107 protein-coding genes and 1 pseudogene (1 of these 108 running past the window's edge) are annotated in these 113,034 nt (G+C 72.7%); 57 read left to right on the plus strand and 51 right to left on the minus strand.

The features are described from left to right. The 8 genes from ACN265_RS04475 to ACN265_RS04510 form a co-directional block, all read left to right on the plus strand. Nucleotides 1-75: the 3' end of a F0F1 ATP synthase subunit B gene (locus tag ACN265_RS04475; RefSeq protein WP_204926930.1), read on the plus strand. The gene continues 465 nt to the left of window position 1, outside the view; only the last 75 of its 540 coding nucleotides appear in the window; its start codon lies beyond the left edge, outside the window; the stop codon is at nucleotides 73-75. Further along, on the plus strand, nucleotides 75-896 hold the full coding sequence (locus tag ACN265_RS04480; protein WP_357927915.1) for a F0F1 ATP synthase subunit delta: 822 nt from the start codon (nucleotides 75-77) through the stop codon (nucleotides 894-896). Before ACN265_RS04475 ends, ACN265_RS04480 begins: the two co-directional genes overlap by 1 nt. Before the next feature lie 87 nt (nucleotides 897-983). After that, the gene (atpA, locus tag ACN265_RS04485; RefSeq protein WP_204926932.1) at nucleotides 984-2,627 is read left to right on the plus strand and encodes a F0F1 ATP synthase subunit alpha; all 1,644 of its coding nucleotides are present in this window, start codon (nucleotides 984-986) and stop codon (nucleotides 2,625-2,627) included. Nucleotides 2,628-2,636: 9 nt separating this feature from the next. Further along, nucleotides 2,637-3,566, plus strand: coding sequence for a F0F1 ATP synthase subunit gamma (locus ACN265_RS04490; protein ID WP_421406115.1), 930 nt, complete (start codon nucleotides 2,637-2,639; stop codon nucleotides 3,564-3,566). After that, a complete protein-coding gene (gene atpD, locus ACN265_RS04495; protein ID WP_204926934.1) occupies nucleotides 3,566-5,023 on the plus strand; it encodes a F0F1 ATP synthase subunit beta in 1,458 nt (485 codons plus the stop codon). The genes ACN265_RS04490 and atpD overlap by 1 nt, the downstream gene beginning before the upstream one ends. A gap of 246 nt (nucleotides 5,024-5,269) precedes the next feature. Then, the gene (locus ACN265_RS04500; protein ID WP_421406116.1) at nucleotides 5,270-6,529 is read left to right on the plus strand and encodes an LCP family protein; all 1,260 of its coding nucleotides are present in this window, start codon (nucleotides 5,270-5,272) and stop codon (nucleotides 6,527-6,529) included. Nucleotides 6,530-6,666: 137 nt separating this feature from the next. After that, the gene (locus ACN265_RS04505; RefSeq protein ID WP_204926935.1) at nucleotides 6,667-6,945 is read left to right on the plus strand and encodes a F0F1 ATP synthase subunit epsilon; all 279 of its coding nucleotides are present in this window, start codon (nucleotides 6,667-6,669) and stop codon (nucleotides 6,943-6,945) included. A gap of 12 nt (nucleotides 6,946-6,957) precedes the next feature. Beyond that, entirely contained in the window at nucleotides 6,958-7,413 is a 456-nt protein-coding gene (locus ACN265_RS04510; RefSeq protein ID WP_088642779.1) for a DUF2550 domain-containing protein, read from the plus strand. Nucleotides 7,414-7,465: 52 nt separating this feature from the next. On the opposite strand, the gene ACN265_RS04515 is transcribed toward ACN265_RS04510, so the two are convergent. Both ACN265_RS04515 and ACN265_RS04520 read right to left on the minus strand, forming a co-directional pair. Beyond that, nucleotides 7,466-7,891, minus strand: coding sequence for a VOC family protein (locus ACN265_RS04515; RefSeq protein ID WP_420117871.1), 426 nt, complete (start codon nucleotides 7,889-7,891; stop codon nucleotides 7,466-7,468). Continuing rightward, a complete protein-coding gene (locus ACN265_RS04520; protein ID WP_145921453.1) occupies nucleotides 7,867-8,439 on the minus strand; it encodes a cob(I)yrinic acid a,c-diamide adenosyltransferase in 573 nt (190 codons plus the stop codon). Before ACN265_RS04520 ends, ACN265_RS04515 begins: the two co-directional genes overlap by 25 nt. On the opposite strand from ACN265_RS04520, the gene murA reads away from it, so the two are divergent. Further along, complete coding sequence (gene murA / locus ACN265_RS04525; protein ID WP_204926937.1) at nucleotides 8,438-9,868, plus strand: UDP-N-acetylglucosamine 1-carboxyvinyltransferase; 1,431 nt, start codon at nucleotides 8,438-8,440, stop codon at nucleotides 9,866-9,868. The genes ACN265_RS04520 and murA overlap by 2 nt on opposite strands. A 120-nt stretch (nucleotides 9,869-9,988) precedes the next feature. Then, nucleotides 9,989-10,837: a 3-hydroxyacyl-CoA dehydrogenase family protein gene (locus ACN265_RS04530; RefSeq protein WP_420117683.1), complete on the plus strand. Its 849-nt coding sequence runs from the start codon at nucleotides 9,989-9,991 to the stop codon at nucleotides 10,835-10,837. 112 nt (nucleotides 10,838-10,949) lie between these two features. On the opposite strand, the gene ACN265_RS04535 is transcribed toward ACN265_RS04530, so the two are convergent. The 3 genes from ACN265_RS04535 to ACN265_RS04545 all read right to left on the minus strand — a co-directional run bounded on the left by ACN265_RS04535 (nucleotide 10,950) and on the right by ACN265_RS04545 (nucleotide 13,339). Continuing rightward, nucleotides 10,950-11,795 carry an ABC transporter permease gene (locus ACN265_RS04535; RefSeq protein WP_421406117.1) on the minus strand — a complete coding sequence of 282 codons (846 nt, stop codon included), beginning with the start codon at nucleotides 11,793-11,795 and terminating at the stop codon, nucleotides 10,950-10,952. Further along, a complete protein-coding gene (locus ACN265_RS04540) occupies nucleotides 11,795-12,697 on the minus strand; it encodes an ABC transporter ATP-binding protein (RefSeq protein WP_421406118.1) in 903 nt (300 codons plus the stop codon). The genes ACN265_RS04535 and ACN265_RS04540 overlap by 1 nt, the downstream gene beginning before the upstream one ends. A gap of 345 nt (nucleotides 12,698-13,042) precedes the next feature. Continuing rightward, nucleotides 13,043-13,339 (minus strand): DUF1540 domain-containing protein, encoded by a 297-nt coding sequence (locus ACN265_RS04545; protein WP_067312880.1) that lies wholly within the window; start codon nucleotides 13,337-13,339, stop codon nucleotides 13,043-13,045. Between the two features lie 786 nt (nucleotides 13,340-14,125). On the opposite strand from ACN265_RS04545, the gene ACN265_RS04550 reads away from it, so the two are divergent. Further along, a complete protein-coding gene (locus tag ACN265_RS04550) occupies nucleotides 14,126-14,722 on the plus strand; it encodes a hypothetical protein (protein WP_421406119.1) in 597 nt (198 codons plus the stop codon). Between the two features lie 65 nt (nucleotides 14,723-14,787). Here ACN265_RS04550 and ACN265_RS04555 read toward each other — a convergent pair whose 3' ends face one another. Next, on the minus strand, nucleotides 14,788-15,405 hold the full coding sequence (locus ACN265_RS04555; RefSeq protein WP_145923013.1) for a DUF4126 domain-containing protein: 618 nt from the start codon (nucleotides 15,403-15,405) through the stop codon (nucleotides 14,788-14,790). 71 nt (nucleotides 15,406-15,476) lie between these two features. Between ACN265_RS04555 and nucS the strand changes: the two genes are divergently transcribed. Then, on the plus strand, nucleotides 15,477-16,136 hold the full coding sequence (nucS, locus tag ACN265_RS04560; RefSeq protein ID WP_145921447.1) for an endonuclease NucS: 660 nt from the start codon (nucleotides 15,477-15,479) through the stop codon (nucleotides 16,134-16,136). A gap of 39 nt (nucleotides 16,137-16,175) precedes the next feature. Here the strand turns inward: nucS and ACN265_RS04565 are convergent, their stop codons facing one another. Beyond that, complete coding sequence (locus ACN265_RS04565; RefSeq protein ID WP_421406120.1) at nucleotides 16,176-17,675, minus strand: aldehyde dehydrogenase family protein; 1,500 nt, start codon at nucleotides 17,673-17,675, stop codon at nucleotides 16,176-16,178. A gap of 192 nt (nucleotides 17,676-17,867) precedes the next feature. Between ACN265_RS04565 and ACN265_RS04570 the strand changes: the two genes are divergently transcribed. The 6 genes from ACN265_RS04570 (at nucleotide 17,868) to ACN265_RS04595 (ending at nucleotide 23,041) form a co-directional block, all read left to right on the plus strand. Further along, nucleotides 17,868-18,335, plus strand: coding sequence for an FHA domain-containing protein (locus tag ACN265_RS04570; protein ID WP_204928133.1), 468 nt, complete (start codon nucleotides 17,868-17,870; stop codon nucleotides 18,333-18,335). A 96-nt stretch (nucleotides 18,336-18,431) separates the two neighbouring features. Further along, complete coding sequence (locus ACN265_RS04575; protein ID WP_421406121.1) at nucleotides 18,432-20,210, plus strand: 3-hydroxyacyl-CoA dehydrogenase family protein; 1,779 nt, start codon at nucleotides 18,432-18,434, stop codon at nucleotides 20,208-20,210. Between the two features lie 41 nt (nucleotides 20,211-20,251). Continuing rightward, nucleotides 20,252-20,746, plus strand: a complete 495-nt coding sequence (locus ACN265_RS04580; protein ID WP_420115720.1) for a SigE family RNA polymerase sigma factor — start codon at nucleotides 20,252-20,254, stop codon at nucleotides 20,744-20,746. After that, entirely contained in the window at nucleotides 20,743-21,813 is a 1,071-nt protein-coding gene (locus tag ACN265_RS04585; RefSeq protein WP_421406123.1) for a hypothetical protein, read from the plus strand. The genes ACN265_RS04580 and ACN265_RS04585 overlap by 4 nt, the downstream gene beginning before the upstream one ends. A gap of 16 nt (nucleotides 21,814-21,829) precedes the next feature. Continuing rightward, a complete protein-coding gene (locus ACN265_RS04590; RefSeq protein ID WP_088642767.1) occupies nucleotides 21,830-22,156 on the plus strand; it encodes a hypothetical protein in 327 nt (108 codons plus the stop codon). An 84-nt stretch (nucleotides 22,157-22,240) separates the two neighbouring features. After that, entirely contained in the window at nucleotides 22,241-23,041 is an 801-nt protein-coding gene (locus ACN265_RS04595) for an alpha/beta hydrolase (RefSeq protein ID WP_421406124.1), read from the plus strand. Nucleotides 23,042-23,057: 16 nt separating this feature from the next. Here the strand turns inward: ACN265_RS04595 and ACN265_RS04600 are convergent, their stop codons facing one another. From ACN265_RS04600 to mce, 4 genes are all read right to left on the minus strand, one after another. Beyond that, nucleotides 23,058-24,296: an AI-2E family transporter gene (locus tag ACN265_RS04600; protein ID WP_421406125.1), complete on the minus strand. Its 1,239-nt coding sequence runs from the start codon at nucleotides 24,294-24,296 to the stop codon at nucleotides 23,058-23,060. Between the two features lie 141 nt (nucleotides 24,297-24,437). Then, a complete protein-coding gene (locus ACN265_RS04605; protein WP_421406126.1) occupies nucleotides 24,438-26,645 on the minus strand; it encodes a hypothetical protein in 2,208 nt (735 codons plus the stop codon). Nucleotides 26,646-26,821: 176 nt separating this feature from the next. Then, nucleotides 26,822-28,087, minus strand: coding sequence for a DivIVA domain-containing protein (locus ACN265_RS04610; protein ID WP_363655491.1), 1,266 nt, complete (start codon nucleotides 28,085-28,087; stop codon nucleotides 26,822-26,824). A gap of 383 nt (nucleotides 28,088-28,470) precedes the next feature. Continuing rightward, nucleotides 28,471-28,947: a methylmalonyl-CoA epimerase gene (gene mce, locus ACN265_RS04615; RefSeq protein WP_204928127.1), complete on the minus strand. Its 477-nt coding sequence runs from the start codon at nucleotides 28,945-28,947 to the stop codon at nucleotides 28,471-28,473. A gap of 63 nt (nucleotides 28,948-29,010) precedes the next feature. Here mce and ACN265_RS04620 point away from each other — a divergent pair, with 63 nt between their 5' ends. The 3 genes from ACN265_RS04620 to ACN265_RS04630 all read left to right on the plus strand — a co-directional run bounded on the left by ACN265_RS04620 (nucleotide 29,011) and on the right by ACN265_RS04630 (nucleotide 31,891). Then, nucleotides 29,011-30,204 carry an acetyl-CoA C-acetyltransferase gene (locus ACN265_RS04620; RefSeq protein ID WP_204928126.1) on the plus strand — a complete coding sequence of 398 codons (1,194 nt, stop codon included), beginning with the start codon at nucleotides 29,011-29,013 and terminating at the stop codon, nucleotides 30,202-30,204. A gap of 326 nt (nucleotides 30,205-30,530) precedes the next feature. After that, nucleotides 30,531-31,466, plus strand: coding sequence for a methylmalonyl Co-A mutase-associated GTPase MeaB (meaB, locus tag ACN265_RS04625; RefSeq protein WP_357928123.1), 936 nt, complete (start codon nucleotides 30,531-30,533; stop codon nucleotides 31,464-31,466). Between the two features lie 167 nt (nucleotides 31,467-31,633). Beyond that, on the plus strand, nucleotides 31,634-31,891 hold the full coding sequence (locus ACN265_RS04630; protein ID WP_357927944.1) for a hypothetical protein: 258 nt from the start codon (nucleotides 31,634-31,636) through the stop codon (nucleotides 31,889-31,891). Nucleotides 31,892-31,952: 61 nt separating this feature from the next. Here the strand turns inward: ACN265_RS04630 and ACN265_RS04635 are convergent, their stop codons facing one another. The 3 genes from ACN265_RS04635 to ACN265_RS04645 are packed head-to-tail and all read right to left on the minus strand — an operon-like array spanning nucleotide 31,953 to nucleotide 34,414. Next, nucleotides 31,953-32,537 (minus strand): TetR/AcrR family transcriptional regulator, encoded by a 585-nt coding sequence (locus ACN265_RS04635; protein ID WP_421406127.1) that lies wholly within the window; start codon nucleotides 32,535-32,537, stop codon nucleotides 31,953-31,955. A gap of 15 nt (nucleotides 32,538-32,552) precedes the next feature. After that, entirely contained in the window at nucleotides 32,553-33,287 is a 735-nt protein-coding gene (locus tag ACN265_RS04640) for an ABC transporter ATP-binding protein (RefSeq protein ID WP_420117280.1), read from the minus strand. After that, on the minus strand, nucleotides 33,284-34,414 hold the full coding sequence (locus ACN265_RS04645; protein ID WP_421406128.1) for an FtsX-like permease family protein: 1,131 nt from the start codon (nucleotides 34,412-34,414) through the stop codon (nucleotides 33,284-33,286). The genes ACN265_RS04640 and ACN265_RS04645 overlap by 4 nt, the downstream gene beginning before the upstream one ends. A 312-nt stretch (nucleotides 34,415-34,726) precedes the next feature. Here ACN265_RS04645 and ACN265_RS04650 point away from each other — a divergent pair, with 312 nt between their 5' ends. From ACN265_RS04650 to ACN265_RS04660, 3 genes and pseudogenes are all read left to right on the plus strand, one after another. Beyond that, entirely contained in the window at nucleotides 34,727-36,415 is a 1,689-nt protein-coding gene (locus tag ACN265_RS04650; RefSeq protein WP_421406129.1) for an acyl-CoA mutase large subunit family protein, read from the plus strand. Nucleotides 36,416-36,640: 225 nt separating this feature from the next. Beyond that, nucleotides 36,641-37,564: a tetratricopeptide repeat protein gene (locus ACN265_RS04655; RefSeq protein ID WP_204928122.1), complete on the plus strand. Its 924-nt coding sequence runs from the start codon at nucleotides 36,641-36,643 to the stop codon at nucleotides 37,562-37,564. Between the two features lie 64 nt (nucleotides 37,565-37,628). Then, nucleotides 37,629-38,564: pseudogene (locus tag ACN265_RS04660) on the plus strand (arginase family protein); the annotation flags it as partial. Between the two features lie 240 nt (nucleotides 38,565-38,804). Here the strand turns inward: ACN265_RS04660 and ACN265_RS04665 are convergent. Further along, on the minus strand, nucleotides 38,805-40,766 hold the full coding sequence (locus ACN265_RS04665; protein WP_421406132.1) for a penicillin-binding transpeptidase domain-containing protein: 1,962 nt from the start codon (nucleotides 40,764-40,766) through the stop codon (nucleotides 38,805-38,807). 360 nt (nucleotides 40,767-41,126) lie between these two features. Here ACN265_RS04665 and ACN265_RS04670 point away from each other — a divergent pair, with 360 nt between their 5' ends. Next, nucleotides 41,127-46,193 carry an NAD-glutamate dehydrogenase gene (locus tag ACN265_RS04670; protein ID WP_421406133.1) on the plus strand — a complete coding sequence of 1,689 codons (5,067 nt, stop codon included), beginning with the start codon at nucleotides 41,127-41,129 and terminating at the stop codon, nucleotides 46,191-46,193. A 67-nt stretch (nucleotides 46,194-46,260) separates the two neighbouring features. On the opposite strand, the gene ACN265_RS04675 is transcribed toward ACN265_RS04670, so the two are convergent. Both ACN265_RS04675 and ACN265_RS04680 read right to left on the minus strand, forming a co-directional pair. Beyond that, a complete protein-coding gene (locus ACN265_RS04675; RefSeq protein WP_421406134.1) occupies nucleotides 46,261-46,998 on the minus strand; it encodes a class F sortase in 738 nt (245 codons plus the stop codon). Further along, nucleotides 46,985-48,118: a hypothetical protein gene (locus ACN265_RS04680; protein WP_421406136.1), complete on the minus strand. Its 1,134-nt coding sequence runs from the start codon at nucleotides 48,116-48,118 to the stop codon at nucleotides 46,985-46,987. Before ACN265_RS04680 ends, ACN265_RS04675 begins: the two co-directional genes overlap by 14 nt. Before the next feature lie 547 nt (nucleotides 48,119-48,665). On the opposite strand from ACN265_RS04680, the gene ACN265_RS04685 reads away from it, so the two are divergent. Next, nucleotides 48,666-50,468: a glycoside hydrolase family 6 protein gene (locus ACN265_RS04685; protein ID WP_421406138.1), complete on the plus strand. Its 1,803-nt coding sequence runs from the start codon at nucleotides 48,666-48,668 to the stop codon at nucleotides 50,466-50,468. Between the two features lie 130 nt (nucleotides 50,469-50,598). Here ACN265_RS04685 and ACN265_RS04690 read toward each other — a convergent pair whose 3' ends face one another. The 5 genes from ACN265_RS04690 to ACN265_RS04710 all read right to left on the minus strand — a co-directional run bounded on the left by ACN265_RS04690 (nucleotide 50,599) and on the right by ACN265_RS04710 (nucleotide 54,961). Next, nucleotides 50,599-50,973 carry a hypothetical protein gene (locus tag ACN265_RS04690; protein WP_421406140.1) on the minus strand — a complete coding sequence of 125 codons (375 nt, stop codon included), beginning with the start codon at nucleotides 50,971-50,973 and terminating at the stop codon, nucleotides 50,599-50,601. A 72-nt stretch (nucleotides 50,974-51,045) separates the two neighbouring features. Beyond that, on the minus strand, nucleotides 51,046-51,351 hold the full coding sequence (locus ACN265_RS04695) for a hypothetical protein (RefSeq protein ID WP_145921429.1): 306 nt from the start codon (nucleotides 51,349-51,351) through the stop codon (nucleotides 51,046-51,048). A 31-nt stretch (nucleotides 51,352-51,382) separates the two neighbouring features. Beyond that, entirely contained in the window at nucleotides 51,383-53,041 is a 1,659-nt protein-coding gene (locus tag ACN265_RS04700) for a sodium:solute symporter family protein (RefSeq protein ID WP_357927952.1), read from the minus strand. Between the two features lie 214 nt (nucleotides 53,042-53,255). Further along, entirely contained in the window at nucleotides 53,256-54,356 is a 1,101-nt protein-coding gene (locus ACN265_RS04705) for a hypothetical protein (protein WP_421406142.1), read from the minus strand. Between the two features lie 11 nt (nucleotides 54,357-54,367). Next, nucleotides 54,368-54,961 carry a hypothetical protein gene (locus ACN265_RS04710; RefSeq protein WP_377686181.1) on the minus strand — a complete coding sequence of 198 codons (594 nt, stop codon included), beginning with the start codon at nucleotides 54,959-54,961 and terminating at the stop codon, nucleotides 54,368-54,370. Between the two features lie 432 nt (nucleotides 54,962-55,393). Here ACN265_RS04710 and ACN265_RS04715 point away from each other — a divergent pair, with 432 nt between their 5' ends. From ACN265_RS04715 to ACN265_RS04745, 7 genes are all read left to right on the plus strand, one after another. Then, entirely contained in the window at nucleotides 55,394-57,733 is a 2,340-nt protein-coding gene (locus ACN265_RS04715) for a nitrate- and nitrite sensing domain-containing protein (protein ID WP_421406144.1), read from the plus strand. After that, a complete protein-coding gene (locus tag ACN265_RS04720) occupies nucleotides 57,733-58,155 on the plus strand; it encodes a roadblock/LC7 domain-containing protein (RefSeq protein ID WP_204928110.1) in 423 nt (140 codons plus the stop codon). Before ACN265_RS04715 ends, ACN265_RS04720 begins: the two co-directional genes overlap by 1 nt. Next, nucleotides 58,145-58,534 carry a DUF742 domain-containing protein gene (locus ACN265_RS04725; RefSeq protein ID WP_204928109.1) on the plus strand — a complete coding sequence of 130 codons (390 nt, stop codon included), beginning with the start codon at nucleotides 58,145-58,147 and terminating at the stop codon, nucleotides 58,532-58,534. The genes ACN265_RS04720 and ACN265_RS04725 overlap by 11 nt, the downstream gene beginning before the upstream one ends. Beyond that, entirely contained in the window at nucleotides 58,515-59,117 is a 603-nt protein-coding gene (locus tag ACN265_RS04730) for a GTP-binding protein (protein ID WP_145921422.1), read from the plus strand. Before ACN265_RS04725 ends, ACN265_RS04730 begins: the two co-directional genes overlap by 20 nt. 109 nt (nucleotides 59,118-59,226) lie before the next feature. Beyond that, on the plus strand, nucleotides 59,227-60,258 hold the full coding sequence (locus tag ACN265_RS04735; protein ID WP_420118416.1) for a lactonase family protein: 1,032 nt from the start codon (nucleotides 59,227-59,229) through the stop codon (nucleotides 60,256-60,258). A 165-nt stretch (nucleotides 60,259-60,423) separates the two neighbouring features. Then, complete coding sequence (locus ACN265_RS04740) at nucleotides 60,424-62,166, plus strand: substrate-binding domain-containing protein (protein ID WP_421406147.1); 1,743 nt, start codon at nucleotides 60,424-60,426, stop codon at nucleotides 62,164-62,166. A gap of 219 nt (nucleotides 62,167-62,385) precedes the next feature. Beyond that, nucleotides 62,386-63,873, plus strand: coding sequence for a sugar transferase (locus ACN265_RS04745; protein ID WP_204928106.1), 1,488 nt, complete (start codon nucleotides 62,386-62,388; stop codon nucleotides 63,871-63,873). 39 nt (nucleotides 63,874-63,912) lie between these two features. Here the strand turns inward: ACN265_RS04745 and ACN265_RS04750 are convergent, their stop codons facing one another. Beyond that, on the minus strand, nucleotides 63,913-65,046 hold the full coding sequence (locus ACN265_RS04750) for a PP2C family protein-serine/threonine phosphatase (protein WP_204928105.1): 1,134 nt from the start codon (nucleotides 65,044-65,046) through the stop codon (nucleotides 63,913-63,915). 94 nt (nucleotides 65,047-65,140) lie between these two features. Between ACN265_RS04750 and ACN265_RS04755 the strand changes: the two genes are divergently transcribed. Beyond that, a complete protein-coding gene (locus tag ACN265_RS04755; RefSeq protein ID WP_421411367.1) occupies nucleotides 65,141-65,656 on the plus strand; it encodes a MarR family transcriptional regulator in 516 nt (171 codons plus the stop codon). A gap of 8 nt (nucleotides 65,657-65,664) precedes the next feature. On the opposite strand, the gene ACN265_RS04760 is transcribed toward ACN265_RS04755, so the two are convergent. From ACN265_RS04760 to ACN265_RS04770, 3 genes are all read right to left on the minus strand, one after another. Then, nucleotides 65,665-66,708, minus strand: a complete 1,044-nt coding sequence (locus ACN265_RS04760) for a cobalamin B12-binding domain-containing protein (RefSeq protein WP_421406150.1) — start codon at nucleotides 66,706-66,708, stop codon at nucleotides 65,665-65,667. Then, nucleotides 66,705-68,381: a SpoIIE family protein phosphatase gene (locus ACN265_RS04765; protein ID WP_421406152.1), complete on the minus strand. Its 1,677-nt coding sequence runs from the start codon at nucleotides 68,379-68,381 to the stop codon at nucleotides 66,705-66,707. The genes ACN265_RS04760 and ACN265_RS04765 overlap by 4 nt, the downstream gene beginning before the upstream one ends. Before the next feature lie 129 nt (nucleotides 68,382-68,510). After that, nucleotides 68,511-69,773 carry an ROK family protein gene (locus ACN265_RS04770; protein ID WP_421406154.1) on the minus strand — a complete coding sequence of 421 codons (1,263 nt, stop codon included), beginning with the start codon at nucleotides 69,771-69,773 and terminating at the stop codon, nucleotides 68,511-68,513. 70 nt (nucleotides 69,774-69,843) lie between these two features. Here ACN265_RS04770 and xylA point away from each other — a divergent pair, with 70 nt between their 5' ends. The 3 genes from xylA to ACN265_RS04785 all read left to right on the plus strand — a co-directional run bounded on the left by xylA (nucleotide 69,844) and on the right by ACN265_RS04785 (nucleotide 74,057). After that, nucleotides 69,844-71,031 carry a xylose isomerase gene (xylA, locus tag ACN265_RS04775; protein WP_357927966.1) on the plus strand — a complete coding sequence of 396 codons (1,188 nt, stop codon included), beginning with the start codon at nucleotides 69,844-69,846 and terminating at the stop codon, nucleotides 71,029-71,031. Nucleotides 71,032-71,042: 11 nt separating this feature from the next. After that, nucleotides 71,043-72,503, plus strand: coding sequence for a xylulokinase (xylB, locus tag ACN265_RS04780; RefSeq protein ID WP_421406156.1), 1,461 nt, complete (start codon nucleotides 71,043-71,045; stop codon nucleotides 72,501-72,503). A gap of 141 nt (nucleotides 72,504-72,644) precedes the next feature. Next, the gene (locus ACN265_RS04785) at nucleotides 72,645-74,057 is read left to right on the plus strand and encodes an MFS transporter (RefSeq protein ID WP_421406158.1); all 1,413 of its coding nucleotides are present in this window, start codon (nucleotides 72,645-72,647) and stop codon (nucleotides 74,055-74,057) included. Nucleotides 74,058-74,362: 305 nt separating this feature from the next. Here ACN265_RS04785 and ACN265_RS04790 read toward each other — a convergent pair whose 3' ends face one another. The 5 genes from ACN265_RS04790 to ACN265_RS04810 all read right to left on the minus strand — a co-directional run bounded on the left by ACN265_RS04790 (nucleotide 74,363) and on the right by ACN265_RS04810 (nucleotide 80,659). Continuing rightward, nucleotides 74,363-76,036, minus strand: a complete 1,674-nt coding sequence (locus tag ACN265_RS04790) for a glycoside hydrolase family 13 protein (protein WP_421411369.1) — start codon at nucleotides 76,034-76,036, stop codon at nucleotides 74,363-74,365. Nucleotides 76,037-76,083: 47 nt separating this feature from the next. Next, on the minus strand, nucleotides 76,084-77,157 hold the full coding sequence (locus ACN265_RS04795) for a LacI family DNA-binding transcriptional regulator (protein ID WP_420117516.1): 1,074 nt from the start codon (nucleotides 77,155-77,157) through the stop codon (nucleotides 76,084-76,086). A gap of 68 nt (nucleotides 77,158-77,225) precedes the next feature. After that, nucleotides 77,226-78,191, minus strand: coding sequence for a carbohydrate ABC transporter permease (locus ACN265_RS04800; RefSeq protein WP_204928097.1), 966 nt, complete (start codon nucleotides 78,189-78,191; stop codon nucleotides 77,226-77,228). A gap of 1 nt (nucleotide 78,192) precedes the next feature. After that, nucleotides 78,193-79,242 carry a carbohydrate ABC transporter permease gene (locus ACN265_RS04805; RefSeq protein ID WP_204928096.1) on the minus strand — a complete coding sequence of 350 codons (1,050 nt, stop codon included), beginning with the start codon at nucleotides 79,240-79,242 and terminating at the stop codon, nucleotides 78,193-78,195. Nucleotides 79,243-79,318: 76 nt separating this feature from the next. Then, nucleotides 79,319-80,659, minus strand: coding sequence for an ABC transporter substrate-binding protein (locus tag ACN265_RS04810; protein ID WP_204928095.1), 1,341 nt, complete (start codon nucleotides 80,657-80,659; stop codon nucleotides 79,319-79,321). 276 nt (nucleotides 80,660-80,935) lie between these two features. Between ACN265_RS04810 and ACN265_RS04815 the strand changes: the two genes are divergently transcribed. Next, complete coding sequence (locus ACN265_RS04815) at nucleotides 80,936-81,706, plus strand: peptidoglycan DD-metalloendopeptidase family protein (RefSeq protein ID WP_204928094.1); 771 nt, start codon at nucleotides 80,936-80,938, stop codon at nucleotides 81,704-81,706. Nucleotides 81,707-81,744: 38 nt separating this feature from the next. On the opposite strand, the gene ACN265_RS04820 is transcribed toward ACN265_RS04815, so the two are convergent. The 5 genes from ACN265_RS04820 to ACN265_RS04840 form a co-directional block, all read right to left on the minus strand. Further along, nucleotides 81,745-82,239, minus strand: coding sequence for a TspO/MBR family protein (locus ACN265_RS04820; protein WP_421406161.1), 495 nt, complete (start codon nucleotides 82,237-82,239; stop codon nucleotides 81,745-81,747). 151 nt (nucleotides 82,240-82,390) lie between these two features. Beyond that, a complete protein-coding gene (locus tag ACN265_RS04825) occupies nucleotides 82,391-82,534 on the minus strand; it encodes a GPGG-motif small membrane protein (RefSeq protein ID WP_007464364.1) in 144 nt (47 codons plus the stop codon). Between the two features lie 42 nt (nucleotides 82,535-82,576). Beyond that, entirely contained in the window at nucleotides 82,577-83,302 is a 726-nt protein-coding gene (locus ACN265_RS04830) for a metallophosphoesterase family protein (RefSeq protein ID WP_357927978.1), read from the minus strand. 10 nt (nucleotides 83,303-83,312) lie between these two features. Next, nucleotides 83,313-83,579, minus strand: coding sequence for a hypothetical protein (locus ACN265_RS04835; protein WP_204928092.1), 267 nt, complete (start codon nucleotides 83,577-83,579; stop codon nucleotides 83,313-83,315). After that, nucleotides 83,576-84,181 (minus strand): nucleotidyltransferase, encoded by a 606-nt coding sequence (locus ACN265_RS04840; protein WP_420117115.1) that lies wholly within the window; start codon nucleotides 84,179-84,181, stop codon nucleotides 83,576-83,578. Before ACN265_RS04840 ends, ACN265_RS04835 begins: the two co-directional genes overlap by 4 nt. A 154-nt stretch (nucleotides 84,182-84,335) precedes the next feature. Between ACN265_RS04840 and ACN265_RS04845 the strand changes: the two genes are divergently transcribed. From ACN265_RS04845 to ACN265_RS04860, 4 genes are all read left to right on the plus strand, one after another. Next, entirely contained in the window at nucleotides 84,336-85,076 is a 741-nt protein-coding gene (locus ACN265_RS04845; RefSeq protein WP_204928090.1) for a dTMP kinase, read from the plus strand. A 148-nt stretch (nucleotides 85,077-85,224) separates the two neighbouring features. Further along, nucleotides 85,225-86,139 carry a MurR/RpiR family transcriptional regulator gene (locus tag ACN265_RS04850; protein ID WP_204928089.1) on the plus strand — a complete coding sequence of 305 codons (915 nt, stop codon included), beginning with the start codon at nucleotides 85,225-85,227 and terminating at the stop codon, nucleotides 86,137-86,139. Beyond that, nucleotides 86,136-87,110, plus strand: a complete 975-nt coding sequence (murQ, locus tag ACN265_RS04855) for an N-acetylmuramic acid 6-phosphate etherase (protein ID WP_421406167.1) — start codon at nucleotides 86,136-86,138, stop codon at nucleotides 87,108-87,110. Before ACN265_RS04850 ends, murQ begins: the two co-directional genes overlap by 4 nt. A gap of 468 nt (nucleotides 87,111-87,578) precedes the next feature. Then, complete coding sequence (locus tag ACN265_RS04860; protein WP_194821544.1) at nucleotides 87,579-88,568, plus strand: sigma-70 family RNA polymerase sigma factor; 990 nt, start codon at nucleotides 87,579-87,581, stop codon at nucleotides 88,566-88,568. Nucleotides 88,569-88,639: 71 nt separating this feature from the next. Here the strand turns inward: ACN265_RS04860 and ACN265_RS04865 are convergent, their stop codons facing one another. Continuing rightward, nucleotides 88,640-89,623: a C40 family peptidase gene (locus ACN265_RS04865; RefSeq protein ID WP_204928087.1), complete on the minus strand. Its 984-nt coding sequence runs from the start codon at nucleotides 89,621-89,623 to the stop codon at nucleotides 88,640-88,642. Between the two features lie 482 nt (nucleotides 89,624-90,105). Here ACN265_RS04865 and ACN265_RS04870 point away from each other — a divergent pair, with 482 nt between their 5' ends. Then, nucleotides 90,106-90,621, plus strand: a complete 516-nt coding sequence (locus ACN265_RS04870; RefSeq protein ID WP_204928086.1) for a DUF6232 family protein — start codon at nucleotides 90,106-90,108, stop codon at nucleotides 90,619-90,621. Nucleotides 90,622-90,712: 91 nt separating this feature from the next. Here the strand turns inward: ACN265_RS04870 and ACN265_RS04875 are convergent, their stop codons facing one another. Both ACN265_RS04875 and ACN265_RS04880 read right to left on the minus strand, forming a co-directional pair. Continuing rightward, nucleotides 90,713-91,042, minus strand: a complete 330-nt coding sequence (locus ACN265_RS04875) for a DUF3817 domain-containing protein (protein WP_421406170.1) — start codon at nucleotides 91,040-91,042, stop codon at nucleotides 90,713-90,715. Nucleotides 91,043-91,066: 24 nt separating this feature from the next. After that, the gene (locus tag ACN265_RS04880; RefSeq protein WP_204928084.1) at nucleotides 91,067-91,486 is read right to left on the minus strand and encodes a hypothetical protein; all 420 of its coding nucleotides are present in this window, start codon (nucleotides 91,484-91,486) and stop codon (nucleotides 91,067-91,069) included. A 155-nt stretch (nucleotides 91,487-91,641) separates the two neighbouring features. Here ACN265_RS04880 and ACN265_RS04885 point away from each other — a divergent pair, with 155 nt between their 5' ends. From ACN265_RS04885 to ACN265_RS04895, 3 genes are all read left to right on the plus strand, one after another. After that, entirely contained in the window at nucleotides 91,642-91,962 is a 321-nt protein-coding gene (locus ACN265_RS04885; protein ID WP_204928083.1) for a DUF6158 family protein, read from the plus strand. Then, nucleotides 91,962-92,279, plus strand: a complete 318-nt coding sequence (locus ACN265_RS04890; RefSeq protein ID WP_204928082.1) for a hypothetical protein — start codon at nucleotides 91,962-91,964, stop codon at nucleotides 92,277-92,279. Before ACN265_RS04885 ends, ACN265_RS04890 begins: the two co-directional genes overlap by 1 nt. 62 nt (nucleotides 92,280-92,341) lie before the next feature. Then, nucleotides 92,342-92,884, plus strand: coding sequence for a DUF1360 domain-containing protein (locus ACN265_RS04895; protein ID WP_421406173.1), 543 nt, complete (start codon nucleotides 92,342-92,344; stop codon nucleotides 92,882-92,884). Between the two features lie 64 nt (nucleotides 92,885-92,948). Here the strand turns inward: ACN265_RS04895 and ACN265_RS04900 are convergent, their stop codons facing one another. Genes ACN265_RS04900 through ACN265_RS04910 form a run of 3 tightly spaced genes read right to left on the minus strand, consistent with a single transcriptional unit; the run spans nucleotide 92,949 to nucleotide 94,579 of the window. Further along, the gene (locus ACN265_RS04900; protein ID WP_204928081.1) at nucleotides 92,949-93,158 is read right to left on the minus strand and encodes a hypothetical protein; all 210 of its coding nucleotides are present in this window, start codon (nucleotides 93,156-93,158) and stop codon (nucleotides 92,949-92,951) included. 28 nt (nucleotides 93,159-93,186) lie between these two features. After that, nucleotides 93,187-93,429 carry a hypothetical protein gene (locus ACN265_RS04905; RefSeq protein WP_357927988.1) on the minus strand — a complete coding sequence of 81 codons (243 nt, stop codon included), beginning with the start codon at nucleotides 93,427-93,429 and terminating at the stop codon, nucleotides 93,187-93,189. A gap of 37 nt (nucleotides 93,430-93,466) precedes the next feature. Then, nucleotides 93,467-94,579: a 3-deoxy-7-phosphoheptulonate synthase gene (locus ACN265_RS04910; RefSeq protein ID WP_421411372.1), complete on the minus strand. Its 1,113-nt coding sequence runs from the start codon at nucleotides 94,577-94,579 to the stop codon at nucleotides 93,467-93,469. Nucleotides 94,580-94,883: 304 nt separating this feature from the next. On the opposite strand from ACN265_RS04910, the gene ACN265_RS04915 reads away from it, so the two are divergent. The 9 genes from ACN265_RS04915 (at nucleotide 94,884) to ACN265_RS04955 (ending at nucleotide 104,199) form a co-directional block, all read left to right on the plus strand. After that, nucleotides 94,884-96,038, plus strand: a complete 1,155-nt coding sequence (locus tag ACN265_RS04915; RefSeq protein WP_421406175.1) for an alkaline phosphatase PhoX — start codon at nucleotides 94,884-94,886, stop codon at nucleotides 96,036-96,038. A 62-nt stretch (nucleotides 96,039-96,100) separates the two neighbouring features. Then, on the plus strand, nucleotides 96,101-96,316 hold the full coding sequence (locus ACN265_RS04920; protein WP_204928077.1) for a hypothetical protein: 216 nt from the start codon (nucleotides 96,101-96,103) through the stop codon (nucleotides 96,314-96,316). Between the two features lie 78 nt (nucleotides 96,317-96,394). Continuing rightward, nucleotides 96,395-97,687 carry a M16 family metallopeptidase gene (locus tag ACN265_RS04925; RefSeq protein WP_204928076.1) on the plus strand — a complete coding sequence of 431 codons (1,293 nt, stop codon included), beginning with the start codon at nucleotides 96,395-96,397 and terminating at the stop codon, nucleotides 97,685-97,687. Further along, a complete protein-coding gene (locus ACN265_RS04930) occupies nucleotides 97,684-99,030 on the plus strand; it encodes a M16 family metallopeptidase (protein ID WP_421406177.1) in 1,347 nt (448 codons plus the stop codon). The genes ACN265_RS04925 and ACN265_RS04930 overlap by 4 nt, the downstream gene beginning before the upstream one ends. Nucleotides 99,031-99,278: 248 nt before the next feature. Next, a complete protein-coding gene (locus ACN265_RS04935) occupies nucleotides 99,279-100,304 on the plus strand; it encodes an aspartate-semialdehyde dehydrogenase (protein WP_421406179.1) in 1,026 nt (341 codons plus the stop codon). A 64-nt stretch (nucleotides 100,305-100,368) separates the two neighbouring features. Continuing rightward, nucleotides 100,369-100,785, plus strand: coding sequence for a CBS domain-containing protein (locus ACN265_RS04940; RefSeq protein ID WP_420116859.1), 417 nt, complete (start codon nucleotides 100,369-100,371; stop codon nucleotides 100,783-100,785). 156 nt (nucleotides 100,786-100,941) lie between these two features. Further along, nucleotides 100,942-101,313: an SCP2 sterol-binding domain-containing protein gene (locus tag ACN265_RS04945; RefSeq protein ID WP_420116858.1), complete on the plus strand. Its 372-nt coding sequence runs from the start codon at nucleotides 100,942-100,944 to the stop codon at nucleotides 101,311-101,313. Next, nucleotides 101,313-103,373 (plus strand): glycogen debranching N-terminal domain-containing protein, encoded by a 2,061-nt coding sequence (locus tag ACN265_RS04950; RefSeq protein WP_420116857.1) that lies wholly within the window; start codon nucleotides 101,313-101,315, stop codon nucleotides 103,371-103,373. Before ACN265_RS04945 ends, ACN265_RS04950 begins: the two co-directional genes overlap by 1 nt. A gap of 76 nt (nucleotides 103,374-103,449) precedes the next feature. After that, nucleotides 103,450-104,199, plus strand: coding sequence for a lysophospholipid acyltransferase family protein (locus ACN265_RS04955; protein ID WP_421406181.1), 750 nt, complete (start codon nucleotides 103,450-103,452; stop codon nucleotides 104,197-104,199). Between the two features lie 299 nt (nucleotides 104,200-104,498). Here the strand turns inward: ACN265_RS04955 and ACN265_RS04960 are convergent, their stop codons facing one another. From ACN265_RS04960 to ACN265_RS04995, 8 genes are all read right to left on the minus strand, one after another. Then, nucleotides 104,499-105,227 (minus strand): hypothetical protein, encoded by a 729-nt coding sequence (locus tag ACN265_RS04960; protein WP_420116856.1) that lies wholly within the window; start codon nucleotides 105,225-105,227, stop codon nucleotides 104,499-104,501. 76 nt (nucleotides 105,228-105,303) lie between these two features. Beyond that, nucleotides 105,304-106,020, minus strand: a complete 717-nt coding sequence (locus tag ACN265_RS04965) for a response regulator (protein ID WP_204928068.1) — start codon at nucleotides 106,018-106,020, stop codon at nucleotides 105,304-105,306. Continuing rightward, nucleotides 105,990-107,258 (minus strand): hypothetical protein, encoded by a 1,269-nt coding sequence (locus ACN265_RS04970; RefSeq protein WP_421406183.1) that lies wholly within the window; start codon nucleotides 107,256-107,258, stop codon nucleotides 105,990-105,992. Before ACN265_RS04970 ends, ACN265_RS04965 begins: the two co-directional genes overlap by 31 nt. After that, entirely contained in the window at nucleotides 107,248-108,441 is a 1,194-nt protein-coding gene (locus ACN265_RS04975) for a sensor histidine kinase (RefSeq protein WP_421406185.1), read from the minus strand. Before ACN265_RS04975 ends, ACN265_RS04970 begins: the two co-directional genes overlap by 11 nt. A gap of 155 nt (nucleotides 108,442-108,596) precedes the next feature. Further along, nucleotides 108,597-109,445 carry an alpha/beta fold hydrolase gene (locus ACN265_RS04980; RefSeq protein WP_421406187.1) on the minus strand — a complete coding sequence of 283 codons (849 nt, stop codon included), beginning with the start codon at nucleotides 109,443-109,445 and terminating at the stop codon, nucleotides 108,597-108,599. After that, entirely contained in the window at nucleotides 109,442-109,981 is a 540-nt protein-coding gene (locus tag ACN265_RS04985) for a DUF4240 domain-containing protein (RefSeq protein ID WP_420116852.1), read from the minus strand. The genes ACN265_RS04980 and ACN265_RS04985 overlap by 4 nt, the downstream gene beginning before the upstream one ends. A gap of 103 nt (nucleotides 109,982-110,084) precedes the next feature. Then, nucleotides 110,085-110,282, minus strand: coding sequence for a DUF397 domain-containing protein (locus ACN265_RS04990; RefSeq protein WP_420118664.1), 198 nt, complete (start codon nucleotides 110,280-110,282; stop codon nucleotides 110,085-110,087). After that, entirely contained in the window at nucleotides 110,279-111,163 is an 885-nt protein-coding gene (locus ACN265_RS04995; protein ID WP_420118663.1) for a helix-turn-helix domain-containing protein, read from the minus strand. Before ACN265_RS04995 ends, ACN265_RS04990 begins: the two co-directional genes overlap by 4 nt. Nucleotides 111,164-111,461: 298 nt before the next feature. Here ACN265_RS04995 and ACN265_RS05000 point away from each other — a divergent pair, with 298 nt between their 5' ends. Continuing rightward, a complete protein-coding gene (locus tag ACN265_RS05000) occupies nucleotides 111,462-111,638 on the plus strand; it encodes a hypothetical protein (protein ID WP_204928063.1) in 177 nt (58 codons plus the stop codon). Nucleotides 111,639-111,646: 8 nt separating this feature from the next. Next, on the plus strand, nucleotides 111,647-111,985 hold the full coding sequence (locus tag ACN265_RS05005; RefSeq protein WP_421411374.1) for a hypothetical protein: 339 nt from the start codon (nucleotides 111,647-111,649) through the stop codon (nucleotides 111,983-111,985). 75 nt (nucleotides 111,986-112,060) lie between these two features. Here the strand turns inward: ACN265_RS05005 and ACN265_RS05010 are convergent, their stop codons facing one another. Continuing rightward, nucleotides 112,061-113,014 carry a ketopantoate reductase family protein gene (locus ACN265_RS05010; RefSeq protein WP_421406190.1) on the minus strand — a complete coding sequence of 318 codons (954 nt, stop codon included), beginning with the start codon at nucleotides 113,012-113,014 and terminating at the stop codon, nucleotides 112,061-112,063. Between the last annotated feature and the right edge of the window lie 20 nt (nucleotides 113,015-113,034).

The following is a 113,034-nucleotide window of genomic DNA, read 5'->3' on the forward strand; positions in this document are numbered from 1 at the left end:
CTTGCCGACGAGGCGCGCCGCAAGGGCACCGTCGACCGGTTCCTGAGCAACCTCGAGAGCACGGGGGCCCGCTGATGCAGGCCGCCAGCCGGGAGTCGTACGCGGTCGCGGCCGAGCGCCTCGACGCGTACGTCCGCGGGGCGGAGCCGTCGGCGGTGGCGACCACCGCCGACGACATCCTCTCCGTCGCCGCCCTGTTGCGGGGCGAGCCGCGGCTGCGCCGGGCGCTGTCCGACCCGGCCCGCAGCGGTGACGACCGTGCGGCGCTGCTCACCGGCATCCTGACCGGCAAGATCGGCGCGGACGCGCTCGACCTGCTGTCCGGCCTGGTCGCCGGGCGCTGGTCGACGCCGTCGGAGCTGCTCGACGGCACCGAGCGGCTCGGGGTGGAGGCGCTGCTGGCCAGTGCCGACGCCGCGGGTGACCTCGGTGAGGTCGAGGACGAGCTGTTCCGCTTCGGTCAGGTGGTCGCCGGCCAGTCCGCGCTCTCCGCGGCGCTGGCCGACCCGATCGCCCCGGCCGGGCAGCGGGCCGGACTGGCCCGTGAGCTGCTCGCCGGCAAGGCCCGGCCGGTCACCGTCCGCCTCGTCGAGGTGGCCCTCGGCGGGTTCGGGGGACGCTCCTTCACCGGGGCGCTCACCCGGCTGGTCGAGCTGGCCGCCGACCGGCGGGACCGTCAGGTCGCGTACGTGACCGTGGCGGCTCCGTTGAGTGAGTCCGACGAGCGACGGCTCGGTGCCCGCCTCTCCGCGATGTACGGTCGAGAGGTTTCCGTCAAGCAGACGGTCGACCCGGAGGTGCTCGGTGGGGTGAGCGTGCGGGTCGGTTCCGACCTGTACGACGGCACCGTCCTGCGCCGCCTCAACGAGACCCGCAACGCGCTCGTGCAGCGCTGACCAGCGGCCTCGCCGCCCTTTGATCGACGCCATTCGGACCGGTCGGTACTAGGTATCCCGGGCCCCTGATACTTAAGGAAGCAGAGGATGGCCGAGCTGACCATCTCGACGGAGGAGATCCGCGGCGCCCTGGAGCGCTACGTCTCCTCCTACTCGACCGACGTCTCCCGCGAGGAGGTCGGCACCGTCGCCGACACCGGTGACGGCATCGCCCACGTCGAGGGCCTGCCCTCGACCATGACCAACGAACTCCTGGAGTTTGAGGACGGCACGCTCGGCGTGGCGTTGAACCTCGACGTGCGGGAGATCGGTGTCGTCGTTCTCGGTGACTCCGCCAAGCTGGAGGAGGGGCAGCGCGTCAAGCGCACCGGCCGGGTGCTCTCCGTACCGGTCGGCGACGCCTTCCTCGGCCGCGTGGTCAACGCGCTCGGCCAGCCGATCGACGGCCTCGGCGACATCGCCGACGAGGGCTACCGCGAGCTGGAGCTCCAGGCCCCCAACGTGATGTCCCGGCAGTCGGTCGACGAGCCGCTGCAGACCGGTATCAAGGCGATCGACGCGATGACCCCGATCGGTCGGGGCCAGCGGCAGCTGATCATCGGCGACCGGAAGACCGGCAAGACCACCGTCGCGCTGGACACCATCCTCAACCAGCGGGACAACTGGCGTTCCGGCGACCCGAAGAAGCAGGTCCGCTGCATCTACGTCGCCATCGGCCAGAAGGCCTCCACGATCGCCTCGATCAAGGGCATCCTGGAGGACGCGGGCGCGCTGGAGTACACCACCATCGTGGCCTCCCCGGCGTCCGACCCGGCCGGCTTCAAGTACCTCGCCCCCTACACCGGCTCGTCCATCGGGCAGCACTGGATGTACGGCGGCAAGCACGTCCTGATCGTCTTCGACGACCTGAGCAAGCAGGCCGAGGCGTACCGGGCCGTGTCGCTGCTGCTGCGCCGTCCGCCGGGCCGTGAGGCGTACCCGGGTGACGTCTTCTACCTGCACTCCCGCCTGCTGGAGCGCTGCGCGAAGCTCTCCGACGAGCTGGGTGGCGGCTCGATGACCGGCCTGCCGATCATCGAGACGAAGGCCAACGACATCTCGGCCTTCATCCCGACCAACGTCATCTCCATCACCGACGGCCAGATCTTCCTGGAGTCCGACCTGTTCAACCAGGGCGTCCGGCCGGCCATCAACGTCGGCACCTCGGTCTCCCGGGTCGGTGGCGCCGCGCAGATGAAGCCGATGAAGAAGGTCTCCGGCTCGCTGCGGCTCAACCTGGCCCAGTTCCGTGAGCTGGAGGCGTTCGCCGCCTTCGCCTCCGACCTGGACAAGGCCTCGCAGGCCCAGCTGAACCGGGGTTCCCGGCTGGTCGAGCTGCTCAAGCAGCCGAACTACTCGCCGTACCCGGTGCAGGAGCAGGTCGTCTCGGTCTGGGCCGGCGTCGAGGGCAAGCTCGACGACGTCCCGGTCGGCGAGGTGCGTCGCTTCGAGTCGGAGTTTCTCCAGTACCTGCGGCACAAGCACGAGGGTGTGCTGGCCTCGATCGCGGACGGCAAGTGGGGCGACGACATCGCCGCCTCGCTCGACTCGGCCGTCACCGAGTTCAAGCAGGTCTTCCTCGGCAAGGCCGACGAGCGCCGGGTCAACGACGCGCCGGCCAAGCCGCTGGAGGGCGAGTCCGACCGGGAGACGGTCACCCGCTACGCCGGCGGCGACGCCGAGAAGCAGTAGGGCTGACTCATGGCGGCCCAGGTACGCGTTCTTCGCCAGCGGATCCGTTCGGCGAAGGGGATGAAGAAGATCACCAAGGCGATGGAGCTCGTGGCGACGAGCCGCATCGCCAAGGCCCAGGCCCGGGTCACGGCGTCCCTGCCGTACGCCCAGGCGATCACCGGCGTGCTCACCGCGCTGGCCTCGAACGCCCGGATCGACCACCCGCTGCTCACCCCGCGCGAGCAGGTGCGGCGGGCGGGCGTCCTGCTGGTCACCTCCGACCGGGGCCTGGCCGGCGGGTACAGCTCCAACGCGATCAGGACCGCCGAGTCGCTGATCGCCCGGCTCACCGCCGAAGGCAAGGAGCCGGTGCTCTACGTCATCGGACGCAAGGGTCTGACGTTCTACCGGTTCCGCAACCGGCAGATCGCGGCGAACTGGACCGGCTTCTCGGAGCAGCCCACCTTCGCCGACGCCCGTGAGGTCGGCGAGACGCTGATCGCGGCGTTCACCGCCGGTGCCGACGACACCGACGACGACGCCGGGCCGGACGGCGTGCTCGGTATCGACGAGTTGCACATCGTCTACACCGAGTTCCACAGCCTGATGACCCAGAACCCGGTCACGAAGATCATCGGTCCGATGCAGGTCGAGGACCGGCCGCGCTCCGAGGGGCTGCTGCCGGCGTACGAGTTCGAGCCGGAGGCGGAGTCGCTGCTCGACGCGCTGTTGCCGAGGTACATCAACACGCGGATCTACGCGGCGTTGCTGGAGTCGGCGGCGAGCGAGTCGGCGGCCCGGCGGCGGGCGATGAAGAGCGCCACCGACAACGCCGAAGAGATGATCGAGAAGTACACGCGTGAGATGAACTCGGCCCGCCAGGCCGGGATCACCCAGGAGATCAGTGAGATCGTCGGCGGCGCGAACGCGCTGGCCGCGTCGGGAAGTGAAGTGTGATGACTGTATCCGCAGTTGCCGGGGGACCGGCAGAGACCAGTACGGCCACCGGTCGCGTGGTTCGGGTCATCGGCCCGGTCGTCGACGCCGAGTTCCCGCGCGACGCCATGCCGGCCCTGTTCAACGCCCTGCACGTGGAGGTGAACCTCTCCGGCGGCGCGAAGACGCTCACCCTGGAGGTCGCCCAGCACCTGGGTGACAACCTGATCCGCGCCATCTCGATGCAGCCGACCGACGGTCTGGTCCGGGGCGCCGAGGTGGTCGACACCGGTTCGCCGATCACCGTGCCGGTGGGCGACGCGGTCAAGGGCCACGTCTTCAACGCCATCGGCGAGTGCCTCAACCTCACCGAGGGCGAGACGCTCGACGCGGACGACCGGTGGGGCATCCACCGCAAGGCCCCGGCCTTCGCGGACCTGGAGCCGAAGACCGAGATGCTGGAGACCGGCATCAAGGTCATCGACCTGCTCGCCCCGTACGTCAAGGGCGGCAAGATCGGCCTGTTCGGCGGCGCGGGCGTGGGCAAGACGGTGCTCATCCAGGAGATGATCACCCGTGTGGCCCGGAACTTCGGTGGTACGTCGGTCTTCGCCGGCGTGGGTGAGCGCACCCGTGAGGGCAACGACCTCATCGCCGAGATGACCGAGTCCGGCGTCATCGACAAGACCGCGCTGGTCTACGGCCAGATGGACGAGCCGCCGGGCACCCGGCTGCGGGTGGCGCTGTCGGCGCTGACCATGGCCGAGTACTTCCGGGACGTCAAGAAGCAGGAGGTGCTGCTCTTCATCGACAACATCTTCCGCTTCACCCAGGCCGGTTCCGAGGTCTCCACCCTGCTCGGCCGGATGCCGAGCGCGGTGGGTTACCAGCCGACCCTGGCCGACGAGATGGGCGAGCTCCAGGAGCGGATCACCTCCGTCCGGGGCCAGGCCATCACCTCGCTCCAGGCGATCTACGTGCCCGCCGACGACTACACCGACCCGGCGCCGGCGACCACCTTCGCCCACCTGGACGCGACCACCAACCTGGAGCGGTCGATCTCCGACAAGGGCATCTACCCGGCCGTGGACCCGCTGGCGTCCTCGTCCCGGATCCTCGCCCCGGAGTTCGTCGGCGAGGCGCACTTCGCGGTGGCCACCGAGGTCAAGCGCATCCTCCAGCGCTACAAGGACCTCCAGGACATCATCGCCATCCTCGGTATCGAGGAGCTCTCGGAAGAGGACAAGCTCACCGTCGGCCGGGCCCGTCGGATCGAGCGTTTCCTCTCCCAGAACACCTACGCCGCCGAGCAGTTCACCGGCGTGCCGGGCTCGACGGTCCCGATCGAGGAGACCATCGACGCGTTCCGGAAGATCAGCGAGGGCGAGTACGACCACTTCCCCGAGCAGGCCTTCTTCATGTGCGGCGGTCTGGAGGACCTGGAGCGCAAGGCGAAGGAGCTGATGTCGGAGGGCTGAGCCCCCCGACAGCCGAGCCTCCGACAGCTGAGCCCTCGGACAGCGGTTCTGCGAAGGCCACCCCGGTCGCCCGGGGTGGCCTTCGACCGTTCCTGCCTGGTGGGGGCCGGTGTCCGGTTACCGGGCGAGCGGTCGCCACAGGGGCGGGGTACCGTTTCGAGAACGACGCTCGGATCCGGGCGTCGATATGGTGCAACTTTTCGACCGGGTACGCCCGTCTCCTCTTCGTGGGCGTGACGAATCCTCGTGACGAGTCCCCGTGCGCGACGAATGGAGCTGCTGGTGGGTAAGGCCGGCGAGAGCGGCAGGGCCGGCAAGGCCGGCAAGAGCGGCAGGGACGGCAAGGGCGGCGGGATCGGTAAGGCCGGCACGGTTGGTAAGGCCGGCAGGAGCGGCAGACGGTCGATCTGGTCCGGGGTGCCCCGCTGGGCGCGTGCGTGCACCATCTTCGGGGTCGTGCTGCTGATGCTCAGCGGCGCGGTCCTGGTGGGCTACGAGACGCTGCTGTCGCGCTACGAGGGTTCGGTGGGCAAGGCCGACCTGTTCGGCGACAAGGCGGCCGGGGCGCAGGAGCGCAAGAGCAACGTCAAGGGCCCGCTGAACATCCTGCTGGTGGGCATCGACCCGCGGGACGCCAAGACCCCACCGCTGGCCGACTCGATCATGGTGCTGCACGTGCCCGAGTCGCTGGACCGGGCGTACATCTTCTCGGTGCCGCGTGACCTCTACGTCGACATCCCCAAGTTCGACAAGGCCGGCTACCGGGGCGGCTCCGGCAAGATCAACGGTGCGATGTCGCACGGCAGCATCGTCGAGGGTAAGAACCCCAGTGCGGCGCAGGGCTTCGAACTGCTCGCCAAGACCGTGCAGAAGGCGACCGGGATCAGCCGGTTCGACGCCGGGGCGATCATCAACTTCAGCGGTTTCCAGAAGATCGTCGACGCGATGGGCGGCGTCGACATGTACATCGAGCGCGAGGTCAAGTCCGAGCACCGCGAGCCGAACGGCAAGCACCGCAAGGGCAACCCGTACGGCGAGGGGTACATCGGGCCGCAGGCGGTCTACAAGAAGGGCAACCAGCACCTCAGCGGCTGGCAGGCGCTCGACTACGTCCGGCAGCGCTATCCGAAGAACGGCGTCCCGGACGCCGACTACGGTCGGCAGCGGCACCAGCAGCAGTTCATCAAGGCGATGATCAGCCAGGCGTTCAGCGCCGACGTGGTGACCAACCCGATCAAGCTGGACCGGGTGATCCGGGCCGCCGGCCAGTCGCTGACCTTCAACGGCCGGGGCAACAGCGTGGTCGACTTCGCCATCGCGCTCAAGGGCATCCGCTCGGAGAACGTCGAGCTGATCAAGCTGCCCGGTGAGGGGATCGGCACCGGCAACGGCTACCGCGGGGAGCGGTTGCTGCCCGCCGCCGACGACTTCTTCGCCGCCCTCAAGAACGAGCAGCTGGACGCCTTCATGCTGGAGCACCCGGAGTTCCGTAACAAGGTCAAGTGACCCCTGCGCGGTGCCGACAACCACCGTCCGGCCAGTCGACACGCCGGACGGTGGCGCAGGTCTCGGCACCCGCGTTGGGTCGGCGACGACGGTCCGACTAGACTTTCGGCAATCCGTCGCCGCAGCAAGGAGACAGCGTGGCACAGCAGCTTCACGTCGACCTCGTAGCCGTCGAGGAGAAGGTCTGGTCCGGCGAGGCCGAAATGGTCGTCGCCCGCACGACCGAAGGCGAGCTGGGTGTGCTGCCGGGGCACGCGCCGCTGCTCGGCCAGCTCGCCGAGCCCAGCCAGGTCCGGATCAAGCAGGCCGGCGGCCAACAGGTCGCCTACGACGTCACCGGCGGGTTCCTGTCGGTCGGTGCCGAGAGCGTCACGGTGCTCGCCGAGAGCGCCACCCCGGCCACTCCGGCCCGCTGAGTCCACCCGCCGATGGAGATCGTCGAAGGGATCGGAATCGGCATCGCGGTGATCCTCGCCGCGCTCCTGATCCTCTTCGTCCGGCGGGCCCTGGTCACCCGCAGCGGCGGCATCATCCGGCTGAGCGTCCGGGTCACCACCGTCCTGGACGGCCGGGGCTGGTCACCGGGCTTCGCGCGGTTCGTCGGCGACCAGCTCCGCTGGTACCGGATGTTCAGCTTCGCCCTGCGGCCCAAGCGGGTGCTCTCCCGCAAGGAGCTGGTGGTGGAGCGGCGGCGGCTGCCCGAGGGTCAGGAACGGCTCTCCATGCCGTCCGACTGGGTGATCCTCCGCTGTACCAGTCAACACGCGCCGGTCGAGATCGCCATGGCCCGCTCCACGGTGACCGGTTTCTCCTCCTGGCTCGAGGCCGCCCCGCCCGGGGCGGCCTCGCCGCGTATGGCCTCCCAGGACTGGCCCGCCGCCTGACCCGGCCCGGCCGCCGGCCCGGCACCGCCCCCGGTCGCCCGGCCGCCGACGGTCACGGTGCCGCGACGGCGGCCACCAGCTCGACCTCGTAGCCCTGCCGGTCGGTGAGGTAGGCGGCGTAGCTGTCCGGGCCACCGGCGTGCGGGTGGCGGTCGGCGAACAGCAGCGCCCACCCGTGGGCCCCGGCGTCGGCCACCAGCCGGTCCACCGCGTGCGGCGGACCGGCGTGGAAGGCCAGATGGTTGAGGCCCGGGGCGAGCCGGTCGTGGGTCCGCCCGGTCAGTGCCGGGGACTCCTCGACGACCAGGTACGTCGGGCCGTGCCGCCAGGAGCAGCCGGCCGGCCAGTCCTGGTACGGCGTCCAACCCAGTTCACCGAGCAGCCAGCCCCAGCTCCGCCTCGCGGCGGCCAGGTCGGGCACCCAGACCTCGACGTGGTGCAGTCCGCCCGTGCTCAGCGCTTGCCGCCCGGCACCCATAGCACATCGCCGCCCGGATTGGCCGTTCTTGACAGGATGAACAGCAGGTCGGAGAGGCGGTTGAGATACTTTGCCGGAAGGGAGCTGGTGCGATCCGGATCGTGGGCGACCAGGGCCCAGGCCGCCCGTTCGGCGCGCCGGGCGATCGTCCGTGCCACGTGCAGCAGCGCCGCGCCAGCGGTGCCGCCGGGGAGGATGAAGGAGTCGAGCTTGCCCAGTCGCCCGTTGTACTCGTCGCACCAGCCTTCGAGGCGTTCGACGTACTCCTCGGTGACCCGCAGCGGCGGGTACGCCGGGTCCGGCTCGACGGGGGTGGCCAGGTCGGCGCCGACGTCGAACATGTCGTTCTGGATCGACTCCAGCACGGCCCGCAGCTCGTCGTCGAGCTGCCCCAGGGCGAGCGCCACGCCGAGCGCGGCGTTGCACTCGTCGACGTCCGCGTACGCGGCGATCCGGGGATCGGTCTTCGGCACCTGCTCGTTGTTGCTCAGCCTGGTCATGCCGGCGTCGCCGGCCTTGGTGTAGATGCGCGTGAGGTGGACGGCCATGACGCACAGCCTACGGATACCGGACCTGACGATCCCGGCACGGCCCACCGCGGCCGGTTGGCAGGTGGAGGCGGGGCCGGGTGATCCGGCCGTCGACGCGGTCGATGTCATCCGGGTCGGCGGCGACGCCCGGCTGGCCGGCACGGTGCACGTCGTCGGGGCGAAGAACTCGGCGCTGAAGCTGATGGCGGCGGCGCTGCTGGCCCCGGGGCGTACGGTGATCACGAACGTGCCCCGGATCACCGACATCGCCATCATGGGCGAGGTGCTGCGCCGGCTCGGCTGCGCGGTGCACTTCGCGGCGGACGACCCGGTGGACCCGATGGTCGCCTACGACGGGCAGACCCGCTCCCGGTCGGTCGTCATCGACGTGCCCGAGCAGCCCGGCGCGGACGCCGACTACGACCTGGTGCGTCGGCTGCGGGCGTCGATCTGCGTGTTGGGTCCGCTGCTTGCCCGCCGGGGGTACGTGCGGGTGGCCCACCCGGGCGGGGACGCGATCGGCTCCCGGGGCCTGGACATGCACATCGCCGGGCTGGCCCGGATGGGCGCGGAGGTCTCCGGCGAGCACGGCTTCGTCATCGCCGCCGCCCCGGACGGGCTGCGGGGCGCCGAGATCGTGCTGGACTTCCCCAGCGTGGGCGCCACCGAGAACCTGGTGATGGCGGCGGTGCTGGCCCGGGGCGTGACGACGATCGACAACGCGGCCCGGGAACCGGAGATCGTCGACCTCTGCACGATGCTCAACCGGATGGGCGCCCGGATCTCCGGCTGCGGCAGCTCCACCCTGCGTATCGCCGGGGTGCCCGCGCTGCGCCCGGTGCGGCACGCCACGGTGGGGGACCGGATCGTCGCCGGGACGTGGGCGTTCGGCGCGGCGATGACCCGGGGGGACGTGACGGTCACCGGGATCGACCCGGCCTACCTGGAGGTCGCGCTGGACAAGTTGGTGTCGGCCGGCGCGCTGGTGGAGACCCGGGGCGACGCCTTCCGGGTCCGCGCCGACGACCGCCCCGCCGCCGTGGACGTGGTGACGCTGCCGTACCCGGGGTTCGCCACCGACCTGCTGCCGATGGCGATCGGCCTGGCGGCGGTCAGCGAGGGGGCGTCACTGATCACCGAGAACATCTTCGACGGCCGGTTCATGTTTGCCAACGAGATGGTGCGGCTCGGCGCCGACATCAAGACCGACGGGCACCACGCCGTGGTCCGGGGCCGGGACCGGCTCTCCGGCGCCCCGGTCCGGGCCACCGACATCCGGGCCGGTGCCGGGCTGATCATCGCGGGGCTCTGCGCGGACGGCGTCACCGAGGTCTCCCACGTGCACCACGTGGACCGGGGCTACCCGGACTTCGTGGCCGACCTGCGGGCGCTCGGTGTGGAGGTGGAACGGGGCACCGCCCCGGAGACCCCCGAGCTGACCATCTGACCCGCCCGCCGCCGCCCCCGGCCGCCCGCCGCCGGTCCGGCCGTCCGGGGCTTAGCGGTCGTTCAGGCTCGCCGACTAGGGTGCTGGCAGACACTCAATCTCTAGGCGAGGGAGAAGCAGATGGCGGGTCGACTCGCGGTCGTCGGGGCCGGGCTGATGGGTTCCGGCATCGCCCAGGTGGCGGCGCAGGCGGGCTGGCAGGTGACGCTGCGCGACATCGACGACGCGGCCACGACGCGCGGTGTGGACGGCATCCGCAGGTCGCTGACGAAGTTCGCCGAGAAGGGCAGGATCGAGGCGTCCGACGTCGAGGCCACGCTGGGCCGGATCACCCCGACCACCGAGCTGGAGGCGGCGGCCGACGCGGACATCGTGGTCGAGGCGGTCTTCGAGAAGATCGAGATCAAGCACGAGGTGTTCCGCGCGCTGGACAAGATCTGCAAGGCGGACGCGGTGCTGGCGACCAACACGTCGGCCATCCCGGTGACCCAGATCGCCACCGCCACGCAGCGCCCGGAGTCGGTCGTCGGCACCCACTTCTTCTCCCCGGTACCGATGATGAAGCTGTGCGAGCTGGTGCGCGGCTACAAGACCAGCGACGCGACCCTGACCACCGCCAGGGCGTTCGCCGAGGAGATCGGCAAGACCGTGGTGGTGGTCAACCGGGACATCGCCGGTTTCGTCACCACCCGGCTGATCTGCGCGCTGGCCATGGAGGCGGTCAAGCTGGTCGAGTCCGGGGTGATGTCGGCCGAGGACCTGGACACCGCCTGCAAGCTGGGCTTCGGTCACGCGATGGGTCCGCTGGCCACGGTCGACCTGACCGGCGTGGACGTCCTGCTGAACGCCACGAGGAACATCTACACCGACACGGCCGACGAGAAGTTCTTCCCGCCGGAGCTGCTCCAGCGGATGGCCACCGCCGGTGACCTGGGCCGCAAGACCGGCCAGGGCTTCTACTCGTACTGAGCGCCGGCCCCGGTCTCGGCCCCGGCCCCGGCCAGCAACGTCGCCGATACTGCGGTGTCCCCGTCAGCGGACACCGCAGTATCGGCACAACCGCGTCGACCGCGCCCGGCGGTCAGCCGTCGCGCTTGGTGGTCCAGCGGAAGGTGGTCAGGCAGAGGGCCAGACCGATCAGGCACCACAGGGCGAGGACCAGGGCGACCCGGCCCAGCTCGAAGGAGCCGCCGGGTTCCTGCGCGCCGAAGCTCTCCGGCAGGAAGACCGCGCGCAGGCCCTGGCACATCCACTTCAGCGGGAAGAACGCCGCCACCTGCTGCATCCAGGTGGGCAGGTCGGTGAAGACGAAGAACACCCCGGAGATGAACTGGAGCACCAGGGAGACCGGGGTGACCACGGCGGAGCCGCTGCGTGCGGTGCGGGCCAGCGACGAGATGGCGATCCCGCACAGGGTGCAGGCGGTCACCCCGAGCACGGCGACCCAGCCGAAGGTGAACCACTTGGCGGCGGTGGCCGGCAGGTCGAGGTCGAACAGCGCCACGGCGACCGCCAGCAGCAGCGCGGTCTCGGCGATGCCGATCGCCACCACCATGATCACTTTGCCGGCGAACCAGACCCACTTCGGCATCGGGGTGCCCCGGTAGCGCTTGAGCACGCCCCGGTCCCGCTCGATCGGGATCCAGATGCCGAGGTTCTGGAAGCTCACCGTCATCAGCCCGGTCGCGATCATGCCGGTGATGAAGTACTGGGTGAACTTCACCCCGCCACCGATCGTCCCGTCGAAGATCGACGCGAAGATCAGGATCATGATGATCGGGAAGCCCATCGTGAACACGACGGACTCCCGGCTGCGCAGGAACTGGGTGATCTCCAGCCGGCCCTGGCGCAGGGCGAGCGTGCCCGGCCCGACCCGCCGGCGGCCAGTGGTGGCGGGCGGGGTCGCCGGCCTCGTGGTGGTGGTCATCAGTGTCCGATCATGCTCAGGTAGACGTCTTCCAGGGTCGGCCGGGTCACCGTGAGACCGGGCACCTCGCCGCCGAAACGCGCGGCCAGCTCCGCCACCAGCGCCGTCGGCGTCGCGCTCTGCGCCGTCTCCGGCGTCCCCTCGGGGGTACGCCAGGACACCGTCGCCAGGGCGTCCTGGCGGTTGCCGAGCAGGTTGGGCGGGGCCACCTCGATCACCCGGCCGGCGGCGATCACCCCGACCCGGTCGGCGAGCGACTCGGCCTCGTCCAGGTAGTGGGTGGTGAGCACGATGGTGGTGCCGGCGGCGGCGAGGTCCCGGATCAGCTCCCAGAACTCGCGCCGCGCCTCCGGGTCGAACCCGGTGGTGGGCTCGTCGAGGAAGAGCAGCTCGGGGCGGCCGATGATGCCCAGCGCCACGTCGAGCCGGCGCTTCTGCCCACCGGAGAGGGTGTGCGTACGGGCGTTGGCCTTGGCACCCAGCCCGACCCGCTCGACGACCTTGTCCGGGTCGTCCGCCTCGGGATAGAACCCGGAGAAGTGCCGGACCACCTCGGCGACGGTCAGCTCGTCGAACTCGCCGGTGCCCTGGAGCACGATGCCGACCCGGGACCGCCAGTCGGCCGCCTGCCCCCGGGAGGTACGTGGTGCGCCCGCCCGTTGGCCGCGCGGGCGGGAGCCGAGGACGAGACCGGGGTCGGTACCGAGCACGCTGACCTGGCCGGCGTCGCGCTGCCGGTAGCCCTCCAGGATCTCCACCGTGGTCGTCTTGCCCGCGCCGTTCGGTCCGAGCAGGGCGAACACCTCGCCCCGGCGGACGTCGAGGTCCACCCCCGCCACCGCGACGTTGTCGCCGTACGCCTTACGCAGTCCCCGTACGGAGATCGCGAGCTCGTCATCCATGCCGTCCAGTGTGCGACCAGGCCGTCCGGCGCGGCGGTCCGGGGTGTGCCGGTGTCGGCCGGGTCGCGTCGAGGCGGCCCGCTCGTCCCCGACGGGGGCCTGTGAGGTGCTGCACACCCGGGGCGGCCGACGGGGCCGGGGACGTCCGGCGGTTCCGGGCATGGTCGTCGGGGTCGGGCATGGTCGTCGGGGTTCGGGTTCGGGTTCGGGGCGGGGACCGGGGTCGGGGAAGGCCGGCGGGGCCGGGGCGCTTGGCCCCGGCCCCGTGCTGGCCGGCCGGTCAGCGGCTCTGGTCGGTCGGCGCTTCGGTCGGTCAGCGCTCTGGTTTGTCGGCGCTCTGGTCGGTCAGCGGCTCTGGTAGGTCATGCAGTCGGCCAGGTCGTTGTCGGGGCCGACGGTGATCGCCGGGGCACGACACTCCAGTTCGGCGTTGTGCCGGCAGTCGGCCCGGCTGCACGCGCCGACCTGGGCGATGAGCCGGTCGAGGCCACCGCGTACCGGCAGCTCCACGAAGGTGTGGCAGTGCGCGTGGTCGGTGCTGCCGATGGTGATGGCGAACGCGTGGCAGTCGTTGGTGTGGTTGTAGGCGCAGGACGAGGCCGCGCACTCCTGAACCCGGGGCATTTCCATCGCTGCGGTCATGACAACCTCACTTTCGGTAGATATGCCACAAATAGTAGGTGCCGGCTGGGTGGGTGCGGGCCGTTCCAGCGCTGATCACCCCGTAGGAAGCCCGCCACCACGGCGACCGAGCCCGAACGACCCCGTCCCCGCCCCTCCCACCCCCACCCCACCCCTCGACCCGCGTCGGTGATCAAGAGAATTGCGGGCCGGGAGAGCGCTCTCGCTGACACAAACCTCTTGATCGCCGGCGCGGGCCAGGTGGGCCTGGCGGAGGCGGCCGGGGTGGGCGGGGGTGGTTGGGGCGGGTGGGCCGGTGGGGCGCGGGCCCGTGTGTGTCGACCCGGCCGGCGGGCGAGATTTAGGCCGAGCGGGTGGCCGGTTCGGCTCCGGCTGTCGGTGAGGCGCCTCGCCCGACGGTCAACGGCGTCACTTGTGCCCGATATGGTCGGTTCCGTGCGGTCGGACCGTCGCCGGTGTCCGGTACGGGGTCGACCCGGCGGGGCGTCCCGTGACCGGCGGCACCCCGACGGCGGAATCCCGGCCGGCCCGCAGTCGTTACACCCTCTGTACGACCGCAGCAGCACCCCGCCCGGCCAGCCCGGCGGCGGGCAGCTCCCCGGAATGACGCGGGGCCCCCGGTCGTTACATCTGGTTCCGGCGCGAGCGGCAGGGCCCGCCGGAGACCTGAGAACTCTCCCTCATGAGCGCCTCGTCGTGGTGCTTACGCCCCCACCGCCGGCTCCGCCGGTGGCCCGGTCCCCCGACCGGTCGGGTGGCGTCGACCCCCTCGAAGGAGCATCCCCCATGAAGACCACCATTCTGCGTAAGAGCGTCCTCGGTATCGCCGGTCTGGCCGTCGCCGGTGGTCTGGCCGCCGGCCCGCTGAACCACGGCACCGCCGAGTCGACCGCCACCGACCACACCGTGGCCGTGGTGCAGGCCGACAAGCCGGCCGTGGACACCGACAAGCTGATCCCGCACGGCGTGCAGGGCACCCAGTCCCGCATCGACCTGAACGACGAGCAGACCGACAACGCCAAGGCGATCATCGCGGCGACGAAGAAGGCCGGCATGGACGAGCGCGCCGCGGTGGTGTCGATCGCGACCAGCCTGCAGGAGTCGAAGCTGGAGAACCTCGGCCACCTCGGCGACCGCAACGACCACGACTCGCAGGGCCTGTTCCAGCAGCGCCCCTCCAGCGGCTGGGGCACCGTCGAGCAGATCACCGACCCCGAATACGCCACCCTGGCCTTCCTCAAGGGCCTCAAGCAGGTCGACGGCTGGCAGGACATGCCCCTGACCAAGGCCGCCCAGACCGTCCAGGTCTCCGCCTACCCCGACCACTACGCCCAGTGGGAACAGCAGGCCGCCGACCTCGTCGCCAAGCACTGGAACAGCTGACCCCGTACGACACGATGGCCGGCACCCCACCCGGGGTGCCGGCCATCGGCGTGTGTGGCGGCGGGTCAGACCCGGTAGCCGGCGGCGCGGGCCGCCTCGCGGTCCCGGCGGCGTTCCCGGCGTCGGCGCAGGAACCAGACCACGAACGCCACCATGCCCAGCAGGAACGCCAGCACCAGCACCGGCAGGATGATCGCCACCAGGGACATCAGCACGCTCGTCGCGTCCTCGGCGGTGCTGGCCACGGGTGCGCCGAAACCGGCGGTGGTCGCGTTGACCACCGGTCGGGCCGCCGCCTTGAACAGGTGCACCCCGAGCGCGATGGCGACACCGGCGGCCACCGGCACCCACTGGTGGGACGAGAAGAACCCGCCCGGGTCGCTCACCGTCACCGTCTCCGAGCCCGACCCCGCGCCGAACGCGAGGCCACCGGCGGTGGGGCGGACCACCGTCTGCACGACGTCGTTGACGTGGTCGACCACGGGCACCTTGTCGGCGACGACCTCGACCGCGAGCAACGCCGCGAGGATCGCCAGCACCCAGCCGTTGCCCAGCCACTGCCAGCCGCTGGGCAGGTCGATCAGGCTGGTGTAGCGGGCGAGCAGACCCATGGTGAGCAGGGGGATGTAGGCGTTCAGACCCGCCGAGGCGGCGAGCCCGGTACCAGTGAGGACTTCGAACACCATCTCAGCATCGCACCGGCGCGCCAGTGCCGCGCGACGGCGACGGGTCGGTCCTCGGCTACCCTCGTCGGGTGCGTCTGGTGATTGCGAAGTGCTCGGTGGACTACGTCGGACGGCTCTCGGCGCACCTGCCGCTGGCCACCCGCCTGCTCATGGTGAAGGCGGACGGGTCGGTGTCGATCCACGCCGACGACCGTGCGTACAAGCCGTTGAACTGGATGAGCCCGCCCTGCCGGCTGGAGGAGGCCCCCGGCGTGTGGCGGGTGGTCAACAAGGCCGGCGAGGAGCTGCGGATCACCCTGGAGGAGGTCTTCCAGGACACCTCGTACGAGCTGGGCGTCGACCCGGGCCTGCGCAAGGACGGCGTCGAGGCGCACCTGCAGGAGCTGCTGGCCGCCAACCCGGAGACGCTGGGGGAGGGCTTCACTCTGGTCCGGCGGGAGTACATGACGGCGATCGGCCCGGTCGACCTGCTCTGCCGGGACGCCAACGCCGGCGCGGTCGCCGTCGAGGTGAAGCGGCGCGGCGAGATCGACGGCGTCGAGCAGCTCACCCGCTACCTCGAACTGATGAACCGGGACCCGCTGCTCGCCCCGGTGACCGGCGTGTTCGCCGCCCAGGAGATCAAGCCGCAGGCCCGGGTCCTCGCCACCGACCGGGGCATCCGCTGCGTCGTGGTCGACTACGACCGGCTGCGCGGCATCGTGCGCGACGAGCTGACCCTGTTCTGACCGCCGGCCGGCCGGGCGGGGAACCACCCGCCGGGCGGGTCAGCGGCGGCCGTACAGGGCCTTGGTGATCTTGACGATCCGGGCCACGTCGGTCGGGGTCCGCTCGAAGGTCATCGCGGGCAGCAGCGACCGGGCCCGCCGGCGGGTGACCGACTTGGCCCGGCCGAACTCGCGCAGCCCGTCCTCACCGTGGATGCGGCCGAAGCCGGAGTCGCCCACCCCGCCGAACGGCAGCGTGGACATCCCGGCGAAGGTGAGCGCCGAGTTGACCGACGCCATCCCCGAGCGCAGCCGGCGGGCGATCGCCACCGCGTCGCGTCGCCCGAACACCGAACCCCCCAGGCCGTACGGCAGGGCGTTTGCCCGGCGTACGGCCTCGTCGGCGTCGGCGACCCGGGTGATGGTCACGGTCGGGCCGAAGGTCTCCTCGCGGATCGCCGACGCGGATTCCGGGACGTCCACCAGCACCGTCGGGTGCACGTACGGCGGCTGTACGGCGGCGGGACCGCCCACCACCGCCCGCCCCCCGGCGGCGATGGCCTCGTCGATGTGCCGGCGGATCACGTCGAGCTGGCTCGGCATGGTGATCGGGCCGAGGTCGGCGGAGTCCGCGCCGACGGTCAGCCGCTCGGCGCGGGCGACCACCTTGCCGACGAACTCGTCGTAGACCGGTGCCACCGCGTAGACCCGTTCGATGCCGATGCAGGTCTGCCCGGCGTTGGTGAGCGCGCCCCAGACACACGCCTCGGCCGCGGCGTCCAGGTCGGCGTCGGCGTCGACGATCATCGCGTCCTTGCCGCCGGCCTCCAGCAGCACCGGGGTCAGCGACTCGGCGCAGGCGGCCATCACCGCGCGGGCGGTCGCCGTGGAACCGGTGAAGGCCACCTTGTCGACGCCCGAGCGGCACAGCGCCGCGCCGACGTCGCCCAGGCCGTGCACCGCCGTGAACACCGGCTGCTCCGGCACCACCTCGGCGAACCTGTCGACCAGCCACTGCCCGACGACCGGGGTGTACTCGCTGGGCTTGAGGACGACCGCGTTGCCGGCGGCCAGCGCGTAGGCGGCGGAACCGACCGGGGTGAACACCGGGTAGTTCCACGGGCCGATCACCCCGACCACGCCGTGCGGCTGGTATTCGAGGTGACCGGAGAACTCGGCGAGGATCAGCCGGGAGCGGACCCGGCGCGGCCCCAGCACCCGGCGGGCGTTGCGGGCCGCCCAGTCGATGTGTTCGATGGCGGTGAGCACCTCGACGACGGCGTCCCCGACCGGCTTGCCGCCCTCGACGTGGATCAGCTCGGCCAGCTCCTCGACCCGCTGGGCGAGCAGGGCCCGCCAGCGCAGCAGCCGGGTGCGGCGGCCGGTGAAGCCGAGCCCGGCCCACCACTGCCCGGCCGTGCGGGCGCGGGCGACCGCGTGGCCGACCTCCCCGGCGGTGGCGACCGGCACGCTGCCGGCCTCGTCGCCGGTGGCCGGGCTCGTCGAGACCAGCCGCCCGTCGGAGATGACCGGGGTACCCGGGACCTGCACAGCCGTCATGGCGGAAGTCTAGCCCCGGAAGCTACCCGCTGGTAGTTGTGAATGCCGCTCAGCTATCGCTCCGTCGCCGCCTGTTCGGTGGACACCGGATGTCCGCCAGGGGTCGTGGAGATGACCGGGCGGGTGGTGAGCTGGTCACGCGAAGCTGGCAGGCTGACCGCGGGGCGACGGTGGGTGGGGAGCTGACTGTCCATGCAGGATCATCCGGAACTGAGGCCACTGCTGACGGTGGCCGCTGGCCCGATGCGCGGGGCGAGCTTCCGCGTCCGGCCCCAGCCGCAGGTGATCGGCCGGGCACCGACCGCCGACATCGCGGTCGCCGACGCGCACCTGAGCCGGCGGCACGCCGAGGTACGGCTGACCGACGACGGGGTGGTCCTCGTCGACCTGGGATCGACCAACGGCACCTGGCTCAACGACCGGCGGATCACCGACGCCGAACCGCTCACCGACGGCGACGTGATCCGGCTCGGCCGTACCGAACTGCGCTACTTCGACCCCGGACTGGCCACCACCGATCCGGTCGGCCTGCGCTTCGCCGGGGGGTCCCTCGGCCGCCGGGACCACCGGCCCACGCTGCCGCTGCCGCCGCGCCCTCCCGGCTCCACCGACGCCCTGCCGGCCGCCCCGGCCCCCGCGCCCAGCGCCGTCGACGCCTGAGGCGGACGGGGACCGGCCGCCCCCGCCCCGGCCCCGACGGATAGCCTTAGCGTTCGTTCAAGTCGGCAACGGCGGAATCAACCAGGGAGGCCGGTCGTGGCGCGGGAGTTCACCAGGGTGGGCGTGGTGGGTCTGGGCACCATGGGTGCCGGCATCGTCGAGGTGTTCGCCCGCAACGGTGTCGACGTCGTCGCGGTGGAGATCTCCCCGGACGCCCTGGCCCGGGGCCGGGCCACCCTCACCCGGTCGACCGACCGGGCGGTGGCGCGCGGCAGGCTGGCCGTGGCCGACCGGGACGCCCTGCACGCCCGGGTCGACTTCCAGGTCGGGCTGGACGCGCTGCACGCGGTCGACCTGGTGGTCGAGGCGGTCCCCGAGCGCCTCGACCTCAAGCGGCGGATCTTCGCCGAACTGGACCGGATCTGCCGGCCCGACACCATCCTCGCCACCAACACCTCCTCGCTGGGCGTCACCGACATCGCCGTCGCCACCGGTCGCCCCCAGCAGGTCGTCGGCCTGCACTTCTTCAACCCGGCACCGGTGATGAAACTGGTCGAGGTCGTCCGCACCGTGGTCACCGCCGCCGACGTGGTCGACGACGTCGAGGCGCTCTGCACCCGGCTCGGCAAGGTCGGCGTGACGATCGGCGACCGGGCCGGATTCATCGCCAACGCCCTGCTGTTCGGCTACCTCAACCAGGCGGTGAGCCTGTTCGAGGCGCGCCACGTCACCCGCGAGGACCTCGACGCGGCGATGACCCTGGGCTGCGGCCTGCCGATGGGTCCGCTCGCCCTGCTGGACCTGATCGGCCTGGACACCGCGTACGAGATCCTGAACACCATGTACCGGCACGGCGGGCGTAACCGCCGGCACGCCCCGGCGCCGCTGATCCGGCAGATGGTCACGGCGGGACTGCTCGGCCGCAAGACCGGACGCGGCTTCTACACCTATGACAAGCCGGGCTCGGCGCAGGTCGTACCCGATCCGGCGACCCCGACCGCCGTCGACGACGCGCCGGGCACCACGGCCGTGACCAGGGTCGGTGTCGTCGGCTCGGGGACGACGGCGGCCGATCTCGCCGCGGTGTTCGCCGCCGCCGGCCACCAGGTGGTCGCCGTCGGCGCGGACGGGCCCGCCGGGACCGCCGGGGCGGTCCGGACCGCGCTCGACGAGGGCGTCACCCGGGACGATCCCGACCCGTCCGGCCGGGACGCCGCCCTGGCCCGGGTCACCTGGGCGGACGCGCTGGAGCAACTCGCCGACGTCGACCTGGTGCTCGAGGCGACGGCGGGGGAGCCGGACACCACCCGGACGCTGTTCGCCCGCCTCGACGAGGTCTGCAAGCCGGGCGTGGTGCTCGCCACCACCACCTCCACACTGCCGGTGATCGAGCTGGCGATGGCCACCCGCCGTCCCGCCGACGTGCTCGGCCTGCACTTCTGCACCCCGGTGCGGGCACGCACGCTGGTCGAGGTGGTGACCACCGTCCGGACGTCGCCGGAGGCCACCGCCACCGCCCGCGCGGTCTGCGCCGCCCTCGGCCGGACCACGCTGGTCTGCGACGACCGGGCCGGCTTCGTGGTCGACGCGCTGCTCTTCCCGTACCTCAACGACGCGGTGCAGATGCTGGCGGCCGGTTATGCCGGCGTCGACGACATCGACCACGCGATGACGCTCGGCTGCGGCTACCCGACGGGCCCCTTCGCGCTGCTCGACGCGATCGGCCTGGACGTGGCGCTGGCCGTGCAGCGGGCGCTGTACCGGGAATCGCGCGAACCGGGCCTGGCCCCCGCGCCGCTGCTGCACCACCTGGTCACCGCAGGTCACCTGGGTCGCGCCGCCGGCCGGGGCTTCCGCGAGCACACCGGGCGCTGATCCGGGTCAACGGTGGACGCCGGTGACGGCGTCTGACGGGTGTGACCTTCGAGGAGTACGTCAGCAGCCGGGGGCCGGCGCTCGTCCGGCTGGCCCGGCTGCTGACCGGCGACCCGCACCGGGCCGAGGACCTCACCCAGGACGTGCTGGCCCGGGCGTACGTGCACTGGCGGCGGATCGTCCGCACCGACCGCCCCGACGTGTACGTACGCCGGATGCTGGTCAACGCCAACCGGTCCTGGTGGCGGCGGCGGTCCAACCGTGAGCTGGTGGTCGACGGCTTCGTCGAGCGGGCGGGGCGGGCGGACGTCGGTGGAGAGGCGGCCGACCGGGACGAGTTGTGGCGACTGATCCGCCGACTGCCCGACCGTCAGGGGGCCGTGCTGGTGCTGCGCTACTACGAGGACCTCGACGACGCGACGATCGCCCAGATCCTGGACTGCTCGCCGGGCACCGTCCGGACCCACGCGCTGCGGGCGCTCACCCACCTGCGGGCACGCCTCGGTGTCCCCACGACGAACGGGAGCCGGTCGTGACCGAGCTGGACCAGCGGATCAGCGAAACCCTGCGGGAGCGGGCCGAGGGGCTGGTGGACATCGACCGGCTGACCGTCCGGGCGGTGGTCGGGGGCCGCGCCCGGCGTCGTCGTCGGCGGGTCGGGGTGGGTGTCGCCCTGGGCCTGGTGGTGGTGCTCAGTCTCGGCGTACCCACCGTGGCGGACCACTCGGGGAGACTGCCCTGGACGTCCGCCGAGCCGTCGCCGGCGACTGTCGTGCCGCCTCGGGCACCGACGGCGGCGACGGCCGCCCTCCGGCCGGACCTGGTGGGTACGGACCCGACCCTGCTGCACTTCGGCATCGACCCGGCGCGGGCCGGCTATCTCGGCTGGGAGGCCGGGCAGGGGGTGGAGAGCGTCCGGTTGGCCGTCAGCGGGGGCCGGCAGGTCGTCCTCGACCTCGGTCGTACGCCGGCGGACGTGGAACAGGCGCTGCACGAGGGAATGAGCTACGGCACGGCGCCGGACGCGGAGTCCGAACTGGTGACCGCGGCAGACTTCGACGGCACCGTCCGGACGGTCGCCCCGGCCGGTTCCGGCGGCGAGCCCGGGTGGATCCTGCGCTGGCAGCCCGTGGCGGGCCTCTACGCCCGGGTGACCACCGTCGGTCCGAACGACCGTGACCTGCGGACGGTGGCGCAGGCGTTGCGGCTGGACGAGGCGTACCGGTGTGCCACGCCGCTGCGGCTCACCGCGCTGCCGCCGGATGCCCGGCTCGCCCGCTGCGCGGTGAACCTCGTCGACCTGCCCGACTCGGTGGACGTCCTGCTCACCGTGCTGCGTGGCGAGGACCAGCGGCTCGACGTCCGCCTGGAGTACCACGCGGAGTTCGTCGGCCGCCGTACCGAAGGGAACCGGACGATCGGTGACAGGGCCGGCTACCTGCATCCGAGGGGCGACGAACTGGAACTGCTCGGACTGACCGGGGCCAGGCTCGCGGTCCGCTTCGGCCCGCCCCGCCGGGGTTTCACCGAAGCGGACGCGGCGACGGTCCTCGGCGGGGCGGTGCTGGCGGACGACCTCACCCGTCCGGCGACCTGGGACTGACCGTAACCTTGGCAAGGTGAGCCCCCGTCGCAACCGTCCCCGCCGCGAGGACACCGGCCAGTTGGACGCCGAACGGGCCCGGCACGGCGTGGAGTCGGTGCAGCAGTGGCGCGACGGCGAGTGGCAGGTACGCGGGATCAGCGGCGGGGCGTCCGTCAAGACGTACCGCTGCCCCGGATGTGACCAGGAGATCCGGCCCGGGGTGGCGCACCTGGTGGCCTGGCCGGCCGACGGCGCGGGTGACCTCACCGACCGGCGGCACTGGCACAACGGCTGCTGGCGGGCCCGGGACCGGCGGGGACCGAACCTGCTACGCGGCCGGGGCGCTCCCCGCTACGGCTGACCGGTCCGGCCGGGTGGGCGATCTTGATCACCCCGGTTGTGCCCCGGGCGAGCGACGGCGGCGGGTTCGGGTCAGACTGGGGCGGTGAGCACACCGATCCGCGCGTCGTCGATCCTGCCCGGCCACCGGGAGGACATCGAGCTGCACACCGCCGACGGCCTGCGGCTCGTCGGGGAGCTGGCCCGCCCGGTCGACCGGACGCCGGCGGGCACCCTGGTCTGCCTGCACCCGCTGCCCACCCACGGCGGGATGATGGACAGCCACGTCTTCCGCAAGGCGGCCTGGCGGCTGCCCGCCCTGGCCGACCTGGCGGTGCTCCGGTTCAACACCCGGGGCACCGGCAGCGTGCGGGGCACCAGCGAGGGCGCCTTCGACAACGCGGTGGGCGAACGGTTCGACGTCGCCGCCGCCATCGAGTACGCCGAGTTCCACGAGCTGCCGAACATCTGGCTGGTGGGCTGGTCGTTCGGCACCGACCTGACCCTGAAGTACGGCTGCGACCCGGCGGTGGCCGGGGCGATCCTGCTCTCCCCGCCATTGCGTTTCTCGCAGCCCGGCGACCTGGCCGTCTGGGCGGAGTCGGGTCGGCCGCTGACCGCGCTGGTGCCCGAGTTCGACGACTACCTGCGCCCCGATGAGGCCCGGCGGCGCTTCGCGGCGGTGCCGCAGGCCGAGGTCGTCGGCGTGCCGGGGGCCAAGCACCTCTGGGTGGGCGACGCCGAGCGGGTGCTCGACGAGATCGTCAGGCGGGTGAACCCGGCGGTGCCGCTGCCACTGCCGACGAGCTGGGACGGCCCGATGGAGACCGGCGACGTCAGCGCGTACGCCGACCGGACGGTGGCCGCGTTCGCCGACACCCCCGTGCCGGGGCCCGCCGCCGACTGAGCCCCTTCCGGTCGGCTCAGCGGCGGTCCTGGCGGGGGAGCACCACCTCGCGCAGGATGAGCTGGAGGGCGGCGACGACCGGGATGGCGATCAGCGCGCCGACCACCCCCATCAGCGCCACCCCGAGCAGGGCGGCGAGCAGCGCGGCCACCTCGTTGACCTCCACCGACCGCCGCATGATCTTCGGGTAGATGAGGTAGTTCTCCACCTGCTGGTAGAGCACGAAGAAGACCGCGCAGGCGATGCCGATCGGCAGCGCGGTGGCGAAGCCGACCAGACTGACGACCACCGCGCCGAGGGTGGCCCCGATCTGCGGGATCAGGTCGGTCACCGCCACCACCACGGCCAGCGCGAACGGATAGGGCAGCCCCACGACCAGGGCGAAGACGAAGCTGGTCGCGCCGGCCAGCACCGCGATGCTCAGCGCCCCCACCATGTACGCGCCGACCTTGGTGAGGATCTCGTCGCCGATCAGGCTGACCCGCTGCCGGCGTGACCTCGGCACCAACGCGTACCCGAGATCGCGCAGCCGGTCGAAGTAGGCCAGGAAGTAGATCGTCAGCACCAGCACGGTGAGTACCCGGAAGATCGTGCCGAAGATCAACTGGGCGCCGCCGAGGACCCCGCCGAGCGCCCGGCCCACGGTGTCCGCGTTCGCCAGCTCCTGCACCCGCCGCATCACGTCGTACCGGACCACCAGGTCGTTGACCGTGCGGTTGCGGCGCAGCTCCTCGACATAGCTGGGAAGCTGCTCGATGAACTGCCCGGTCTGGGTCACCACCGGCGGCACCAGCGCCACCAGCCCGGCGACGATCAGCAGCACCAGGGTCAGCGCCACCACCGTCACCGCCAGCCCGTGCGGCAACCCCCAGCGGCGCAGCCGGACCACCGCCGGGTTGAGCCCCACCGCCAGGAAGAGCGCGATCACCACCAGGACCAGGATGCCGCCGGCATTGCGGATGCCCAGGAACACGGTGTACGCCAGCAGCACGCCGAGCGCCCCGGTGAAGCCGACCAGGAAACTGCTGCGGCGCAGTGGCCGACCGGGTCGACCGAACCGCCCCGACCCGGTGGCGACCGACCCGGCGTCGTCGTCCCCGGGGGCGTCCCGCGCTGGCTCGTCCCGTGCCGGTTCGTCCCGCGCCGGCTCGTCCCGTGCCGTGGGGCGGGGGATGGGGGCGTCGGCGTCCGTCGGTACGACTTCAGGGGTGCTGTCCCGGGTCGCGTCGTCGCGTGCCGGGCCGTGCTGTACCACCGGACCTCCCCAGTTCCGCCCCGACGCGGCACACCGGAGCGGATCAGCCGACCCACCCGGCGGGCACCTACCGTACGGGCTCCTGCCCGCAGGGTAGTGGGACGGGTGCTGCGCCGGCCACCCCGGGGCACCCCACCGTGATCACTCGGACTCGACGGTCACCGTGCTCGGCTTGGCACTGCGCTCGTCCGTGGTCGGCTTGCTGGGCCGCTTGCCGTTCTCCCCGGTACTGGTGATCTTCGTCGGGGTGGCACCCCGGCCGGCGGCACCCGGAACCGCGGCGACCGTCGGTTCACCGTCCACTCCGGCGCTCGCCGTCCCGCCGTCCACCGTGGTCACCGGCTCGGCCTTCGGCTTCGCGGCACCGTCCGTACCGCCGGTCGGCTTCGTGCCGTTGGCGCCCGGACCGCCGGCCGGCCTGGTGACGGCCACGACCGAGTCCGCACCGGCGACGACCGGCTTCTTCCCGGCATCGCCGTCGGCGGAGGGCTTCGCGCTGTCGACCGCACCGGAGCCCACCGGCTGCGGTGCCGGGGCGTCGGCGGTGCGCGTCGGCTTCGGCTTCCTGCCGTTGCCGAGCGGACCCGTCCCCGGCCGGTCGCCGTCCGGGGACGGCACCACCGCGTCGACGCCCACCGGCGTCGCGGCGCTCGTCCGCAGGGCGGTGACGTCCCGTTGCAGATCGTCGTGCTCCTGCCGCGCCTGCCAGGTCTCCTGACGCAGGTCGGCGAGCTGCTGCTGGGCCTGGGCGATCTCCAGCATCACCCGGGCGAGCTGCTGCCGGCCGGCCGCCGCCTCCTGCTGGGTGGCGGCGAGGTGCTGCTGGGTGGTCGCCAGGTGCTGCTGGGTCGTGGCCGCGTACTCGTCGAACTGCCGGCGGGAGGCGGCGACGTGCTCGTCGGCCTGGCGACGCTTCTCGGCGGTCTCCCGCTCGACCCGGTCGAGCAGCTCGGTGGTCTCCTGCTCCACCCGCCGACGCAGCTCGGTGGTCTCCTGCTCGGCCGTGCGTCGCAGCGTCGCCGCGTCCGCCTCGGCGGCCCGGCGGATCTCGGCCGCACCCTGCTCGATCTCGTCCCGCCGGGCGGCCCACTCCCGCTCCAGCTCGGCCTGCCGCGTGCCGTGCTGCTGTTCCAGCTCGTCGTGCCGGGCCCGGTGCTTGCGGTCCAGCTCGTCGCGGCGCTTGGCGAACTCCTGCTCGGCGGCGGCCCGGCGCTGGACCAGCTCCCGGTCGGCGGCCTCCCGCCGGCCGTTGACCTCCTGCTCCACCCCCGCGCGCCAGGCCCCCAGCTCCTGCTGCGTCTGGGCGCGGGACTGCTGCACGTACGCCTCGGTCTCGGTGCGCATCCGCTGCACGTACGCCTCGGCCTCGGCCCGGCTGCGTTGGGCCGTCTCGGTCGCCTCGGTGGTCAGCCGCTGCGCCTCCTGCCGGGCGCGTTCCCGGGTCGCCTTGGCCGCGCCGTCGGCGTCGTCGGTGACCTGCTTGGCCTGCTGGAGCGCCTTGGCGTGGGTGGCGCGGCTGGTCTCCGTCGCCGAATCGACGAGCCGCCGGGCCTCCTGCTGCGCCTTGAGGTGCACCTCCTTGGCGGCCTCGCGCAGGTCGGTGGCCTCCTTCTGGGCCTTGGCCAGCGCCGCCTTCGCCGTCTCGCGGAGCTTGGTGGCCTCCTGCTGGGCCCGGGTGTGGATCTCCTTGGCGGTGTCGCGGAGCTGGGTGGCCTCCTGCTGGGCCCGGTTCAGGGCCTCCTGGGCGGCGGTCCGCAACCGGTTGGACTCGTCCTCGGCGGTGGCGCGCAGCAGGGTCGCCTCGTCCTTGGCGGTGCTGCGCAGCCGAGCGGCCTCCTGCTTGGCGGTACGCACGGCGGCGTCCGCCTCGGCCTTGCGGGCCGTGGTGTGCCGTTCCTCCTCGGCACGCCGGGCGGCGAGCGCGATCTCGAAGTCCTTGAGGGCCCTTGCGGCCTGCTCACGGGCCTCGTCGATGATGTGCTCGGCGGCGGCCCGGCGGGCCTCGATCTCCTCGTTGGCGGCGACCAGGATGGCGTCCGCCTGCTCCTCGGCGAGGGCGAGGATCTGCTCGACCCGGGGGCCGAGATGCTTGAAGGAGGCCCGGTCCACCACCCCGACCTGCTTGCGCACCTGGGCGAGATCCCGCTGCAGGTGCTCGACCTGACCGGCCAACTTGTGGATCTGGGTGTACGCCTGTTCCCGCTCACCCGTCAGCGTGGCGATCTCGTGCTCCGCACGAGCGACGTACCGGTCGACCTGTCGTTTGTCATATCCCCGCAGAGCGGACTCGAAGCTGGGCTCCGTCGTCACATCCCCGCCGAGAGCGAACAGTTCCTCGCCGTGCGACATGCCCCCATCCTCACACGCATCCGGCCCTCCGGGGGCGATACGGACGCCGCTGTGGGGAGCTGTTTCAGTGCTGTCCCGCGACAGGGTGTCACAGGGCGGGAACGGGCGCGGCGCGGGGGTGCACCGGTATCCGGTGTCCCTCCGCGCCGCGACTCATGCCCCGTCGATGCGTTCGGTCAGCTGGCGGTCTCCGCAGTCGCCCGGGACTCGGCGTCGGCCTTGGCCGGCTCCGCCTTGGCCGGCGTGGCGGCCTGCTGCTGGGCCGGAACGCCCGGCACGATCCCGGCCAGGCCGGAGAGCATCTGGCCGAGCTGCGAGGTGACCGCGTCCTTCTGGCGGGTGAGGTCCTCCACCTCGCGGCGGGCCGCCTGGGTGGTCAGGTCCGCCTCGGTGCGCGCCTCGGTGAGCAGCCGCTTCGCCTCGGCCTTGGCCTCGTTGAGGGTCTTCTCGGCCAACGCCTTGGCCTTGTCGACGGTGTCGTTGGCGGTGCGCTCGGACTCGACCCGGCGGGCCTCGGCGCGCTGCTCGATCTCCTTGGCCCGCTCCTGGGCGGCCCGCGCCCGCTGCTCGGCCTCGCCGACCAGCTTCTGGGTCTGCGCCACCTGGGCGGCGTGCCGCTCCGACTCCTCGCGCTCGGCCTTCTCCCGCCGCTCGGCGAGCTGGAGCTCCAGCGCCTGGAGGTCCTTGTCCCGCTTGTCGCGGGCGTCGGTGAGCAGCTTGGTGGCCTCGGCGCGCTTCTCCTCGGCCTCCCGCGCGGCCTTCGCCCGCTGCTGGGTGATCTCCCGCTCGGCGGTGGCGCGCAGGGTGGCGACCTCCCGCTCGACGGTGGACTTCAGCTCCGCCACCTCGTGCGCGGTGACCGTACGCAGCTGCTTGGTCTCCCGGTCGGCGTCGGCGCGCAGCGTGTCGGCCTCCCGACGGGCCTGCACCCGGGCCTCGGCGGCCTCCCGCTCGGCGGCGGTGCGGACGGTGCCGGCCTCCCGCTCGGCGGTGGCCTTCATCGCGGCGGCCTCGGCGCGCGCCTTGTCGGTGATCTCCCGCGCCTCCAGCCGGGCAGCGGAGAGGATCCCTTCCGACTCGCGCTTGGCCTCGTTGCGGTGGTCGTTGGCCTGCTCCTCGGCCAGCCGCAGGATCTGCTCGACCCGGGTGCCGAGACCCGAGAGGGTCGGCCGGCTGTTCTCCTCGAGCTGCTTGTTGGTGTCGGTGAGCTTCTGCTCGAGCGCGGCCTGCCGCTGCTCGGCCTGGCGGAGCCGACGCTGGGCGTCGTTCATCCGCTGCTCGGCCTCGGCGCGGGCCTGCTCCGACTGGGTCAGCGCGGCCGTCATCCGACCGAGGAAGTCGTCGACCTGGTGGGTGTTGTATCCACGCAGGCCCACCGTGAAGTCGGGCTGCGAGTTCGCGTTATCGAAGAACGCGAGAGGGGAGGACTGCTGCTGGGGCATTGGGACATACTTGCAGACCCCCCGGGGTCGTTCGCAAGAGCGGTGCCGAGCTTTCGTGTCCTCTTTACATGGTCCACCGGGTCGTACCGGCGGCCGGCACCAAACGGCGATCTTGGCAGGTCCGGGCGGCCCCACCGCCGCTACCGCCCGCTATCCCGGCAGTGTCCGCCTCTTTCCCGCCGCCCCCCGAAATGCCACCCCCACACAATGCCCCCACCACCCCCCGGAAACGCCAATCCGACCCCCGCCCTCCCTCGCCCCGCTCCCACCCGCGCCCCGCCCCGGTGATCAAGAGGTTTGCGTCAGGTCTGGAGATCGAGATGACGCAAACCTCTTGATCAACACGGAAGGGGTGGGGGTGGGGACGCGGGGAGAGGACAGTGTCAGTGGGGGGTGTCGGCGGGTTGGACGAGTTCGATGAGGACGCCGCCGGCGGCCTTGGGGTGGACGAAGTTGACCCGGGAGTTGGCGGTGCCGCGCTTCGGGGTGTCGTAGAGCAGCCGTACGCCGCGCTCGCGCAGGATCGCGCAGGCCGCGTCGATGTCGGCGACCGTGTACGCCACCTGCTGCACCCCGGGGCCGTTGCGGTCGAGGAACTTGGCGATGGTCGACTCCGGCGACAACGGGGCGAGCAGCTGCACGCAGCCGCCCTCGGCGGTCGGGCCCACGGCCATCATCGCCTCGCGTACGCCCTGCTCGGTGTTGGTCTCCTCGTGTATGCAGCGCATCCCGAAGGTGCGCTGATAGAAGTCGATCGCGGCGTCCAGGTCGGCGACCGCGACCCCGACGTGGTCGATACGGCGCAGCCCGATGTCTGTGACGTAGTCGGCAGCGGGCTCGACGGGGGAGTTCTCAGCCATGACGCTAGTCTGGCCGAACAGCCGTTAAGGCGTACAGCTCGGTACCCCCCTCGGAGGCAGACAGTGGCATCGGTCATCGTCAGCGGCGCGCGGACCCCGATGGGCCGGCTGCTGGGCAACCTGAAGGACCTGCCGGCGACGAAACTCGGCGGCATCGCGATCAAGGCGGCGCTGGAGCGCGCCGGGGTCGCCCCGGACCAGGTGCAGTACGTGATCATGGGCCAGGTGCTCCAGGCCGGTGCCGGGCAGATCCCCGCCCGGCAGGCGGCGGTGGAGGCGGGCGTCCCGATGTCGGTGCCGGCGCTGACCATCAACAAGGTGTGCCTCTCCGGCCTGGACGCGATCGCCCTGGCCGACCAGCTCATCCGGGCCGGCGAGTTCGACATCGTGGTGGCCGGTGGCATGGAGTCGATGACCAACGCCCCGCACCTGCTGCTCGGCCAGCGCGCCGGTTACAAGTACGGCGACGTGACGATCAAGGACCACATGGCCCACGACGGGCTCAGTGACGCCTGGGACTGCTGCTCGATGGGCGAGTCCACCGAGCGGCTCGGCGTACGGCACGGCATCACCCGCGAGGAGCAGGACGCGTTCGCGGCGGCCAGCCACCAGCGGGCCGCCGCCGCCCAGAAGAACGGCCACTTCGCCGACGAGATCACCCCGGTGGTCATCCCGCAGCGCAAGGGCGACCCGCTGGTGATCAGCGAGGACGAGGGCATCCGGCCGGACACCACCGCCGAGTCGCTGGCCAAGCTGCGCCCGGCGTTCGCCAAGGACGGCACGATCACCGCCGGCACCTCGTCGCCGATCTCGGACGGCGCGGCGGCCGTGGTCGTGATGAGCAAGGCCAAGGCGAACGAGCTGGGCCTGGCCTGGCTGGCCGAGGTCGGCGCGCACGGCAACGTGGCGGGCCCGGACAATTCCCTGCACTCGCAGCCGTCCAACGCCATCCAGCACGCCCTGAAGAAGGGCGGCCTGAGCATCGACGACCTCGACCTCATCGAGATCAACGAGGCGTTCGCCCAGGTCGGCATCCAGTCCGCGCGGGACCTCGGGGTCGGCGCCGACAAGATCAACGTCAACGGCGGCGCCATCGCGCTGGGGCACCCGATCGGCATGTCCGGTGCCCGGCTGGTGCTCACCCTCGCGCTGGAGCTGAAGCGGCGCGGCGGCGGTACCGGCGCGGCGGCACTCTGCGGCGGTGGCGGCCAGGGCGACGCCCTGATCATCCACGTGCCGGCCGACGCCCAGGGCTGACCCGCGCCCCGGGTCTGCGAGCGTGGGGAGCGACAGGGGTTGGCGAGCCCCGTAGTCGTGACCGAAGGTGGCTCGGTGGTGAGCGCGAGGAGTGAGCGGGGTTTGCGAGCCGCGTAGTCGCGGGGCGAAGGTGGCTCGGTGGTGAGCGCGAGGAGTGAGCGGGGTTTGCGAGCCGCGTGGTCGTGGGGCGAAGGTGGCTCGGTGGTGAGCGCGAGGAGTGAGCGGGGTTTGCGAGCCCCGCAGTCGTGAGCGAAGGTGGCCCAGTGACTGTCGAGAACGCCCCCGCCCCGGCCGCTGTCCCGGTTCGTCGCAGTCGGGACGTACCGATGCTGGTGGCCCGGGCGCGCGAGGGTGACCCCCGGGCGGTGGCCCGGCTGATCACCCTGGTGGAGTCCGGTGACGAGGTGCTGCCGCAGGTGGCGGCGGCGCTCGCGCCGTACGCCGGGCAGGCCCAGGTGGTCGGGTTGACCGGTTCCCCGGGGGTGGGCAAGTCGACCACCACCAACGAGCTGGTGCGGGCGTTGCGGGCGGGCGGGCACCGGGTCGGGGTGCTGGCCATCGACCCGTCCAGCCCGTTCACCGGCGGGGCGATCCTCGGCGACCGGGTGCGGATGCAGGATCACGCCACCGACCCGGGCGTCTACATCAGGTCGATGTCCAGCCGGGGTCACCTCGGCGGGCTGTCCGCGGCGACCCCGCAGGCGGTCCGGGTGCTGGAGGGTGCCGGCTGCGACGTGGTGCTGGTGGAGACGGTCGGGGTCGGCCAGGCCGAGGTGGAGGTGGCGTCGCTCGCCGACACCACGCTGGTGCTGCTCGCCCCGGGGATGGGCGACGCGATCCAGGCGGTCAAGGCCGGCATCCTGGAGATCGCCGACGTCTTCGTGGTCAACAAGGCCGATCGGGACGGCGCGGACAACACCGTCCGCGACATCCAGGGCATGATCGCGCTGGGCGAGCGCGGGCCGGGGCAGTGGCGTCCGCAGGTGGTCCGGTCGGTCGCCGCGCGCGGCGAGGGGATCGACGACATCGCCGCTGCGATCGACAAGCACCGGGCCTGGCTGGAGCAGCACGACGAGCTGCGCCGCCGCCGGGAGAAGCGGGCCGCCGCCGAGATCGAGGCGATCGCGCTGGGCATCCTGCGTGCCCGCATCGGTTCCCTGCGCGACGGTACGGAGCTGCCGGCGCTCGCCGCGAAGGTCGCCGAGGGGGCGCTGGACCCGTACGCGGCGGCGGACGAGCTGTTGGCCCAGATCAGCTCCTGACCGGGCCTGCGGGCCGGACACCACCCGCCCCTTTTCGGGGGACGTATTGCTGCTCTTGAATGCCGTGATGTACGCGTGTATACAGGAACGGTGAAACTGATCTCGGGCCCGGGCACATTCTGTGCGCCCGGGGCGCGGTCTCCGAACCGAGGAAGGGAAGGAACACCGTGACCAGGATCGGAACAATGGCCACCCGGCTCGGCGTCTCCGGCGCGCTCGTCGTCGGCGCCGTGTCGCTGACGTTGGCGACGACGGCGGCCGCCGCGAGCGCCGGCTCGGTGAGCGGCGGGTGGTTCACCAACAGCACCGCCTGTTACCAGGCCGGCAGCAATGCGGTCGAGCTGCCGAATTCGCGGTACCGCGACTATGCCTGCAACTATTCCGCCAGCCACAACCCGCACTGGCACCTGGTCCTCTACACCTGATCCGGACCGCGCCGTCGCGGAATGGGAACGACCATTGCGCCGGCCGCCGCCGGTGGTGTGGTCAGTCGGTCGGTTGCCGCAGGTACGGCTCCAGCAGCCCGCGCGCGAGCGAACGGGCCTTGGCCTCCCCGACACCGTTCTCGATCATGTGGGAGGCGGTGTAGACGATCGCCTGGATGAGTTCGGCGGTGCCGGCCGGGTCGGGCGCGCCGTGCTCGGCGAGGGCCTCCACGAGCGGGGCGCGTAACTGTTCGTGGAGGCGACGGCTGGGTTCGGCGAGCGCTTCCGGGGAGGCGATCGCCGACAGCCCGCGGAAGACCGCGTGTTCGCCCTTGGCGACCAGATGGAGGTTGGCCGCCACGTAGGCGAGGACCCGGTCGCCGGGGGTGCTGGCCCGGCGCATCCGCTGCGTCACGTAGGTCGACCAGCGGGGGAGCAGGTCCACGATGACCGCGTCGAGCAGGTCGGTGCGGGATCTGAAGTACTGGTAGACGCTCGGACGCGCCAGGCCTGTCCGCGCGGCGACCGCGGCCAGGCTCGGCGCTTCCGACCCACCTTCGGCGAGGATCGACCGGGCGGCGTCCAGGATCGCCGCGCGTTGCCGGGCACGGTGCTCGGCGACGGTGGCTGCCTGGATCTTCGGCACCGGCGGATCCTTCGGTCAGGCTGGCGTGAGTTTCCCGTCAATCATCTCGTACACCGTGTCGCAGTGCCGCAGGACGTCCTGGTCGTGGGTGACCATGACGGTCGCGACGCTGTGCTCCCGGGTCTCCCGGGCGAGCAGTTCGACGACCTCGTGGCTGCGTACCCGGTCCAGTGCGGCGGTGGGCTCGTCGACCAGCAGCAGCCGGGGGTTGGTGACCAGGGCGCGGGCGATGCCCACCCGCTGACGCTCGCCACCGGAGAGCTGGTGGGGTCGCCGGTCGGCCTTGCCGGCCATGCCCACCTCGGCCAGCAGGGTGCGCGGGTCGCGTGGGGTGCCGTTCGTCACCGGGCCGAACCGGGTCGGCAGCCGGAGCTGGTCCACGGCGGTCAGCGCCGGGAGCAGGTTGCCCGACTGGAACACGAAGCCGACGCTTTCGCGCCGCAGCGTCGTGCGGGCCCGGCGGTTGGCCACCGCCATGTCCCGCCCGGCCACCCGGACCGAGCCGGACGTCGGCACGCTCAACCCGCCGGCGACGGCCAGCAGGCTCGACTTGCCGGCACCTGAGGGGCCGACCACGGCGACGAACTCGCCGGGCGCGACGGTGAGCGAGACCCCGTCCAGCGCGAGCACGGTGTCCTCACCGTCGCCGAAGCGCAGGCAGACGTCCCGCATGTGCAGCCCGTCGAGCTGACGCGCGGCCGGGTCACCCGTGCCGGCCGCCGATCCGGGGTTGTCGGTGTGCGTGCTCATCGGTTCGCTCCCAACGCCGTCAACGGGTCCACCGCGGTGATCCGGATGATCGCCGCGACCGCTCCCAGCAGACCGAGCACGATCAACAGCAGGCTCGCCCCGGCGACCGCGGACGCCTCCAGGGCGAACGGGACACCGCCGCCGCCGATCAGGCTGCCCAGCCCGACACCGGCGGCGACGCCGACACCGGCGGAGAGGAGCAGCAGGATCAGCGCCTGGGTCAGCCCGTCCCGCAGCAGGAACCGGGTCGGTGCGCCCATCGCCCGCATCACGGCGATCTCGTGCTTGCGCTGGATCGTCCAGACGGTGAAGAACGCCCCCACGACCAGCGCGGAGATCGCGTACAGGAAGTACTGGATCAGCTTGAGCGTGGAGGTCTCCGCGGTGTACCCGGGTGAGGCGCCGAACGACTCGTCGAGCGTCATGCTCCGGGTGCCCGCCGCCTGGTCGCCGCCCGCGAGGTCGACGTCCGCGCCCGGCCTGGCCTGCACCGCGACCGCCGTGATCTCGGTGTGGACGTGCGCCGGGACCGGGTCGTCCGGTCCGAGCCCGGCGCGGATCTCCTGCCAGGTACGCAGCGGGACGTAGCCCACGTCGACGTGCCCGAACGTGTGCTGGCCGGGCAGGACGCCGATGACCGTGAGGGTGGTGCCGACCCGGTCGACCGTGAGGGTGTCACCGACCCGCAGTCCGGCGTCGACGGCGGTCCGGCTGACCACGATCCCGCCCGGCGCGCCGAGCCGGTCGCCCTCGCTGACCTGGGGGGAGAGGAACGATTCGGGCTGTACCCCGAAGAGCGCCAGGTCGATCTCGACGCCCGATCCGCTCTTGGCGTTGGCCAGCGTGTTGCCGTACGCGGTGGCCCGCGCCACGTCGGGCCGGCCGGCCCAGGTGTCGACCGCCTTCATGTCGATCACGCTGCGGGAGAACGCCGAGTCGCGTTGGACGCCGTCGGCGAACGCGAACGAGGTCACCGGCAGGCGTTGCAGGCCGGACACCCCGTCGTTGACCAGCCCCACGGAGAGCCCGGACAGCAGCACCACCAGTACGGCGATGAGCGCGATCACCGCCCCCATCAGCCCGAACCGGGCACGGGCGAACCGAAGCTCGCGGACAGCTAGGAACATGAGCCCCACCCGGACCCGAATCTTATCGACATCATGTCAGCATGTTAGCAACACCATGTCGGCATGCTCGCGCATCCTCGCTGCCCACCCCCCTCCACCCCGCGCCCACCCCGCCCCTTCTCCCTTCCGCCTGCCCCGGTGATCAAGAGGTTTGCGTCACGATCGGCCGGCGGATTGACGCGAACCTCTTGATCACCGGGGCGAGGGGGTGGGGGGAAGGGGGTGGGCGGGGCGGGTGAGCTTCCTTAGCGATCGTTCAGGCTTCGTTCTACACTCGGGGTTCGGTCGAGGACTCGAGGAGGAGCCCCGCGGATGAACGCCGACGAGATCGCCGCCGGACGGGCACGCTGGCAGGCCCGGTACGACGCCGCGCGCAAGCGGGACGCGGACTTCACCACCCTGTCCGGCACCACCGTGCAACCGGTGTACGGGCCGCCCGAGGGCACCGCGTACCCCGGGTTCGAACGGATCGGCTGGCCGGGCGAGTTCCCGTACACCCGGGGGTTGTACCCGACCGGCTACCGGGGTCGGGCCTGGACGATCCGGCAGTTCGCCGGCTTCGGCAACGCCCAGCAGACCAACGAGCGGTACAAGATGATCCTCGGCGCGGGCGGCGGTGGGCTCTCCGTCGCCTTCGACATGCCGACCCTGATGGGGCGCGACTCCGACGACCCGCAGGCGCTGGGCGAGGTCGGGCACTGCGGGGTCGCGGTGGACTCCGCCGCCGACATGGAGGTGCTCTTCGACGGCATCGACCTGGCCGGCGTCACCACCTCGATGACGATCTCCGGCCCGGCGGTGCCGGTGTTCTGCATGTACCTGGTCGCCGCCGAGCGGCAGGGCATCGACCTGTCCCGGCTCGACGGCACGTTGCAGACCGACATCTTCAAGGAGTACATCGCGCAGAAGGAGTGGCTGTTCGACCCCGAGCCGCACCTGCGCCTGATCGGCGACCTGATGGAGTACTGCGCCGCCGAGATCCCGCGCTACAAGCCGCTGTCGGTCTCCGGCTACCACATCCGCGAGGCCGGCTCCACCGCCGCGCAGGAGCTGGCGTACACCCTGGCCGACGGGTTCGGCTACGTCGAGCTGGGGCTCTCGCGTGGGCTCGACGTCAACGTCTTCGCCCCCGGGCTGAGCTTCTTCTTCGACGCGCACCTGGACTTCTTCGAGGAGATCGCCAAGTTCCGGGCCGCCCGCCGGATCTGGGCCCGCTGGCTGCGCGACGTCTACGGCGCGACCAGTGAGAAGGCCCTCTGGCTGCGGTTCCACACCCAGACCGCCGGGGTGTCGCTGACCGCGCAGCAGCCGGTCAACAACGTGGTACGCACCGCCGTGGAGGCCCTGGCGGCGGTGCTGGGCGGCACCAACTCGCTGCACACCAACGCCCTGGACGAGACCCTCGCCCTGCCCACCGACGAATCCGCCGAGATCGCCCTGCGTACCCAGCAGGTGCTGATGGAGGAGATCGGGGTGACCAACGTGGCCGACCCGCTCGGCGGCTCCTGGTACGTCGAGGCGCTCACCGACGCCATCGAGGCCGAGGCGGAGGAGATCTTCGCCCGGATCCGGCAGCTCGGCGGCGACGGCCCGCACCGGATCGGCCCGATGACCTCCGGCATCCTGCGCGGCATCGAGGACGGCTGGTTCACCGGCCACATCGCCGAGTCGGCCTTCACCTACCAGCAGGCCCTCGAAAAGGGCGACAAGAAGATCGTCGGGGTCAACTGCCACACCGGCACGACCGCCAAGGAGCTGGAGATCCTGCGCATCTCGCACGAGGTGGAGCTGGAGCAGCGTCGGGTCCTCGCCGAGCGCAAGGCCGCCCGCGACGACGCCGCGGTGACGGCGGCGGTGACCCGCATGGTCGAGGTCAGCCGCACCGGCGGCAACATGATCCCGCCCATGCTCGACGCCGTCCGCGCCGAAGCCACCCTCGGCGAGATCTGCGACGCCCTGCGCGCCGAATGGGGCACCTACCGCGAACCCGCCCGCTTCTGACCCCCACCCCCACCCCCTACCCCCACCCTCGGTCGATCATGGAGTTGTGGTGGTGGCAGAGCCTCACCAAAGGGGCGCTACGCCCACCACGACTCCATGATCGACGGGGTGGGGGGCGGGGACGGGGGGTGGGGGGCGGGAGGGGGAGAAGGGGAGGTGAGAGTGGCAACTGTGGGCGTTGCGGCTGAGCCGACAACGGTGGGGATCGTGCGAGACTAGGTAACCATGAGCGACCCACGGATCACCTCGTCGATCTTCACCCGCGGCGCGGTCGACCTCAGCGCGCTGCGCGGCACCGCCCCGGCCAGTTCCCGTCCCGCCACACCGAGCCAGACCGGCGCACCCACCGGCGCACCGGGCGGTCCCGCCACAGCAGGCGGCGCCGCCGTGCTCGACGTGACCGAGGCGAACATCCAGTCCGGGGTGCTCGAACGGTCGATGACCACCCCCGTGGTGGTCTTCTTCGGCGCGGCCGGCTACCCGGACAGCGACCAGTTCGCCCCGGTGCTGGAGCGGCTGGCGGCCGAGGGGGCCGGCCAGTGGGTCCTGGCCCGGGTCGACGTCCAGGAGAACCCGCGGATCGCGCAGATGTTCCAGATCCAGGCGATCCCCACCGTCTACGCGGTGGTCGGCGGGCGGCCGATCGACGCCTTCCCCGGGGTGATCCCCGAGCCGCAGCTCCGGCAGTGGCTCGCCGCCGTGCTCAAGGCCGGTGGCGTCGCCGTCGCCGAACCGGAGGACCCGCGCCTCGACGAGGCCGACGACGCGTTGATGAGCGGCGACCTCGACGCCGCCGAGCAGGCGTACCGCAAGATCCTCGCCGAGTCCCCGGCGGACGCCGCCGCCGAGGCCGGCCTGGCCCAGGTCGGGGTGGCCCGGCGGGTCGCCGGCGCCGACCCGCAGGCCGCCCTCGCCGCCGCGCAGGCCAACCCCGACGACGTCGAGGCCCAGCTCCTCGCCGCCGACATCGAGGTGCTCAGCGGGATGGCCGAGCAGGCGTACGAACGACTGGTCGGGCTGGTCCGGCGGACCGCCGGTGACGACCGGGACCGGGCCCGCCAACACCTCGTCTCGCTGTTCAGCATCGCCGGCCCGGACGACCCCGCCGTGGCCTCCGCCCGTCGCGCCCTGGCCAGCGCCCTGTTCTGATCCTTTGACACCCCGCGCGGGCCGGCCACCCGGCCGGCCCGCCGACCATCGAGGACGGGAGCCCGTGATGCGCCGAATCGCCGTCCTCGACGCGCCGACCAACCTGGGTCTGCGCCCACCCACCTCCACCTCCGTCCCCGGCTGCGGCAAGGCCCCCGGGGCGCTGCGGGACCACGATCTGCTCGCCCGGCTCGGGGCCCGCGACGCCGGCTGCCTCACCGCCCCCCGGTACGACCCGGGCGACTGGCGGCCCGGCGACGGGGTCTGCCACGCCCGGGAGATCTCCGGGTACTCGACGGCGCTGGCCGACCGGATCGGCGCGATCATCGACCGGGGCGAGTTCCCGCTGGTCCTCGGCGGGGACTGCTCGGTGCTGCTCGGCTCGGCGCTGGCCATGCACCGGCTCGGCGAGGCGGTCGGCGGGCGGATCGGGCTCGTCTTCGTCGACGGCCACTCCGACTTCCGGCACCCCGGCAACGCCTCCTACGTCGGTGCGGCGGCCGGTGAGGACCTCGCCCTGGTGACCGGGCGCGGGCAGGCCGACCTGGCCGCCATCGAGGGACGTCGACCGTACTTCCGGGACATCGACGTGGTGGTGCTCGGCATCCGGGCGCAGGACGAGTACCGGCTCGACCTCCAGGCCGCCGGGATCATCACCCGGCCGGTGCCGGCCCTGCGCGCCGAGGGGGCCGCCCGCAGCGCACAGTGGGCGCACGAGCAGTTGGCCGACTGCGCCGGCTACTGGGTGCACATCGACGTGGACGTGCTCGACCCGGCGGTGATGCCGGCCGTGGACGCCCCCGACCCGGGCGGGATCGCCTTCGCCGAGCTGGAGATCCTGCTCGCCGGGCTGGTGGACACCCCGCACTGCCTCGGCGTCGAGCTGACCGTCTTCGACCCCGACTACGACCCGGACGGCGCGTACGCCGCCGAGATCGTCAACACGGTCGTCGCCGGGCTGGCCCCGGTCGTCGCCCCGGACGCCGTCGCGCCCCGACTGCTGCCACCCCAGCCGTACCCCGCCGACCCCGACCCGGCCGACGCGCCGGGCCGCGCCGAGGAGCCGGTCGCCTGACCGAGCCCCGGCCCGCCTGACCCGGCCCGCCTGACCCGGCCCGCCTGACTCGGCAACGGGGCCGATGTGGCGTTGTCCCGCGACCCGGATGCCGCTACGTCGCCCCCGTCGAGCGCGAGACCGGGCCCGAGGGGCCGAGGCCGGGAATCGGGTGGGGGAGAGGCGTCAGCGGAGGGCGCGGAGGAAGCGTTCGGCGATCGGGACGGCGCTGGCCGTACTCGATCCGCCCTGCTCGACGAAGACGGCGAACGCGACGTCGCCCCGCCACCCGACGAACCAGGCGTGGGTGTGCGCCGGGTCGTCGTCGTACTCGGCGGTGCCGGTCTTGCCGTACACCGGGCCACCCGGCACGTCGGCCAGCGCCTTGGCGGTGCCGGCGGTGACCACCTCGCGCATCATCGTCTTCAGCGCCGCCACCGACTCGGCCCGCAGCGGCGGGCCGGCCGCTGCGGGCGCGGCGGGGGCCGGGTCGAGCACCAGTTTCGGCTGCTCGAAGCGGCCCCGGGCGACGGCTGCGGTCACCCCCGCCATGGCCAGTGGGCTGACCACGGTGGTGCCCTGACCGATCGCGGCGGCGGCCTGCTCGGTCGGCCCGCCGCCGGTGGAGACCTTGCCGGTGAAGACGTCGGCGCCGAGGTCCCACGAGCCCTCCAACCCGAGGGTACGACCGGTGGCGGCCAGCCCGTCCGGACCGAGCTGCGGGGCCAGCGCCACGAACGCGGTGTTGCAGGACTTCGCGAAGTCGGTACGGAACGGCACCTTGCCCAGCACGAAGTCGTCGGAGTTCTTGAACGGGCGGCCGTCCACCACGCGGGTCTTCGGGCAGTCGACGGTGGTCTGCGGGGTCACCGCGCCCTTGTCCAGCAGGGCCAGGGCGCTGACCGTCTTGAACGTGGAGCCCGGTGGCACCTGGGCGGTGAAGGCCAGGTTCTCCCCGGCCGCCCCGGGGCCGTTGGCGGCGGCGAGCACCGCACCGTCGCTGACCCGTATCGCCACCAGGGCGGAGCGTCGCTTCTCGCCCCGCAACGCGCCGTCGGCGGCGTTCTGGGTGGCCACGTCGAGGCTGGTGCGGACCGGCTGGCCGGGGCCCGGCTCCTGCCGGAACGCCTCGGTGACGACGGTGCTGCCGCCCTCGGGCGCGGGCCGGCGGATCTCCACGGTGGTGCCGGGAGCACCGCGCAGCCGCTCGTCGTAGCGGCCCTGGAGGCCGCCGTGGCCGACCAGGTCGCCCTTGGCGTACCGGTCGGGGTGGGCGGCAAGGTCGTCGGCCTGCGCCGGGTCGACCGTGCCGAGCAGGGCACGGGCGAACTCCCGGGTCGGTGCCAGGTCGAGCTTCTCGGACCGGAACTTCGTCCCCGGCAGGTCGTAGATCCGGGAACGGATCTGCCGGTACGCCTCGTCCCGCAACGTCACCACCTCGACGAACGCGTCCGGGTCGGCGTCGCGGAGCCGCTGCGGCAGGTCGGCGAGGTCGACCGGGGGGCTGATCGGCGGCCGGACCGCCCGGAACGCCGCGTCGAGCCGCCCCACCAGCGCCGCGACGTCCGGGATCTCGCCGGGTTGCAGTCCGATCCGGACCACCGGCCGGGGCGTCACGATCGGCTGTCCCGCGCCGTCCAGCAACCCGGCCCGGGGTGCGGCGGTCCGCCGCAGCGTCAACCGGTCGCCCTTGGTCAGTTGCTCGTGCAGCACCTGCGGTTCCCAGATCACCTGCCACTTGTCGTCGCCGGAGTTCTGCCGCAACCGCAGCGGACGCTGGTAGGCCCAGGCCGCCCCGCCCGGCAGCGTCCACCGGATGTCGACGGTGGTGGTGGCGAGGTTCTTGGTGACCTCGGCCTCCCCGACGCGCCGCAGGGCGGGTGGGGTGGCGGCGAGGTCGCCGGAGAGGGCCTTGATCTCCTCGACGACGGTGCCGGCGGGCACTCTCGCCCCGGTCGGGTCGACGAAGCCCACGGTGTCCAGTTTGCCGGAACGCCAGCCGGCGAGGAACGCGTCCGCGCTGCCCGTCAGCCCGTCGTCGGCGGAGCAGCCGACGAGGGCGCCGGCCGCCAGCACGGTGGCGGTCAGGGCCGCGAGCCCCCGTCGCAGGGGCGTGCCGGGGCGGCGGTAGGGGTACGACAGGGGCATGGAGCTGCACCTTCCGGACGGCGGGCTGCCCTGCACGCTAGTACGCCGTCGCCGCCCGTACCGCCCCGTGCGGTCGCCGGGGCCGTCCGGCCAGGCCGTACGTCGGCGTGGCCCGGTCGCCGGCCGGGGTCGGTCGGGCCCGGCGGGCCGCCCGAAGTGGTGCACCCGGAGGTGTGATGAACATCCCGAGGCGGGGTACTCGACACCCGGCCGATCGTGCATCTGCCACGGATGCCAGGCCAGAGTCCCGAACCGGACGTCCCACCGGTGGTCCACCGGCCGAGGCACGAAGCGGCAGGGCCTAAGGTGGGGCGGCAGAGTGACCCACAACGCGGTGGGTCGTCGAGGGGAGTGGCACCGATGGACCGGCGTCCGGCGATCAAACCGGTACCCGACCTCCGGCAGAGCGACACCGGCCGGGACGACAGCTTCGATTCGGCGACCGACGGGGACAGCCCGCCGATCGACGGGGACGGCTACGGCCGACTCGACAGCGGCGTGACCGGGATGACCGGTTCGAGCATCGACACCCTCTACGACCTGGGCCTTCCGGTGGAGGCGCTCGGTGAGGACGTGGAGGACGCCGAGCTCGACGAGCCGGTGCCCAACGCGGAGCGCCTGGTGGCGCAGGCGGTGGCGCTGGCCGGTGACGACCACGACGCGGCGACCCTGGTGGGCCGGTTCTGGCGGTTCGCGCCGGACGAGGAGCTGATCGGGTTCACCGCCGAGGAAATGCTCGACGCGGCGCGGGCGCACCGGGACCTGGCCCAGCAGCGGGTGCCGGGCGAGCTGAAGTTGCGCATCCTGCCCCCCGACGCCGACCAGCACCACACCGTCGTCGAGATCGTCACCGACGACATGCCGTTCCTGGTCGACTCGGTGACCGCCCTGCTCAACGCCCACCACCTCGACGTACACCTGCTGGTGCACCCGCTGGTGGTGGTCCGGCGGGAGCCGCTGGGCCGGCTGACCGAGGTCTCCGCCGACGTGGAGCCGGACGACGCGATCGCCGGTGACCTGGTGGAGAGCTGGATGCGGATCGAGATCGATCCGGTCCGCGACGCCGACCAGCGGGACCAGTTGCGCCGCGAGTTGCAGCGGGTGCTCACCGACGTGCGGGAGGCCGTCGAGGACTGGCCGAAGATGCGCCAGCGGGCCCTGGCGCTCGCCGACGAGTTGGCCTCGGCCCGGACGGCGGACGACCGCCCGCCGGTGCCGGAGAAGGACATCACCGACTCGGTGGAGCTGCTGCGGTGGCTCGCCCACGACCACTTCACCTTCCTCGGCTACCGGGAGTACCGGCTGGTCGACTCCGGGGGCCAGGGCGGCCCGGCGTTGGAGGCGGTGCTCGGCACCGGGCTGGGCATCCTGCGGTCGGATTCGCCTGAGGCGCGGGCGCTGTCGTCGATGACGCCCGAGGCGCACGAGAAGGTGATGGAGAAGCGGCTGCTGATCATCACCAAGGCGAACTCGCGGGCCACCGTGCACCGCTCGGCCTACCTGGACTACATCGGCTTCAAGATCTTCGACTCGACCGGTGCGGTGGTCGGCGAACGGCGGTTCCTCGGCCTGTTCTCCACCGCGGCGTACCGGACCAGCGTGCGGGAGCTGCCGGTGGTCCGCCGCAAGGTGGCCGAGGTGCTGGACCGCTCCGGGTTGAGCCAGCGCAGCCACTCCGGCAAGGACCTGCTCCAGATCCTGGAGACCTATCCGCGCGACGAGCTGTTCCAGATCAAGACCGACGACCTGTACCACGCGGTGACCGGCGTACTGCGGATGGCCGGCCGGCGGCAGCTGCGGGTGTTCCTGCGCCGCGACGCGTACGGGCGGTTCATCTCGTGCCTGATCTACCTGCCCCGCGACCGGTTCACCACCCAGAACCGGCTGCGCATGCAGGACATCCTGCTGCGGGAGCTGAACGGGGTCGGGGTGGACTACACCACCCGGGTCACCGAGTCGATGCTGGCCCGGGTGCACTTCATCGTCCGGACCGACCCGAACAACCCGCCCGGTGACATCGACGCCGACCTGCTCGCCGAGGAGTTGGCCGACGCCACCCGGCTCTGGGACGACGACTACCGGCTGGTGCTCGAACGCAAGCTCGGCGACGAACAGTCCAAGCGCCTGTTCACCAGGTACGCCGACGCGTTCCCGGAGGGCTACAAGGACACCCACACGCCGTACGAGGCGATGAAGGACCTCGCCAAGCTGGAGCTGCTGGAGGAACCCGGCCAGCTGGAGATGCACCTGTTCCGCAAGCAGTGGGCGCCCCGGGCCGGGCAGCCGGCCGACGAGGCGATGGACGTCCGGTTCAAGGTCTACCGCTACGGCGAGCCGATGATGCTCTCCGCCGTGCTGCCGGTGCTGCACTCGCTGGGCGTCCGGGTGGTCGACGAGCACCCGTACGAGGTGGACCGGATCGACGGACGGGTCTTCCTGTACGACTTCGGGCTGCGCCTGCCGGAGGGCCACCAGGAGCTGGCCGAGGTGCGCCCGCACGTGGAGAACGCGTTCGCCGCCGCCTGGCGGGGCGAGGCCGAGGTGGACGGCTTCAACGAGCTGGTCCTGCGCGGCGGCCTCACCTGGCGGCAGGTGGTGGTGCTGCGGGCGTACGCGAAGTACCTGCGGCAGACCGGGGCGGTCTTCTCCCAGGAGTACATGGAGCAGACCTTCATCGCGTACCCGCGGATCGCGGCGCTGCTGGTGGAACTGTTCGAGGCGCGGTTCGCCCCGGACGGGCGCGAGGCGGAGCAGCGCCGGGAACGCAGCGGCGAACTGGTCGACGCGATCGGTGTCGCCCTGGACGACGTGGCCAGCCTCGACCAGGACCGCATCCTGCGCGCCTACCTGACGCTGATCCAGGCCACCCTGCGGACCAGCTTCTACCAGAAGCGCACCGACGGGCGGCCCAAGCCGTACGTGGCGTTCAAGCTGGACCCGCAGGCCATCCCGGACCTGCCGGCGCCCCGGCCCAAGTTCGAGATCTTCGTGTACTCGCCCCGGTTCGAGGGCGTGCACCTGCGCTACGGGCCGGTGGCCCGGGGCGGGCTGCGCTGGTCCGACCGGCGGGAGGACTTCCGCACCGAGGTGCTCGGCCTGGTCAAGGCGCAGATGGTGAAGAACGCCGTGATCGTGCCGGTCGGCGCCAAGGGCGGCTTCGTGCTCAAGCAGAAGCCGGGGGACCGGGACGAGGCCGTCGCCTGCTACCAGGAGTTCGTGGGGGCGATGCTCGACGTCACCGACAACATCGTCTCCGGTGACATCGTGCCGCCGGTGGACGTGGTGCGGCACGACCCCGACGACCCGTACCTGGTGGTCGCGGCGGACAAGGGCACCGCCACGTTCTCCGACATCGCCAACCAGATCTCGGCGGCGCACGGCTTCTGGCTGGGCGACGCGTTCGCCTCCGGCGGCTCCGCCGGCTACGACCACAAGAAGATGGGCATCACCGCCCGGGGCGCCTGGGAGTCGGTCAAGCGGCACTTCCGCGAGCTGGGCCACGACACCCAGACGGCCGACTTCACCGTGGTCGGCGTCGGCGACATGTCCGGCGACGTGTTCGGCAACGGGATGCTGCTCTCCGAACACATCCGGCTGGTGGCCGCGTTCGACCACCGGCACATCTTCCTCGACCCGGACCCGGACGCCGCCACCTCCTTCCGGGAACGTCAGCGGCTGTTCGGGCTGCCCCGGTCGTCCTGGGAGGACTACGACCCGAAGCTGATCTCCGAAGGCGGCGGGATCTTCCCGCGCGGGGCCAAGTCGATCCCGATCACCCCGCAGGTGCGGGCGGCCATCGGCCTGGCCGACGACGTCACCCAGCTCAGCCCGCCGGAGCTGATGAAGGCGATCCTCACCGCACCGGTGGACCTGTTCTGGAACGGCGGCATCGGCACCTACGTGAAGGCGTCCAGCCAGACCAACGCCGAGGTCGGCGACAAGTCCAACGACGCGATCCGGGTGGACGGCAAGAACCTGCGCTGCCGGGTCGTCGGCGAGGGCGGCAACCTGGGTTGCACCCAGCTCGGCCGGATCGAGTACGCGCAGACCGGCGGCCGGATCTACACCGACTTCATCGACAACGCGGCCGGGGTGGACTGCTCCGACCACGAGGTGAACATCAAGATCCTGCTGAACACGGCGGTCGCCGACGGCGCGCTGGACGTGCCGGCCCGCGACGAACTGCTCGCCCAGATGACCGACGAGGTAGCCGAGCTGGTGCTGCGGGACAACTACGACCAGGCACGGGCGATCAACAACTCGCAGGCCCAGGCCGCCTCGCTGCTGCCGGTGCACCGTCGGATGATCAGCGAACTGGAGCGGGCCGGCCAGCTCGACCGGGCGCTGGAGGCGCTGCCCCCGGACGAGGAGCTGGCGGTACGCACCGAGTCCGGGCTCACCGCGCCGGAGTTCGCGGTGCTGCTCGCGTACGTCAAGATCGTGCTGGAGCGGGAGATCCTGGCCGAGGGGCTCGCGGACGAGGAGTGGACGACCGACGTCCTGGTCAACTACTTCCCGACGCCGATGCGCGAGCGGTTCGCCGACCGGATGGCCCGGCACCGGCTGCGCCGGGACATCGTCACCACGGTCCTGGTCAACGAGGCGATCAACCGGGGCGGCATCTCGTTCGTCTTCCGGGTCGTCGAGGAGACGGCCGCGTCGGCGGCCGACGTGATCCGGGCGTACGTGGTGGTCCGGGAGGTCTTCGGGCTGCGCGAGCTGTGGGACGCGGTCGAGGCGCTGGACAACCAGGTTCCGCCGGAGTTGCAGACCAGCGTCTACCTGGACACCCGCCGGCTGCTCGACCGGGCCGTCCGGTGGCTGGTGACCAACCGGCGGTCCCCGATCGACGTGCCGGCCGAGATCGAGCGGCTCCGCGACGGGGTGGCCCGGCTGCTGCCCGACCTGCAGGACCGGTTCCACGGCAGCGAGCGGGAGTCGTTGCAGGAGCACATCGACGCGATGACCGCCCGGGGGCTGCCGGCCGAGCTGGCCGGGCGGGCGACCCGGCTGATGTACAGCTTCGGTCTGCTGGACGTGGTGGAGACGGCGCGGACCAGTGGCCGCGACGTCGGCGAGGTGGCCTCGGTCTACTTCGTGCTCTCCGACCGGTTCCGGGTCGACTCGCTGCTGTCGAAGATTTCCCTGCTGCCGCGCGAGGACCGCTGGCAGACGCTGGCCCGGATGGCGCTGCGCTACGACCTGTACGCCGCGCTGGCCGCGCTGACCGGGGAGGTGCTCGAATCCACCTCGGGTGACCTGCCGCCGCAGGAACGGGTGCTGCAGTGGGAGCAGTCGAACGCCACCTCGATCCACCGGGCGCACCGGGCGATGGGGGAGTTCGACGAGTCGCGGGCGGATCTCGCCTCGCTCTCGGTGCTGCTGCGGCAGATCCGTACCCTGGTGCGGACGTCCGCCGCCGCCTGACCGAACGCCGACCGCGCCCGGGGCGGGACTTCCGCCACGGGCGCGGTCGTGCGGTGACCGGGCCGGCTCAGGACGTCAGCGTGGCGAAGACGATCACGTTGTCCTGGTAGCTGCCGGCGGCCTGGTCGAACTGGCCGCCGCAGGTCACCACCCGCAGCCCGGGACGGTCGTTCGGGCCGTACACCAGGTCGGTGGGGAACTGCGTCTTCGGGTAGGACCGCACCTCGTCGACGGTGAACGTGGCGGTGCTGCCGTCGGCCCGCGCCACCGCGACGGTGTCGCCGGGCAGGAGCGAGCCGAGCTGGAAGAAGACCGCCGGTCCGAGCTGCGCCGAGTCGACGTGCCCGACGATCACCGCGTTGCCGGTCTCGCCGGGGCTGACGCCCGGCTCGTACCAGCCGGCCTGTTGGGCCTGGTCCAGCGGGGGCACCTGGACCGTGCCGTCCGGGTTGGTGCCCAGCGGCATGATCCCCGCGTTGACCCCGATCCTGGGGATCACGATCGAGGTGGGGGCGGAGCGGGGCAGCGGGTCGGGGCCCGGCGGCACGCTCGCGTCGGCGGGGACCTGCGCGTCCGGGTCGTCGACCGGCCCGGTGTCCCCGGCCGGGGTGTCCGTGGGGGCGTTCTGCGGCGCGGCCTGGGCCGCCGGCTGCGGCGGACGGGGCGGGGGCGTGGTCCGGATGGAGGCGCCGATCATGCCGGAGCCGGCCATGGCGAGGAGGACGACGACGGCCGCGCCGGCGGCGCGCCACGGTCTCCCGTGACGGCCGCCGGCCCGTGTCGCCGTCGGGTCAGCCGAGCTCATCGGCCCGACGCCGGCGCATCAGCACGATGCCGCCGAGGGCGGCCGCGCCGATCATGCCGGCCCCGCCGGCGACCATGCCCCGGTCGGCACCGGTGGTGGTCATCCCACCGTCACCGCCGTCGACGTGGCCCTTCGGCAGGACGACCAGTTCGCCCTCGCCGCACGAGCCGTTCAGCTCGTACCGGCCCGGACGGGCGTCCCGGGACACCTCGGCCTCGCCGTAGTAGACGAAGTCCTTCTTGTGCTCCCAGCCGCCCTCGTCCTTGCCGTAACCGGACTCCTCGTCGTGGCCGTAGCCGGACTCGTCGTCCTGGCCGTAGCCCTCGTGGCCCTGCCAGTCGCCCTCGTCGGACTCCTCGTCCCAGCCGGGCTTGCCGTGCTCGCCGGACTCCTCGCCGGGCTTGCCGTGTTCCTCGCCCTTGCCTTCGTCGGGCTTGCCGTGCTCGTCGCCCTTGCCTTCCTCGGGCTTGCCGTGTTCCTCGCCCTTGCCTTCCTCGGGCTTGCCGTGGCCTTCGCCCTTGCCCTCCTCGGGCTTGCCGTGTTCCTCGCCCTTGCCCTCGTCAGGCTTGCCGTGCTCGTCGCCCTTGCCCTCGTCGGGCTTGCCGCCGTGGTCCGGGCCCTGGTCGGCGGCCATGAAGCCACCGCCCTGGCCGCCCGCCGGGGGCTGCCCGCCGTCCGCCGGGGGCTGTCCACCCTCGGCCGGGGGCTGCGGCTTGGGGCCGTTGTCGTCGGGACCCTTGCCGTGGTCCTCGCCCTTGCCCTCCTCGGGCTTGCCGTGCTCGTCGCCCTTGCCCTCTTCGCCCTTGCCGTGGTCCTCGCCCCTGCCCTCGTCGTCCTTCCAGCCGCCGTGTTCCTCGCCGCGGCCCTCGGCGGGCTTGAGTTTGACCTTGCCGGTGACCTTGGACCAGACGAAGGCGTGTTCCTGCGCCTCCGGGCAGATCTCGATGAGCTTGACCTTGTCGCCGGGCTTGACGACATGCGGCTTGGCGATGACCTTGCCGTCCCGGCTCTCGCCGTCGTGGTGACCGTCCGCGAACGCGATCCCCGGCGTGAACACCAGAAGGGACGCGCCACCGAGAGCGGCACCCGCGACAACCTTCCCGAGCATCTTGTTAGCCATGACCTGCGTCACTCCATCCCCTGTTGTCCTGAGCCCGACGACAGTCGAGCTATGACCGACGTTAGACGGTTTCATGACTTATTCGGGGAAATATTCGTGTTTTCGGCTTTACCGATGATGCGCGCCTTACGCCCCCTGAGCCGCTTGTGTCGGTGTTACCACCCGGCTGCGCGGTCGGGGCGCTGCCGGCCGGGCTGGGCGGAGATAGGCTCGTAGCGGCCCGGATGCCGGTGCGGGCGTTGCGGCCAGGTTGCCGCGAAGTATCGAGCCATTGCCATGGAAGCGCTCCCATGCAAGAATCGCTGCACGCGGTTCGGGGAGCCACACCGCGCACGGCAGAGGTCGAGGGCAACCGGTGCACCGGACGACATCGCCGCCGACCGGTCCGTGCGGGCCGGTGAAGCTCACCACCACCATGCCCGTCCTCCGGGTCGGGCAACCCCCCGAGATGTCCCGTTGGCGCCGGGCTCGTCCGTACCCCAGGACGCTCACGCGCCACTTGCCGGTCCCCTCGTGGTGCCGGTCTCGCCCAAGGAGTGCAAAAGGCATGAATCTGTGGAGAAGTCTGTCCGCCCGACGCCGGGCGTTCGCCCTCACCGGGGCGAGCGTGCTGGTCGCGGGCGGGCTGGTGACCCTCCCGGTCACCGCGGCGCAGGCCGCCACCCAGTGCAGCATCGACTACACCACCAACGACTGGTCCGGTGGCTTCACCGCGAACGTCACCATCCGCAACGTGGGTGACCCGATCAGCAACTGGACCCTCGGCTTCACCTTCCCCAACAGCAGCCAGCGGGTGACCCAGGGCTGGTCGGCCAAGTGGTCCCAGAGCGGCCAGAACGTGACCGCCACCAACGAGTCCTACAACGGCTCGCTGGGTCGCGGCGGCAGCACCACCCTCGGCTTCAACGGCTCGTGGAGCGGCAGCAACCCCAAGCCGACCTCGTTCACCCTGAACGGGGTGGTCTGCGGCGGCGTCACGCCCACCACCCCGCCGCCGACCACCACCCCGCCGCCCACCACGCCCCCGCCGACCACGCCGCCGCCCACCACCCCGCCGCCCACGACGCCCCCGCCCACCACGCCCCCGCCGGGGCAGAAGGTGGACAACCCCTACGCCGGGGTCAAGGGCTACGTGAACCCGGAGTGGAAGGCCCACGCGGACGCCGAGGCCGGTGGCAGCCGGATCTCCAACAACCCGACCGCGGTGTGGCTGGACCGGATCGCCGCGATCAACGGCACCACCGACAGCAGCTCCAACGGCGCGATGGGCGTCAAGGACCACCTGGACGCCGCCCTCGCCCAGGGTGCCGGCTACATCCAGTTCGTGATCTACAACCTGCCCGGCCGGGACTGCTCGGCGCTCGCCTCCAACGGTGAGCTGGCCGCCGACGAGCTGCCGCGCTACAAGTCGGAGTACATCGACCCGATCGCCGCGATCCAGAGCCAGGCCAAGTACGCCAGCCTGCGGATCATCAACATCGTCGAGATCGACTCGCTGCCGAACCTGGTGACCAACACCTCCGGCAACGCCGGTGGCACCGTGCAGTGTGACGTGGTCAAGGCCAACGGCGCGTACGTCAACGGCGTCGGCTACGCCCTGTCCAAGCTGGGCCCGATCGGCAACGTCTACAACTACATCGACGCCGGTCACCACGGCTGGCTGGGCTGGGACACCAACTTCGGCCCGACCGCCGACATCCTGAAGACCGCCGCCGTCGCCTCCGGCAGCAACGTGAACTACGTGCACGGCTTCATCACCAACACGGCGAACTACTCCGCCCTGAAGGAGCCGTACATCAAGATCACCGACTCGGTGAACGGCCAGACCGTCCGCCAGTCCAAGTGGATCGACTGGAACTACTACGTCGACGAGCTGTCGTTCGCCCAGGCGTTCCGCGACAAGCTGGTCTCGGTCGGCTTCAACAGCAACATCGGCATGCTGATCGACACCTCCCGTAACGGTTGGGGCGGCACCGCCCGGCCCACCGGCCCGGGCGCGACGACCAGCGTCGACACCTACGTCAACGGTGGCCGTGTCGACCGTCGGCTCCACGCCGGCAACTGGTGCAACCAGGCCGGTGCGGGTCTCGGCGAGCGGCCGAAGGCCAACCCCGAGCCGGGCATCGACGCCTACGTCTGGGTGAAGCCCCCGGGTGAGTCCGACGGCTCCAGCTCCCTCATCCCGAACAACGAGGGCAAGGGCTTCGACCGGATGTGCGACCCGACCTACACCGGTAACGCCCGCAACGGCAACAGCATGAGCGGCGCGCTGCCCAACGCTCCGATCTCCGGCGCCTGGTTCTCCGCGCAGTTCCAGGAGCTCATGAAGAACGCCTACCCGGCGCTCTGACGAACCAGCCCGCCGCGGCTGGAGTGAGGCACTGACGCGGCGGGCGCACCCGGGCCCCCGGTCCGACCGAGAGGTCGGGCCGGGGGCCCACCCGTGTCCGCCGGACGGACCGGGTCCGCCCGGCCGGGGCTCAGGGGACGGTACGTTCCACCGCGGCCCGACCCATCTCGGCCAGGTCACGCCGGGCCCGCTCCAGGTTCTCCGGGGTCAGGTCCTGCCCGCGTGCCATGACCAGGTCCTCCGGTTCCCAGGGCTGCTCCGCCCCGGTACGGATGTTGTCCCCACCGGCCCCGGTGCCGGTACCGGTGGCTCCGGTCCCGGCGGCGTACGGGTCACCGATCAGCTCCTCGGTCGCAGCACCGGGCTGGTCACCCGGCGCGACGAACGCCGGGTCGGCGGGACCGGCGCCGCCCCGGGAGAACCGCGGCACGGTGGAGTCGTCGTCCACCGCGGCGGCCACCTCCGGGCGCTCCTCCAGCGGTCGGTTCGGGTCACGGTCGGTCATGGTGCCGCCCTCCTGTCCCAGACGCTTCCCGCGTCCCGGGTACCCCCTCCGGGCGACCCCATGCCGGGCGGCTCAGACCTCCCGGGCCTCCTCGGCGCTGGGCGGCACCACCGGGCGCAGCCACTGCCAGGCCAGCATGAACAGCCCGAAGGCCAGCATCGCCAGCCCGGCCCAGAGGTTGATCCGGACGCCCTGCGCCTTGTCGATCTCGGCAGCCGAGTCGAAGAGACCGACGAGGCCGACGATCACCCCGTACACCACGAAGAGACCACCGATGACCCGGCGGATGTCGAACAGCCGGGCGGCGGCGGACCGCTTGCGTTCGTTCTCGGTCTCGGCGACCTGCGGGTCGTTCGCGCGTTCGCTGTGCTGGTCCACGCCTGCGCCTCCCTCTCGTGACGGACCGGGCTCAGAAGACCGGGATGTAGAAGAGCACGGCCAGCACCAGCGCGATCGCGCCGAGCAGCACCGGCGACCGCCACCAGACCTGGTCCCCGGCGAGCACGTCGCCCTTCAGGTCGACCCCACCCATCCCGTAGACCAGACCCTGCAACTCCTCGGCCCGCTTGGGGCGGGTCAGCGGGGTGACCACCGCCGCGACCACGGCGACCGTGACGAAGGCGATGCCCGCGCCCCAGAAGCTCTCCTCCAGGTCGGAGTTGAAGTGCACCACGCCGGCCTTGTAGAGCAGGTAGGTCGCCAGCGCGGCCAGGGTGCCCGCCAGCAGCGACCAGAAACCGGCGAGCGCGCTCATCCGCTTCCAGAACATGCCGATGATGAAGGTGGCGAACAGCGGGGCGTTGAACAGGGAGAACAGCGCCTGGATGTAGTTCATGATGTTGCTGAACCCGGCGGCGATGAACGCGGTGCCGATGCCCACCACGACCCCGCCCACGGTGGCGATCCGCCCGATCCGGATGTAGTACTCGTCGGACCGTTCCTTGCGGACGTACGCCTGCCAGATGTCGTAGGTGAAGACGGTGTTGAAGCCGCTGACGTTGGCCGCCATGCCGGCCATGAACGAGGCGACCAGGCCGGTGACCGCGATCCCGAGCACCCCGTTGGGCAGCAGGTCGCGCATCAGCAGCGGAATCGCGTTGTTGTAGACCAGGTCACCGGACTCGGCCCCCAGCCCCTTGACGGTGACCAGCGCGATCAGGCCCGGGATCACGGTCACCGCCGGGATGACCAGCTTCGGGTACGCGGCGATGATCGGCGTACGCCGGGCGGCGCTCATGTTCTTGGCCGACAGGGCCCGCTGCACCTCGGCGAAGTTGGTGGTCCAGTAGCCGAAGGAGAGCACGAAACCGAGCCCGAACACGATGCCCAGCCAGTGCGCGCCGAGCGGGTTCGCGGTGCTGCCGGTGCCCTCCCAGGCGTGCAGCCCGGCCTCGCCCAGCTTCGTGTCGCGCACCGAGTCCATCAGGCCGGACCAGCCGCCCACCTTGACCAGGCCGATGACGGTGATCGGCACCAGCCCGGCGATGATGACGAAGAACTGGAGCACCTCGTTGTAGATCGCGCCGGAGAGCCCGCCGACGGTGATGTAGGCCAGCACGATCGCCGCGCCGACGACGATCGCCAGCCAGAGCGGCCAGCCGAGCAGCGCCTGCATGATCAGCGCCAGCGCGTACAGGTTGACCCCGGCGATCAGCACCTGGGCGACCGCGAAGCTGATCGCGTTCAGCAGGTGGGTCGGGCGGTTGAACCGCAGCCGCAGGTACTCCGGGACGCTGCGCACCCGGGAGCCGTAGTAGAACGGCATCATCACGATGCCCAGGAAGATCATCGCCGGTACGGCGCCGATCCAGTAGTAGTGGACGGTCATGATGCCGTACTGCGCGCCGTTGGCGGCCATCCCGATGATCTCCAGGGCACCCAGGTTGGCCGAGACGAAGGCCAGGCCGGTCACCCAGGCGGGCAGCGAACGCCCGGAGAGGAAGAAGTCGACGCTGGTGCGGATCGCCCGGCGGGCGGCGAAACCGACCCCGAGCACGGTGACGAAGTAGAGCGCGAGGATTCCGTAATCCAGCACGTTCATGTTCAGTCTGAGCCCGGCACCGTCCATCGTCCGCCACCCTTCGATGCGCCGTCCACGCTCGCCGGGCGCGCTATTACCCCTCCTGCGGGCTTTCATGCCGGACGTCCGGGTTGATTCGGCGGGCGGACCGTCGACGCCCCGGCCGGGAGTGTCCCGGCCGGGGCGTCGATGGAGGTGGAGCACCGGCGCTGGGCCGTCCGGTGCGGTGCCGGAGCCGTCCGCCCGGCGGTTCGGTGAAGGTTCAGCGGCCCAGCACGCGGTCCAGGAAGTCGCGGTACCGCCGGACGGCCACCCGGAGCTGTTCGGTGTCGGCCTCGTCGGCACCCTGCCAGCCGCCCAGCTTCTCCTTCTGCGCGGCGAGCGCCTCGGAGAGCGCCGCGATCGCCTCCTCGACGAGCGACTGCGCCTCGCCGGCCGCGCCCCGGGGGTCGTCGACGAACCGGAGCTGCACGTCGCGCCACCGGTCCCGGAAGCCCTGCGCGGCGTCCGCCTCGAACAGGGTCGCGGCGTCGCTGGGCACGTTCGCGTCCGTCGACCGGTCGGCGGCACCGGCCACCGCAGCGGCGGCACCGGCCGCGCCGACGCCGGCCGCCGTCGACCCGTCACCGTCGGGCGTCGCGTCCGGGTCGACCATCGCCGGGGTGGCGCTGCCGTAGCCGGCGGCGTCGGTCACCGGTGCCGGCCGGTCGGTGTCCCGGTCCGGATCGGTGGCGTTGACGTCCCCGGTGTCGATGTCGTCGTCGGCGGTGCGGTCGGCCGACCAGCGGTCCCGGTCGTGGATGCGGTCCGCCGCGGTCGGGTCGGCCCGCTCGTCGTCGAAGGGCCCGGTCCGCCCCGGCGCCCCGTCACCGGGCACGGCGAGGTCCTCGTCCCGGGCGTCCCGCTCGTCCTGCGGTCGTCCGCCGGCCAGCGCCGACGCGGCCACCGCGTCGCCCACACTGGTCGCCCCGAAGGCGGTGGGCAGCGGCGCGGGCTCGTGGAACTCCGGCCGCCGGTCCCCGTCCGGGTCGCTACCGGCCGGCGTCTCCCGGTCGGTCGCCAGGTCGGCGTCGTCACCGGAGCGCGGGCGGGTGAGGGGCAACCCGTCGTCGTTCCGCGGGCCGTGGTAGCCGTCGTGGTTGTCGAAGCCGTCCCGGTCGTCGAAGCCGTCACCGTCGGTGCCGTCGTCGTCGTGGTCGATGGCGTCCCGGTCGTCGACGCCGTCGCGGTCCCGGTCGTCGCGGGCCGTGGCGTGCCGGCCGACGGGGTCGGCGTCCACCGCGTCCGGCGGCGGCACCGCCACCGGGGTGGACCTGACGACCTCGGGGTGGTCGGTGGTCGACTGCTGCTCGTCCTGGCGCATGGCGGTTCTCCTCAGCGGGTGGTGGCGTCCTGCGGGCTGTCCGGGTGCTGCTGCTCCGGGAGGCGGTGCCCGACCGGCTCCTCGCCGAGCAGGTCGGCGACGAGAGTGCGGTAGTGGACGACGGCCTGCCGGAGATCCTCGGTGCCGGCCTCGCCACGCTCGTTGCGCAGCCGGATCTCGTGCGCCTCCCGGTAGTGGGTCAGGGTGCGGGCGTGCTCCACCGACAGGTGCGCGGCCTGCTCGGCGAACTCCCCGGTCGGGTAGCCCCGGTCGGCGATCAGGCGGCTGACCAGCTCGTCGGCGTCACCGACGGCCTCGGCCGGCGAGTCTACGAAGCGGACCTGGAGTTCCTCCCAGGCGGCGGCGTACCGGGCCCGGTCGGTCGGGCTGAGCGGGGTGAGCGTCAACTCCGCGTGGCGACGCTCCCGCTCGCGCAGTTCCCGTTCGGCGGCACCGCGGCTGTCCTGCTCCGCGACCACCCGGTCGTACTCGGGGCCGAACCGGGACCGCAGGGCGCGTCGGCGGTTGGCCACCACGGCCACGGCGACCAGCGCCGCCACCACCAGTACGGCGAGAACCAGTAGGACTATCTGCGTGGGCGACATGGCTCCTCCTTCGCCCTGCGGTATTCCCTCCCCACACTGATCACCAATCCCGATCCGGCGAAATTCCTCCGCACATGCCGATCCTGACCGGGACGAAGCGGCCACGGTGTGCGTCCGGGCCCGATCGGGTGGAAATCCGATCACATTTTTCCATCGGTCCCGCCGGCCGGCGGGGAGTCGGCGCGGGTGCCCGCCGGCCGGAGCCGATGCCTGATCAACCCGGTTACGGCCTGGTCGGATGCCGGTCGGCCAGGGGCGGCCCGGCGGACGGTGGGGCGGCGACGCAGCGGTGACGCCGCAAGACGCACGGTAGTGCTGAGCGTCAGGATTACGTATCCTGCCCAAGGTGCCGTGCCGGTGCCCGGCATCGATGCCGGAACCGCCCGGTCGGTGCCGGCGCCACCGCCGACACTCCCGCCCGGGCGAGGACTCATGGACACCCGCGACTGGCCGATCCGCGCCAAGCTGACCGCCCTGGTCGTCACCCCGGTGGCCGCCCTCCTGGCGCTCTGGATCTTCGCCACGACGTTGACCTTCGGGCCGGCGCTCGACCTGCTCGCCGCCCGGACCCTGCTCGCGGACTTCGGCCGTCCCGGCGAACGGGTGGTGGCCGAGCTGCAACGGGAGCGGCGGGCCTCGGTGATCCAACTGGCCGGCACCGGCACCCTGCCCGCCCTCGCCGACCAGCGGCGACGCACCGACGAGGCGATCGTCGAGCTGCGCCGGAGGATGGACGGCGACGCGCTGCGGGACGCCGCCGGTGACCTGCTCGACGCCCGGCTCGACGCGCTCGGCGCCGCCCTGGAGGCGTTGCCTGCCGGCCGGGGGTTCATCGACCGCCGGCAGGTCGACCGGGCCGGCGCCATCGGCCTGTACAGCGGCATGATCTCCTCGGCCTTCCAGGCGTTCGCCGCGACGGCGGCGCTGCCCGACGCCGAGTTGAACCGGCAGGCGCTCGCCCTGACCGCGGTCGGCCGCTCCCGCGAACTGCTCGGCCAGACCGACGCGATCCTCGCCGGGGCGTTCGTCGCCGGCCGGTTCACCGAGGGCGAGCACCTGCGGCTGGTGCAGACCATCGCCAACGAACGGTTCCTCGCCGAGTCGGCGGTGGCCGACCTGCCGGCCGCCGACCGGGCCGCCTACCAGCGGCTGGTGGAGGGGGAGGTGTTCGTCCGGCTCCGCACCATGCAGGAGCAGCTGCTCAGCGCGGGGCCGTCCGGCCTCCCGCCGATCGACCCGCGTACCTGGCAGGTCAGCCAGGAGGCCGTCCAGCAGGAGCTGCGCGACTTCGAACTCAGCCAGGCCGACGGGCTGGCCGAACGGTCCGTGCCGGTCGCCGTCACGATCCTGCTGCGCCTCGGCGTCGCCGGGGTGCTGGGCCTCGTCGCGATCGGGGTGTCGCTGCTGGTCGCCTTCCGGGTCGGGCGGACGCTGGCCCGCCGGTTGTCCGCCGTGCGCAACGCGGCGCTGGAACTGGCCGGGCACCGGCTGCCCGACGTGGTGGCCCGGCTGCGCCGGGGAGAGCAGGTCGACGTGGCCCGGGAGGCCCCGCCGCTGTCCTACGGTGCCGACGAGATCGGCGATGTCGGCCGGGCGTTCACCGAGGTCTCCCGGGTGGCGGTGCGCTCGGCGATCGACGAGGTGACGCTGCGTCGGGGGTTGAACGAGGTCTTCCTCAACCTCGCCCGGCGCAGCCAGGGCCTGGTGCACCGGCAGCTCGCCGTGCTCGACCGGATGGAGCGCCGCGCCGAGGACCCGGACGAGCTGGCCGAGCTGTTCCGTGTCGACCACCTGGCGACCCGGCTGCGTCGGCACGCCGAGGACCTGGTCATCCTGGCCGGGGCGGCGCCGGGCCGGGGTTGGCGGCAGCCGGTCGCCCTGCTGGACGTGCTGCGTGGCGCGATCTCCGAGGTCGAGGCGTACGACCGGGTGGACATCAGCCGGGTCGAGCCGGCCGGGCTGCTCGGCCGGGCCGTCGCCGACGTCATCCACCTGCTCGCCGAGCTGATCGAGAACGCGACCGCCTTCTCCCCGCCCGAGCGTCGGGTCGAGGTGGCCGGAGCACCGGCCGTCGACGGCTACCTCGTCGAGATCACCGACCACGGGCTCGGGATGACGCCGCAGGCGGTCGAGGACGCCAACAAGCGGCTGGCCAGCCCGCCCGAGTTCGACCCGGCCGACAGCGCCCGGCTCGGCCTGTTCGTGGTCTCCCGGCTGGCCGCCCGGCACGGCGTGCGGGTCACCCTGCGGGCCGGGACGCCGGTCGGGCTCACCGCGCTGGTGAGCCTCCCGGCCGACCTGATCACCGAGGAGCCGCCGATCGCCCCGCCGACCCGGGACCGCCCGGCGGCGTCGGTGACCCGGCTGACCACCCTGCCCCGACCGCGGACCACCCGGACCACCCGGGAACGGCCGGACCAGACGGTGCTGCCGTTCGCGCCGGCCCGTACCTCGGCCGTGGAGGCCGCCGACGGCGACGGTCTGCCCCGCCGGGTCCGTCGCCGGGGTCCGGTGGCCCGCCCCCCGCGCCCGACGGCCGGCCCCGACCCGACCACCACCCGCTCTCCCGAGGAGGTGCGGCGGCAGATGTCGGCCCTGCAGGCCGGCACCGCCCGGGGGCGGCTGGACAGCAGCGGCGTCCACCCGGTCGCGCCGGCCGGGCCCGCCCCGACCGCGGGCGGCGACCCGGGGCGGTCCGACGCCGGGGCATCCCCGTCGCCGGCCGGCCCGGTGGCGACGCCCGATTCGACCGCGACTGAGAGGGACGCCTAGTGGTGCACACGACACGGCAGAACGCCGATCTCGGCTGGTTGCTCGACGAACTGGTGGAGCGGGTGCCGGCGGCCCAGCAGGCGGTGGTCCTCTCCGCCGACGGCCTGCTGCTCGGTGCGTCCGCCGGGCTGGAGCGGTCCGACGCCGAACACCTCTGCGCGCTGGCCTCGGGCTTCTCCAGCCTGGCCAAGGGGGCCAGCCGACAGTTGGCCGCCGGTGGCGTCCGGCAGACGGTGGTGGAGATGGAGGAGGCGTACCTCTTCGTCACAGCCGCCGGGCAGGGTGCCTGCCTGGCGGTGGCCTGCGCGGCGGACGCCGACATCGGCCTGGTGGCCTACGAGATGGCGATGCTGGTCGTCCGGGTCGGCGAGAACCTGACCGCGCCGGCCAGGGCGGCGGCGGGGATCGCCGATGCGGGCTGAGCAGCCGGGTCACCAGCACGAGTGGCTGGACGGCGCGGCCGGTCCGGTGGTGCGCCCGTACACCCTCACCGGTGGCCGGGTGCGGCCCGCCGTCGGCGGCTTCGACCTGGTGGCGTACGTGCTGGCCGCAGCGGGTGTCGACCCGTACGGCCAGCCGGGGCTGCAACCCGAGCACCGTCGGCTGGTGGAGTACGCCCGGCAGCCGGTGGCGGTGGTGGATCTCGCGGCCGACCTGGATCTCGCCCTCGGGGTGGTCCAGGTACTCCTCGGTGACCTGCTCGCCCGTGGGCTGGTCACCGTGCACGAACCGCCGGCCGCCGCCGGCCTTCCCGACGACGACATCCTCAAGGCGGTGGTCAGTGGACTACGTGCGCTCTGATCGCGACTCCTCAGCGGGCCGGCTGCCGCTGGCTCTCAAGATCCTCATTGCCGGTGGCTTCGGCGCCGGCAAGACGACGCTGGTGAGCGCGCTCAGCGAGGTCCGGCCGTTGCAGACCGAGGAGGTGCTGACCGACGCCGGCATCGGCACCGACGACCTGTCCGGGGTGGAGGGCAAGTCGACCACCACCGTGGCGATGGACTTCGGCCGGATCACCATCACCGACGATCTCCAGGTCTATCTGTTCGGCACCCCCGGGCAGGACCGGTTCTGGTTCCTCTGGGACGAGTTGGCCTTCGGCGCGCTCGGCGCGGTGGTGCTGGCCGACACCCGCCGGCTGGCCGACTGTTTCCCGTCGATCGACTACTTCGAGCAGCGCGGTATCCCGTTCGTGGTGGGGGTCAACTGTTTCGAGGACACCCGCCGGTTCGGCGTCGACGCGGTGCGACAGGCGTTGGACATCGAACCGGAGGTGCCGGTGATGCTCTGCGACGCCCGGGACCGGCAGTCCGGCAAGCTGGTGCTGATCTCGCTGGTCGAGCACGTGGCCCGGCAGCGCGGCGAACCGGTCCCGGTAGGCTGACCGGCCCCGCGCCCCGCCGGGGTGGGAAACCCGGGAAACCGGGGATGGCGGCGGGTGATTGCGGGAAGCCTGGGCAGCGACGGCGGGATTTCGGCGAAGGGGTGGTCCGGTGACGGGAACGATCGTCCACATCGGCGGTTACACGGCGGAGACGGGCGGGCGCGGGGAGGGCATCGTCGCCGCCCGGCGGGACCCGGAGTCGGGGAGGCTGACCCCGCTCGGCACGGTCGCGGTGACCCCGGCGCCGTCCTTCCTCGTCCGGCACCCGTCCCTGCCGGTGCTCTACGCGGTCAACGAGCTGCCCGAGGGCCAGGTGAGCGCCTTCGCGGTCGGTCCCGACGGCGGGCTGACCCCGCTGGGGGTCCGGTCGACCGGTGGTGCCGAGCCGGCGCACCTGGCGGTCGCCCCGGACGGCGGGCACCTCTTCGTCGCCAACTACGGCGGGGGCAGCGTCGCCGTCCTGCCGCTGGACGGGCAGGGGGTACCCGGGGACCGTACCGATCTGGTGGTCCACCAGGGGCACGGCCCGGACCCGCAGCGGCAGGAGCAGGCGCACTGCCACATGGTGTCGCCCGATCCCGGCACCGGCCCGCTGCTCGCCGTCGACCTGGGCACCGACTCGGTCTACCGGTACGACCTGGACGCCGCCACCGGCCGGCTGACCCCGCGCGCCCCCCGGGTGCACACGGTCGCGGGCACCGGCCCCCGGCACCTGGCCCGGCATCCCGACGGGCGGCGCTGCTGGCTCTCCGGTGAGCTGGACGCGACGGTGACCGCCTACGAGCTGACCGTCGACGGGGCGCTGCACCAGCTCGGCCGGGTGGACGCCAGCGGCCGGTCCGGTCACGTCCAGCCGTCGGAGATCACGGTCGGCCCGGACGGCCGGTTCCTCTACCTGGGCAACCGGGGGGTCGGCACGGTGGCGGTCTTCGCCCTCGACGGGGAGCTGCCCCGGTTGGTCGACGAGGTCGACACCGGCGGGGAGTGGCCCCGGCACTTCGCGTTCTCCGGCCGGCACCTGTATGTCGCCGACGAGCGGGCCGACATGGTCCGGGTGTTTTGGGTCGACCCCGAGTCGGGCGTGCCGTCGCCGGTGGGCGAGCCGGTGCCCACCGGGAGTCCGACCTGCGTACTGCCCTGACGTACGTCCGTCCGGGGTGGAGGGGTGCCACGTCACGAGACGATTTAGTTACTCACGGTGTCGAAATAGTGATCAACTGTTTCTCCTGCGTAACTTTCGTCCGAACGGTCATGGCAGAAAGCGAACGAGATACGCAAGATGGTCAGCGTGTCTGGCCGCCATCGCATGCGTTCAAGTATCCGTGGAGCGGGCGCCGCCCTGGCGGCGACCGCACTCGTCGTCGTGGTCGGCGGCTCCTGGGTCGGTTACCAGCAGTTGGCCGGACCGTCCTGCTCAGGGGAGATCCAGCTCGCCGTGGCCGCCGCGCCCGAGGTCGCGCCGGCCGTCGAGGCGGCGGCGGCCCAGTGGACGACCGACGGGGCCGCGGTCGGTGGCACCTGCATCAAGGTGAACGTCACCGCCTCCGAACCGGTGGAGGTGGCCGCCGCGGTGGCCAGCAAACACGGGGCCAGCCTCGCCGGGGTGGGGCAGGCCAGCGGCACCGCGGTCACGCCCGACGTGTGGATTCCGGACTCGTCGACCTGGCTGCTGCGCCTCAAGAGCGGCGGCGCCACCGCGTTCGCCCCCGGCAACGGCGCCTCGATCGCCCGCAGCCCCATCGTGGTGGCCATGCCGCAGCCGGTGGCCAGCACCAAGTTCGGCTGGCCGGAGAAGAAGCTCACCTGGAACGACATGCTGCGTGCCGTCCGCAGCGACAAGCCGCTGCGGGCCGGCATCGTCGAGCCGACCCAGGACGCCGCCGGGCTCTCCGGCCTGCTCTCCCTGACCGCCGCGGCCAGCGGCGGGGGCGGCGACGCCCAGCAGGCGACCACGGCCGCCCTGCGGGCGCTGGCCACCGGCCGCTCGGCGCTGCGGCAGGACCTGCTGGCCCGGTTCCCGCGCTCCAACGACCCGACCTCCATCGCCAGCGCGCTCGGTGCCGCCGCGCTGTCGGAGGAGGACGTCATCGCCTACAACAACACCAAGCCGCCGATCCCGCTGGCCGCGCTCTACCTGGAGCCGTCGCCGATGCCGCTGGACTACCCGTACGCGGTGCTCCCGGGGATCGACCAGAGCAAGGCGTCGGCGGCGAAGGTGCTCTTCGAACTGCTCACCACGCAGAGCTTCAAGAACCGGCTGGCCGTGCAGTCGCTGCGGGCCCCGGACGGCAACTGGGGCGACGGCTTCAAGGCGCCGCAGGGCGCGCCGAGCCCGGCCGGCGGCGGTACCGCCGTGCCCCCGTCCGGCGGGACCGCCGCCGGTGGCCTGGACCCGGTGGCCATAGACCGTGCGGTCTCCGGCTGGTCGATCGCCACCCAGTCCGGGCGGATGCTCTGCGTCATCGACGTCTCCGGTTCGATGAAGACCCCCGTCCCGTCGGCCAACAACGCCAGCCGGGAACAGGTGACCGTGGCGGCGGCCAGCCGGGGCCTGAACCTGTTCGACGACTCCTGGTCGATCGGGCTGTGGACCTTCTCCACCGAGCTGGTCGGCTCGCGGGACTGGCGGGAGATCGAGCCGATCAACCCGCTGTCCGGCAACCGGGGCAAGCTGGAGCAGGGGCTCGCCGGTATCCGCCCGTCCAGCGGCGACACCGGCCTGTACGACACCATGCTGGCGGCGTACAAGAACGTCCAGGACGGGTGGGAGCCCGGCCGGGTCAACTCGGTGGTGCTGTTCACCGACGGTAAGAACGAGGACAAGAACGGTATTTCGCAGAGCTCGCTGATCAGCCGGCTCAAGCAGCTCAACGACCCGGAGCGCCCGGTGCAGGTGGTCATCATCGGCATCGGCAGCGAGGTCTCCAAGGCCGAACTCCAGTCCATCACCAACGTCACCGGTGGCGGCGCCTTCGTCACCGAGGACCCGTCCAAGATCGGTGACATCTTCCTGAAGGCCATCGCGTTGCGCCCGAACGCACCGCGCTGAGCCCTCGCACAGTGCACAGGGGCCACTGCATTCGGTGAGAATCGGTTGCGGTGGTGGGATTCCTCCGTCTCGGCGGCGAAAGAAAACTGACAGTAATGCGTCCGAAGCAATAGGTGAGCATCATTGTGGGGCAGGATGTCGGGAGCGCTCCGGCCGGCCACCCCCTCCAGAGGTGAGCACCGGGCTCGGAGCCGACCAGTGTGATGTGGGGGAGGTTGGGTGACCTCGGCGACGCTGTCCACGCCCGTCCGTACCCCGCCGTCGGCGCCCGGTGGCCGATCGGCGGGTACTCGATCCCGGACCAGTCAGCGGGGCTACGTCCGGACGCTCGTGGTGCTGGACACCGCTGTGCTGTCGCTGGCGGTCCTCGCCGGCTACGCCACCCGCTTCGGTGATGCCGTGCCACGCGGCTCGGAGATCCCGTACGTGCTGGTCGCGCCGGCCCTGGTGCTGGTCTGGCTGGTCTCGCTCAAGGCGCTGCGCTGCTACGACGACCGGGTGCTCGGCTACGGTGCGGACGAGTACCGGCGGGTCAGCGGGGCGAGCCTGCGACTGGCCGGCGGGGTCGCGATCGCCGGCTACATCTTCGACGCCGGGGTGTCCCGGGGCTTCCTCGGCATCTCCTTCGCCGTCGGCACCGTCGGGCTGGTCGCCACCCGGTTCGCCGCCCGCAAGGCACTGCACCGGGCCCGCTGCCGGGGCGACGGCTGGTCCCGCCGGGTCCTCGTCGTCGGGGACACCGCGCACGTGCTGGAGCTGGTGCACACCCTGCGCCGGGAGCCGTACGCCGGCTACCACGTGGTCGGCGCGTGCATCCCCGACGCGCTGCTCGCACCCGTACCGCAGCGGCTCAGCGACGTGCCGGTGGTGGGTTCCCTGCGGGGCATCCCCGAGGCCGCCGCCGCGATCGGCGCGGACACCGTCGCGGTCACCGCGTCCGGCGAGCTGACCGCGACCCGGCTGCGCCGGCTGGGCTGGCAGCTGGAGGGCACCGGGATCGACCTGGTCGTCGCCCCCGCCCTCACCGACGTCGCCGGCCCGCGCATCCACACCCGCCCGGTGGCCGGCCTGCCGCTGATCCACGTCGAGGCACCGGAGTTCCGGGGGGCCCGCAAGCTGGTCAAGGAGTTCGTCGACCGGTCCGCCGCAGCGGTGGCGCTGGCGCTGCTGCTGCCCCTGGTGGCGCTGATCGCGCTGGCCGTCCGGCTGGACAGCCGGGGGCCGGTGCTGTTCCGGCAGACCCGGGTCGGGCAGGGCGGCCGGGAGTTCGGGGTGCTGAAGTTCCGCACCATGGTGGTCAACGCCGACGCGATGCTGGCCGAGCTGGTCGCCCGTAACGAGACCAACGGCCTGATGTTCAAGATGCGCGACGACCCGCGGGTCACCCGGATCGGGCGGCTGCTGCGCAAGTGGTCGCTCGACGAACTGCCTCAACTGGTCAACGTGCTGCTCGGCCAGATGAGCCTGGTCGGCCCGCGCCCGCCGCTGCCGTCCGAGGTGGCCCGCTACGACGGCGACGTGGCCCGCCGCCTGCTGGTCAAGCCGGGCATGACCGGCCTCTGGCAGGTCAGCGGCCGATCCGACCTGAGCTGGGAGGACGGCATCCGGCTGGACCTCTACTACGTGGAGAACTGGTCGCTCGCCGCCGACCTGACCATCCTGTGGAAGACCTTCGGCGCGGTGCTGCGCGGGCGCGGAGCGTACTGACCGCCGGGCCCGGCGCCGTACGCGCCGGGCCCACCGGTCTCACTCCTGCGGGCCGGTCCAGTCCAGGCAGACCACCACCGCGTCGTCGACCAGATCACCGGCGACGAAGGCGCGCAGGTCGCCGATGAGCGAGCGGACCGCGTCCAGCGGCGTCATCGGTCCGGTACGCCGCAGGAAACGGTCCAGCGCCGTCTCGCCGTACCGGACGTGCTGCCCGGTCGCGTCGATCACGCCGTCGCTGAGCACGAACAGCCGGTCGCCACGGCGCAGCTCGAAGCTCTGGTGCCGGTAGTCGGTGCCCTCGAACATGCCCAGCGGGAACTGCTTGTCGAGCACCTGCTCGCTGACCTCCCCGTCGCGCAGCAGCACCAGCCGGGGCGACCCGGCGTCCACCGCCGTCAGCACCCCGGTGGCCAGATCCAGCTCCATCACCAGGGCGGACAGGTGCTGTTCGCCCCGGTGCAGGGCGTAGACCGCCTGGTCGGCGAGGGCGACCTGGTCGGCGAGGGCCAGTCCGCCCCGGCGCGCGTTGCGCAACGCGTGGGTGGCAAGCGCGGTGAGCATCGAGGCGGCCACCCCCTCACCGGTGCCGTTGATGGCCGACAGCCACAGCCGGGTGCCGTCGTCGGACCAGTCGAAGCTGTCCCCGCGCACCGCGTAGGCCGGTTCGAGCTGGCCGGCGAGGCGGAACGACGGCCGGTCCCGGCTGCGCCCCGGCAGCAGTTCCCACTGCATCTCGGCGGCGAGGGTGAGCCGGCGGGCCCGGCGGGAGGCCCGGTAGACGTCGGTGCCGGCGGTGACCGCGGCCAACTCGTGCCCCAGGGCGGTGGCGATGCGGGTCAGCTCCTCGACCGCCGTCCGGTCGTCGGGCACCGGGGTCAACCGCAGCACCCCGCGCCGCTCACCCCGCATGCCGACGGGGAACCAGCCGATCCCGTCGGCGAGCACCGGCTGCTGGTGGTCGTAGCAGCGCCAGGCCGGGTGACCGGGCCCGGTCAGCGGGTCGCCGCCGCCCAGCGGCAGCAGCACCGACAGCCGGTAGTCGACCTGGAACAGCTCCACGTCGGTGATCCGGTACGTCCGCCCCAGCTCGTCGGCGAGCCGTGCCAGCAGCAGGTCCGCGGGTGACTCGGTCAGCACCCGTCGGACCCGGCACTCGGCTCCGCTTGTCATGTACGCCTCCTGACAGCGCAGATCCCCTGGTACGGGGGGTAGTCTCGGGCCCACCATGGCCGAAGAAAGCGGTCCTAGCGGACCAGACGTGAGTATGGCCGCCGAGCTGGACGCCGCGACAGGGGCCCTGCTCTCCGTGTGGGAGGCGGCCCGGGAGAGCACCACCAGCCGGCTGTCCAGCGCGCAGTTACGTGCCGTCATGGTGGTCGAACGGCACGACGGGATCAACCTGCGCCGGCTCGCCACCCTGCTCAACATGCTGCTCTCCTCGGCGAGCCGGCTCTGCGACCGGCTGGTCGCCGCCGGCATGCTGGAGCGGGAGCCGGGCCGGTCGGACCGGCGGGAGATCGCCCTGCACCTGACCCCGGAGGCGACCCGCCTCCTGGCCGAGCTGCGCCGGGACCGCCGGCAGCGGCTCGCCGCCGTGCTGGCCGGGATGAGCGGGGAGGGCCGGGGGGCGTTGCTGCGCGGGCTGGTGGAGTTCGACCGGGTGGCGCGGGCCCGGGAGAGGGAGGGCGGGCCAGTGGTCGAGTTACCGTCCGCGCCGTCCGCGCCGTCCCCGCCGCGGAGCCGGCCCGGCGACGGCACCCCGGCGGCCCGTTCGGCCTGACCCGGCGGTCACGGGCTGGTGGTCAACAGCGTCCGGGCCCGACGCAGGTACTCCCCGGCACGGGGGTGCTCGGTCAGCGCGGTGGCGCACACCCGGAGCGTGGTGTCCACCAGTGGGGAGCCGTCCCGGGCGTCGGGCAGCTCCGTCTGCCAGCGGACGAACTCGACCAGCAGCCCCGGGTCGCCGATCCGGATCGCCGCGGCCAGCGCGTCGACCAGCTGCGCGACCGCCCCCGCGACCTCCTCGACCCGGTCGGGCGCGGGGGTCACCTCGCGGAGCACGAGCTGCACGAGGTCGCGGCGGTGGCGCAGCACCGCGACGTACTCGTCGGTGCCGGTCGCCGGCCCGGAACCGGCGTGCGGTGCCGGGCACAGCGGGCCGGCCAGCAGCCGGGCCGCGTCCCGGGCGGTCGCCCCCCAGGCGGCGGCGCCGACGGCGGCGGCCCAGCGGCCGTCCGGGCCGAAACCCGGGCCACCTGCCACCACCGGCACCCCGGCCGCCCGGCACGCCTCGATCATCCGCCCCGCCCGGATCAGCCGGCTCGGCTGCACGCAGCTCAGCAGCACCGCGTCCGGGCCGGTCTGGTGCAGGTAGGAGACCAGGTGCCGGACCGGCACGCTGGCACCGAGGAAGGTGACCCGCCAGCCGGCGGCGCGGACCACCTCGACGACGATCCGGGCGGCCAACGCGTGCCACTCGCCCTCGACGCAGGCCATCACCACGTGCCCCCGCTCGCCCGTGGGGCCGCTGCGGGCGGCGACCGCCTCGACCACCTGCTCGCTGACGTGGGTGGCGGCGTGCTCCTGGGCGATGCTCCACCGGCCGGTCAGCCAGCGCAGCCCCACCTCGCGCTGGGTCACGGCGACCAGGTCCACCAGGACGTCGGCCACCGACGAGCCGGCGTCCAGCAACCCGGTCGCGATCCGGGTGGCGGCGGGCAGGTCGGCCCGGTCCAGACAGTCGAGGTACGCCGCGACGACCTCCGGGCCCACCACGGCCAGCCCGGCCGGCGGGCCCGCAGCCGTAGCGGCCGGCCCGTCCGGTCGGCTCACGCCGGGTCCGCCGCGCGGACGGCCAGCAGCGCGATGTCATCGTGGCTCTCCCCGTCCAGCCACTCGTCGACGAGTTGGAGCAGCCAGTCGATCACGGCGGCGGGCGGCAGGCCGGCCACCGCGGCGAGCGCCTGCCGTAGCCGCTGCTCGCCGAACATCTCGACGGCCGCCGCGCCGCCGCGCGCCTCGGTCACCCCGTCGGTGTACGCCAGCAGCAGCTCACCCGGGGCGAGGCGCACCTCCACCTCGACGAAGGTGGCCGAGGCGAACGCACCGATCGGCATCCCGCCCACCCGGGCCTCGACGATGCTGCCGTCGGCGCGTACCACCAGTGGGGACGGGTGCCCGCCGCCGGCGATGCGGACCCGCAGGCCGCCGTCGGCCTCCGGTTCGGTGGTGCCCAGCAGCAGGGTGGTGAACTGGCTGCGCCGGGCGGCGTCGGGGGAGTCGAACAACGCCCGGTTGAGCAGGGTGACGAGTTCCCGGGGACGCTGCTCGACCAGCCGCAGGGTCTGCAACGACTGGCGTACCCGGCCGGTGAGCACGGCCGCGCCGACCCCCTTGCCGCAGACGTCGCCGAGGGCGAACAGGGCGCCGGTGGCGGTGCGGAAGACCTCGTAGAAGTCGCCGCCGATGCGCAGGCTGTCCCCGGCGGAACGGTAACCGCCGGCGAGGGTGACGCCGGGCACCTGGGGCAGTTCCGGGGGGAGCAGGCTGTGCTGGAGCACCCGGGCCAGGTGGGCCTGCTCGCCGTACAGTTCGGCGGCGGCGACCGCGGAGCCGGCGCGGGCGGCGAACTCCCGGGCCAGCTCGATGTCGCGCTGGTCGAAGCCGGGTCGGCCGACCCGCCGGACCAGGATCAACGCGCCGGCCGGCCCGCCGGCGCTGGGCATCGGGCTGATCAGCACGGTGCCGGGGCGGCCGAAGTCCGGCGGCAGGACGGCGCCCAGGTCGGCCAGTTCGGCGTCGAGCCAGGGGCTGGGGTCGGTGGTCGCGCCGCTGAGCGCCTCGACGAGCCCGGGGACCGCGCCGGTCAGCTCCGGGCCGGCGACCCCACCGACCGGGGCGGGGTCGCCGTCGGCGTACCGCAGCCAGTGCGGGACGTCCTCGCCGGGTTGCGGGGGCCGGTGCACGACCAGTGCCGCGTCGGCCAGGTAGGGCACGGGCAGGGTGACGGCGCTGCGGAGGGTCTGCTCGCGGTGCAGCGAGAGCCCGAGCCGGCTGCCGGCCCGGGCCAGGAACGCGGTGCGGGACCGCTCGGCGAGCAACGCGTCGGTGCGGGCGTGCTCGTCGGTGACGTCCCGCACGTACCAGGCGCAGCCCCCGCCGGCCAGCGGGCGGCAGACCCCGCGCAGCCGGCGTCCCCGGTGCTCGGCGTCGAACGTCGCGGCGTCCCCGGTGACCGCGTGGGCCAGCGCCGGCACGGTGCCCGACGTCAGGTCGGTGCCGGGGACCAGCTCGGGCAGGAGTTGCCCGGCCATCGCGTTGACCAGGGTGACCCGCCCGGCCCGGTCGGTGGTGACCACCGCCTCGGCGAGCCCGTCGAGCAGTTCCCGGGCGAGCTGCGGGTCGGCCGGCAGCGGGCCGTCCGGCGACGGGTGGGCCGGTGCGCGGGACACCCGTCCGCCCCCGCTCACCGGGCCGGCGTGCCCGCCCCGGTGGGTCGTCGTCACCGCCGGTCGCCGGGCGCGTCGGTCTGTCGACCTCTGCGCATGCTGGGAGTGCTCTCCTCGGTAGGAAATCCTTGCCTCAGGTAAAGCGTACCGAGGTGGGCCGACAATCGGCCAGCGAGGAACCGGGGGTCATCCCGGGCGGGAGAGCCAGCCGGACGGCCGGGCGATGATCCGGCGTACCACCGCACCGGCCCCGCCGACGGCGGCGGACTCGGCCCCGAGCGCCGCCGGACGGACCGTCACCGGGGACCACCCGCTGGTGAGTACCCGGGCGTCGAGTTCGGCCAGCACCGGCGGGCACAGCCACTGCGCGAGGGTCGCGTATCCGCCGCCGAGCACCACGGTGTCCAGATCGAGCAGGTTCACCACCCCGGAGACGGCCACCCCGAGCGCGGTGCCGGCGGCGTGCAGCGCGTCGAGCGCGGCCGGGTCGCCGGAGCAGGCCAGGTCGGCCAGCCGGCGGGCGGCGGTGTCGGCGGGCAGGTCCGCGCCCGCCAGCCCGGCCGCGGCCAGCACGGCCTCCTGCCCGGCGTACGTCTCCAGGCAGCCGCGTGCCCCGCAGCGGCAGGTGGGGCCGTCCGGGTCGACAGGTACGTGACCCAGTTCGCCGCTCCACCCCCGGGAGCCCCGGAACAGCGCCCCGTCGAGCACGATCCCGGCGCCGATGCCGATCTCGCCGGAGACGTGCAGGAAGCTCTGCGGGCCGCCGGGGCGGGCGTGCAGCTCGCCCAGCGCGGCGAGGTTCGCCTCGTTCTCCACCACCAGCGGCGGCACCCCGTCGACCGGGTCGGTGAGGGCGGGGTGACCGGCGAGCAGGGCCGGCACGTCGACGTCGCGCCAGCCGAGGTTGGGGGCGAGCCGGACCAGGCCGCGCGCGTCGACCAGCCCCGGCACGGCCAGGGCCGCCCCGGCCAGGCCGAGCCCGGCGGCGTCGGCGGCGGTACGCGCCCGACGGGCCAGGGCGACCAGGTCGGTGAGCGCGTCGGCGGGGGAGAGCGGGCGCAGGTCGACCCGGCGCACCTCGTGGTGCCGGACGGCACCGGTGAGGTCGACCACGCAGGCGGCGAGGTAGTCGACGTTGACCTCCAGGCCGAGCCCCGCCGGCCCGGTGTCGCCGAGCAGCAGTCCCCGGGCGGGGCGGCCGGCGCCGGTGCGGGGCGCGGGGTCGGCCTCGGTGACCAGCCGGCCGGCGATCAGGTCGTCGACGACGGCCGACACGGTGGCCCGGGTCAGGCCGGTGTCGGCGGCGATCTCGGCCCGCGACGGCGGCCGGCCGGTGCTGGCGATCCGTCGCAGCACCACGGCGAGGTTGAGTTCGCGCAGGCTTCCCTGGCGGACCGCGCCGACGGTCCGGGTCTCGGTCACCCCTTGACAGTGCCACAGCACGGCCATTTAATTCAACCACTGAACAAATTGCGGGTCACCCACCCACCGCCACCATCATCCCCACCGGAGGTCTGCCATGGCACCCCGTCCCACCCCCGCCGACAAGTTCTCCTTCGGGCTCTGGACGGTGGGCTGGCAGGCCCGTGACCCGTTCGGCGACGCCACCCGCCCCGAGCTGGACGCCGTCGAGGCCGTGCACCGGCTCGCCGAGCTGGGCGCGTACGGCATCACGTTCCACGACGACGACCTGATCCCGTTCGGCGCCGACAACGCCGCCCGGGAGGCGCAGCTCGCCCGGTTCCGCAAGGCCCTCGACGAGACCGGCCTGGTCGTGCCGATGGTCACCACCAACCTCTTCACCCACCCGGTGTTCAAGGACGGCGGCTTCACCAGCAACGACCGTGACGTCCGCCGCTACGCGCTGCGCAAGGTGCTGCGCAACGTCGACCTCGCCGCCGACCTGGGCGCCAAGACCTTCGTCATGTGGGGTGGCCGGGAAGGCTCCGAGTACGACGTCGCCAAGGACATCCGGGCCGCGCTGGACCGCTACCGCGAGGCCGTCGACGTGCTCTGCCAGTACGTCGTCGACCAGGGCTACGACCTGCGGTTCGCCATCGAGCCCAAGCCGAACGAGCCGCGCGGCGACATCCTGCTCCCCACCGTCGGGCACGCCCTGGCGTTCATCTCCGAGCTGGCCCGGCCCGAGATGGTCGGCCTCAACCCGGAGGTCGGGCACGAGCAGATGGCCGGCCTCAACTACGCCCACGGCATCGCCCAGGCGCTCTGGCAGGGCAAGCTGTTCCACCTCGACCTCAACGGCCAGCGCGGCATCAAGTACGACCAGGACCTGGTCTTCGGCCACGGCGACCTGATGAACGCGTTCGCCCTGGTGGACCTGCTGGAGAACGGCGGCCCCAACGGTGGCCCGGCGTACGACGGCCCGCGTCACTTCGACTACAAGCCCTCCCGCACCGAGGACATCGCCGGGGTGTGGGCGTCGGCCGAGGCCAACATGGCGACCTACCTGCTGCTCAAGGAGCGGGCGGCGGCGTTCCGGGCCGACCCGGAGGTGGTCGAGGCGCTCGCCGCCAGCAAGGTCGGCGAGCTGGCCAGCCCGACGCTGGGCGACGGTGAGGGCTACGCCGGGCTGCTCGCCGACCGGTCCGCGTTCGAGGAGTTCGACGTGGACGCGACGGCGGCGAAGGGCTTCGCCTTCGTCCGGCTCAACCAGCTCGCCGTCGAGCACCTGCTCGGCGCACGCTGAGGCGGGCCGGCATGCCGCTCGTCGCCGGGGTGGACTCGTCCACCCAGTCCTGCAAGGTGGTGATCCGGGACGCGGAGACCGGCGCGCTGGTCCGGCAGGGCCGCGCGCCGCACCCGGACGGCACCGAGGTCGACCCACGGGCCTGGTGGGATGCCCTGCTGGCCGCCGTCGAGGCGGCCGGCGGGCTGGCCGACGTGGCGGCCGTGTCGGTCGCCGGTCAGCAGCACGGCATGGTCTGCCTCGACGAGGCGGGCGAGGTCGTCCGGCCGGCGCTGCTGTGGAACGACACCCGGTCCGCCGACGCGGCCCGGGACCTGATCGCCGAGGCCGGCGGCGGGGAGACCGGCCGCCGGTTCTGGGCCGACGCGGTGGGGCTGGTCCCGGTGGCCAGCTTCACCGCCACCAAGCTGCGCTGGCTGGCCCGGCACGAGCCGGAGCGGGCCGCCCGGGTCGCCGCCGTCTGCCTGCCGCACGACTGGCTGACCTGGCGGTTGGCGGGTGCTCCCGACCTGGCGGCGCTGCGCACCGACCGGGGTGACGCCAGCGGCACCGGCTACTGGTCGCCGGTGACCGGGCAGTACCGCCCCGACCTGCTGGAGAAGGCGTTCGGTCGGGTCGTCGAGGTGCCCACGGTGCTCGGTCCGGCCGCGCAGGCCGGCGTGCTCGACCCGGCCGTGCTCGGCGACGGCCGGGCGGTGCCGGGCGGGGACGTCCTGCTCGGCCCCGGCACCGGGGACAATGCCGCAGCCGCGCTCGGGGTCGGTGCCGGTCCGGGCGACGTGGTCGTCTCGATCGGCACCTCGGGCACGGTCTTCGCGGTGGCGGACACGCCGGCCGCCGACGCCGGTGGCGCGGTGGCCGGGTTCGCCGACGCGACCGGCCGGTTCCTGCCGCTGGTCTGCACGCTCAACGCGGCCCGGGTGCTCGACTCGGCGGCGACGCTGCTCGGCGTCGACCTCGACACCCTGTCCGAGCTGGCGTTGAGCGCCCCACCCGGGGCCGACGGCCTGGTCATGGTGCCCTACCTGGAGGGGGAGCGGACCCCGGACCGCCCCACCGCCACCGGCTCGGTGCACGGCCTCACCCTGCGCACCGCCACCCCGGCGCACCTGGCCCGGGCGGCGGTGGAGGGGATGCTCTGCGCGCTGGCCGACGGCCTCGACGCGCTGGTCGCCCAGGGCGCGACGGTCGAGCGGGTGATCCTGGTCGGCGGCGGGGCCCGCTCGGCGGCGGTCCGCCGGATCGCACCGCAGGTCTTCGGCCGTCCCGTGGTGGTGCCCCCGCCCGGGGAGTACGTCGCCGACGGCGCGGCCCGCCAGGCCGCCTGGGTCGCCCTGGGTGGCGCGACGCCACCGGACTGGGCACCGAAGGACACCGAGGAGTACGCGGCGGAGCCCGTCCCCGCCATCCGCCAGCGGTACGCCGAGGCCCGCGACCACACCCTCGACCGGGTGGCCGTGCCGGGGGAGTGACCACCCACCCGACCGACGACGTCGGCCGGTGACCGGCGCACGGGGGGCCGGTCACCGGCCGTCGGCCGGTCCGGCCCCGAGTGGACCGGCCCGGCGGGGGTGCCCGTCGGGCCGGGAGGCGTACCTGGTTGGCTGCCGCATATGACCGGCAGCAGGATCTCCCGGCGCGGGAACGCGGCGCACCGCCTCTACAGCGTCGTGGTGTTCGTGGTGCTCGCCTCCCTGGACAACGTGGCGATCGGCCTGGTGCCCCCGCTGTACGGGCCGATCTCCGGGGCGCTGGGCGTGCCGCAGCGGATGCTCGGCCTGGTCACGGCGGTGAGCTTCCTGGTCAGTGCGGTCGCGGCGGTGGCCTGGGCGTACGTCGGTGACCGGACCAACCGCAAGCCGCTGCTGATGGTCGGCACGCTGGTCTGGGCGGCCGGCACCGGTGGCAGCGCGTTCGCCACCGGCTTCCCGACGTTCCTCGCCGCGCAACTGGTGGCCGCGGTCGGGTTGGGCGCGGTCGGCTCGGTCGGGTTCTCCGTGGTCACCGACCTGATCTCCCCGCGCCGCCGGGGGCTGGTGATGAGCTTCTGGGGGCTGTCCCAGGGGGTCGGCACCCTGGCCGGGACGCTCACCGGCGGGCTGCTCGGCGCGACCGACTGGCGACGCCCGTTCCTGCTGCTCACCGTGGTCGGCCTGGGCGCGACGGTGGCCTACCTGCTGACCTACGACATCCGGCGCGGGCAGAGCGAACCGGAGCTGGCCGCGGCGATCGAGGCCGGCGTCGAGTACGACTACCGGATCACCCGCTCCGACCTGCCGCGCATCCTGGGGCGACGGACCAACCGGTGGCTGATCCTGCAGGGCCTCACCGCGCAGGCGGCGTTCGGGTCGCTGGTGTGGCTGCCGGTGCTGTTCGCCGAGCGGGCGCAGGAGCAGGGCTACTCGACGGCGACGGCGGTCGTGGTGGGCAGCGTCTTCGCCACCCTGTTCCAGCTCGGTGGGGTGTTCTCCATCGTCGGCGGGCTGGTCGGGGACGCGCTGCAACGGCGTACCCCCCGGGGCAGGGCGCTGGTCGCGGCGGTCGGCGTGCTCGCGGCGCTGCCGTTCTACCTGGTGTTGTTCTTCGTGCCGATCCGGATCGACGTGCCCGACGGCGGCGGCACCGGCGCGGTGGTGGGTGCCGTGCTGGCCAGCGTGGTGACCGAGCCGACGGTCGGGCTGAGCCTGCTCACCGCCGTCGTCGCGCTGGCGTTGACGTCGGCGAACTCGCCGAACTGGTTCGCCCTGATCGCCGACGTCAACCCGCCGGAGCACCGGGGCACCGTCTACAGCCTGGGCAACCTGGTCAACGGGGTCGGCCGGGCCGCCGGCAACGGACTGGTCGGCGCGGCCTTCCACGCGCTGCGGGCGGCCTTCCCGCCGCCGCTCAACTACGCCGTCGGGCTGGCCGCGTTCCAGCTCCTCTTCATCCCCACCGGGCTGATGTACTGGCTGGCATCCCGCACGTCACCCGGCGACATCGCCGCCGTGGGTGACCTGCTGCACGACCGCGCCGACCGCCGCTGACCTGCTGGTGCCGGCCCCGCCCCGGGGAGACGGCTCGCCGCAGATCCGGGCCACCGGTGACCTCAACCCGTGAATCGTTAACGCCATCAGCTCGAAAGGACGCGAAGAGCATCACCAAGGTCGCCGTGTCCCTCCGGGGGCCTGCCGCCAGCCTCGCACCGGTCCCCGGCACGCCCCCGGCATCAGCATCAGGCCCCCGCACCAGGGCACCCCGCCACCAGGGGTCGAACCCACTCCGGTCCGGGGCCGAACTCCGGCCCCGGACCGGCTGAGCGCCGGGGCCGGAGTTCAGGACCGGGGGTGGGTCAGGAGTGCCGGACCCAGACCGTGACGTCGGTGGGGACCCGACCGTCGGCGTCCAGCGGCGCGCTGCTGTGCAGCAGTTCCCCGGCCGGTGGCGGCACCGCGGCCGTGCCGAAGTTGGTCAGCACGGTCAGCCCGCCGTTGCGGAAGCTCAGCACCTCGTCGCCGGAGGAGAGCCACTGCAACGTCCCTCGCCCCAGGGCGTGCTCGCGGCGCAGCCGCAACGCGGTCCGGTACGTCTCGTACGTCGAGCCGGCCACCCCCCGCTGCCGGTCCAGGGCGTACTCGGCCCACAGCGGCGGCTGCGGCAGCCAACTGGCGTCGGTCGGGCCGAAGCCGTACGACGGGGCGTCGGCCTCCCACGGGATCGGCACCCGGCAGCCGTCCCGACCGCGCTGGGTGTGGCCGCTGCGCTCCCAGGTCGGATCCTGCCGGGACTCGTCGGGCAGCGTGGTGTGCTCCGGCAGCCCCAACTCCTCGCCCTGGTAGAGGTAGGCCGAGCCGGGCAGGGCGAGCATCAGCAGGGTGGCCGCCCGGCCCCGGCGCAGGCCCAGCGCGGCGTCCGGCTGGGGGTCGCCGATGCCGATGCCGTTGGGCCGGCCGCCCTTGGCCGACAGGCCCAGCCGGGAGGCGTGCCGGATGACGTCGTGGTTGGACAGCACCCAGGTGGTCGGGGCGCCGACCGCGTCGGTGGCCTCCAGCGAGCGGGTGATCACCGCGTACTGGGCGGGAGCCGTCCAGGCGGCGAGCAGGTACTCGAAGTTGAACGCCTGGTGCATCTCGTCGGGGCGGACGTAGCGGGCGATCCGCTCGGCCGGCTCCACCCACGCCTCGGCGACGAGGATCCGCTCGCCGTCGTAGGAGTCCAGCACCCGCCGCCACTCGCGGTAGACCTCGTGGACGCCGTCCTGGTCCCACATCGGCGGGCGTGGCTTGTCCGCCTCGTTGCCGGAGAGGATCTCCTGCGGCTCCTCCCAGTTGGCCAGGTCGGCCTGCTTGATCAGGCCGTGCGCCACGTCCACCCGGAAACCGTCGACGCCCCGGTCCAGCCAGAACCGGAGCACGTCGAGGAACTCGGCGCGGATCTCCGGGTTGTCCCAGTTGAGGTCCGGCTGGGCGGTGTCGAACAGGTGCAGGTACCACTGGCCGGGCCGGCCGTCCGGCTCGACGAGCCGGGTCCAGGCGGGGCCGCCGAAGACGCTCTGCCAGTCGTTGGGGGGCTCGGCACCGTCCGGGCCGAGCCCGTCGCGGAAGATGTACCGGCCCCGTTCGGGGCTGCCGGGGGCGGCGGCGACGGCGGCCCGGAACCACCGGTGCGCCGACGAGGTGTGGTTGGGGACCAGGTCGACGATGACCTTGAGACCCTTCGCGCGGGCCTCGGCGATCAACCTGTCGGCGTCGGCCAGGCTGCCGAACAGCGGGTCGACGTCGCGGTAGTCGGCGACGTCGTAGCCCGCGTCGGCCTGCGGCGACGGGTAGAACGGCGACAGCCAGACGGCGTCGACACCCAACTCGGCCAGGTGCCCGAGTCGGGCGGTGATGCCGGGCAGGTCACCGATGCCGTCACCGTCGGAGTCGGCGAAGGAACGCGGATAGATCTGGTAGATGACGGCCTCGGTCCACCATCCGGGGGCCACGCCCACGGACTGTTCCTGCTGCCTCGCGTCGGTGTTCAGAGCCTTCTCCCTGTGTCGAGCCGGTCGAGCCGTGCGGTCGAATCCGTTCAGTTTGCCCGGGGCGGGCCGGTCGATTCCCGTACCACCAGGCGAGTGGGCAGGATCACCGGCGGATGCGGCGCGGGGCCGTGCGGGCCGGGCCCGCGCGGGGCCGGCACCCGGTCGGCGTCCGGCTCGGCGGCGGCGGCACCCAGCGGGTCGAGCAGCATCCGGGCGGCGAGCCGGCCCTGCTCGGCGGCGGGCTGGGCGATGGTGGTCAACCCGAGCACGGCGGACAGGTCGTGGTCGTCCACGCCGATCACGCTGACGTCCTGCGGGACGCGCAGCCCGGCGTCGCGCAGCGCGGTCATCGCGCCCATCGCGATCTCGTCGCAGGCGGCGAAGATCGCCGTCGGTGGTTCGCCCCGGGCCAGCAGCTCGACGGTGGCCTGGTTGCCGCCGTCGATGGTGAACTGCGACTCCATGTCCAGGCGGGGGTCGGGGTGCAGCCCGGCGCGGCGCAGCGCCTCCTGGTAGCCCCGGCGACGGTCGGTGTGGGTGGTGAAGGCCAGCTCGTCGTCGGGGTCGCCGGAGATGTGGGCGATCCGCCGGTGGCCCAGGTCGAGCAGGTGCCGGGTGGCCGTCCGGGCGGCGGCCACGTCGTCGATCCGCACGCAGGGCCAGCCGGGGACGGTGCTGCCGGAGCTGATCGTGATGCCGGGCAGGTCCAGTTCGGCCAGGGCCGTCAGGTCGGCCGGGCGCAGCGGGGTGGCGACCAGCATGATCGCGTCCACCCGCTTGTGCAGGTTGGCGGTGCGCAGCACCCGTTGCCGCACCTGCTCGCGCCCGCCGAGGTTGTAGAGCAGCAGGTCGTAGCCGGAGTGGTGGAGGAACTCCTCGACCGCCTCGACGACGGTGCCGAAGAACCACCTGGTGATCCGGGGCACCACCACGGCGACCGTGCCGGTGCGGCCACCGGCCAGCCGGGAGGCGCTCGGCGAGACCGCGTACTGGAGTTGTTCGGCGGCGGCGAGCACCCGGCGGCGGGTCGCGGCCGACACCGTCGGCAGGCCGCGCAACGCCCGGGAGACCGTGGCCGTGGAGACCCCGGCCAGCCGGGCCACGTCGTCGATTCTCGTCACCCTGTCGTTCCCCCGCTCCGGCCGACCCCCGTCGCCGCCCGGCAACACCGGGCGGCGACGGACGGCCGTCAACCCTTGACGCTCCCGGCGAGCAGGCCGCGCACGAAGAAGCGCTGCAACGACAGGAACACCACCAGCGGTACGACGATCGAGACGAACGCGCCGGCGGTGAGCCGCTGCCACTCGTTGCCCCGGGTGCCGGCCATCTCGGCCAGGCGCACGGTGAGCGGGGCGGTCTCGTTGCCGCCACCGGCGAAGATCAGCGCGACCAGCAGGTCGTTCCAGACCCAGAGGAACTGGAAGATGCCGAACGCCGCCAGCGCCGGGGTGATCAGCGGCAGCACGATGGTGCGGAAGATCTTGGGGTGGGTGGCCCCGTCGACCCGGGCCGCCTCCATTAGGTCCCGGGGGAGCTGGGAGATGAAGTTGTGCAGCAGGAACACCGCGAAGGGCAGGGCGAAGCAGGTGTGCGCGAACCACACCTGGGCGAACTTCTGCTCGTCGACCAGGTTCCAGGCCGGCATCAGCTGGACGCCGGCGAGGGTGACCCCGGTGGAGAAGAACTTCAGCAGCGGCACCAGGGCCATCTGCAACGGCACGATCTGCATCGCGAAGATCGCGATGTAGAGCCAGTCCCGTCCCCGGAAGTTGATCCAGGCCAGCGCGTACGCGGCGAGTGAGGCGAACGCCAGCGGGAAGAGCACCGACGGGATGGTGATGGCCAGCGAGTTGATGAAGTAGCTGGCCAGCTGACCCGACGACGAGGAGGAGCCGAACAGGACGTCCTGGTAGTTCTCCAGGGTGAACTGCGGGTCGGTGAAGAAGGTCCACCACCCGGTGGACTTGATCTCGGCCTCGGGCCGGAACGAGGAGACGAACAGGCCGAACGTCGGGATCGTCCAGAGCAGCGCGATGACGATCGAGACCAGGGTGGCCGTACGGCTGTTGAGCCGGCTACGGACCCGGCCGGCGGTGCTTGTCGGCTTCCCGGTGGCCTGGGCCCCGGCTCCGACGGTGGGCGTGGCGGTGGTCATCTCAGCCCTCCCGCTGTTGACGCAGGTTGCGGATCTGGTAGATCACGATCGGGATCACCAGGATGAAGAGGAAGACCGCCAGGGCGGAGCCCTGCCCGTTCTCGCCGTACCGGAACGCCTGGTTGTACATCTCGTTGGCGATCACGCTGGTGTCGTAGTTGCCGTTGGTGGCGGTCCGGACGATGTCGAAGACCTTCAGGGTGGCGATCGACAGGGTCACCACGACCACGATCAGCGCCGGTCGGATGCTCGGCATGGTGATCTGCCAGAACATCTGCCACGGGCTGACCCCGTCGAGGCGGGCCGCCTCGACGATGTCCGCCGGGATCGCCTTGATCGCGGCGGAGAGCACGACCATGGCGAAACCGGCCTGGATCCACACCATGATCACGATGAGCAGGAAGGTGTTCAGCGGTGAGTCGAGCAGCCACTGCCGGGGTTCGCCGCCGAGGCTGACCACGATCTGGTTGAGCAGGCCGATCTGGTCCTGCTCCTCGCTGCGGTAGGCGTAGACGAACTTCCAGATGATGCTGGCCCCTACGAACGAGATCGCCATCGGCAGGAAGATCAGTGACTTGGCGATGGACTCGAACCGGGCCTTGTCCACCATCACGGCGTAGAGCAGGCCGAACGTGGTGGCCACCAGCGGCACCAGCAGCACCCAGATCAGGGTGTTGAGCAGCACCCGGACGATCGAGTCCTCGGAGAACATCCAGCCGTAGTTGCGCAGCCCCACCCAGTTGTCGCTGCCGGCGTCCATGAAGGAGAGCAGCACGGTGCGCAGCGCCGGCACCACCAGCCCGACGGAGAGCAGCAGCAGCGTCGGCAGCAGGAAGAAGAGCGCGAACAGGCCCTCCCTCGGCTTGCGTCGGCGGGGCAGGGGGCCGCCACCGGTCGAGGCGGCGACCAGCTGCGCCTCCCGACGGCGGGCGAACCAGGCCGGCACCACGTCGAGGAGCAGGAGCAGACCGCCCACCACCGCGACGAAAGCGATCAGCCCATACATCAGCATGAGGAACTTCGGCTGTTCCTCAGCGAAGTCGAACTCCATCGACCCTCCCTCTCAAGGGTTCGTATCCGACGGGTGGCCCGGTCCGCACCGTGCGGACCGGGCCACCCGTCTCAGATCACTTCCAGCTGTTCTCGATGCCGTTCAGCACCGTGGTGGTGTCCTTGCCGTTGATCCAGTCGACCATGCCCTTCCAGAAGGTGCCGTTGCCGACCGCGGCCGGCATCAGGTCGGAGCCGTCGAAGCGGAAGACGGTCTTCGGGTCCTGGAGGATGCCCACGGAGAGCTTGTCCACCGGGTTCGGGACGTTGGCCAGGTCGAGCTTCTTGTTCGCCGACACCCAGTCACCGATCTTGGCGCGGCTGTTGGCGTACTCGCCGGAGGCGAGGTAGGTCTGCACCGCCTGGACCTCGGGACGGTCGGTGAAGGCCGCGACGAACTCGCCGCCACCCAGCACCGGCTTGCCCTTGGCCGCGTCGATCGACGGGAAGTAGAACGCGAAGACGTCGCCGTCCTCGGCCACCTTGGTGCCCTCGGGCCACTGGTTGGCGTAGAAGGACGCCTGCCGGTGCAGGGCGCACTTGCCGGTGGTGATCGGCACGCCGGCCTCCTGGAAGGAGGTGGTGGCGATGCTCTTCACGCCGCCGAAGCCGCCGTTGACGTACTTGTCGTTCTTGAGGATGGTGCCGGCCCGGTTGAGGGCGTCGGCGACCTGCGGGCTGTTGAACGGGATGCCGTGGGTGGTCCACTGGTCGTAGACCTCGGGCCCGGCCGTACGCAGCAGCACGTCCTCGATCCAGTCGGTGGCCGGCCAGCCGGTGGCGTCACCGGACTCGATGCCGGCGCACCACGGCTTGGTGCCGCTGGCCGCGATCGTGTCGGAGAGCTTGATCAGCTCGTCCCAGGTGGTGGGGACCGCCCAGCCCTTCTCCTTGAAGGTCTTCGGCGAGTACCAGACGAACGACTTGACGTTCGAGCCCAGCGGGGCGCCGTAGAACTGGCCGTTGATGGTGGTGTACTTCAGCCAGTCGGGGGAGAAGTTCGCCTCGGCCTCGGTCTTGGTGGCGGCGGCGACGGGCTTGAGGTTGCCGCCGTCGACGAACCGCTTGACCAGGCCCGGCTGCGGGATGAAGGCCAGGTCGGGCGCGTTGCCGCCCTGCACCCGGACGGGGAGCTGGGCCTCGAACTCGCCGGAGCCCTCGTGGTCGATCTCGATGCCGGTGCAGTCCTCGAACTGCTTCCAGGACTGGGCCAGCCGGTCGGCCTCGATGTCCCGGATCGACGAGTAGATCGTGACCTTCTTGCCGTCGTTGTCACCGTACTTCTCGTATGCGGCGCATTCGGCCGAACCCGCGTTGCTGCTCTTCTTGTCGTTGCCGGTGCCACAGGCGGCGGCGCCGAGCGCCAGCCCCAGCACGCCGGCGATCGCGAGAGCCTGGCGTGATCTGGCAAACGCCATGCCGTTCTCCTTCCTTGCCGGCGCGCCCACAGGTGGGGGAAACCCGACGCCGGTCCGATGAGTCGTCCTCACATGTAAGCGCTTGCATCCCGATCGGTCCACCCCCTGGCGGACACGGCCCGGTAACAATCCCGAAACCCCCCGCCGCAGGTGGATGCGCTCCCACCCGTGCTCACCGAGTAGGGGTCGACAGGGGTCGGCGCGGGTTGGCATCGATGGCGATATCTGCCACCCTCGACGCAAGACATTGAAGGATCTCGACATCGGAGGTGTGCGGTGCGCAGACGGTGGAGCCTGCTGGCGGCGGCCCTGTTGGTCACCGGGACCCTGGTCCCGGCCGGCCCGGCCTGGGCCGCGCCCACGTTCAAGGTGCCCTTCCCCTGCAACCAGTCCTGGTCGGGCCAGACCCGGTCGGACCACAGCCCGGCGAACGCGATCGACTTCAACCGCACCGACGACCTCGGCGACCCGGTGGTCGCCAGCGCCCCGGGCACCGTCGACCGGGTCACCGACCTCGGTGGCACGAGTTACGGCAAGTACGTCCGGATCGACCACGGCGGCGGCTACACGACCTACTACGCCCACCTCAACGGCTTCAACGTCTCGGTCGGCCAGCAGGTCGGTTACGGCAAGGTGATCGGCTGGGTCGGCAGCACCGGCGGCTCCACCGGCCCGCACCTGCACTACGAGCAGCGCCTCAACGGCGACGACATCAAGGTCAAGTTCAACGGCACGCTCGCGTTGTACTGGGGCACCAAGACGTACACCAGCGGGAACGGCTGCTCCAGCGGCACCGGGTCGGGCACGGTCGACACCGCCGGCTCCCCGCTGACCGTGCGGTCCGGGCCGGGCACCGGCTACGCGTCGGTCGGCACGGTCGCCGACGGCGCCAAGGTCACCATCGGCTGCCAGACCAGTGGCACCACGGTCACCGGCACCTTCGGCACCAGCGCGATCTGGGACCGGATCGGCTCCGGCCGGTTCATCGCCGACGCCTACGTCTACACCGGCCACGACGGCTACATCCCCAACGTGCCCCGCTGCTGAGCCCGCCGGGCACCGGGCCGCCGGGCCCCGGTGCCCGGTCAGCTGTTGAGCTGCCAGATCGAGAAGTTCAACGCGGCGGCGAAGGTGACCCAGGCCCAGTAGGGCAGTAGCAGGGCCGCCGCCGGCCGGGAGACCCGCCAGAAGGCGACCACCGTCACCGCGATCGCCAGCCACATCAGCACGATCTCGGCGAAGGCCAGGCCGTAGCGTCCCGCGCCGAAGAACAGCGGGGTCCAGATCGCGTTGAGTACCAGCTGGACCGTCCACGCCCACAGCGCCGGGCCGAAGCCGACCCGCCGCCAGACCAGCCAGCCGGCGACCGCGATCAGCGCGTACAACACGGTCCAGACCGGGCCGAACAGCCAACCCGGCGGGGCCCAGGCCGGCTGCTGGAGCGAGGCGTACTTGTCGCGGGTGCCGGCCACCCCCAACCCGCCGATCGCGGCGGCGACCGCGACGGCCGCGCCGAAGCCGAGCAGCACCCACCAGGTTCGCGCCGTGCCGGTCCGCCGGTCGCTCCGGGTTATCTCCATGGTCAAGATATTTCCCGGGTACGCACTCCCAAACCCCGGTGCGGCACCCCGGACAGCACAGCGCCGGGGCCGTCGGTGCCGGACGCTCCTGTCTGGGAGGACGGAGCTTCCGGGGGCGACGACCCCGGCGGGTCAGGTGCGGGTACCGGCGTCAATTGAAGATGCTGACACCACCCGGGCCGACCAGAAGGCCGACCACGATGAGGACGATGCCCCACAGGATCTGCCGGCGGAACAGCGCGAGGATGCCGGCGACCACGAGTACGACTGCGAGAATCCAGAGAATCAGCTCCATGGCTGCTGAATACCCGGCGCCCCGATTCCGAAAACCTGGTTCTCAGTCGATCTGATCACCGCCCAGGTGGAAGACGCTGTACGCCTGTTTGATCACCGGATGGGCGACGTTGCGTACGCGTACCCCGCCCGGGGTGACGCCGCGCTCGCTGCCGGCGTGCGCGTGCCCGTGCAGGGCGAGCGCGGTCGGCGCCGAGTCGATCGCCTGGCCGAGCTGGTACGACCCGAGGAACGGGTAGATCTCCAGCGGCTCGCCGGCCAGGGTGTCCGGCACCGGGGCGTAGTGGGTCAGCGCGACGAGCAGGTCGCAGTCCAGCCCGCGCAGCGCCTCGCCCAACGCCGCCGCGCTCTCGTTGCTGGTCCGGACGAACGACTTCATCTCCGGCTCGCCGAAGTCGCTGGCGCACCGCCCGGCGAACCCGCCGCCGAAGCCCTTGACGCCGGCCACCCCGAGCCGGCCGCCGGGGCACTCCAGCACCGTCCCGGTCCCCTCCAGCACGGTGATCCCGGCATCCTCCAGCACCTTGACCACCTGCGGCACCTGGTCGCACTGGTGGTCGTGGTTGCCCAGCACGGTGACCACCGGCACCCCGAGCCCGCCGAACTCCTCGGCGACGCAGCGTGCCTCGGCCTCGGTGCCGTGCCGGGTCAGGTCGCCGGCGAGCAGCAGCACGTCGGCGCAGTCGGGCAACTCCTCCAGGGCCGGGCGGAACCGGCCCAGCACGTCGGCGTCCAGGTGCACGTCGCCGACCGCGGCGATCCGGATCATCGGGTCCTCCTCACGGCAGCTCCTCGACCTGCACCGGCGCCTGGGTGCGGATCACCCCGATGTCGCTGGTGATCGCCTCGTCGGGGAACCGTTCGGCCACCCGGCGCAGGATCTCCGCCCGGCGTTGCGGGCTCTCCACCTCGCCGGTGAGGACCAGTCCCGGTTCCCGGCGGACCACGGTGATGCCCTGCTCGGCGACGTCCGGGTCCTCGGTCAGCAGCCGTTGGATCTCCGCCTCGACGTAGGCGTCCGGCGGGCCGGCGCTGTGCTCGGTCACGGGGTCTCCCTTCCCTCGGGGATGCGGGCGTACGGCACCGGCGTGCCCCCGTACGGGACGACGTCGAGCCGGTCCAGCAGCATCAGGAACGCTTCGGCGTACGGCGAGTGCTGGGTCTCCTTGCGTACCCGCTCCCAGTCGATCTGTTCGCGCAGCGACCGGGCCAGCGGCAGCCCCCGGGCGAAGTCGCAGTAGTGCTGGGAGAAGCTGAGCAGCTTGTGCACCATCAGCCGGGTCGCCGAGAGCACCGGCATGCGGATGGCGTCCACCGGGCGGACCACCGTGTCGGCGAGGGTCTCGTGGGTCACCGGGGTCTCCACCGGCCGGTGGATCAGGTCCACCATCCGCCCGTCGTCGTAGACCTTGACCAGCCAGTCCTCCGGCGGGCGCTCGGCGGTGAAGCCCTCGTCGGTCAGCGCCTGCAGGGCCCGCTCGACGTCCGCCTCCTGGAGCAGGAAGTCCACGTCGTGCTCGCTGGAGTGGCCGCCGTGGGCGTAGACGGCGAAGCTGCCGCCGAGGGCGAAGGGGATCTCGTTCTGCTTGAGCACGGCGGCGACCCGCTTGAGGGTGTGCAGGAGGCTGACGTCCCCGCGCTCGGCCATCTGGTCTCTCCCGTCGTGAACGGTCGGTGGGAAATGACGTTGCGTACCCGGCGGTCCGCCCGCCCACACCTGCCGGGAGTGCCGGTCCGGTCATCGCGCCCGTGCGGGCATCGACCGGACGGGAGGGATGCGCCGGTCGGATATCCTGTGCAGGGTGGCCAGATCGCGGCGCGCGACCGACGGTGGGACCCGACTGCGGCGCGTCGCGCTGATCGGCATCGACGGTTCCGGCAAGACCACCCAGGCGTACCGGCTCGCCGCCGCCCTCACCTCGGCCGGGCGACCCGCCACCTACCACCGCAACGCGGGCGGTCGGCGCTGGCTGGGCCGGCTCGCCGCCCGGTTCGGCCGGGCCGACGCGCAGCTGCTGGTGGGCCGGGACGGGATGCTCGCGGTGGAGTCCGTGCTGCGCTGGCTGGCGATCGCCGCCGCGCTGCTCAGTTGCCTGGTGACCGGCCGGACCGCCGTGATGGACCGCTACTCCGCCTGCCAGTACGCCAGCATCCGGGCGCACGGTGGGCAGCGGTGGGAACGGCTGGCCCGGGCCGGCTACCGGGTCTTCCCCGCACCGCAGGTCACCTTCCTGCTCACCGTCGACCCGGTCGAGGCGTACCGGCGGATCGAGCGGCGGGGCGAGGACCACGAGACGATGGGTTGGCTGACCGCCGCCGACGCGGCCTACCGGTCGCTGCCCGAGTACCCGGGTTTCGTGGTGGTCGATGCCGGCGGCGGGCCCGACGAGGTGTCCCGGCGGATCCGCGCGCACCTGGCGCGCTGGTTGCCGCCGGAGGAGGCCGGGCCGGTGGTCGATGATCCGCCGGACGGCACCGGGCCGTCCGCCCCGCAGGCCGAAGGCGGGCCCCGGGAGCCGGTCGCCGCGCAGACCCGCCCGTAGACCGAGCCGATTCCACCGGACCGGCCGAGGCGCGCCAGGCTGCGCAAATGGGAGTCTGGGCCGGCACGCCCCCGGGTCGGGGGATACTTCCTGTCGGATACGCGCGGTCGTGGTTGACGCTCGCGGCTCATGAAAGTAAGTTTCATCCGTGGCGAAAAGTCCGAAGATTTCCGCGAGTCACGAGCCGGGTGGACTGATCGTCCACATCAGTGGCCTGCTCCCGTCGCTGTCCCCCGCCGAGCAGCGGGTCGCCCGACTGGTCGTCGCCGACCCGGCCGATGCCGCCCGACGGACCATCACCGACCTCGCCACCGCCGCCGAGACCTCCGAGGCCACCGTCATCCGGTTCTGCCGGTCCGTCGGCATGGACGGCTACCCGCAGTTGCGGATCCGGCTCGCCGCCGAGGCCGCGCGCCGGATCGAGCCGCCGGACGCCCGGGTGGTCGGTGGGGACATCCCGCCCGGCGCCGACCTGGCCCAGATCATCGCCACCATCTCCTTCAACGACGCGCGGGCCGTCGAGGAGACCGCCGAGCAGCTCGACCCGGCCGTCTGCGAGCAGGTCGTCGAGGCGATCGTCAGCGCCGGCCGGATCGAGGTCTACGGTGCCGGCGCGAGCGGGTTCGTCGCCTCGGACTTCCAGCAGAAGCTGCACCGCATCGGTCGGGTCGCGTTCTCCTTCCCCGACGTGCACACCGCGCTGACCTCCGCCGCCCTGCTCGGCAGGGGCGACGTGGCGATCGGCATCTCGCACAGCGGCACCACCTCCGACGTGATCGAGGTGCTCGAACAGGCCCGCTCCCGGGGTGCGGTCACCGTCGCGCTGACCAACTTCCCCCGCTCGCCGATCACCGAACGGGCCGACTTCGTCCTCACCACCGCCGCCCGCGAGACGACCTACCGGTCCGGGGCGATGGCCAGCCGGCTCGCCCAGCTCACCGTGGTGGACTGCCTCTTCGTCGGGGTGGCCGCCCGGAACCGGACCCGGACCCGGCGGGCGCTGGAGGTCACCGCCGAGGCGGTGCGAACACGCCGGGTCGGCGGCGGTCGGAGGCGCTCGTGACCGCCGGTCGGGTCGGGCCGGACGACGTGGTGGGGCAGCGGGGCGGCGAGGGCGTGGTCGACCTGCGGCCGGTGGTCCGCGTCGGCGCTCCGACCGAACAGCGCAACCCGCACAGCACCGACCTCGACCTGATGTCGACCCGGGACGTACTCACCGTGATCAACGACGCCGACCGGCGGGTGCCGGCGGCGGTGGCCGCCGTCCTGGACGAGATCGCGGTGACCGTCGACCTCGCGGTGACCGCACTGCGCGGCGGGCACCGGGTGCACTACTTCGGGGCCGGCACCTCCGGCCGCCTCGGGGTGATCGACGCCGCCGAACTGGCCCCCACCTTCAACTCCCCACGCGGCTGGTTCTGCGCCCACATGGCCGGCGGGCCGGACGCGATGTGGCAGGCCGTGGAGGACGCCGAGGACGACCTGGCCGGCGGGGCCGGCGAGGCCGCCGGGTGCGTCACCGCCGGGGACCTGGTGGTGGGGCTGGCGGCGAGCGGACGCACCCCGTACGTCCTGGGCGCACTCGACGCGGCCCGGCAGCGGGGGGCTGCGACCGTGCTGCTGTGCGCCAATCCGGAGGTCCGGGCGGCGGCCGGGGTCGACGTGGTCATCGGGGTCGACACCGGCCCCGAGGTGGTGACCGGCTCGACCCGGATGAAGGCGGGCACCGCGCAGAAGCTGGTGCTGAACACCTTCTCCACGGCGGTGATGGTGCGGCTGGGTCGGGTCTACTCCAACCTCATGATCGACATGGTGGCCACCAACGCCAAGCTGCGGGGCCGGATGATCTCCATCCTGGTCGAGGCGACCGGCTGCTCCGAGGAGGTCTCCCGCCGGGCCCTGCACGAGGCCGACGGCGACCTGAAGACGGCCCTGGTCTCGCTGCTGTCCGGGGCCGAGATCGACGCGGCCCGCGCCGCGCTGGCCCGGACCGCGCACCAGGTCCGGGGTGCCATCGCCCTGCTCGCCTCCTGACCGCCCCGCCGGCCGACCCTGCCGGGGGTGCGCGGGGGTGCCACCCTGCGGGGGTGACACAGAACACCGTGTCGCCGGGACGTCGGCCACGCCACGGATTGTTGTTCCGGGCGTGGGGTAATCCAGGACCGTCTGGTGAACCGACCGGTCCACCGGCCCGTATCTGGCAGTGACTCCGGTCGCAGCCGGGCGGTGACGAGGGTCGCGGTTTACCGGGGCGCCGCAACGACGCGGGGCCCGGCGTACGGCCGCCGACACCCGTGCCGACCAGCGGCGATCGCGCAGCCGGCAGCCGGCCCCACGGGGCCGCTGACAGCAAACGTGGACCGGGCTTTCAGCTGGTACTCAGGCATTCGTGACACTTTCGACTCACGACATGGAATCCCCGACCCGTCTCGACTGTTGTGCAGGTGTCAGCACCGGCGGGCAGCAGGGGCGTTGCACGGGGGAGGGCTGATGGACGTGGGGATGGCAAGGAACCGGGCAACCGGCGCGAGCGAGGGGACCGTGGACACCGTGGACAAGAACATCGGCATGCGAACCGACGAGGTCGCCGAGGAGCGTGACCTGGTCGGCGTCTACCTTCACGAGATCTCCCGGACGCCACTGCTGGACGCCGCCAAGGAGGTCGACCTCTCCAAGGCGATCGAGGCGGGCCTCTACGCCGAGCACCTGCTCGGCGAGGACCGCGTCCCCGCCGGGGCCGACCGGGACGACCTGGAGCGGCTGGTCGTCGAGGGGGAGCGGGCGAAGGATCTCTTCATCCGGGCCAACCTGCGGCTGGTCGTGTCGATCGCCCGCCGGTACGTGCGCTCCGGGATGCCCATGCTGGACCTGATCCAGGAGGGCAACACCGGTCTGGTGCGCGCGGTCGAGAAGTTCGACTACGAGCGGGGCTACAAGTTCTCCACCTACGCCACCTGGTGGATCCGGCAGGCGATCAGCCGGGCCATCGCGCAGCAGGAGCGCACCGTCCGGCTGCCCGTGCACCTGGTCGAGGACGTCAACCGGATGCGCAACGTGGCCCGGCAGCTCACCCGTGAGCTGGGTGGCGACCCGGAGCCGGAGCAGATCGCGGCCGCCCTCGGCGTCACCGTCGAGCGGGTCAACGAGCTGGTCCGCTGGTCGCAGGACACGGTGTCGCTGGACACCCCGGTCGGCGACGACGGCGACACCAACCTCGGTGACCTGGTCGCCGACAGCGACGCCCCGTCCCCGGAGGACATCGTCCTCACCGGGTTGGAGCGGCAGCGCATCGAGGGCCTGCTCAACCACCTCGACGACCGGTCCGCCGGCATCATGCGGGCCCGGTACGGCCTGGAGGACGGGCGGGAGCACTCGCTCACCGAGGTCGCGTCCCGCTTCTCGCTCTCCCGGGAGCGTATCCGCCAGCTGGAGATCCAGGCGCTCGGCCGGCTGCGTGAGCTGGCCCGCGCGGAGGGGCTCCAGGCGGCCTGAGCTGGTAGTAATGACGGCGAACGGCCGGCGTCCGATAGGGGGACGCCGGCCGTTCGCCGTTGTCGTGCCGGTCAGCGGACCCGGCCGTAGCCGGCGATGCTCATCATGTTCATCTTCCGCTTGAGCACGTTGCGCCCGGCGCTCGGCGCGTCGATCACCTGACCGTCGCCGACGTAGAGCGCGACGTGCCCCAGCCCCGAATAGAAGACCAGGTCACCGGGGCGTAGCTCGCCACGGCTGACCCGGGAGGTGGCGTTCCACTGCATCGCCGCGTTGTGCGGCAGCCGCTTGCCGGCGGACCGCCAGGCGGCGAGCGTCAGCCCGGAGCAGTCGTACCCGCCGGGCCCCTCGGCCCCCCAGACGTACGGCTTGCCGATCGCCCCGTAGGCGTACCGGACGGCGGCCCCGGCGCCACCGGAGACCGAAGGCGTGTCGGAGGTGTCGGGTGGCGCGGCGCTCTTCGGCTTCTTCGCCGGCGCCTCGGTGGCCCGGCCGTACGCCGCCCGCCGCATCTCGTAGAGCTTCGCCAGATCCTGCTCGATCCGCTTCTTCGTCTTGGTGAGCGCCTTCGACTGGGCGGCCTGCCTGGCGAGCGTCGCGTCCAGCTTGGCCTTCTGGTCGAGCAGCGCCCGCTGGTCGGCGGTGTACCCGTCGATCTGCTGTTGCCGGTGCCGGGTGAGCTGGTCGAGGGTGCCGAGCCGGTCGACCAGCGAGCCACCGGCCGGGTCGAGGATCGCCTCGGCCGTCCGCAACCCACCGGTCTTGTACGCGGTGGCCGCGATCTCGCCCACCGCCGCCCGGCTCTGGGCGGCCTGGACCTCCAGCGGGCCGATCCGCGCGTGCAGTCCGGCCGCGGTGGCCTGGTTCGTCTTTATCTCCTCGTTGAGCTTGTTGTACGACTCGACGATCCGTTCCAGCTCGGCCGAGGACCGCTCGATCCGGGCGGTGAGGTCGGCGACCGAGGGCTCGGCCCGGACCGGGGCCGACGGGGCGATCAACGCGGCCGACAGGCCGGCGACCACCAGGGTGCGCAGCAGCATCCGTAAGGACGACAAGAGCGGAAGACTCCTCTCCCACCGGTCACCGGAGGATGCTGAGCCCCCGGCGACACCGGCCCGGGCCCGTCCGGATGGACGGCCGTGTACCGAGCCGGCCCGATCAACCTAACCTGTGGCGGGAGTGACGCGCAGACAAAGCAGCGGCGAATGTTGGCCGAGCGCTCCGGCGGGTCGTTGTGGCAGGTGACACCGCTGATGCGGGGCGGACGGCCGGCAACCGGGTTCTGCGAGGTTGGCGAGGAAGGTCTGATTCGTCGTTCCAGACGGATACCGGTGTGGATCGCGCGGTAATAGTCGGATAAAACCGGAATGGTGGTCAGATGCCGGCGACGCGGGGACGTCGCGCTCGCCGGATGTGTCGGAAATCGGAGAGCGGCCCGGGCGGGTCGGCAACAGAATGGAGCCCCGGCCGGGAATCCCGCCGTACGCAGGTGGCGTGGTGGTGGGCGACCGGCTCCGTCGGCCCCCGGGAGGACGCCGTGCAGGCAGACCGCGCCAGCACCCGACCACCACACTGGTCCCGACCGACCACCCTGCTCTACGCCCGGCCCGGCATCGTGGTGACCACCGAACGGTTCACCGCCGGCCGAAGCAGCTACGCCGTCGCCGACCTCACCCACCTGCGTACCGGCCGCGGGCCGCACGACCGGCTCGCCGTCCGGGTCGTCACCTGCGCCGCCGTCGGGGCGGGCACCGTCGGCGTCCTGCTCGGCTTCACCGGCGGGCTGGAACGACTCACCGCCGGGGCCTACCTGGCGCTGGGCGTGGTGTGCCTGCTGCCGGTGCTGCTGGTGCTGCTCGGCGACCGCTGGCGGCCACCGGCGCACGAGTTGTACGGCCACTGCCAGGGCATCGAGATGCTGCTGTTCAGCAGCGACGACCGGGAGCAGTTCGAGCAGGTGGTCGACGCCCTGCACCAGGCCCGGGAGCAGCACCGCTACCCCGACGCGGACGACCCGTCACCCACGGCAACCTACTGGCGGCCGGCCCGCTGAGGCCGCCAGTCCGCGCCGCCCTCGGTGCGGCCGGGCCGCCGCCGGACACCCCTGCGTCAGCGCGGTCCGGTCGGCGGCGGCCGGTTCCTGGTCAGCGACCGACCGGCTCCGGCGTACGGGTCGGCGCGCCGGCGGCCAGTTCGCGGGTCACCTTGCGCTCCGCGACGAACGACACGAACGGCACCGTGCCGGCGAGCATCACCAGCAGCATCCGCTTGAGCGGCCAGTCCACCCGCCGGCCCAGGTCGAAGGTGGCGGCCAGGTAGAGCAGGTAGAGCCAACCGTGCGCGGTGCCGACGACGGCCACCACGATCGGCTCGTCGAACACGTACTTCAGTGGCATGCCGATCAGCACCAGCACGGCCAGCGCCACGCCCACGATCCAGGCGATCACGCGGTACCGGGTAAGGGCTCCGCCCACTGTCGTCCGTCCTTCCGACCGGCCTCAGCCGGGATAGTCGCCGGGCCTCGCGCCCGGATTGTCGTTCAACCAGGTCAGGTAGCGGTTGTACGCGGTCAGGTCGGCGTCGTCCGCGCCGTCGACCGGGGTCGCCGGCACCCGGGCGACCCGCACCGGACGCCGTACCACCGGGGTGCCCGGCCCGGGGGTGGCCGGCTCGGCCGGTGCAGCCCCGGCCGGCGGGGGTGCGGCGGTGGGGGCGCGCAGCGCGTGCCGGACCTCCCGCCACCAGACGAAGACCACGAAACCGGCGAAGATCGGCCACTCCACCGCGTACGCCCAGCTCAGCGTGTTACCGGAAGCGGCCCGGCTGATCTGCCACCACCCCAGCGCCAGGAAGCCCGTGACCAGGACGACCAGGGCCACGTGGCGGACGATCCACGCCGGGGTCCAGAGCCGCTTCATGCCGTCGAGGGTACCGGGAGGACCCGGCGTCTCCGACGCGACGTCGTAGTCGCCGCGCCGCCGGGCGGTTCGCCGCCGCCGCGCCGCTGGTTTGGTGCCAGCCCGGCTGGGCAACCGTCTAGACAGCCAGACCGGTCGAACCCGAGGGGGACGACATGACCGACTCAGCACACCGCTCCGACGACTCCAGCACCGAACAGCGAATGCCGGAATGGGACGGTGACCACGTCCACCGGGCCGCCACCGTGGTCACCGAGACCGACGGCGAGCTGCTCGGGGTGGACCCGGCAGACCTCGCCGACGACGACCTGATCCGCGAGTTGCAGAGCCTGCACCGCACCCGCCTCGACACGCTGCGGCACGCCGCCGACTCGGCGCTCGCCAACCACCTGCGCCGCACCGCCGAGCTGGAGACCGAGTACCTGGCCCGGCACCCCGGCCGCGAGGTGGACCCGCACCGGCTGCGGGACGCCTGATGGGCACCCGCGCCGAGCGCGGCATGTCCGCGCCGCCGGAGGTGGTGTTCAGCACCGCCACCGACCCCGAACGGGTCGGCGCCTGGCTGCCCGGGGCGCTGCGGGCCGACGGCCCGGCCCCGAGCAGCCGCTCCGACGACGAACTGCACGCCCGCTGGGACGGCCCGGACGGCACGGCCGAGCTGCGGGTCGCCCCGGCCGACGCCGGTGGGGCCCGGGTCCGGCTGGACCTGCCCGCGGGCGCGGACGCCGGACTGGCCGACGAATCGCTTGCCAACCTCGAACGTGAGGTCGCCGAGAACCTGACCGCGGGTTGACCCCACCCGCCCCACCCCGACGCGCCGTACCCGACGGTGCGGCCCACGAACGAGGAGACCCGGTGACCGACGGTGGTCTGAAGCAGAAGGTGGCGCGGCTGCGCCAGGCGTACGCGCCGCACGAGCACCGGCCGCTGGGCGGCTACCTGGCGGCGATGGGCACGTACGCCGGGGTGACCGCCTCCATCGCGGCGCTGGTGAAGGCGACCGGCCGGCCGGTGCCCGAACGGCCCTCCCCGGGTGACGTGGTGCTGCTCGCCGTCGCCACCCACAAGCTGAGCCGGCTGCTGTCCAAGGACGCGGTGACCAGCCCGCTGCGGGCCCCGTTCACCCGCTACGACCGCCCGATCGGCAGCGGCGAGGTGATGGAGCAGGTCCGCGACCAGGGCAGCTCCACCCGACACGCGATCGGTGAGCTGCTGAGCTGCCCGTTCTGCCTGGCCGTCTGGGTGGCCACCGGGCTCACCGGCGGCCTGGTGCTGGCCCCCCGGCTGACCCGGCTGGTGGCGACCGCGCTGACCGCCGTCGCCGGGTCCGACTTCCTCCAGATGGGGTACGCGGTGGCGCAGCAGGCCGCCGAGGGCGGGCGGCACGACGAGCGGTGACCACACGGAAGGGGCCGGCGGATCGTGTCCGCCGGCCCCTTTCCCGTCATCCGTCGCCGCCCGCTCAGGTGGGGGTGGTGCCGTGGTCCTCGCCGGCCCAGCCGCGCGACGCCTCCGGCTCCCGCTCGTCGGCGTCCGCGCCGGTGATCACGTCGCGGTCGACCGCCGTCCTGTCGTGCTCGTTGGCGAAGTCCGGTTCGGGCAGGGTGTCCAGCCCTTCGGGGGGTTGGCCGAGGGCGGGCACCCGCTCGTGGTGTTCGGTCTGGTCGGACATCTCGATCTCCTCTCGCCGGCGTCGCCGGTCAGCCCGCCGACCCGCCCAGCAGGTCGGCCACCTCGTCGGCCGCGTACTCCCCCTCGGGGAGGGCGGCGACCCGGGTGAGCAGCTCCGCCGGCAGGTCCGCGCTGACCGCCGAGCGGTAGATGTCGGCCTGGCTGAGCCGTTCCTGGCCGTGGTAGATCTCGTCCAGCAGCTCGTCGAGCTGCCGGAGGTCCGGCTGGGCGGTCCCGGGCAGGTCGTCGGGCGCGGCTGCGTCGTCGGTCACCCCGCCCTGCTACCCGGGGCCGAAACGGTCAAACCCGTCAGGCCGGGGTGGGCAGGGTGGCCCGGCGGGCCCGCACCGCGACGGCGAGCCGCTCCAGCACCTCGGCCGTGGTGTCCCAGCCGATGCAGGCGTCGGTGACCGACCGGCCGTAGGTCAGCTCCCGGGTCGGGTCGAGATCCTGGCGGCCCTCCAGCAGGAAGCTCTCCAGCATGATGCCGACGATGCCGCGCTGCCCGGCGGCGAGCTGGGCGGCCACGTCGTCGGCCACCTTCGGCTGGTTGCGGTGGTCCTTGCCGCTGTTGGCGTGGCTGGCGTCGACCACCAGCCGCTCCGGCAGCCCGGCCGCCCGCAGCAGGTCCAACGCCCCGGCCACCGATTCGGCGTCGTAGTTGGGTCGGCCCCCGCCGCCGCGCAGCACCAGGTGCCCGTCGGCGTTGCCCCGGGTGTGCATGATCGCCGGGGTGCCCGAGACGTCGATGCCGGGGAAGACGTGCGGCACCTCGGCGGCCCGGATCGCGTCCACGGCGGTGCCGATGCTGCCGTCGGGGCGGTTCTTCATGCCGATCGGCATGGACAGGCCGGAGGCGAGCTGCCGGTGCACCTGGCTCTCCACCGTCCGGGCGCCGATCGCGCCCCAGGCCACCGTGTCGGCGATGTACTGCGGGGTGATCGGGTCGAGGAACTCGCAGCCCACCGGGAGCCCCAGCCGGACCACGTCGCGCAGCAGCGCCCGCGCGGTGCGCAGGCCGGTGTTCACGTCGCCGGAACCGTCAAGCGCCGGATCGTTGATCAGGCCCTTCCAGCCGACCGTGGAGCGCGGCTTCTCGAAGTAGACCCGCATCACCACCAGCAGGTCGTCGGCGTGCCGGTCGGCGGCCTCACGCAGCAGGTGCGCGTACTCCAGTGCCGCCGCCGGGTCGTGCACCGAGCACGGGCCGACCACCACCAGCAGACGGTCGTCGGCGCGGTCGAGCACCCGGCCGACGTCGCGCCGACCGGCCAGCACGGCCGAGGCCAGCGGCGGGTCCAGGGGCAGCTCGTGCAGGAGCAGGGCGGGGGTGGTCAGCGGCACGACACGGTCGATCCGTTGGTCGATGACCGCGCCGTTGTGCGGGGTGGGCCCGTTGTCCGGGGTCGTCACGGTGGGAATCCTTCCGCCGACCGTGCCCGGGGCCGGTGCCCGGGTCGAGCCGGCTGCTCGTAAACAGAAGGGCAGGAAGCTCGAAGCTCCTGCCCGGCCGGCTCGAAACGCGGTGACGTCAGCTCATGGTGAGGTCACCGGCTCCGCAGCCGGCTGCCTAAACCATGGATACGTACGCGTCACGCCGGTAAGCGTACCCGACCAGAGGCAAGGACTCATCCGCCCGTCGGCCAACCCTCGCCTGACGTTCACCTCCGTCACTGCCACCGTCGGTAACTTCGGCGGCACCGCTCGCATCCCCCGGAGGTATCCGATGGACCGTCGTACCGTCCTGCGCGCCACCGTCGCCGGTGGGGCCGCCGCCTTCGCCGGCAGCCTCTGGTCCGGCGTCGCGTCGGCCGCACCGGCCCAACCCGGCACCGGTCCCTACGGGCCGCTCGGCAGCGCCGACGGCAACGGCATCCAGCTTCCCGCCGGCTTCACCAGCCGGGTGGTCGCCCGCTCCCGGCAGACGGTGCCGGGCACCTCGTACACCTGGCATCCCGCGCCCGACGGCGGGGCCTGCTTCGCCGCCGGCACCGGCTGGATCTACGTCTCCAACTCGGAGGTCACCCCCAGCGGCGGCGCGTCGGCGCTGCGGTTCGCCGCCGACGGCACGGTTACCTCGGCGTACCGCATCCTGTCCGGCACCAACCAGAACTGCGCCGGTGGCGCGATGCCGTGGGGCACCTGGCTGTCCTGCGAGGAGGCCAGCCGGGGCTTCGTCTACGAGACCTACCCGCAGGGCGGCACCGCCGCGGTACAGCGCCCGGCGCTGGGCCGGTTCAAGCACGAGGCGGCGGCGGCCGACCCGGTCCGCCAGGTGGTCTACCTGACCGAGGACGAGACCGACGGCTGCTTCTACCGGTTCCGCCCCACCGTCTGGGGCGACCTCTCCGCCGGCACCCTGGAGGTGCTGGTCGCCGGCACCGCCACCAGCGGCGCGGTGAGCTGGGCCCGGGTGCCCGACCCGGACGGCTCGCCGACGGCGACCCGCAACCAGGTCGCCGGGGCGAAGCGGTTCACCGGCGGCGAGGGCTGCTGGTACGCCGACGGCACCTGCTGGTTCACCACCAAGGGCGACAACCGGGTCTGGGCGTACGACGCGGTCGGCCAGCGCATCGACCTGGCGTACGACGACTCGCTGGTGACCGGCGGCACCGCCCCGCTGACCGGGGTGGACAACATCACCGGCACCCGCTCCGGTGACCTCTACGTCGCCGAGGACGGCGGCAACATGGAGATCAACCTGATCACCCCGACCGGGGTGGTGACGCCGTTCCTGCGGATCACCGGGCAGTCCTCGTCGGAGATCACCGGCCCGGCGTTCTCCCCGGACGGCAGCCGGCTCTACTTCTCCTCCCAGCGCGGCACGGCCGGGATCTCCGCCGGGGGCATCACCTACGAGGTGCGCGGCCCGTTCCGCTGACCCGGTGGGTCGGCGGCGGTGGGTCGGCGTGACGGGCGGGGCGGCTGGGTAACAGGATGCCCATGACCCACGAGCAGAGCGATCAGGACCGGGTGGAGTCCCGGGCCCACCTGCTGCCCGAGGAGGCAGCGGTCGGCAGCGACGACCCGCAGGCCCAGGCCGAGGCGATCCTCGCCGAGTCGGACCTCCGCGAGGCCGACCAGGGGGCCGCCCCCGACACGGTGCTGGAGCACCGCACCTCCGAGCAGACAGTCCCCCCGATCGAACCCCCCGACTGACCCGTCCCGACCGCTGACCCGCAGGCCCCGGTGGCGACACGTCGCCACCGGGGCGTGGAGATCGGATAGCGTCGGGTCATGCCCGACAGCGGTTACCCCTGGCCCATCGAGACGACCCGACTGGACAACGGCCTGCGCGTGGTGGTGAGCGAGGACCGCACCGCCCCGGCGGTCGCGGTCAACCTCTGGTACGACGTGGGCTCCCGGCACGAGCCGACGGGACAGACCGGCTTCGCCCACCTCTTCGAGCACCTGATGTTCGAGGGCTCGGTCAACGTCGCCAAGACCGAACACATGAAACTGATCCAGGGCTCCGGTGGCTCGCTGAACGCCACCACCAACCCGGACCGGACGAACTACTTCGAGACCGTCCCGGCCGAACATCTGGAACTGGCCCTGTGGCTGGAGGCCGACCGGATGGGCGGGCTGGTCCCCGCGCTCACCCAGGAGACGCTGGACAACCAGCGGGACGTGGTCAAGAACGAGCGGCGGCAACGCTACGAGAACGTCCCGTACGGCGACGCCTGGCTGCGGCTGCTCCCGCTGCTCTACCCGCCGGGGCACCCGTACCACCACGCGACGATCGGGTCGATGGCCGACCTGAACGCCGCCGACCTGGCCACCTTCCAGGCGTTCCACCAGACGTACTACGCGCCCGACAACGCCGTGCTGACCGTGGTCGGCGACGCCACCGCCGCCGAGGTGTTCACGCTGGCGCAGCGGTACTTCGGGGCGATCCCGGCCCGCGGTGACATCCCCGCCGCGCCGGACGGGCACACCGTCGCCGGCACCGGCCGACCCGTCGTCGAGACGGTCACCGGCGACGTGCCGGCCGCCCGGGTCTACGTCGCGCACCGCACCCACCCGTTCGGCAGCCCCGGCTACGACGTGGCCACGGTGGCCGTCACGGTGCTCGGCAGCGGCCGGGGCAGCCGGCTCTACCAGCGTCTCGCCGACGGCGAACGGCTCGCCCAACCCGACCTGGTCGGGGCGTACGGGGTGGATCTGGCGCACGCCCCGGCACCGGTGATCGCCACCGCCACCGCCCGCCCCGGGGTGAGCGCCGAACAGCTCGCCGCCGGGGTCGCCGAGGTGGTCGACGAACTCACCACCGTGCCGGTCACCGCCGCCGAACTCGACCGGGCCAAGGCGCTGCTCAGCACCGCCTGGTGGCGGCAGATGTCCACGGTGGACGGCCGGGCCGACGCGCTCGGCCGGTACGCCACCCAGTTCGGCGACCCGGCGAGGACCGCCGACCGGCTGCCCGGCTGGCTGTCGGTGACCGCCGGGCAGATCGCCGAGCTGGCCGCCGACCTGCTCACCCCGGCCGACCGGGTGACCCTGACCTACCTGCCGGAGGAGACCCGATGACGCTGATCACCACCCGGCCGGGTCCGGGCACCGCCCGCCCGTACCGGTTCCCGACCGTGGTCCGGCGGGACGTCGCCGGTGGCCGGGTGGTCGCCGCGCACCTGCCCGGCCAGAACCTCGCCGTCGCGCTGCTGCTGCTCGACGCGGGCGCCGGCCGGGAGCCGGTCGGCAAGGAGGGCCTCGGCGCGGTGCTGGCCAAGGCGTTGGAGGAGGGCACCGCGCAGCGGGACGCCACCGCGTTCGCACTCGCCGTCGAGGGCCTCGGCACCGAACTGGCCACCGGGCTGGACTGGGACAGCTTCCAGGTCAGCGTCCAGGTGCCGGTGGACCGGCTCGGCGCGGCCGTGCAACTGCTCGCCGAGGCGGTACGCACGCCCCGGCTCGACCCCGACGACGTGCGCCGCGTCCGCGACGACGAGGCGACCGCGCTGCGGATGGACTGGGCCAACCCCGGCCCGCGCGCCGACGCGGTGCTGCGCGCCGACCTGTTCGGCGCGGACAACAGGTGGGGCCGCCCGCTCTACGGCGACCCCGGCTCGGTGGCCGGGCTCGACGTGGAGGACGTCACCGTCTTCCACTCCGAGTGGTTCCTGCGTCCCGGCACCCTGATCGTCGCCGGTGACCTGGACCGCCTCGACCTCGACGCGTTGGGTGCGGCGGCGTTCGCCGGCACCGGCGGCGGCCCCGCCGAGCAGGGTGGCCCGATCGAGGTGCCGCTGCCCGCCGGCCGGCGGATCATCCTGGTGGACCGGCCCGGGTCGGTGCAGTCCACGCTGCGGCTGGGTCACCCGGCACCGCACCGCGCCCACCCCGACCACGTGCCGACGACGCTCGCCGGCACCGTGCTGGGCGGGGCGTTCACCTCCCGGCTCAACCACCTGATCCGCGAGGTACGCGGCTACACGTACGGCATCCGGGGCGACTTCGCCTCGTCCCGCCGGTTCGGCCGGTTCGCGGTCAGCTCCGGGGTGCAGACGGCGGTGACCGCGCCGGCCCTGGTCGAGGCGGTCGGTGAGATCAGCCGTACCCGGGCCGGCGGGGTGACCGAGGACGAGCTGGCGGTGGCCCGGTCCTGGCGGGCCGGGCAGCTCTCGGTCGAGCTGCAGAGCCCCCGGGCGATCGCCTCGGCGTTGACGACCCTGGTCGTGCACGACCTGCCCGACGACTACCACGCCCGGCTGCGGGAGGCGCTGCTCGCCGCCGACGTCGAGCAGGTGTCGGCCGCTGCCGCCACCCACCTGCACCCGGAGGCGTTGACCCTGGTCATCGAGGGCGACGCGGCGGCGATCCGGGACGAGCTGGTCGCCTCCGGGCTCGGCGAGGTGACCGACCACGTCGGCTGACCGGCGTCGGCGCGACCGGGGCGGTGTGATTCCGGTCGCGCCGCCCCGGGAGCGCCGGGTCGGACCGGCGGTGCGGATGCTGCGGCCGGACGGCCCGGCCACGGCCGATCTTCCGGGGCGTCGGGGCGTACCGTCGGGTGGTTTCCGGTACGGCGACCGGTACGGGCGGTGACCGGACGGGCGGGCGGCGACCCGGGCGGTGGGAAAGGCTTCCCGGTGTGGGCCTGCGGCTGGGTAGCCTCGCGGGCATGAGGATCGGCATTGTGGGAGCCACCGGCCAGGTCGGTGGGGTCATGCGGCAGGTGCTGGCGGAACGCGAGTTCCCGGCGGAGCAGGTGCGGTTGTTCGCCTCGGCCCGGTCGGCCGGGCGCACCCTGGCCTGGCGGGACGGCGAGGTCACCGTGGAGGACGCGGCCACGGCCGACTACTCCGGGCTGGACATCGTGCTGTTCTCCGCCGGCAAGGGCACCGCGAAGGAGTTGGCCCCCCGGGTCGCCGCGACCGGCGCGGTGGTGATCGACAACTCGTCGGCGTTCCGCACCGACCCGCAGGTGCCGCTGGTCGTCGCCGAGGTCAACCCGCACGCCCTGGCCGACCGGCCGAAGGGCATCGTCGCCAACCCGAACTGCACCACGATGGCCGCGATGCCGGTGCTGCGCCCGCTGCACGACGAGGCCGGCCTGGTCAGCCTGGTCGTCGCCACCTACCAGGCGGTCTCCGGGGCCGGCCTGGCCGGGGTCGCCGAGCTGGACGAGCAGGTCCGCAAGGTCGTCGAGGGGGCCACCGCGCTGACCCACGACGGGTCGGCCGTCGAGTTCCCCGCGCCGCGCTCGTTCGCCCGGCCGATCGCCTTCAACGTGCTCCCGCTGGCCGGTTCGATCGTCGACGACGGCTCGTTCGAGACCGACGAGGAGCAGAAGCTGCGCAACGAGAGCCGCAAGATCCTGGAGATCCCCGAGCTGAAGGTCTCCGGTACCTGCGTCCGGGTGCCCGTGTTCACCGGCCACTCGTTGCAGATCAACGCCCGGTTCGCCAGGCCGATCACCCCGCAGCGGGCCCGGGAACTGCTCGACGGCGCGCCCGGGGTGGCGCTGTCGGACGTCCCGACGCCGTTGCAGGCGGCCGGCCAGGACCCGACGTACGTCGGTCGGCTGCGCGCCGACGAGACCGTCGAGCACGGCCTCGCGCTGTTCTGCGCCAACGACAACCTGCGTAAGGGTGCCGCGCTGAACGCGGTGCAGCTCGCCGAGCTGGTCGCCGCCGAACTGCGCTGAGCGGGGTGTTACCTGCTCGGGGCCGGCGGGTAGACCGCCGTGCCGACACCGAGAGGGGAGCACCATGACAACGGTCGGAGAGTTCATGACGACCCGGTTGGTGACGATGGACGGCAACGACACCCTCGCCGCCGCCGCGCAGGAGATGCGGGACAGCGCGATCGGCGACGTGGTGGTGACCAACGGCGACGACGTCGTCGGAATCGTGACGGACCGGGACATCACCGTCCGGGGCGTCGCCGAGGACCGCGACCCGAGCCGCACCCGGCTCCAGGAGATCATCAGCCGGGACGTGATCACGATCAGCCAGTACGACGACGCGGTCGCCGCCGCCGAGTTGATGCGCACCTACGCCGTACGCCGGCTGCCGGTGGTCGACGACGGCCGGCTGGTGGGCCTGGTGTCGGTGGGTGACCTCGCGGTGGAGCGGGAACCCCAGTCGGTGCTCGCCGACATCAGCGCCGACGACCCCAACAACTGACGTCCGCCCCACCGACGCCGGCCCCCGGACTGCGGGGGCCGGCGTCGTCGTGCGCGCCGGCCGGGCTCACCCGATCCGGGCGAGGTTGACGCCGGGCCGGGCGGGGACCCCGTGCGGGTACCGGCAGGTCGATGCGATGACGGGGGAGAGGGCCCGATGGTGGACGCGACCACGAGGTTCTTCGAGAGCCTGAACCGGCGGGATCACGAGCCGCTGTTGGACAAGGCGGTCGGGACACTGCGTTTCGATCTGCACGAGGGGGCACAGACCACCCACTGGCTGCTGCGGGTGGACCGGGGGAAGCTCACGGTCAGCCAGGAGGACCGGGAGGCCGACACGGTCGTCGGCACCACGCCGGCGCTGTTCGAGGAGATGGCCGCGGGGCGGGAGAACGGCCTGGCGGCGGTGCTGCGGGGCGACATGACGGTGACCGGTGACGCCCGGCTGGTGGTGCAGGTCGAACGGATCTTCCCCGGTTCCGCGGACGCGCAGGGGCCGCGCCGGCTCCACCAGCGGGAGGTGCGGTGATGGGACAGAGCAACACGATCCGGATCCTGGACGGCAACACGTTCGTCGTCTCCGAGGAGACCGGTGACATCGAGGCCACCCCGACCGAGCCGACCGGGCTGTTCTCCCTGGACATGCGGTTCCTGTCCCGCTGGGTGCTGACCATCAACGGGGAACGGCTCAACGCGCTGTCCTACGACGACCTCCAGTACTACGAGGCGCGGTTCTTCCTGGTGCCCGGGATGGCCACCCACTACGTCGACGCCAAGCTGTCGATCATCCGGGAGCGCGCGGTCGGCGGCAGCTTCCGCGAGAAACTGACCATCCTCAACCACGACGAGAGGGCGGTCGACCTGGAGATCCGGATGGACGCCGGAGCCGACTTCGCCGACCTCTTCCAGGTCAAGGACGAGATCCTGAACAAGAAGGGCGAGCTGTACGCCGAGGCGGAGTCCGACCGGCTGCGGCTGGGCTACCGGCGGGGCAACTTCGTGCGGGAGACGGTCATCTCCTCGTCCCGACCGGCCCGCTACGACCGCAACGGGTTCGCGTACTCGGTGCACCTGGAGCCCAACGAGCAGTGGAACGCCGAGATCGACGTGCAGACCTTCGCGGTCGGCCCCGGGGGGCGTGACCTGCGGCTCGGGGTGACCGCGCACGGCCACGAACGGCTGGCCCTCCAGCACGACCTCCAGGAGTGGATCGCCAAGGCCCCCAAGGTCAACAGCGAGCACGACCGGGTGGCCGCCACCTACCGGCGCAGCCTGATCGACCTGGCGGCGCTGCGGTTCGCGCCGCTGTCGCTCGGTGGCCAGACCCTGCCCGCCGCCGGCCTGCCCTGGTTCATGACCATGTTCGGCCGGGACAGCATCCTGACCTGCCTACAGGTGTTGCCGTTCGCCCCGGAGCTGTCCAAGACCACACTGCGCATCCTGGCGTCGTTGCAGGGCAGCCGGTTCGACGACTTCCGCGACGAGGACCCGGGCCGCATCCTGCACGAGATGCGCTACGGCGAGACGGCCGCGTTCGAGGAGCAGCCGCACTCGCCGTACTACGGGTCGGTGGACGCCACCCCGCTGTTCGTCGTCCTGCTCGACGAGTACGAGCGGTGGAGCGGTGACGTCGCCCTGGTCAAGGAGTTGGAACGGGAGTGCCGGGCCGCGCTGAAGTGGATCGACGACTACGCCGACCTGGCCGGCAACGGCTACATCTGGTACGAGCGGCGCAACACCGAGACCGGCCTGGAGAACCAGTGCTGGAAGGACTCCTGGGACTCCATCTCGTACGCCGACGGCAGCCTGCCGCCGTTCCCCCGGGCCACCTGCGAGGTGCAGGGGTACGCGTACGACGCCAAGCTGCGGGCGGCCCGGATGGCCCGGGAGTTCTGGGGTGACCCGGCGTTCGCCGACCGGCTGGAGCAGGAGGCGGCGGCGCTGAAGGAGCGCTTCAACCGGGACTGGTGGGTGGCCGACGGGGAGTTCTACGCGTTGGCCCTGGACCCGGACGGCCGGCAGTGCGACGTGCTCAGCTCCAACATCGGGCACCTGTTGTGGAGCGGGATCGTCGACCACGACCGGGCCGAGAAGATCGCCCAGCACATGGTCGGGCCCCGGTTGTTCACCGGTTGGGGCGTGCGCACCCTCGCCGAGGGGGAGGTGCGGTACAACCCGATCGGCTACCACAACGGCACGATCTGGCCGTTCGACAACTCGTTCATCGCCTGGGGGCTGCGGCGGTACGGCTTCGCCGAGGAGGCCGCCACCATCGCCAGCGGCATCCTCGACGCGGCGACCTACTTCGACGGGCGGCTGCCCGAGGCGTTCGGCGGCTATCCCCGGGAGCAGACCAAGTTCCCGGTCGAGTACCCGACGGCGTGCAGCCCGCAGGCCTGGTCGACGGGGGCGCCGTTGCTGCTGCTGCGCACCATGCTCGGGTTGGAGCCGCACGAGGGGCACCTGGCGGTGGAGCCGGTGCTGCCGGTCGGGATGGGACGGATCGAGGTGTTGGACATCCCGGGCCGCTGGGGACGGGTGGACGCCTTCGCCCGGGGTCGTCTCGATCTGCACAAACTGGCCGACTGACGGTGCGTCGGGTGGTCGCCACGGTGGGTCCAATCCGCCCTACGGTCGCGTAACCTACGCGGGGTAAAGTACCCGGATGCCGGAACTCGTGTACCCGCCCGTGATCGCCACCGCCAAGACGCTGTTCCGGGTCCTCGACCTGCGCCTGACCGTCGACGGTGACCACCACGTCCCACGTACCGGCGGGGCGGTGCTGGCCAGCAACCACGTCAGCTACCTCGATTTCATCTTCTGCGGGTACGGGGCGCACGCGTCCCGGCGGCTGGTGCGGTTCATGGCCAAGCACGACGTCTTCGCGCACAAGGTGTCCGGCCCGCTGATGCGCGGCATGAAGCACATCCCGGTGAACCGCGCGGCGGGGGTCGGTTCGTACAACACGGCGGTGGACGCGCTGCGGCGCGGCGAGGTGGTGGGCGTCTTCCCCGAGGCGACGATCAGTCGCTCGTTCACGGTGAAGGAGCTGAAGAGCGGGGCGGCCCGGATGGCGCAGTCGGCGGAGGTGCCGCTGGTCCCGGTGGCGCTGTGGGGGACGCAGCGGCTCTGGACGAAGGGCCGGCCGAAGACGCTGACCCGGCGGCACACCCCGATCACCATTCTGCTGGGCGAGCCGCTGGACCCGGCGGCCTACCCGGACGCCAACACCATGACGGCGGAGCTGAAGACCCGGCTGACCGCGCTCGTCGACCGGGCCCAGCAGGAGTATCCCGACAAGCCGGCCGGCCCGGACGACTCCTGGTGGCAGCCGGCGCACCTGGGCGGCACCGCGCCCACCCTCCAGGAGGCCGCCGAGCTGGACCGCCGCCCCCGCCGCTCGACCGCATCCTGACGTTCGTTCCCGTCGTCCCGCCTGCTGCCTGCTGCCTGCTGCCTGCTGCCTGCTGCCCGCTGCCCGCTGCCCGCTGCGTGCTCGGCTGCCGGTCGGGGGCGGAGCGGGCATTTCTGGAATTTCTGGAACTTCGGGCGTGGCTGGAGTGTCGGGCGGCCTGGTGCTCCTGCCCGGCGGCGGGGACAGGATGGTGGGTTCGCGTCCTTTCGACCTGATGACGTGAGCGATTCAGGGGTGCCCGGTCCGACGTCGGCCCGCGGGGAACAGCCGTCCTGAGGAACGGCCGTCCCGGGGCGGTCTCAGCTACCGACCGCGTCCCGACTACTACCGGGCTCGGGAACCCGGTAGTAGTCGTCGCGGGAGAGGAACTCCACCGGCAGCGACCCCGGCAGGGTCACCCGCGTCTCACCGGTCAGCGGCGGGGCGGTCGCCCGGCGGATGAGCACGTCCCGCTCCGGCGGTGCCAGCTCGACCAGCTCGGGGTGGGTGACCCGGAAGCAGGCCACCGTCCGGCGGATCAGCCGGGCCAGCTCGGTCACCGGGCCCACCGCGCCGCCCAGCGCCAGGGCCGGCTGCTGGATCGTCCGCAGCGCGTCGCAGACCACCAGCAGTTCCGCCTCGGCGGTGCCCTGGGCTGTGGGCCGGCCGGTGGTACGCAGCTCCAACCGGGACGGCCACTGCCAGCGGACCTGCCCGCTGACCAGGCGCGGCAGCCGGACGTTGCGCCGGTGCCGGACCCCCGTCGCGTCGATCTTCCCGGCGACGAGGGCCAGGTCACCGGCGAGGCAGACGTAGGCGAGCCGGCGGTCGGTGACGGTGATCGAGGCGGGACCGGGCAGCACCCAGTGCCGCCGGGCCCCGGTCGGGCTGATCAGGCAGCCGGCCACCGACGTCGGATACCGGCCGAGCACCCGTTCGCCGGGCTCCGGGACGAGTTCGTAACGCCTGTCGAGCACGGGAGCGGAATCGTTCTCCGGCGCATCGAACCGGTGCGGTGCGATGAAGAACGGGGACATGTTCTCGCGCATTGTCACGACCTCCCCCGCGCAGTGGTCTCCTGGCGTTCCAGCCTCGCCGAGGCGTGACGGGCTGTCATGACACCCGTTAGGGGGTCGGCCGGTCGTACGACGCCTGCGACCGGTAGATGCCGATCTCCTCCGGCCGGATGAGACCGTCCTCGATCGCCCGGGCCAGTAACGCCGCCTTCGTGGCGGCCGGTCTACCCGCCCGGGTGTACTTGATCCGGGCGCGGTCCACATATTGTTTGACGGTGTGCTCGCTGATCTGCATCCGGCGGGCCACCGACGCCTTCGACATCGACTGGAACCACAGCAGCAGCGCTTCCCGCTCCTTGTCCGACAGGGCCGGACGGTCCGGGCGCGGATCGCCCACCATCGCCCCGGCCAGGGCCGGCGGCACGTACGGGCGGTCGCTGGCGGCGGCGAGCACCGTGGCCACGCAGTGTTCCCGCCCCTCGTGCTTGGCCAGGAACGCGGTCGCCCCGGCGTCGAGCGCGGTGAGTATGGTCGCCGGGTCGGTGTGCTCGGAGTAGACCACCACCCGCCGGCCGTCGGTGCTCAGCTCGGCCAGCTTGTCCAGCACCATCCGCCCGCGTAGCCGCAGATCCAGCAGGATCACGTCGGCCTCCGGGGCGGCCCGCAGCACCAGTTCCGGATCGTCACCGGTGGCGAGCACCCGCAGCCGGGGCTCGGTGGACAGCCAGGCCCGCACACCGTCGATCACCACCGGATGGTCGTCGACTATCGACACACCGACCGGGCGCTCCCCGCTCATGGCCTGCGCCATCGGGTCTGCGTCCACCTGATCTCCCCGTCCCGCTCATGTACGTGTTCCACCTGGTTGTCGTCGCCGGCCCGGGCGGTCGGCGGATCAGCCGCCCCCGGGCCCTGCCCGTCCGGGGTGACCAGACTGACCGCCACCTCGTCGGGGCCGGCCACCACGGTCAGCCGGGCCCAACCAGTGGCATCGGCCAGGGCGGCGGCCAGCGGATCGGCCAGCCGTCGACGGACCTCCACGGGCAGGGGAGGCGGCGTGCCGATGGCGATCAGCTCGATCGGCAGCCCGTTGCGTTCGGCGAGGTCGGCGGCGGCCCGCAACTCGTGCAGCAGCGGGTCCGGCACGTCGTCGGACTCGGCGATCAGGCGACGCAGCCGGGTCGCGGCGAGCACGCACCGCCGTTGCACGAACGGGTCGCCCGGGTCGGCGCGACCGTCGGCCAGTTCCGCCAACACCTGCTCGGCGGCCCCGCCGACCAGCGCCAGCCGGGCCCGCCGGTCCGCCCAGGCCCGTTCGGCGGCGTCCCGTTCGGCGCGGACGGCGAGGGTCGCCGTGGCGGTGTCGGCGCGTTCCCGGGCGAGGGTGGCGATCACCGCCGCACCGGTGAAGACCGCCACCGGCAGCGACGAGGTGCCGTAGACGTACATCGTGAAGCGGGTCAGGTCGGCGGGGGCGGTCGCCCCGTCACCGACCAGCGCGGCGAGCGCGATCGCCGCGTGCCCGGCCAGTAGGACGATCATCCAGCGGATCGGGCGACCCCAGAGCACCACCACGAAGAACCAGGCCAGCCCCGTCCACGCCCAGTTCGCGGCGGCGAAGAGCTGCTCCCGGCCGGCCGCCGCGAAGACCGCCGCGTCGACCGTCAGCAGGGCCGCCGCCAGTGGCAGCGCCGGTGGCGGCACGCCGTGCAGCAGCCGGTGTGCGGCGTACCCGCCGAGGGCGCAGGCGGCCAGCCAGCCGGCCGCGACCACCGTGGGGGCGGCCAGCGTCGACCAGGCGCCGAGCACCGCCGGCAGCCCGATCGCGAGGTGCCACACCAGGGCGATGGCCACCGCCGCGATCCGGGCCCCCCGGTCCGAGGCCCGGCCCACGTCCGCCGCCGGGCCGTCCGCCGCCGGGCCGTCCGCCGCCGGGCCGTCCGCCGCCGGGCCGTCCGCCGCCGCAGAGTCCGCCGCCCTCTGTGCCGGCCGGGGTACGTGGGCCGACGCGGTCGCGCCGAGGTCGGTCGTGCCCAGGTCGGTCGTGCCGAGGTCAGTCGACATGCGGCCACTCCAGCCTGATCCGGGTGCCCACGCCAGGGGCGGAAGTCACCACCGCCCGGCCGCCGACCTCGGCCATCCGGCCCCGGATCGACTCGCGTACCCCGTACCGGTGCAGGGGGACGGTGGCCGGGTCGAAACCGGGACCGTCGTCGACCACCTCGACCACGATGCCGCCGTGGTCGTGGCTCAGCCGCAGGCTCACGGCGGCGTCCGGCGCGTGCCGGGCCACGTTGGCCAGCGCGGCGGCGGTGGCGTCGACCAGGGCGGCGGTCACCCCCGACGGTGCCGCGCAGGGCGGCAGCGTGGCCGTCACCCGCAACTGCGGGTGGGTGGCGAGCAGCGCGCGCAGGCCGGCGTCGACGTCGACCGGGCCGGCGTCGGCCGGATCGCCCGCCGGGGCGGACCGGGCGTGCGCGAGGCGGACCAGGGTACGCAGGTCGGCGGCGGCCCGGTCCCGCAACGCCGCCGAGCCGGCCGGCAGGGCACCCAGCCCGACCATGGTGAGCGTGGCCAGGACGGTGTCGTGCAGGTCCCGGTTCTGCCGCCGTTCCACCTCGCGGGCCGTGCGGGCCAGCACCGCGTCCCGGCGCAGGCGCTGGAAGTCGGCGAAGGAGGTGTCGGCCCGGCCTATCCAGCGGCGCATCACCGCCGCCATCATCGCCGCGCAGGCCGTCTGCATGAGCAGGGTCGCCGCGTGCGCGCCGGCCTCGACGGTGTTGCCGGCGGCCGAAGTGCCGACCGCGTACCCGGCGGTGACCAGCAGGCCCGCCGGCACCGACCAGCGGGCCGGCGCGGTGGCCTGCGCGTTGATCACGGTGGTGCTGGCCAGCACCGCGAGCCAGCTACCCTCGCCGGGCAGCACCTCCGGGGCGACCAGCACCGGGGCCAGCAGGCTCGCCGCGACGGTGACCGTGAGGTCCCCGGCGACGAGCCCCGGGCCGATGCCGACCCGCAGGGCGCGTGCCGCGTACCACAGCGACCAGGCGGTGAGTGCGGCCACGGCGGCCAGCAGCAGCGGCACCCGCACCGGTGGGGTACGCACCGCGAGCGCGGTCACCGCACCGAACAGCCCGCAGGTCAGCCGCAGCAGTGCCGGCAGGGTGGTGAAGATGAGTTGGAGCGCGCCACCGGCCGGCCGCTCCAGTAACGACGGTGACGAGGTCGGAGCGGGTAGGGCCGACATCGGGGGGAGTGCGTCCTTCGGGCGGTGACCCGTCCGGGTCTGCTCGGCGGTGCATCGAAGCCGGAGAATAACATGAGCTGCCCTAACTGTTCACCTTTGGTGTGCGGCGTGTCGCGTTGCGTTCGGTGAACGTGTCGGGCAGCATCCGGCGTCGATCAGCGGCGGAGCCACTCCAGGGCGGCAGGTGCGCCGCCGAGCACCGACAGGTGCCCGTCGTCGTCGGTGATCCGCAGTTCGGCCGCCGGGCAGACCCCGGCCAACCAGCGGCTGTGGCTGGCGGGCACCACCCGGTCGCGCCCGCCGTGCAGCAGCAGCACCGGGACGGTCACCCGGGCCGGGTCGAAACCCCACGGGGTGACGTAGGCGAGGTCGTCGTCGACCAGGCCGTCCGGGCCGCCCCGCACCGCCGGACCCACCACCTCCTCGAGCCAGGCCCACGGACCGGCCAGGGTGGCCAGGTCGGCCGGGGTGAACTCCGGGTCGTAGTCGGTGTCGGACGCGGCGTGCCGCTCCTTGACCGCCCGGCCCTGGGTGGCGGCCCGCAGCGACTCCTGCCCGGACGGCGTCATCCCGGCGAACCAGTCGAGCCCGGCCGCGTCGTAGGGGGCGAGGCCGGCGACGGCGACGACGGCGACCACCCGGTCGGGGTGCAACGCGCCGCTGGCCAGCGCGTGCGGTGCACCGCCGGAGTGACCCATCGTGGCGTACCGGTCCAGGCCCAGCGCGTCGGCGACCCGGGCGACGTCACCGGCGGCCGAGGCCACGTCCCGCCCGGGGCGTCGGGTGGAACCGCCGTACCCGGGCCGGTCGTAGGACACCCACCGCAGGCCGAGCCGGTCGGCGGCGGCGAACAGCGGGGCCGGCGGTGCGCCGATGTTGGGGGTGCCGTGGTGCCAGACGACCGGCAACCGGCCGGTGCCGTCGTCGCCGGTGTCGTAGACGTGCAGGGTGCCGCCGTCGGGCAGCGGCACGTCGCGCTCGCTCGGCACGGTCGGGCGGCTCACTGGCCGACCCAGCCCGCCGGGTTGCTGAACGACTCGCGGGAGATGCCGGAGCCGGTGCGGGGCCAGTCGCCGAACCGCTTGTCGTGCAGGTGGGCGAAGAAGTAGCAGATGCCCTGGAGGTGGGCGTCGGGCACCGCCCGGGTCGGGTCGGCCCGGACCGCCTCGTAGAACTCCCGACCGAGCGCCACCACGTGCCCACGGGCGTAGAGGAAACCGTCGTCGGAGCCGTCGACCACCGCGTGCACGTCGGCCCGGTCGATGTCGTACAGCTTGCGTTCGACGACCCGGTCGAGGGCGGTCAGCTCGGGGCTGGACAGGTCGGCGCAGAGCTGGCCCAACTGGTCGAGGAAGGCGTCCCGCCAGCCGTCGAACGCGTACGCGTCGTCGTCGGAGGCGGACCGGTCGCGGGCGAGCAGCGCCCGGCGCAGCGCGGCCGGCTCGGGGCCGAGCCGCTCCCAGGCGGCCTCCAGCAGGGCCCAGAACCGGGCCTCCTCCTCGGCCGTGGGCAGCCGGTTCGCGGTTTCCGTGTCGCTCATGGGCAGCACCGTAGCGGGACGCCCCGACGTTCTCGGGGCACCCCGCGCCGCAGGTGCTGCGGACGTCGGGGCCGCCCACCCCGGCGGGCGGCCCCGACGGGGTTCAGCGCGGCCGGCGAGGTACCGCGCGGACGAAGGTGGACCAGGCGGCCGGGGCGAACCGTAACGCCGGGCCGGCCTGGTCCTTGCTGTCCCGTACGCCGATCAGGCCGGGCAGGTTGTCGGCCACCTCGACGCAGTCGCCGCCGCTCCCGCCGCTGCGGGTGCTCTTGCGCCAGACGGCCCCGGCCAGGTCAGTCATGCTCGCTCCTCGATGATCGCCCGGATGATCTTTTCTGTCGCCGCCTCGTCCGCCGCGAGCGTCTCCAGATCGGCCCAGACGCGGTCGTAGGCGGCGACCTCCGCCGGCTTGTCCAGATAGAGCGCGCCGGTGATGTTCTCCAGGTAGACGGTAGTCGGCTCCGTCGATGCCCGCCCGAACGCCTGCGGGAAGTCCAGCAGGACGAACGTGCCCGTCTCGCTGGCCAGCGGCGGGCCGGCGGTGAACGGCAGGACGCGCAGGCTCACGTTGGGCAGGGTGGCCATGTCGAGCAGGTGGCGGAGCTGCCCGGCCATCGCCTGCCGGTCGGGGAGGGTGCGCCGCAGCACCGCCTCGCTCAGCACCACCCTGAGGGTGGGCGCGCTGGGCAGCCGGCGGGTCAGGACGTGCTGGCGCTGCATCCGTACCTCGACGAGCTTTTCGCGATCCACCGGGCTCATGGTGGGATTCTTGCGAAGAAACAATTCTGCCGCGTACTCGCGGGTCTGGAGCAGGCCCGGGATCAGTTCCGAATCGTATCGGCGCATGAGAGCGGCCGACGATTCGAGGCCGACGTAGAGCGAGAACCAGGACGGGACCACGTCGCCGTAGGAATGCCACCAGCCCTTGGCGCGGGTCTCCCGGGCGAGCCCGGTGACGATGGACGTCATCTCCTCGGGCACCCCGTACATCGCACACATGGCGCGGGCGTCCACCACCCGCACCGGCACCAGGCCCTTCTCGATGCGCCACACCTTCTGCCGGGAGCAGTCCAGCCCCTCGGCCGCACTGTCCAGGGAGACCGAGGCGTCCTCACGGAGCTGGGTGAGCAGCCGGCCGAGCTGCCGCCGGGGGACGGTGGAACCGCTTGTTTCCTCCGTCATGCAACATCACCGCACCCCTGGTGCAACAACAATTGTTTCCCCTGCGCCATTTCTGTCCTCCGTCCCTCGCGCGTCAAATCGACACGACATTAGGGGGAGGGGGAGTTGTTGCGCAAGGTGTCGGTCGTGTCGCAGGGTGTGAATCACCGGACGGTGATCCGGGGCGTCAACAATGGCGTCGACAATAGCCCGCTGTCCCGCTCGTAGCGAATAGCGCGCGGGCGGGGCGGCGCTATTTCCGGAAAGGACACCCGATGTGTGCCAGCGACGAGCGCGGTGCCCGGCCCGGGGCGGCGTCGTGACCGCCCACCGCGAGGTGCCGCTGCTGGTCCGGCTGGCGTGGGACTGCCTGGACCAGCACCGGCACCGGCGGTGCGGGAGGTGCGCCGAGGCCGGGTTCTGCCCGGTGGTGGAGGCCGCCCGGCACCGGATCAGGCAGTGGCGCAGGTTCCGGCACGTCTGGGGCTGGCGGTGAGCGCGCCGCTGCCGAAGGCGGGTGACCTGGTGGACGTGGGCCGGGCGGCCAGTGTGCAGTTCGTCAGGCCGATCAGGTGCCGGGTGATCCGGGTGCTCGACTGGATCACCTACGACGGATGGTGCTGGCTCGACGTCTACCAGCTCGACGCCAAGGGGGACGCGGTGCTCCGGCGCTCGATCTTCGTACGGCCGGCGGGGTTGGTGATGGTGCGGCCCGCGCCGGTGCCGCGCGCGCCGAGCCGGGCGGGGGTGACGCCGAACATGCGGCGGGGGCCCCGCCCGGCGGGGATTCCGCCGGCGGCCGGTGCGTCGCCCGCCCGCCGCCCGCCGGCCGGCGGGCGGTGAGCGGGGTGCGGCGGGTGCGTGGCCGAGCGCCGGCCGGCGGGCGGACGGGGTGCGGCCGGTGCCGGGTGACGGGAGTCAGGGCGTCGTCGTGGCGGCGAAGTAGGGCTCGGCGGCCTCCAGCCGGGGCACCCGCACGCCCAGCCGGCGGGCCTCCGCCAGGGTGTCGCGGCAGACCGCGCGCAGTTCCTCGGGGTTGGCGTGCGCTGCTGTCACCCGGCGCATCGGCGGGAAGCGGTTGATCAGCAGAGACATTGCCGGTGCCGCCAGCCAGGTGGGCGCGGTGAAGGGGAGTAGCTCGGCGCGGTGCCGCCGCAGGTCGACGCCCCGGGCCTCGATCAGCGGCAGTAGCTCGCGGGTGGCGAGGATCGCCTCGCGGAGGTCCCCGGTGGTCAGCCCGGACAGGGTGCCCCGCCGCAGGCTCTGGGTGTGCAGGCCGGCGTTCTGGGCGAAGTGGACCGACAGCCAGCCACGGAAGTCGGCGTTCTCCCGGACCCGGAACCCGGCCGCCCGGAACACCTGGCGCACGGTCTGCTCGCGCTCGGTCGGCGGCCGGTCGAGCGTGCCGAGGAAGACCACGGGCAGCAGGGACGCGTGCAGCACGCCGTCGTCGCCGAACCCGCCGCCGGCCCCGGGAAAGCCCCAGGCCACCTGGTCGACGGGCAGGTCGGCGGTCGCGGTCAGCGGCTCCACCCACAGGTTGTTGAAGACGAGCACGGTGGCTCCGCCCACCCGGGGCCCCAGGAAGGCCGCCGCCTCGGCGAAGTTGTAGTGCTGCACGCTCAGCACGATCAGGTCGAAGTCGTGGTCGGGCTCCAACGTCTCGCGGTAGCGCACCGGCCACGTCTCGACGACCGGCCGACCCCAGGGCCGCCGCCGGGCGTCGAGCAGGTCGAGGTCGATCGCCTCCCCGTACGCCGCCGCCCGCCCCGGGCGGACGTAGAACTCCACGTGGTGGCCCGCCCGTTCCAGGGCCCATCCGTAGGTCGCGCTGATCACGCCCCGGCCGAACATCAAGATCTTCACGCGCACCTCAGGAGCTATAATCGGAG

It is taken from the genome of Micromonospora sp. WMMD730 (assembly GCF_049178955.1).
GTDB classification, from domain to species: domain Bacteria; phylum Actinomycetota; class Actinomycetes; order Mycobacteriales; family Micromonosporaceae; genus Micromonospora; species Micromonospora wenchangensis.

Bases quoted from the DNA above. Each gene is read 5' to 3' on its own strand.
- ACN265_RS04830 (WP_357927978.1), bottom strand. From the start codon at position 83,302: ATGATCCGGATCGCCGCGGTCGGCGACGTGCACCTGGACGCCGACGTG.
- ACN265_RS04840 (WP_420117115.1), bottom strand. From the start codon at position 84,181: ATGGCCGAGCGCGGGGACGTCAGCCTCCTGCACACCCTCAAGCGGGTC.
- ACN265_RS04605 (WP_421406126.1), bottom strand. From the start codon at position 26,645: ATGTCGCACGGCGAGGAACTGTTCGCTCTCGGCGGGGATGTGACGACG.
- ACN265_RS04925 (WP_204928076.1), top strand. From the start codon at position 96,395: ATGCCCGACAGCGGTTACCCCTGGCCCATCGAGACGACCCGACTGGAC.
- ACN265_RS04665 (WP_421406132.1), bottom strand. From the start codon at position 40,766: ATGCCCCTGTCGTACCCCTACCGCCGCCCCGGCACGCCCCTGCGACGG.
- atpD (WP_204926934.1), top strand. From the start codon at position 3,566: ATGACTGTATCCGCAGTTGCCGGGGGACCGGCAGAGACCAGTACGGCC.
- ACN265_RS04945 (WP_420116858.1), top strand. From the start codon at position 100,942: ATGGTGGACGCGACCACGAGGTTCTTCGAGAGCCTGAACCGGCGGGAT.
- ACN265_RS04770 (WP_421406154.1), bottom strand. From the start codon at position 69,773: ATGGCCGTGCTGTGGCACTGTCAAGGGGTGACCGAGACCCGGACCGTC.
- ACN265_RS04750 (WP_204928105.1), bottom strand. From the start codon at position 65,046: ATGACAAGCGGAGCCGAGTGCCGGGTCCGACGGGTGCTGACCGAGTCA.
- ACN265_RS04480 (WP_357927915.1), top strand. From the start codon at position 75: ATGCAGGCCGCCAGCCGGGAGTCGTACGCGGTCGCGGCCGAGCGCCTC.
- ACN265_RS04650 (WP_421406129.1), top strand. From the start codon at position 34,727: ATGAACGCCGACGAGATCGCCGCCGGACGGGCACGCTGGCAGGCCCGG.
- ACN265_RS04890 (WP_204928082.1), top strand. From the start codon at position 91,962: ATGGGCACCCGCGCCGAGCGCGGCATGTCCGCGCCGCCGGAGGTGGTG.
- ACN265_RS04690 (WP_421406140.1), bottom strand. From the start codon at position 50,973: ATGACCGACCGTGACCCGAACCGACCGCTGGAGGAGCGCCCGGAGGTG.
- mce (WP_204928127.1), bottom strand. From the start codon at position 28,947: ATGGCTGAGAACTCCCCCGTCGAGCCCGCTGCCGACTACGTCACAGAC.
- xylB (WP_421406156.1), top strand. From the start codon at position 71,043: ATGCCGCTCGTCGCCGGGGTGGACTCGTCCACCCAGTCCTGCAAGGTG.
- ACN265_RS04570 (WP_204928133.1), top strand. From the start codon at position 17,868: ATGCAGGATCATCCGGAACTGAGGCCACTGCTGACGGTGGCCGCTGGC.
- ACN265_RS04885 (WP_204928083.1), top strand. From the start codon at position 91,642: ATGACCGACTCAGCACACCGCTCCGACGACTCCAGCACCGAACAGCGA.
- ACN265_RS04725 (WP_204928109.1), top strand. From the start codon at position 58,145: ATGCGGGCTGAGCAGCCGGGTCACCAGCACGAGTGGCTGGACGGCGCG.
- ACN265_RS04675 (WP_421406134.1), bottom strand. From the start codon at position 46,998: ATGAGCTCGGCTGACCCGACGGCGACACGGGCCGGCGGCCGTCACGGG.
- ACN265_RS04565 (WP_421406120.1), bottom strand. From the start codon at position 17,675: ATGACGGCTGTGCAGGTCCCGGGTACCCCGGTCATCTCCGACGGGCGG.
- meaB (WP_357928123.1), top strand. From the start codon at position 30,531: ATGCTGGTGGCCCGGGCGCGCGAGGGTGACCCCCGGGCGGTGGCCCGG.
- ACN265_RS04670 (WP_421406133.1), top strand. From the start codon at position 41,127: ATGGACCGGCGTCCGGCGATCAAACCGGTACCCGACCTCCGGCAGAGC.
- ACN265_RS04705 (WP_421406142.1), bottom strand. From the start codon at position 54,356: ATGCGCCAGGACGAGCAGCAGTCGACCACCGACCACCCCGAGGTCGTC.
- xylA (WP_357927966.1), top strand. From the start codon at position 69,844: ATGGCACCCCGTCCCACCCCCGCCGACAAGTTCTCCTTCGGGCTCTGG.
- ACN265_RS04710 (WP_377686181.1), bottom strand. From the start codon at position 54,961: ATGTCGCCCACGCAGATAGTCCTACTGGTTCTCGCCGTACTGGTGGTG.
- ACN265_RS04970 (WP_421406183.1), bottom strand. From the start codon at position 107,258: ATGTCGACTGACCTCGGCACGACCGACCTGGGCACGACCGACCTCGGC.
- ACN265_RS04900 (WP_204928081.1), bottom strand. From the start codon at position 93,158: ATGTCCGACCAGACCGAACACCACGAGCGGGTGCCCGCCCTCGGCCAA.
- ACN265_RS04550 (WP_421406119.1), top strand. From the start codon at position 14,126: ATGAAGACCACCATTCTGCGTAAGAGCGTCCTCGGTATCGCCGGTCTG.
- murA (WP_204926937.1), top strand. From the start codon at position 8,438: ATGACGCACAGCCTACGGATACCGGACCTGACGATCCCGGCACGGCCC.
- ACN265_RS04990 (WP_420118664.1), bottom strand. From the start codon at position 110,282: ATGACTGACCTGGCCGGGGCCGTCTGGCGCAAGAGCACCCGCAGCGGC.
- ACN265_RS04805 (WP_204928096.1), bottom strand. From the start codon at position 79,242: ATGGAGTTCGACTTCGCTGAGGAACAGCCGAAGTTCCTCATGCTGATG.
- ACN265_RS04540 (WP_421406118.1), bottom strand. From the start codon at position 12,697: ATGGATGACGAGCTCGCGATCTCCGTACGGGGACTGCGTAAGGCGTAC.
- atpA (WP_204926932.1), top strand. From the start codon at position 984: ATGGCCGAGCTGACCATCTCGACGGAGGAGATCCGCGGCGCCCTGGAG.
- ACN265_RS04640 (WP_420117280.1), bottom strand. From the start codon at position 33,287: ATGAGCACGCACACCGACAACCCCGGATCGGCGGCCGGCACGGGTGAC.
- ACN265_RS04645 (WP_421406128.1), bottom strand. From the start codon at position 34,414: ATGTTCCTAGCTGTCCGCGAGCTTCGGTTCGCCCGTGCCCGGTTCGGG.
- ACN265_RS04915 (WP_421406175.1), top strand. From the start codon at position 94,884: ATGGACCGTCGTACCGTCCTGCGCGCCACCGTCGCCGGTGGGGCCGCC.
- ACN265_RS04880 (WP_204928084.1), bottom strand. From the start codon at position 91,486: ATGAAGCGGCTCTGGACCCCGGCGTGGATCGTCCGCCACGTGGCCCTG.
- ACN265_RS04510 (WP_088642779.1), top strand. From the start codon at position 6,958: ATGGAGATCGTCGAAGGGATCGGAATCGGCATCGCGGTGATCCTCGCC.
- ACN265_RS04860 (WP_194821544.1), top strand. From the start codon at position 87,579: ATGGCAAGGAACCGGGCAACCGGCGCGAGCGAGGGGACCGTGGACACC.
- ACN265_RS04955 (WP_421406181.1), top strand. From the start codon at position 103,450: ATGCCGGAACTCGTGTACCCGCCCGTGATCGCCACCGCCAAGACGCTG.
- ACN265_RS04755 (WP_421411367.1), top strand. From the start codon at position 65,141: ATGGCCGCCGAGCTGGACGCCGCGACAGGGGCCCTGCTCTCCGTGTGG.
- ACN265_RS04490 (WP_421406115.1), top strand. From the start codon at position 2,637: ATGGCGGCCCAGGTACGCGTTCTTCGCCAGCGGATCCGTTCGGCGAAG.
- ACN265_RS04920 (WP_204928077.1), top strand. From the start codon at position 96,101: ATGACCCACGAGCAGAGCGATCAGGACCGGGTGGAGTCCCGGGCCCAC.
- ACN265_RS04535 (WP_421406117.1), bottom strand. From the start codon at position 11,795: ATGACCACCACCACGAGGCCGGCGACCCCGCCCGCCACCACTGGCCGC.
- ACN265_RS04960 (WP_420116856.1), bottom strand. From the start codon at position 105,227: ATGCGCGAGAACATGTCCCCGTTCTTCATCGCACCGCACCGGTTCGAT.
- ACN265_RS04940 (WP_420116859.1), top strand. From the start codon at position 100,369: ATGACAACGGTCGGAGAGTTCATGACGACCCGGTTGGTGACGATGGAC.
- ACN265_RS04825 (WP_007464364.1), bottom strand. From the start codon at position 82,534: ATGGAGCTGATTCTCTGGATTCTCGCAGTCGTACTCGTGGTCGCCGGC.
- ACN265_RS04520 (WP_145921453.1), bottom strand. From the start codon at position 8,439: ATGGCCGTCCACCTCACGCGCATCTACACCAAGGCCGGCGACGCCGGC.
- ACN265_RS04810 (WP_204928095.1), bottom strand. From the start codon at position 80,659: ATGGCGTTTGCCAGATCACGCCAGGCTCTCGCGATCGCCGGCGTGCTG.
- ACN265_RS04715 (WP_421406144.1), top strand. From the start codon at position 55,394: ATGGACACCCGCGACTGGCCGATCCGCGCCAAGCTGACCGCCCTGGTC.
- ACN265_RS04545 (WP_067312880.1), bottom strand. From the start codon at position 13,339: ATGACCGCAGCGATGGAAATGCCCCGGGTTCAGGAGTGCGCGGCCTCG.
- ACN265_RS04515 (WP_420117871.1), bottom strand. From the start codon at position 7,891: ATGGGTGCCGGGCGGCAAGCGCTGAGCACGGGCGGACTGCACCACGTC.
- ACN265_RS04700 (WP_357927952.1), bottom strand. From the start codon at position 53,041: ATGGACGGTGCCGGGCTCAGACTGAACATGAACGTGCTGGATTACGGA.
- ACN265_RS04985 (WP_420116852.1), bottom strand. From the start codon at position 109,981: ATGAGCGACACGGAAACCGCGAACCGGCTGCCCACGGCCGAGGAGGAG.
- ACN265_RS04950 (WP_420116857.1), top strand. From the start codon at position 101,313: ATGGGACAGAGCAACACGATCCGGATCCTGGACGGCAACACGTTCGTC.
- ACN265_RS04935 (WP_421406179.1), top strand. From the start codon at position 99,279: ATGAGGATCGGCATTGTGGGAGCCACCGGCCAGGTCGGTGGGGTCATG.
- ACN265_RS04820 (WP_421406161.1), bottom strand. From the start codon at position 82,239: ATGGAGATAACCCGGAGCGACCGGCGGACCGGCACGGCGCGAACCTGG.
- ACN265_RS04655 (WP_204928122.1), top strand. From the start codon at position 36,641: ATGAGCGACCCACGGATCACCTCGTCGATCTTCACCCGCGGCGCGGTC.
- ACN265_RS04685 (WP_421406138.1), top strand. From the start codon at position 48,666: ATGAATCTGTGGAGAAGTCTGTCCGCCCGACGCCGGGCGTTCGCCCTC.
- ACN265_RS04995 (WP_420118663.1), bottom strand. From the start codon at position 111,163: ATGACGGAGGAAACAAGCGGTTCCACCGTCCCCCGGCGGCAGCTCGGC.
- ACN265_RS04930 (WP_421406177.1), top strand. From the start codon at position 97,684: ATGACGCTGATCACCACCCGGCCGGGTCCGGGCACCGCCCGCCCGTAC.
- ACN265_RS04800 (WP_204928097.1), bottom strand. From the start codon at position 78,191: ATGACCACCGCCACGCCCACCGTCGGAGCCGGGGCCCAGGCCACCGGG.
- ACN265_RS04610 (WP_363655491.1), bottom strand. From the start codon at position 28,087: ATGCCCCAGCAGCAGTCCTCCCCTCTCGCGTTCTTCGATAACGCGAAC.
- ACN265_RS04740 (WP_421406147.1), top strand. From the start codon at position 60,424: ATGCGTTCAAGTATCCGTGGAGCGGGCGCCGCCCTGGCGGCGACCGCA.
- ACN265_RS04785 (WP_421406158.1), top strand. From the start codon at position 72,645: ATGACCGGCAGCAGGATCTCCCGGCGCGGGAACGCGGCGCACCGCCTC.
- ACN265_RS04530 (WP_420117683.1), top strand. From the start codon at position 9,989: ATGGCGGGTCGACTCGCGGTCGTCGGGGCCGGGCTGATGGGTTCCGGC.
- ACN265_RS04975 (WP_421406185.1), bottom strand. From the start codon at position 108,441: ATGTCGGCCCTACCCGCTCCGACCTCGTCACCGTCGTTACTGGAGCGG.
- ACN265_RS04680 (WP_421406136.1), bottom strand. From the start codon at position 48,118: ATGGCTAACAAGATGCTCGGGAAGGTTGTCGCGGGTGCCGCTCTCGGT.